The organism is Actinoplanes sp. NPDC020271, from assembly GCF_044388125.1.
Lineage (GTDB): Bacteria > Actinomycetota > Actinomycetes > Mycobacteriales > Micromonosporaceae > Actinoplanes.
Genome location: NZ_JBIRWQ010000007.1, coordinates 112,458 through 216,932, shown reverse-complemented (window position 1 = coordinate 216,932; position 104,475 = coordinate 112,458). Strand labels below are relative to the sequence as shown.

At 70.4% G+C, this 104,475-nt stretch carries 93 protein-coding genes, 2 tRNA genes and 2 pseudogenes; 62 read left to right on the top strand and 35 right to left on the bottom strand.

Going from position 1 to position 104,475, the window contains the following annotated elements; genetic code table 11:
- Positions 1-338 precede the first annotated feature (338 nt).
- Together ACH442_RS18340 and trxA are read right to left on the bottom strand one after the other, a co-directional pair.
- A complete protein-coding gene (locus tag ACH442_RS18340; protein WP_396339207.1) occupies positions 339-2,264 on the bottom strand; it encodes an intein-containing Rv2578c family radical SAM protein in 1,926 nt (641 codons plus the stop codon).
- 144 nt (positions 2,265-2,408) lie between these two features.
- Positions 2,409-2,810, bottom strand: a complete 402-nt coding sequence (gene trxA, locus ACH442_RS18335; RefSeq protein ID WP_396339206.1) for a thioredoxin — start codon at positions 2,808-2,810, stop codon at positions 2,409-2,411.
- Between the two features lie 473 nt (positions 2,811-3,283).
- Between trxA and ACH442_RS18330 the strand changes: the two genes are divergently transcribed.
- The 7 genes from ACH442_RS18330 (at position 3,284) to ACH442_RS18300 (ending at position 8,229) form a co-directional block, all read left to right on the top strand.
- Positions 3,284-3,916, top strand: a complete 633-nt coding sequence (locus ACH442_RS18330) for a TrmH family RNA methyltransferase (protein ID WP_396339205.1) — start codon at positions 3,284-3,286, stop codon at positions 3,914-3,916.
- Positions 3,917-4,023: 107 nt separating this feature from the next.
- The gene (locus tag ACH442_RS18325) at positions 4,024-4,698 is read left to right on the top strand and encodes a DUF6758 family protein (RefSeq protein WP_396339204.1); all 675 of its coding nucleotides are present in this window, start codon (positions 4,024-4,026) and stop codon (positions 4,696-4,698) included.
- A 107-nt stretch (positions 4,699-4,805) separates the two neighbouring features.
- Positions 4,806-4,964 carry a hypothetical protein gene (locus ACH442_RS18320; protein WP_360207270.1) on the top strand — a complete coding sequence of 53 codons (159 nt, stop codon included), beginning with the start codon at positions 4,806-4,808 and terminating at the stop codon, positions 4,962-4,964.
- Between the two features lie 9 nt (positions 4,965-4,973).
- Complete coding sequence (locus ACH442_RS18315) at positions 4,974-5,789, top strand: PH domain-containing protein (protein WP_396339203.1); 816 nt, start codon at positions 4,974-4,976, stop codon at positions 5,787-5,789.
- Positions 5,786-6,640 carry a PHP domain-containing protein gene (locus ACH442_RS18310; protein WP_396339373.1) on the top strand — a complete coding sequence of 285 codons (855 nt, stop codon included), beginning with the start codon at positions 5,786-5,788 and terminating at the stop codon, positions 6,638-6,640. Before ACH442_RS18315 ends, ACH442_RS18310 begins: the two co-directional genes overlap by 4 nt.
- 51 nt (positions 6,641-6,691) lie before the next feature.
- Positions 6,692-7,309 (top strand): MarC family protein, encoded by a 618-nt coding sequence (locus tag ACH442_RS18305; protein ID WP_396339202.1) that lies wholly within the window; start codon positions 6,692-6,694, stop codon positions 7,307-7,309.
- A 92-nt stretch (positions 7,310-7,401) separates the two neighbouring features.
- On the top strand, positions 7,402-8,229 hold the full coding sequence (locus ACH442_RS18300; RefSeq protein WP_396339372.1) for a RecB family exonuclease: 828 nt from the start codon (positions 7,402-7,404) through the stop codon (positions 8,227-8,229).
- A 195-nt stretch (positions 8,230-8,424) separates the two neighbouring features.
- Here ACH442_RS18300 and ACH442_RS18295 read toward each other — a convergent pair whose 3' ends face one another.
- Both ACH442_RS18295 and ACH442_RS18290 read right to left on the bottom strand, forming a co-directional pair.
- Positions 8,425-9,279 carry an oxygenase MpaB family protein gene (locus ACH442_RS18295; protein ID WP_396339201.1) on the bottom strand — a complete coding sequence of 285 codons (855 nt, stop codon included), beginning with the start codon at positions 9,277-9,279 and terminating at the stop codon, positions 8,425-8,427.
- A 30-nt stretch (positions 9,280-9,309) separates the two neighbouring features.
- On the bottom strand, positions 9,310-9,741 hold the full coding sequence (locus ACH442_RS18290; RefSeq protein ID WP_396339200.1) for a Fur family transcriptional regulator: 432 nt from the start codon (positions 9,739-9,741) through the stop codon (positions 9,310-9,312).
- A 167-nt stretch (positions 9,742-9,908) separates the two neighbouring features.
- Between ACH442_RS18290 and ACH442_RS18285 the strand changes: the two genes are divergently transcribed.
- On the top strand, positions 9,909-10,379 hold the full coding sequence (locus tag ACH442_RS18285; RefSeq protein ID WP_396339199.1) for a DUF2231 domain-containing protein: 471 nt from the start codon (positions 9,909-9,911) through the stop codon (positions 10,377-10,379).
- A gap of 305 nt (positions 10,380-10,684) precedes the next feature.
- Here ACH442_RS18285 and ACH442_RS18280 read toward each other — a convergent pair whose 3' ends face one another.
- The gene (locus tag ACH442_RS18280) at positions 10,685-11,017 is read right to left on the bottom strand and encodes a translation initiation factor 2 (protein WP_396339198.1); all 333 of its coding nucleotides are present in this window, start codon (positions 11,015-11,017) and stop codon (positions 10,685-10,687) included.
- 64 nt (positions 11,018-11,081) lie between these two features.
- Here ACH442_RS18280 and ACH442_RS18275 point away from each other — a divergent pair, with 64 nt between their 5' ends.
- Positions 11,082-11,261 (top strand): hypothetical protein, encoded by a 180-nt coding sequence (locus tag ACH442_RS18275; protein ID WP_396339197.1) that lies wholly within the window; start codon positions 11,082-11,084, stop codon positions 11,259-11,261.
- Between the two features lie 79 nt (positions 11,262-11,340).
- Here the strand turns inward: ACH442_RS18275 and ACH442_RS18270 are convergent, their stop codons facing one another.
- A complete protein-coding gene (locus ACH442_RS18270; protein WP_396339196.1) occupies positions 11,341-11,862 on the bottom strand; it encodes a hypothetical protein in 522 nt (173 codons plus the stop codon).
- A 252-nt stretch (positions 11,863-12,114) separates the two neighbouring features.
- On the opposite strand from ACH442_RS18270, the gene ACH442_RS18265 reads away from it, so the two are divergent.
- Positions 12,115-12,318 carry a hypothetical protein gene (locus tag ACH442_RS18265; protein ID WP_396339388.1) on the top strand — a complete coding sequence of 68 codons (204 nt, stop codon included), beginning with the start codon at positions 12,115-12,117 and terminating at the stop codon, positions 12,316-12,318.
- A 62-nt stretch (positions 12,319-12,380) separates the two neighbouring features.
- Here ACH442_RS18265 and ACH442_RS18260 read toward each other — a convergent pair.
- Together ACH442_RS18260 and ACH442_RS18255 are read right to left on the bottom strand one after the other, a co-directional pair.
- Positions 12,381-12,473 (bottom strand): annotated as a pseudogene (locus ACH442_RS18260) (FmdB family zinc ribbon protein); the annotation flags it as partial.
- A gap of 133 nt (positions 12,474-12,606) precedes the next feature.
- A complete protein-coding gene (locus tag ACH442_RS18255) occupies positions 12,607-13,224 on the bottom strand; it encodes a 5-formyltetrahydrofolate cyclo-ligase (RefSeq protein ID WP_396339195.1) in 618 nt (205 codons plus the stop codon).
- An 81-nt stretch (positions 13,225-13,305) separates the two neighbouring features.
- Here ACH442_RS18255 and ACH442_RS18250 point away from each other — a divergent pair, with 81 nt between their 5' ends.
- The 6 genes from ACH442_RS18250 to ACH442_RS18225 all read left to right on the top strand — a co-directional run bounded on the left by ACH442_RS18250 (position 13,306) and on the right by ACH442_RS18225 (position 19,551).
- Entirely contained in the window at positions 13,306-15,363 is a 2,058-nt protein-coding gene (locus ACH442_RS18250) for a diguanylate cyclase (protein ID WP_396339194.1), read from the top strand.
- A 60-nt stretch (positions 15,364-15,423) separates the two neighbouring features.
- Positions 15,424-16,335 carry a UTP--glucose-1-phosphate uridylyltransferase gene (locus ACH442_RS18245; protein ID WP_396339193.1) on the top strand — a complete coding sequence of 304 codons (912 nt, stop codon included), beginning with the start codon at positions 15,424-15,426 and terminating at the stop codon, positions 16,333-16,335.
- On the top strand, positions 16,332-17,642 hold the full coding sequence (glp, locus tag ACH442_RS18240; RefSeq protein ID WP_396339192.1) for a gephyrin-like molybdotransferase Glp: 1,311 nt from the start codon (positions 16,332-16,334) through the stop codon (positions 17,640-17,642). The genes ACH442_RS18245 and glp overlap by 4 nt, the downstream gene beginning before the upstream one ends.
- The gene (locus tag ACH442_RS18235) at positions 17,643-18,278 is read left to right on the top strand and encodes a GNAT family N-acetyltransferase (protein ID WP_396339191.1); all 636 of its coding nucleotides are present in this window, start codon (positions 17,643-17,645) and stop codon (positions 18,276-18,278) included.
- Positions 18,279-18,391: 113 nt separating this feature from the next.
- On the top strand, positions 18,392-19,150 hold the full coding sequence (locus tag ACH442_RS18230) for a hypothetical protein (protein ID WP_396339190.1): 759 nt from the start codon (positions 18,392-18,394) through the stop codon (positions 19,148-19,150).
- A gap of 327 nt (positions 19,151-19,477) precedes the next feature.
- A tRNA-Ala gene (locus ACH442_RS18225) sits at positions 19,478-19,551 on the top strand.
- 87 nt (positions 19,552-19,638) lie between these two features.
- Here ACH442_RS18225 and ACH442_RS18220 read toward each other — a convergent pair.
- Together ACH442_RS18220 and ACH442_RS18215 are read right to left on the bottom strand one after the other, a co-directional pair.
- Positions 19,639-19,956, bottom strand: a pseudogene (locus ACH442_RS18220) (tyrosine-type recombinase/integrase); the annotation flags it as partial.
- Between the two features lie 1,461 nt (positions 19,957-21,417).
- Entirely contained in the window at positions 21,418-21,924 is a 507-nt protein-coding gene (locus tag ACH442_RS18215; RefSeq protein WP_396339189.1) for a DUF2199 domain-containing protein, read from the bottom strand.
- Positions 21,925-22,065: 141 nt separating this feature from the next.
- Here ACH442_RS18215 and ACH442_RS18210 point away from each other — a divergent pair, with 141 nt between their 5' ends.
- Positions 22,066-23,310 (top strand): GAF domain-containing protein, encoded by a 1,245-nt coding sequence (locus ACH442_RS18210; RefSeq protein WP_396339188.1) that lies wholly within the window; start codon positions 22,066-22,068, stop codon positions 23,308-23,310.
- A gap of 52 nt (positions 23,311-23,362) precedes the next feature.
- Here ACH442_RS18210 and ACH442_RS18205 read toward each other — a convergent pair whose 3' ends face one another.
- From ACH442_RS18205 to ACH442_RS18195, 3 genes are all read right to left on the bottom strand, one after another.
- Positions 23,363-25,651 (bottom strand): bifunctional polysaccharide deacetylase/glycosyltransferase family 2 protein, encoded by a 2,289-nt coding sequence (locus tag ACH442_RS18205; RefSeq protein WP_396339371.1) that lies wholly within the window; start codon positions 25,649-25,651, stop codon positions 23,363-23,365.
- A 50-nt stretch (positions 25,652-25,701) separates the two neighbouring features.
- Positions 25,702-26,424 (bottom strand): hypothetical protein, encoded by a 723-nt coding sequence (locus ACH442_RS18200; RefSeq protein ID WP_396339187.1) that lies wholly within the window; start codon positions 26,422-26,424, stop codon positions 25,702-25,704.
- A gap of 829 nt (positions 26,425-27,253) precedes the next feature.
- Positions 27,254-28,834, bottom strand: coding sequence for a dolichyl-phosphate-mannose--protein mannosyltransferase (locus tag ACH442_RS18195; protein ID WP_396339186.1), 1,581 nt, complete (start codon positions 28,832-28,834; stop codon positions 27,254-27,256).
- Between the two features lie 60 nt (positions 28,835-28,894).
- Between ACH442_RS18195 and rsmI the strand changes: the two genes are divergently transcribed.
- Positions 28,895-29,752, top strand: coding sequence for a 16S rRNA (cytidine(1402)-2'-O)-methyltransferase (rsmI, locus tag ACH442_RS18190; RefSeq protein WP_396339185.1), 858 nt, complete (start codon positions 28,895-28,897; stop codon positions 29,750-29,752).
- On the opposite strand, the gene ACH442_RS18185 is transcribed toward rsmI, so the two are convergent.
- Entirely contained in the window at positions 29,746-30,717 is a 972-nt protein-coding gene (locus tag ACH442_RS18185) for a hypothetical protein (protein ID WP_396339184.1), read from the bottom strand. The genes rsmI and ACH442_RS18185 overlap by 7 nt on opposite strands.
- Before the next feature lie 120 nt (positions 30,718-30,837).
- Here ACH442_RS18185 and metG point away from each other — a divergent pair, with 120 nt between their 5' ends.
- Together metG and ACH442_RS18175 are read left to right on the top strand one after the other, a co-directional pair.
- Positions 30,838-32,640, top strand: a complete 1,803-nt coding sequence (gene metG / locus ACH442_RS18180) for a methionine--tRNA ligase (protein ID WP_396339183.1) — start codon at positions 30,838-30,840, stop codon at positions 32,638-32,640.
- Between the two features lie 322 nt (positions 32,641-32,962).
- Entirely contained in the window at positions 32,963-34,198 is a 1,236-nt protein-coding gene (locus ACH442_RS18175; protein WP_396339182.1) for a hypothetical protein, read from the top strand.
- 50 nt (positions 34,199-34,248) lie between these two features.
- Here ACH442_RS18175 and ACH442_RS18170 read toward each other — a convergent pair whose 3' ends face one another.
- A complete protein-coding gene (locus tag ACH442_RS18170) occupies positions 34,249-35,283 on the bottom strand; it encodes a hypothetical protein (RefSeq protein ID WP_396339181.1) in 1,035 nt (344 codons plus the stop codon).
- 70 nt (positions 35,284-35,353) lie between these two features.
- On the opposite strand from ACH442_RS18170, the gene ACH442_RS18165 reads away from it, so the two are divergent.
- The 6 genes from ACH442_RS18165 (at position 35,354) to ACH442_RS18140 (ending at position 40,829) form a co-directional block, all read left to right on the top strand.
- Positions 35,354-36,274, top strand: a complete 921-nt coding sequence (locus ACH442_RS18165) for a TatD family hydrolase (protein ID WP_396339180.1) — start codon at positions 35,354-35,356, stop codon at positions 36,272-36,274.
- Between the two features lie 29 nt (positions 36,275-36,303).
- Positions 36,304-37,191 carry a 16S rRNA (adenine(1518)-N(6)/adenine(1519)-N(6))-dimethyltransferase RsmA gene (rsmA, locus tag ACH442_RS18160; protein WP_396339179.1) on the top strand — a complete coding sequence of 296 codons (888 nt, stop codon included), beginning with the start codon at positions 36,304-36,306 and terminating at the stop codon, positions 37,189-37,191.
- Positions 37,188-37,469: a hypothetical protein gene (locus ACH442_RS18155; protein WP_396339178.1), complete on the top strand. Its 282-nt coding sequence runs from the start codon at positions 37,188-37,190 to the stop codon at positions 37,467-37,469. The genes rsmA and ACH442_RS18155 overlap by 4 nt, the downstream gene beginning before the upstream one ends.
- A complete protein-coding gene (locus tag ACH442_RS18150) occupies positions 37,466-38,413 on the top strand; it encodes a 4-(cytidine 5'-diphospho)-2-C-methyl-D-erythritol kinase (RefSeq protein WP_396339177.1) in 948 nt (315 codons plus the stop codon). The genes ACH442_RS18155 and ACH442_RS18150 overlap by 4 nt, the downstream gene beginning before the upstream one ends.
- A gap of 78 nt (positions 38,414-38,491) precedes the next feature.
- Complete coding sequence (locus ACH442_RS18145) at positions 38,492-40,288, top strand: ABC-F family ATP-binding cassette domain-containing protein (protein ID WP_396339176.1); 1,797 nt, start codon at positions 38,492-38,494, stop codon at positions 40,286-40,288.
- A gap of 79 nt (positions 40,289-40,367) precedes the next feature.
- Positions 40,368-40,829 carry a DUF4383 domain-containing protein gene (locus ACH442_RS18140; protein ID WP_396339175.1) on the top strand — a complete coding sequence of 154 codons (462 nt, stop codon included), beginning with the start codon at positions 40,368-40,370 and terminating at the stop codon, positions 40,827-40,829.
- Positions 40,830-40,875: 46 nt separating this feature from the next.
- On the opposite strand, the gene ACH442_RS18135 is transcribed toward ACH442_RS18140, so the two are convergent.
- Positions 40,876-41,508: a TetR family transcriptional regulator gene (locus ACH442_RS18135; protein ID WP_396339174.1), complete on the bottom strand. Its 633-nt coding sequence runs from the start codon at positions 41,506-41,508 to the stop codon at positions 40,876-40,878.
- A 90-nt stretch (positions 41,509-41,598) separates the two neighbouring features.
- Here ACH442_RS18135 and ACH442_RS18130 point away from each other — a divergent pair, with 90 nt between their 5' ends.
- The 10 genes from ACH442_RS18130 (at position 41,599) to cysN (ending at position 51,925) form a co-directional block, all read left to right on the top strand.
- Positions 41,599-42,498 carry a resolvase gene (locus ACH442_RS18130; RefSeq protein WP_396339173.1) on the top strand — a complete coding sequence of 300 codons (900 nt, stop codon included), beginning with the start codon at positions 41,599-41,601 and terminating at the stop codon, positions 42,496-42,498.
- 19 nt (positions 42,499-42,517) lie between these two features.
- Positions 42,518-42,588, top strand: a tRNA-Gln gene (locus tag ACH442_RS18125).
- A gap of 76 nt (positions 42,589-42,664) precedes the next feature.
- Complete coding sequence (glmU, locus tag ACH442_RS18120; RefSeq protein ID WP_396339172.1) at positions 42,665-44,107, top strand: bifunctional UDP-N-acetylglucosamine diphosphorylase/glucosamine-1-phosphate N-acetyltransferase GlmU; 1,443 nt, start codon at positions 42,665-42,667, stop codon at positions 44,105-44,107.
- Positions 44,108-44,217: 110 nt separating this feature from the next.
- Positions 44,218-45,198, top strand: coding sequence for a ribose-phosphate diphosphokinase (locus ACH442_RS18115; RefSeq protein ID WP_396339171.1), 981 nt, complete (start codon positions 44,218-44,220; stop codon positions 45,196-45,198).
- Positions 45,199-45,558: 360 nt separating this feature from the next.
- Positions 45,559-46,170: a 50S ribosomal protein L25/general stress protein Ctc gene (locus tag ACH442_RS18110; protein WP_396339170.1), complete on the top strand. Its 612-nt coding sequence runs from the start codon at positions 45,559-45,561 to the stop codon at positions 46,168-46,170.
- 100 nt (positions 46,171-46,270) lie between these two features.
- On the top strand, positions 46,271-46,858 hold the full coding sequence (pth, locus tag ACH442_RS18105) for an aminoacyl-tRNA hydrolase (RefSeq protein WP_396339169.1): 588 nt from the start codon (positions 46,271-46,273) through the stop codon (positions 46,856-46,858).
- Positions 46,859-46,995: 137 nt separating this feature from the next.
- Positions 46,996-48,759 carry a sugar transferase gene (locus ACH442_RS18100; RefSeq protein WP_396339168.1) on the top strand — a complete coding sequence of 588 codons (1,764 nt, stop codon included), beginning with the start codon at positions 46,996-46,998 and terminating at the stop codon, positions 48,757-48,759.
- Between the two features lie 20 nt (positions 48,760-48,779).
- Positions 48,780-49,670: a 3'(2'),5'-bisphosphate nucleotidase CysQ gene (locus ACH442_RS18095; RefSeq protein WP_396339166.1), complete on the top strand. Its 891-nt coding sequence runs from the start codon at positions 48,780-48,782 to the stop codon at positions 49,668-49,670.
- 51 nt (positions 49,671-49,721) lie between these two features.
- Complete coding sequence (cysD, locus tag ACH442_RS18090; protein WP_396339165.1) at positions 49,722-50,633, top strand: sulfate adenylyltransferase subunit CysD; 912 nt, start codon at positions 49,722-49,724, stop codon at positions 50,631-50,633.
- Positions 50,633-51,925 (top strand): sulfate adenylyltransferase subunit CysN, encoded by a 1,293-nt coding sequence (gene cysN / locus ACH442_RS18085; protein ID WP_396339164.1) that lies wholly within the window; start codon positions 50,633-50,635, stop codon positions 51,923-51,925. The genes cysD and cysN overlap by 1 nt, the downstream gene beginning before the upstream one ends.
- Positions 51,926-51,979: 54 nt before the next feature.
- Here the strand turns inward: cysN and ACH442_RS18080 are convergent, their stop codons facing one another.
- The 4 genes from ACH442_RS18080 to galE all read right to left on the bottom strand — a co-directional run bounded on the left by ACH442_RS18080 (position 51,980) and on the right by galE (position 55,843).
- Positions 51,980-52,789, bottom strand: coding sequence for an ATP-binding protein (locus ACH442_RS18080; protein WP_396339163.1), 810 nt, complete (start codon positions 52,787-52,789; stop codon positions 51,980-51,982).
- 224 nt (positions 52,790-53,013) lie between these two features.
- Positions 53,014-53,202: a hypothetical protein gene (locus ACH442_RS18075; protein ID WP_396339162.1), complete on the bottom strand. Its 189-nt coding sequence runs from the start codon at positions 53,200-53,202 to the stop codon at positions 53,014-53,016.
- A 527-nt stretch (positions 53,203-53,729) separates the two neighbouring features.
- Positions 53,730-54,872, bottom strand: a complete 1,143-nt coding sequence (gene galK, locus ACH442_RS18070) for a galactokinase (protein ID WP_396339161.1) — start codon at positions 54,870-54,872, stop codon at positions 53,730-53,732.
- Positions 54,869-55,843, bottom strand: a complete 975-nt coding sequence (gene galE, locus ACH442_RS18065) for a UDP-glucose 4-epimerase GalE (RefSeq protein ID WP_396339160.1) — start codon at positions 55,841-55,843, stop codon at positions 54,869-54,871. The genes galK and galE overlap by 4 nt, the downstream gene beginning before the upstream one ends.
- Before the next feature lie 176 nt (positions 55,844-56,019).
- Between galE and trpS the strand changes: the two genes are divergently transcribed.
- The 12 genes from trpS to ACH442_RS18005 all read left to right on the top strand — a co-directional run bounded on the left by trpS (position 56,020) and on the right by ACH442_RS18005 (position 67,688).
- Positions 56,020-57,045 (top strand): tryptophan--tRNA ligase, encoded by a 1,026-nt coding sequence (gene trpS, locus ACH442_RS18060; protein ID WP_396339159.1) that lies wholly within the window; start codon positions 56,020-56,022, stop codon positions 57,043-57,045.
- A 4-nt stretch (positions 57,046-57,049) separates the two neighbouring features.
- Positions 57,050-57,580, top strand: coding sequence for a 2'-5' RNA ligase family protein (locus ACH442_RS18055; protein WP_396339158.1), 531 nt, complete (start codon positions 57,050-57,052; stop codon positions 57,578-57,580).
- Between the two features lie 21 nt (positions 57,581-57,601).
- Positions 57,602-58,522, top strand: coding sequence for a YihY/virulence factor BrkB family protein (locus tag ACH442_RS18050; protein ID WP_396339157.1), 921 nt, complete (start codon positions 57,602-57,604; stop codon positions 58,520-58,522).
- Positions 58,523-58,530: 8 nt separating this feature from the next.
- On the top strand, positions 58,531-58,917 hold the full coding sequence (locus ACH442_RS18045; protein ID WP_396339156.1) for a hypothetical protein: 387 nt from the start codon (positions 58,531-58,533) through the stop codon (positions 58,915-58,917).
- Positions 58,918-58,939: 22 nt separating this feature from the next.
- Complete coding sequence (locus ACH442_RS18040; RefSeq protein WP_396339155.1) at positions 58,940-59,173, top strand: SCO4848 family membrane protein; 234 nt, start codon at positions 58,940-58,942, stop codon at positions 59,171-59,173.
- Between the two features lie 406 nt (positions 59,174-59,579).
- On the top strand, positions 59,580-60,674 hold the full coding sequence (locus ACH442_RS18035) for a BMP family protein (RefSeq protein ID WP_396339154.1): 1,095 nt from the start codon (positions 59,580-59,582) through the stop codon (positions 60,672-60,674).
- Between the two features lie 50 nt (positions 60,675-60,724).
- The gene (locus ACH442_RS18030) at positions 60,725-62,326 is read left to right on the top strand and encodes an ABC transporter ATP-binding protein (protein WP_396339153.1); all 1,602 of its coding nucleotides are present in this window, start codon (positions 60,725-60,727) and stop codon (positions 62,324-62,326) included.
- The gene (locus tag ACH442_RS18025; protein WP_396339152.1) at positions 62,323-63,579 is read left to right on the top strand and encodes an ABC transporter permease; all 1,257 of its coding nucleotides are present in this window, start codon (positions 62,323-62,325) and stop codon (positions 63,577-63,579) included. The genes ACH442_RS18030 and ACH442_RS18025 overlap by 4 nt, the downstream gene beginning before the upstream one ends.
- A gap of 4 nt (positions 63,580-63,583) precedes the next feature.
- The gene (locus ACH442_RS18020; protein ID WP_396339151.1) at positions 63,584-64,852 is read left to right on the top strand and encodes an ABC transporter permease; all 1,269 of its coding nucleotides are present in this window, start codon (positions 63,584-63,586) and stop codon (positions 64,850-64,852) included.
- An 81-nt stretch (positions 64,853-64,933) separates the two neighbouring features.
- Positions 64,934-65,650 (top strand): cytidine deaminase, encoded by a 717-nt coding sequence (locus ACH442_RS18015; RefSeq protein WP_396339150.1) that lies wholly within the window; start codon positions 64,934-64,936, stop codon positions 65,648-65,650.
- Between the two features lie 73 nt (positions 65,651-65,723).
- Entirely contained in the window at positions 65,724-67,001 is a 1,278-nt protein-coding gene (locus tag ACH442_RS18010; RefSeq protein ID WP_396339149.1) for a thymidine phosphorylase, read from the top strand.
- Positions 67,002-67,007: 6 nt separating this feature from the next.
- Positions 67,008-67,688 carry a DUF4272 domain-containing protein gene (locus tag ACH442_RS18005; protein ID WP_396339148.1) on the top strand — a complete coding sequence of 227 codons (681 nt, stop codon included), beginning with the start codon at positions 67,008-67,010 and terminating at the stop codon, positions 67,686-67,688.
- Positions 67,689-67,694: 6 nt separating this feature from the next.
- Here ACH442_RS18005 and ACH442_RS18000 read toward each other — a convergent pair whose 3' ends face one another.
- Positions 67,695-68,546 carry a putative RNA methyltransferase gene (locus tag ACH442_RS18000; RefSeq protein ID WP_396339147.1) on the bottom strand — a complete coding sequence of 284 codons (852 nt, stop codon included), beginning with the start codon at positions 68,544-68,546 and terminating at the stop codon, positions 67,695-67,697.
- A 26-nt stretch (positions 68,547-68,572) separates the two neighbouring features.
- On the opposite strand from ACH442_RS18000, the gene ACH442_RS17995 reads away from it, so the two are divergent.
- From ACH442_RS17995 to ACH442_RS17975, 5 genes are all read left to right on the top strand, one after another.
- A complete protein-coding gene (locus tag ACH442_RS17995) occupies positions 68,573-69,691 on the top strand; it encodes an adenosine deaminase (RefSeq protein ID WP_396339146.1) in 1,119 nt (372 codons plus the stop codon).
- 451 nt (positions 69,692-70,142) lie between these two features.
- On the top strand, positions 70,143-73,664 hold the full coding sequence (locus ACH442_RS17990; RefSeq protein ID WP_396339145.1) for a nitrate- and nitrite sensing domain-containing protein: 3,522 nt from the start codon (positions 70,143-70,145) through the stop codon (positions 73,662-73,664).
- Complete coding sequence (locus ACH442_RS17985; RefSeq protein WP_014447580.1) at positions 73,661-74,065, top strand: roadblock/LC7 domain-containing protein; 405 nt, start codon at positions 73,661-73,663, stop codon at positions 74,063-74,065. The genes ACH442_RS17990 and ACH442_RS17985 overlap by 4 nt, the downstream gene beginning before the upstream one ends.
- Positions 74,066-74,154: 89 nt before the next feature.
- Positions 74,155-74,535 (top strand): DUF742 domain-containing protein, encoded by a 381-nt coding sequence (locus ACH442_RS17980; protein ID WP_396339370.1) that lies wholly within the window; start codon positions 74,155-74,157, stop codon positions 74,533-74,535.
- Position 74,536: 1 nt separating this feature from the next.
- Positions 74,537-75,127: an ATP/GTP-binding protein gene (locus ACH442_RS17975; protein ID WP_043512997.1), complete on the top strand. Its 591-nt coding sequence runs from the start codon at positions 74,537-74,539 to the stop codon at positions 75,125-75,127.
- 726 nt (positions 75,128-75,853) lie between these two features.
- Here ACH442_RS17975 and ACH442_RS17970 read toward each other — a convergent pair.
- The 5 genes from ACH442_RS17970 to deoC all read right to left on the bottom strand — a co-directional run bounded on the left by ACH442_RS17970 (position 75,854) and on the right by deoC (position 82,562).
- On the bottom strand, positions 75,854-78,223 hold the full coding sequence (locus ACH442_RS17970) for a transposase (RefSeq protein WP_396339144.1): 2,370 nt from the start codon (positions 78,221-78,223) through the stop codon (positions 75,854-75,856).
- 64 nt (positions 78,224-78,287) lie between these two features.
- Positions 78,288-79,175, bottom strand: coding sequence for a DNA primase (locus tag ACH442_RS17965; RefSeq protein ID WP_396339143.1), 888 nt, complete (start codon positions 79,173-79,175; stop codon positions 78,288-78,290).
- Between the two features lie 112 nt (positions 79,176-79,287).
- Complete coding sequence (locus ACH442_RS17960; protein ID WP_396339369.1) at positions 79,288-80,094, bottom strand: aldehyde dehydrogenase family protein; 807 nt, start codon at positions 80,092-80,094, stop codon at positions 79,288-79,290.
- A 55-nt stretch (positions 80,095-80,149) separates the two neighbouring features.
- The gene (locus tag ACH442_RS17955; protein WP_396339142.1) at positions 80,150-81,574 is read right to left on the bottom strand and encodes an aldehyde dehydrogenase family protein; all 1,425 of its coding nucleotides are present in this window, start codon (positions 81,572-81,574) and stop codon (positions 80,150-80,152) included.
- Positions 81,575-81,632: 58 nt separating this feature from the next.
- Complete coding sequence (gene deoC, locus ACH442_RS17950) at positions 81,633-82,562, bottom strand: deoxyribose-phosphate aldolase (protein WP_396339141.1); 930 nt, start codon at positions 82,560-82,562, stop codon at positions 81,633-81,635.
- A 60-nt stretch (positions 82,563-82,622) separates the two neighbouring features.
- On the opposite strand from deoC, the gene upp reads away from it, so the two are divergent.
- Positions 82,623-83,255, top strand: a complete 633-nt coding sequence (gene upp / locus ACH442_RS17945) for a uracil phosphoribosyltransferase (protein WP_396339140.1) — start codon at positions 82,623-82,625, stop codon at positions 83,253-83,255.
- Between the two features lie 247 nt (positions 83,256-83,502).
- On the opposite strand, the gene ACH442_RS17940 is transcribed toward upp, so the two are convergent.
- Complete coding sequence (locus tag ACH442_RS17940) at positions 83,503-83,991, bottom strand: NUDIX hydrolase (RefSeq protein ID WP_396339139.1); 489 nt, start codon at positions 83,989-83,991, stop codon at positions 83,503-83,505.
- 204 nt (positions 83,992-84,195) lie between these two features.
- On the opposite strand from ACH442_RS17940, the gene ACH442_RS17935 reads away from it, so the two are divergent.
- Complete coding sequence (locus tag ACH442_RS17935; protein WP_396339138.1) at positions 84,196-85,299, top strand: DegT/DnrJ/EryC1/StrS family aminotransferase; 1,104 nt, start codon at positions 84,196-84,198, stop codon at positions 85,297-85,299.
- The gene (locus ACH442_RS17930) at positions 85,296-86,288 is read left to right on the top strand and encodes a Gfo/Idh/MocA family protein (protein WP_396339137.1); all 993 of its coding nucleotides are present in this window, start codon (positions 85,296-85,298) and stop codon (positions 86,286-86,288) included. Before ACH442_RS17935 ends, ACH442_RS17930 begins: the two co-directional genes overlap by 4 nt.
- Before the next feature lie 198 nt (positions 86,289-86,486).
- Here ACH442_RS17930 and ACH442_RS17925 read toward each other — a convergent pair whose 3' ends face one another.
- Genes ACH442_RS17925 through ACH442_RS17915 form a run of 3 tightly spaced genes read right to left on the bottom strand, consistent with a single transcriptional unit; the run spans position 86,487 to position 89,805 of the window.
- On the bottom strand, positions 86,487-87,002 hold the full coding sequence (locus ACH442_RS17925) for a hypothetical protein (protein ID WP_396339136.1): 516 nt from the start codon (positions 87,000-87,002) through the stop codon (positions 86,487-86,489).
- The gene (locus ACH442_RS17920) at positions 86,999-88,195 is read right to left on the bottom strand and encodes a glycosyltransferase (RefSeq protein WP_396339135.1); all 1,197 of its coding nucleotides are present in this window, start codon (positions 88,193-88,195) and stop codon (positions 86,999-87,001) included. The genes ACH442_RS17925 and ACH442_RS17920 overlap by 4 nt, the downstream gene beginning before the upstream one ends.
- A complete protein-coding gene (locus ACH442_RS17915; protein ID WP_396339134.1) occupies positions 88,192-89,805 on the bottom strand; it encodes a glycosyltransferase family 4 protein in 1,614 nt (537 codons plus the stop codon). The genes ACH442_RS17920 and ACH442_RS17915 overlap by 4 nt, the downstream gene beginning before the upstream one ends.
- 416 nt (positions 89,806-90,221) lie before the next feature.
- Here ACH442_RS17915 and ACH442_RS17910 point away from each other — a divergent pair, with 416 nt between their 5' ends.
- Positions 90,222-91,601 (top strand): glycosyltransferase, encoded by a 1,380-nt coding sequence (locus tag ACH442_RS17910; RefSeq protein WP_396339133.1) that lies wholly within the window; start codon positions 90,222-90,224, stop codon positions 91,599-91,601.
- A complete protein-coding gene (locus ACH442_RS17905; RefSeq protein WP_396339132.1) occupies positions 91,594-92,181 on the top strand; it encodes a hypothetical protein in 588 nt (195 codons plus the stop codon). Before ACH442_RS17910 ends, ACH442_RS17905 begins: the two co-directional genes overlap by 8 nt.
- 66 nt (positions 92,182-92,247) lie before the next feature.
- Here ACH442_RS17905 and wecB read toward each other — a convergent pair whose 3' ends face one another.
- Positions 92,248-93,336 carry a non-hydrolyzing UDP-N-acetylglucosamine 2-epimerase gene (wecB, locus tag ACH442_RS17900; protein ID WP_396339131.1) on the bottom strand — a complete coding sequence of 363 codons (1,089 nt, stop codon included), beginning with the start codon at positions 93,334-93,336 and terminating at the stop codon, positions 92,248-92,250.
- Between the two features lie 248 nt (positions 93,337-93,584).
- Here wecB and ACH442_RS17895 point away from each other — a divergent pair, with 248 nt between their 5' ends.
- Positions 93,585-94,868, top strand: a complete 1,284-nt coding sequence (locus ACH442_RS17895) for a nucleotide sugar dehydrogenase (RefSeq protein WP_396339130.1) — start codon at positions 93,585-93,587, stop codon at positions 94,866-94,868.
- 130 nt (positions 94,869-94,998) lie between these two features.
- On the opposite strand, the gene ACH442_RS17890 is transcribed toward ACH442_RS17895, so the two are convergent.
- Complete coding sequence (locus ACH442_RS17890; protein ID WP_396339129.1) at positions 94,999-95,523, bottom strand: acyltransferase; 525 nt, start codon at positions 95,521-95,523, stop codon at positions 94,999-95,001.
- A gap of 158 nt (positions 95,524-95,681) precedes the next feature.
- Between ACH442_RS17890 and ACH442_RS17885 the strand changes: the two genes are divergently transcribed.
- A complete protein-coding gene (locus ACH442_RS17885; RefSeq protein ID WP_396339128.1) occupies positions 95,682-96,365 on the top strand; it encodes a GPP34 family phosphoprotein in 684 nt (227 codons plus the stop codon).
- 17 nt (positions 96,366-96,382) lie between these two features.
- Here the strand turns inward: ACH442_RS17885 and ACH442_RS17880 are convergent, their stop codons facing one another.
- Both ACH442_RS17880 and ACH442_RS17875 read right to left on the bottom strand, forming a co-directional pair.
- A complete protein-coding gene (locus ACH442_RS17880; RefSeq protein WP_396339127.1) occupies positions 96,383-98,032 on the bottom strand; it encodes a phospho-sugar mutase in 1,650 nt (549 codons plus the stop codon).
- A gap of 50 nt (positions 98,033-98,082) precedes the next feature.
- Entirely contained in the window at positions 98,083-99,957 is a 1,875-nt protein-coding gene (locus ACH442_RS17875; protein ID WP_396339126.1) for a protein kinase, read from the bottom strand.
- A gap of 173 nt (positions 99,958-100,130) precedes the next feature.
- Between ACH442_RS17875 and ACH442_RS17870 the strand changes: the two genes are divergently transcribed.
- Positions 100,131-101,696: a methylmalonyl-CoA mutase gene (locus ACH442_RS17870; RefSeq protein WP_396339125.1), complete on the top strand. Its 1,566-nt coding sequence runs from the start codon at positions 100,131-100,133 to the stop codon at positions 101,694-101,696.
- 227 nt (positions 101,697-101,923) lie between these two features.
- Positions 101,924-103,180: an amidohydrolase gene (locus ACH442_RS17865; protein WP_396339124.1), complete on the top strand. Its 1,257-nt coding sequence runs from the start codon at positions 101,924-101,926 to the stop codon at positions 103,178-103,180.
- Positions 103,181-103,543: 363 nt separating this feature from the next.
- Here the strand turns inward: ACH442_RS17865 and ACH442_RS17860 are convergent, their stop codons facing one another.
- Positions 103,544-104,467: a DUF4349 domain-containing protein gene (locus ACH442_RS17860; RefSeq protein WP_396339123.1), complete on the bottom strand. Its 924-nt coding sequence runs from the start codon at positions 104,465-104,467 to the stop codon at positions 103,544-103,546.
- Positions 104,468-104,475 lie beyond the last annotated feature (8 nt).

Genomic DNA, 104,475 nt, shown 5'->3' with positions numbered 1-104,475 from the left:
GGCGGCGCCGGACACCGCGAGTGCGGCCAGGCGCGGCGCTGCTTTCCGCTGGGCGGCGGCGCCGGACACCGCGAGTGCGGCCAGGCGCGGCGCTGCTTTCCGCTGGGCGGCGGCGCCGGACACCGCGAGTGCGGCCAGGCGCGGCGCTGCATTCCGCGCCGCTCGCCCGCAGCGATCGCGGCCATCTGCCGGCGGCGCAGCGCGCATGGCCAAAACCGGTCGCGTGGCCGAGCACGGCGAGCGTGCCACGGCGGGTGACGCGCCCGCGTGGCGAGGGTGGCGGTGTGGCCGAGCGGTGGCGGATGCGATCGGTGTGGCGCCCGGCCGGGTGGTGCGGGCTACAGCAGGGTCAACTGGGTGGACTGGGGCGTGGCGGTCTCCGGGGTGGGAACGGTGCGGAACTGGGCCGGGGTGGGCCGGTGGAGACCGTGGCGGCGCGCGGCCATGCGGACCCGGGCGGACAACTCGTCCTGATACGTGCGCGGCGAGTACGCCCCGTTCGCGAACAGCGTGCGGTGGCGGGGCACGAGGTGGGGGTGTTCGCGCGCGAGCCACGACGCATACCACTCCCGGGCGCCGGGGCGCAGGTGCAGGGGGATCGGGGTGACGCTGGTGGCGCCGGCCGCGGCGATCGCGGCGACGGTCTCGTCGATGGACTCCTCGGTGTCGGTGAGGCCGGGCAGGATCGGGGCGAGCAGGACACCGACCGGGAAGCCGGCGTCGGTGAGGCGGCGAACGGCGTCGAGGCGGCGTTGCGGGCTGGGCGTGCCGGGCTCGGCGGAACGCCAGACCCGCTCGTCGACGAAGCCGACCGAGAAAGCCAGCGCCACCTGGGTCACCGCGGCGGCCTGCCGCAGCAGGTCGAGGTCGCGCAGGATCAGCGTGCCCTTGGTCAGGATCGAGAATGGGTTGGCGTGGTCGCGCAGCGCGGCCAGGATCTCCGGCATCAGTCGGTAGCGTCCCTCGGCGCGCTGGTAGACGTCGACATTCGTGCCCATCGCGATCGGGGCACCGGACCAGCGGGAGTCGGCGAGCTCGCGGCGGATCAGATCGCCGGCGTTCACCTTCACCACGATGCGGGAGTCGAAGTCGTGGCCGGGGTCGAGGTCCAGATATTTGTGGGTGCCGCGGGCGAAGCAGTTGTGGCTGACCACGCCGTCGGCGATGAAGTCGCCGGTGCCGGTGGAGATGTCGAACAGCGGCAGGGTGAGCCCGAGGTCCTCGATGTCGGCGACGGCGAGCCGGCGGTCGGCGCGGACCCCGACGCCGGACGCGTCGAGCGGAGCGTCCAGCGCGCCGGTGAGGTGGCGGAAGCGCAGCGCGGACCAGAGGTCGCGGCCGGTCTCGACTCGGCCCGGGCGCTCGGCCCGGCAGGGCACCGGGGTGCGGCTGGTCAGGCCGAGGTGGGTGAGTGCCTCGGTGACCCAGCGCAGGTAGATCCGGTCGGTGCTCTCGAACGCGACGGCGAGCCGCTCGGCCCGGCCGACCGCGCTGAACGCGCCGCCCAGGAATCCCTTGAACCACTCGCCGGACGGCACCTCGGGCCAGCGCAACGCGTCGGGGAGGGAGACGTCGTCGAGGTAACCGTCGGCGCGGACCCAGGCGTCGCCCTCGCGGGCGGCCCGGCTGGCGGCGTCGCCGCGGAGCAGGCCGCAGAGGAAGCCGGCCTGATAGTCCGGTGACTCCTTGGGCGGCTCGGCGAAGTGACCCACCCCGAACATCAGGTCACCGATGGCGAGGGCCGGATGGTGCGGCTCGGCCGGGCTCACGTAGCGCCAGCCGCGGTCGGTGAGGAAGCGATGGTCGCCGCTGGAGACCAGGCGGGTGCCGTCGGAGAGGGTGACCCGGTAGGAGGGCTTACTGGTGGCCCAGTGGTCGAGCACGGTGGTCGGCACATAGCGCCGGTGCGGACCGGCGCCCATCGTGCCCATCACCGAGTCGCCCGGCCTGATCTCGGCGAGCCGGCGGGTCGACCCGTCGGCCATCAGGATCGGGGTGTCGCCGGCGAGGCAGTAGGTGCAGGCGTGGGAGCAGCCGCGATAGGGGTTGACGGTCCACTCGAACGGCACCCGGGACGCGCCGGGCACCCGGTTGATCAACGATTTCGCGCGGACCTCGTAGAACGTCATGCCGGCGAACCCGGGGGTGTCGAACGTGCGGACGGTTGCGCCGGGCAGCGCCAGCGGCAGGGGTGGAGCCGCGGGCGCTGCCCTGTCCGGGAGCGAGCCGTCATCGGCGCGAGCCGACAGATGGGACCATCGCATGGCGGTTATTCGAACACACGTTCGAGATCGTGTCCACCGCTTCAGGAGGACTGTGGACACGTACGGCGTACCTTGTGGGAAAAGCTCGAGGCCCGCGGACCGAATCGGTCCACGGGCCTCGTGTCTAGCTGGTGTTTTTGCTGGTCAGCTCGCAGCGCCACTCGTCGCAGCAGCGGACTCGTGACCCTTCTTGTGCGCCGCGACCTGCTCGCGGACCTCGTCCATGTCGAGCTGCTCGACCTTCTCGATCAGGCTCTCCAGCGCGGACTCGGGGAGCGCGCCGGGCTGGGCGAAGACCACGATGCCGTCGCGAACCGCCATGATGGTCGGGATGGACCGGATGTCGAACTTGGCAGCGAGCGCCTGCTCGGCCTCGGTGTCGACCTTGCCGAAGGTGATCTCCGGGTGCTTCTCCGAGGACCGCTCGTAGGTCGGCGCGAAGCGCACGCAGGGCCCGCACCAGCTGGCCCAGAAGTCGACCAGGACGATGCCGTCCTTACTGGTGACCTCGTCGAAGTTCGCTGTGGTCAGCGCAACCGTCGCCATTGATGCCTCCGTCTGCGGGAATCGCTTTCGTCGGGTGAAACTCCAGGCACCTCTTCACCATTCCCGTTCGGAGCGCCGTGACACGTGTCCTACGGCACCTTCTGCGGGCGGCGGGCGACCTTGAGTCACCATAGTAACTGATAGTAGGCAGTCGGTGTCAGGTTGCCGACACCGGGCGTCGGCGCGATCTATCCAAGATCGCGCCATCTGAGGTATTTGCGCTGCCTGTGGTTGGCGCATGGGAACGCGCCCATGGCGTCCTGGGAACTGTAAATAAACCTAAATGTGAGCTGGGTCACAGTAGAAACTTCTTCACATGGATACGGACGGTAAGGCAAACTCTTTCCCAACAGAGCGTGGGCGGCGGGTGCCGGGGAGGGCCCCGCCGCTCATTGCGTCTCCTGCCGATTCGTCCGGCGAGTGTTTCCCGGCCGCGTGTGATCCCGCAGGCCGGATGAGTAGCCTAACGCCCCATGACCGTGGGCGAGGACCAATCCACCGAGGTCGGCGTGGGTCCCTGGGTGGGTGAGTGGCCCTCCGGCGATCACTACGACCCCGAGTTGCTGGCGCACGGCGACCGGCGCAACGTGGTGGACCGTTATCGGTACTGGAGTCGCGAGGCGGTCATCGCCGACCTGGACACGCGCCGCCACGACTTCCATGTTGCGATCGAGAACTGGCAGCACGATCTGAACATCGGGACCGTGGTGCGCAACGCCAACGCGTTCCTCGCAGCCGAGGTGCACATCGTCGGGCTGCGCAAGTGGAACCGTCGGGGCGCCATGGTCACCGATCGCTATCAGCACGTGCGGCACCACCCCACGATCGAGGAGTTCGTGGGGTGGGCCGACAGCGCGGAACTTCCGGTGATCGGCATCGACAATCTGCCCGGCTCGCGCCCGATGGAGACCGTCACGCTGCCCCGCCGGTGCGTGCTGCTCTTCGGGCAGGAGGGTCCGGGCCTCTCCGACGTGGCACGAAGCGCTTGTTCGCAGATGTTCTCCATTGCGCAGTACGGGTCCACGCGCTCGATCAACGCGGGTGTGGCCAGCGGGATCGCGATGCACGCCTGGATCCGCGCGCACGCCGCCCCGCCGCCGGCCTGAGGTCGTGGCGGTCGTCCGGCCGCGTCGCGCCCGGGGCCGGTTGTCGGACAACGCCGTGTTCGCCGATCCGCTTGACGGCGGCTTCCCGGACCCGCACGGTATGGAGTGTGGGTGTCACGGTGAGTTGCCCCAGATGTGCTGATCAGGTCCGGAAGCCGGACCTGATGCACAGCAACTGGCGCTGCGACAACTGTGGTGACGTCCCGCCGTTCCACGTCGCCGAGCACATCAGCGCCGAGATCGTCGAGACGGTGCTACGGGAGTCGGCGTCGGCGGTCAAGCGGATGCCCCTCTGGAGCCCGTGGCCGCTGCCGCCCGGCTGGACGGTGACCGGAGTGGGCTGGGCCGGCGACGACCGCTCCGGGGTGTGCGCCACGGCGGTCGCCTGCAGCGGCCCGGAACCACTCGGTGGTGGGCCGGCCGACCTGGTGTTCATCGCGGAGCAGCCGGGCGTCGGGCTGGGAAATCGCTTCGCCGGGATCCCGGGCATCGACCCTGGGTATCTGCTCTCCGAGACGCTCGCCGACCGCGGTCCGTGCGCCGGTCCGCACGCCAAGATCAAAGTGGCTGGGCATCCGACTCCACTATGGTGTGTCAAGTCTCCGGAGGACCGCAGCGCATACGTGAGTGAGGCAAAGGGAATCTGGCTCTATGCGGTAGCGTGGCCTGCAAGCGCGGGCTATCTTCTCGCGGAGCACGTCGTCCTTGGCGACCTCTCCGAGGGGGTGCCGCCCGAGCTCGTGTTCGGAGCGCCTTCGCCTTACCTGCACGGTCGTGCCTGACCGGCAATCGGCTTTCCGGGCACTTTGTTCACACGGGGCTACGGAGCTGATACCGTCAGTACTGCCGCGGCGCTGATTGTCACCCGTACCAGAGGAGAAGGCCCGCTATGGTCAAGAAGGTTCTCACCTGGCTTGGTATTGCGTTCTTGATCTTCTTCATTGCCTTCAACCCGAGATCGGCGGCTGCCGTCTTCGAGTCACTCGGAGGCACGATCGCGGACATCGCACGAGGCTTCGGCACCTTCTTCACCGACCTCGTCGCGTAACATTCGTCCATGGATCCTGGTGAGCCGCGCGATCAGCGAGGCGAGGGCGCCCAGCGCTCTCCGGACGACGATGAGGCCTTCAGGTTTCGGGACCCCGCGTTCGAGGACACCGATCCTGGTCGGACACATGCCGAGACCTATCCGGACGATGACCGGTTCGGGAATCGCACACACCGTGCCGACGAGTATGACGACCCCGATCAGTACGAGTCGCCGGTCTTCACCGAGGAGGAGCTGGAAGGGCTCGACCGCAGCAGCGGTCCGCGGCGCTTCCTCCCTCTGGAGGATGAACCGACCACACTGGTCGCCCGTTACCTCTTCCCGACCGAACGCTATCGCGGCGAGTGGAAGCGGCACTGGATCCACCTGTCGCTGCCACTGAGCATCGGCGCCGGTGCGACCCTGCTGCTGGGCTATCTGGCCGGTTTCCTGACCAGGCAGAACGTGGACGGCATGGTGACCGTCGCGGTGCTGATCTGGCTCGGCGTGATCAGTTGGGTGGCCTGGAAGGTCTTCGACTGGTACTTCGACCGGTTCATCCTCACCAACAAGCGGGTGATGGTGGTCAACGGCATCGTCACGCGCAAGGTGGCGATGATGCCCCTGCTGCGGGTCACGGACATGAAGTATGAGCAGTCCGCCCTCGGGCGCATGCTCAGCTACGGCACGTTCGTGCTGGAGTCCGCCGGTCAGGACCAGGCGCTGCGCGAGGTCAAGCACCTGCCGAACCCGAACGAGCTCTACCTGCGCGTGGTCGAGGAGATGTATGAGCCGCAGGCGGTCGAGGCGCGGCTCGGCAAGGACGACGAGGGAGACGACGCCTGAGTCGCCGGATCGATCTGCACTGCCACTCCACCGCCAGTGACGGGACCCTGACCCCGGCCGAGCTGGTCATGGCGGGGGCGGCCGCCGGGCTGGACGTCATGGCGATCACGGATCACGACACCACCGGGGGCTGGGCCGGCGCGGCCGCGGCCCGTCCCGACGGGCTGCGACTCGTGCGTGGCGCCGAGCTGTCCTGCCGATGGCACGGCGTGCAGCCGGGGATCTCGCTGCACCTGCTGGCTTACCTTTTCGACCCGGAGGACCCGGCGCTGACCGCCTCGATGCTGGCGCTGCGCACCGATCGGGAACAGCGAGCCGAGCGGATCGTCGAGTTGCTGCGCGCCGACGGGGTGCGGATCACCTGGGACGAGGTGTTCGGCTATGCCGCCGGGGGTTCGGTCGGACGGCCGCACATCGCGCAGGCGCTGATCCGGGCGGGGCTCGTGAACAGCACCGACGAGGCGTTCGCGTCCGCGTGGCTGGGGGCGCGTTACTTCGTACCCAAATCGGATCTTGATGTTTTCGATGCTGTCGCCGCAGTGCGTGCGGCGGGCGGCGTGGCCGTGTTTGCTCATCCCCGGGCGACCAAGCGGGGGCGTGTGGTTCCCGATGAGCTGATCATCGAGCTTGCCGACGCGGGACTGTTCGGCCTGGAAGCCGACCATGAGGATCACTCGCCTGAGGAACGGGCGGAGATTCGGGCGCTGGCCGGGAAGCTCGGGCTGGTCGTCACCGGGTCGTCCGATTTTCACGGTACGCACAAGACGGTGCGACTGGGAGCGTTCATCACCGCCCCCGAGGTCTACGAGAAGATCGTGGCCGCCGCGACCGGAGTGCCCGTCCTCGGGTGACGATCGACGCACCAGCCTGCGCGAACGAATGCCGCGCCCTACGTTGATCGGGTGAATCTCAAGCTGTTCGGCGAGTTCTTCGTGACTCTGCTGGTGATCGTCGATCCGCCCGGCATGGTCCCGGTCTTCCTCGCCCTCACCGGCGCCATGCCCGCCAAGGCGCGCAATCGGGCCGGAACCCAGGCCGTCCTGCTCGCCCTGGGCGTGATCATCGGGTTCGCGGTCGCCGGCCAGACCCTGCTGGATTACCTGCACGTGCAGCTCCCGTCCCTGCAGGCGGCCGGTGGACTGCTGCTCGTGCTGGTCGCGCTGCAACTGCTCACCGGCAAGACCGACGAACCGCAGGAACAGGGCGGCACCAGCAACGTGGCGTTGGTCCCGCTCGGCACGCCGCTGCTGGCCGGCCCGGGTGCGATCGTCGCCACCATGCTCTTCGTGCAGCGGGCGCGGAGCCTCGACGAATATCTCATCCTGGGCGCCGCGATCCTGGCCGTGATGGCGACGGTCTGGCTGGTTCTGCGCTTCTCCGGGCTGATCGTGCGGCTGCTGCGGCCGGCCGGTATCGAGGTGCTGACCCGGATCGCCGGTCTGCTGCTGGCGGCCATCGCGGTGCAGCTCATCGCGGACGCGATCTTCGCCTTCGTCCAGCTGTACGCGCCGCGCTTCTGACTTTCTTTTTTGTCGGAGGGGGCTGGCAGGATTGTCGCGTGCCTCCCACCAGGAACCGTGCCGCCGTCCCCGAGCAACTCGGCTTCGCCGGGATGCCCGAGAAACTCTTCGTCTGCACGCCGAGCAAGCTCGGCGCGTTCATCGACTGCCCCCGGCGGTACCGATATTCGTATGTCGATCGGCCCAGCCCGCCCAAGGGGCCGCCCTGGGCACACAACTCGCTCGGCGCGAGCGTGCACACCGCCCTGAAGAACTGGTATGCCCTGCCCTCCGACCGCCGCGTGCCGGAGGCACTACCCACGCTGCTGAAGAGCACCTGGGTGCGGGAGGGCTACCGGGATGTCGAGCTGGAGCGCGCGGCCTACCGCAAGGCGCTCGACTGGCTGGAGACGTATGTCGCGACCCTCGACCCGGAGGAGGAGCCGCTCGGCGTCGAGCGGGTGGTCGCCGCGAAGACCGCGATCCTCGCGCTGAACGGGCGGGCCGACCGGATCGACGGCCGCCCGGGCGAGAACGGGCCGGAAGCGGTGATCGTCGACTACAAGACCGGCCGCAGTGGGCTGGACGCGGACGACGCGCGCGGGTCACAGGCTCTCGCGCTGTACGCGTATGCGGCCCAGCGGGTCTTCCGGCGCCCTTGTTACCGCGTTGAGCTGCACCACCTGCCGACCGGGACAGTCGCGGTGCACGAGCACACCGACGAGTCGCTGGCCCGGCAGGTCCGGCGGGCCGAGGAGACCGCGCAGGACATCATGGCCGCGGAGAAGGCGGTGGCGGCGGGAACGGATCCGGACGAGGCGTTCCCGGTGAATCCGGGGTCGCTGTGCGGGTGGTGTGACTTCCGGAAGGTGTGCCCGGCTGGGGCTTCGGTCGCGGCCAAGGAGCCCTGGGCGGCGGTGGAGCATCTGGGCGCTTCCTGAGGGTTCTCCCACCGGACCTTCTCGCCGCGAAGTTGTCCCGCCGGGCCTTCCTGCCGCGAAGTTGTCCCGCCGGGCCTTCTCGCCGCGTCGTGTCCCCGCCCGGGCACGGCGAGGGCGGGGCGTGTCGAAGCGTCGAGCAATGCCGTGGCGTCCGGCGAGGCCGCGGCGTGTCGGGGTGTCAGGCGCGTCGGGGTGTCAGGCGAGGCCGGCTCGGGCCAGGGCGGCCTGGTGGGCCGGCGAGACGCGGTATCCCGCCGGGAGGACGGCGAGGATGCCGGCCAGCAGGGTGCGCAGGCCACGGGCGGAGAGGCCGGCGGCCAGATCGGTGGTGGGCCAACCCGGTGCGCCGTACATCTTGCGGGCCCACGACGGCAGCAGGCCGAGTGCGGTGCCGGCCAGCCCGAGATAGGCCCATCGCGGCGGCCCGAGCGTGAGGCCGAGCCGCAGCGCCCGGCTGCCCCACGTGTCCGGGATCGGCGGGAGGGTCAGGAAGAACGCGGCCTCCGCGCCGTCCCGGGTCAGGCCCAGCTCCGGGCGCAAGGCCGCGTAGAACGCCTCGACCTCGGCGGCGGTGGCCGGCACGGTCACCGGGTCCAGGCCGACCAGGGCGGCAGCCCGCAGCTGCTCGGTGTAGTAGGCATCGATCTCGTCGGCGGTCAGGCTCACCCCGGCCCGCCGGGCGGTGGTCAGGAACGACTCGACCTCGGCCACGTGCACCCAGCGCAGCAGGTCAGGGTCGTCGACCCGGAAGAACTCCCCGGTACGCGGGTCGGTCGCCCCCAGCCGTGAATGGATTCGGCGCAACCGGGCACCGGCCTCCTCGGCCTCGGCGGTGCTGCCGAAGATCACCGTCGCCACGTAGTCGGAGGTGCGCATCAGCCGGCCCCACATGTCGGAGCGGTACGCCGAATTCTGCGCGACCGCCGCGACCGCTCGCGGGTGCAGCGCCTGCATGTACAGCGACCGCAGGCCGCCGAGCATCAGGATCGGCTCCCGATGCAGCTTCCAGGTGATCGATCCCGGCCCGAACAGCCCCACGTCGCCCGTCATCAGTGAATTATGCCGCGCGGCGCGGGCGGATCAGGCCGAGTCGGCGAGCCGTCTGGCTTGGCAGGCCGGACAAAGCCCCCAGAACGTGACCTCGGCCTCGTCCAGCGCGAAGCCGTGCGTGTCGCTCGGGAACAGGCAGGGCCGCTCGCCGACCGCACAGTCGACGTCGGCGATCGCACCGCAGCCCCTGCAGACGATGTGATGGTGGTTGTCGCCGGCCCGGGCCTCGAAGCGGGCCGGACTGCCGGCCGGCTCGATCCGCCGCGCCAGACCGGCCCGGGAGAACGCGCCCAGCACGTCGTAGACGGCCTGCGTGGAGACGGAGTCGAGGCGGCTGCGCACCTGCCGGGCGATCTCGTCCACCTCGAGATGCCCGCCGCCGGTCAGCACCTCGAGCACGGCCAGGCGTGGGCGGGTGACCCGCAGGCCGTGCGCGCGCAGCAGTTCCTCACCGGTGGACATTCGTCCATGACAGCACGACTGGGCGGTTTCCCCAACCTGGGAGAAGTCACAGATCCGCTGGTCGGCGGCTGAACCCGGCCGGGATTTCCGCGGTAGTTCCTGACGGGGGGATGTTTGCGCCGTCAGGCATCTCTAAGCTAGCGATCACCCCGGACCCAGGAGGAAAAGTGTTCGACCAGGTCAACGGCTTGCCCGTTCATATTCTCGTGCTGCACGCCGCCGTCATATTCGTGCCGCTGCTCGCTCTCGGCGCGGTGGTCTACGCGCTCGCGCCGGCGTGGCGGCCCAAGCTCGCATGGGCTGTGGCGCTGCTCGGCTTGGTGGCTCCGGTCGCGACGTTCGTGGCCAAGGAGTCCGGCGAGGAGCTCTACGACAGCAAGATCTCGACGTTTTCGCCCAAGGGCAAGGAGATCCTGGCGCAGCACATGGACTACGGCTCGATGACATTCTGGTTCTCGCTCGCGCTCGGCCTGCTCGCCCTGGCCATGGTGGCGGCGACCTTCCGGCCGGAGCGCAGGCCGCCGCTGGTGCTGAACCTGGCGTTCATCGTGTTGTCGGTGGTGCTGGCGGCCGGCAGCGGCTACTACATCTACCGGACCGGCGACTCGGGGGCGACCGCGGTCTGGGGCACCTACTGAGGTCGTTTTTCTCCGCTTCGACGGCGCCGCCGGGTCGATGATCCGGCGGCGTTGTCGTTTCCGAGCCGGGGCGGCCAGGCGCGCTCGCAGGGACAAACGCATAACGCGTAGGCAGAGCCAGGCGCACAGTGCCGGTCTGGCCGTGCAGTGCCGGTCTGGCCGTGCAGTAGTGGTCTGGCCGTGCAGTACTGGTCTGGCCGTGCAGCGCCGGTCGGACCGTGCAGCGCCGGTCGGACCGTGTGGCGACTGCCGGGCCGTGGCGTGGGCTGGACCGTGCGGCGCAGGCCGGGCCGCGATGGTGCGGGTCAGAACAGTGCGCGGCCGCAGAGCAGGCAGATCAGGATCAGCGCGATCGCGCCCGCGACCAGACCCACTCCGTAGGTCACCGTCCGCGCCGACCTCTCGGCTTCGTCGATGGCGTCCATGTTCTGCGCGGGCATGTGACGCGGCGGGGGTGGCGTGGCGATCGTCGGCGGCCGCCAGTGCGGAGCCGGCGGATCGGTGGGCGGCGGCCCCGGGTATGCCGGGGCCTCGGGGGTGGCGGGCTGATCCTGGGGCGGCCGGCCGAGCGACGGGGCGCCCGGATCGGGCCGCTGCCAGTATGCGTCGCCGTCCGGTCCACTGGTGGGGGAGCTCACGTTCACCGACGGTACAGCCGGAGGGGGACGACGGCCGAAGCGATGTCGGCTTACCCTTCTAGGCGTGGACATCCTGGATGGCCCCGAGCGGGACAACGACGCCGAGCGCGAGGTCGACTTCGACTCGGAGGAGGCACCTGTGCTGCCCGACCAGACTCGGGACGACACCGAGCGCGGCTGGGGCGAGCGCGGCCACTCCAACGACGACCGTCTGCTCGACGACCGCCCGCCGCACTGGGGCTGACGCTCCGGTCGCCGCGCCGACGGGTCACCGGACCCGCCGGCCGCTCCGTGCCACCCGCAGGTCGCCGTCTTCCAGAGTCTCAGCCGGGGCGGATCAGGATGGCGAAGCCGTGACTCGACCCGCCCACCGCACGACCGGCCTGCTCCGGGTCCAGCGCCAGCAGCAGCCCACCGGTCGCCGGATCATCCGCGCCGGTCACGTCCAAGACCAGCGCTGAGCTCGCGATCGGACTGCTCTCACCCGCCTCGCCGAGCCGCAGCAGGTCGACCACATTTCCCGGGTGCACCAGGGCCAGCGCGGTCGGGTCAGCCAGCCGCACCGGGACCCCGACCGTGCCCGCCGGGATCGACGGGTTGCCGCTTTCTTGAGGCGCGGCTGAGGCCGTGCCACTGGCTCGCGCCGTGCCGATGCCGCTGGTGCTGGTACTGGTGGCCGGGGCCGCGGATGTCGTGCACGGGGTGGCCGCCGGACGTAATCGGATGACGCCGGCGGCGACGGCCAGCAGGACCGCTATGACGGCGAGCCGCAACAGGGCACCCCGGCCCGGTGCTCGCCAGCGCACCGGATCCAGGCGCTCGCTCCGATCGCGGGTCCGGCCCATCGCTCTGCCCTCCTGTTGCCGCGGACGTGTCCAGGCGGGCGAGGGTAGGCGGAATCCGGCAGCGGCGCGGGTGGCTTGTGGACAACGCCGCAGTGTGGACAACTCAGGTCGCGGCGCCGGGCCGGGCTAGGTTGGGCGGGCGCGCTGCGAGGCCGGGATTTTTGACAACACAAGAGCGTTTTCGGGTACGGCGAAGGGGCGTGCCGCGATCCGGCACGCCCCTCGCGGCACGGGGTGGGTCAGGAGGCCGCGGTGGCCTTCGCCCCGGAGGTCGAGGATGAGCTGCTGCTCGACGACGAGGGCGTCGAGGTCGACGAGGACGAGCTGCTGCTCGTGGCGGCCGACGAGCTGTCGGACGAGGAGCTCGACGAGGTCGTGGTGCTCTCCGCCTTCTTCGGCGACGAGTCGCCGGACTTCTCGGCGCTCACGTTGCCCGACCGGGAGTCGTTGCGGTAGAAGCCCGAGCCCTTGAAGACGATGCCGACCGAGTTGAACACCTTACGGAGCTTGCCGTGGCAGTTCGGGCACTCGGTGAGCGCCGGGTCGGAGAAGGACTGAACGGCTTCGAGCTGCTCACCGCACTCGGTGCAGGCGTACTGGTAGGTAGGCACGGCTCCTCCGGATCTGTCGGCTGCTGGCACTCGCCAACTCCGAGTGCCAATGTTGCGGCATCGGAGGTCAATTCGTCCACTCCGGCCCGGGTCTGAGGCCCCGGCGCGCCGCCGGATGTGACGAAGTACGCGCTCAGGGAAGCGCCGGGCGGGGGGAGAAGCCCGCCGTCGGCGTGATGACGCCGTGAACGGGACGGTCGTGGGGCTCGGCCGGTACCTGGTCGAGGGTCTCGTGGTCGTGGAGGAGAGCCGCCACCGTCGGGCCGGGGAGAAGGCGGGCGAGGGCGCGGTCGTAGGAGCCGCCGCCGCGGCCCATTCGCGCACCGTCCCGGCCGACGGCCAGGGCCGGGACCAGGATCAGATCCGCCGAGCGCAGGGCGGTGACGCCGAGGCGCGGGCCGGTCGGCTCCCGGAGGCCACGACGGCCGGTGGCCAGGGAGCCGGTGTAGGACGCCCAGTCGAGATCGTTGTCGGGCAGGAGCACCGGCAGCAGCAGCCGGCCACCTGGGGGGAGCGTTGCCCGGAGCACGTCCGGGAGGTCGGGGCCGCCGGGCTCCGATGCGGACGGGACGTAGGCGGCGATGACGCGCGGGGCGCGATGCCGTACGTGGGAAAGAATTTGATCTTGAAGTTTGGTGGCGGCTTCGGCGCGGTCGGCGGCGGAGAGCGATCGACGTGCCGTGAGTAACCGCATGCGCAGCGTGATCTTGTTTTGGGGGGATTTTTCCGCGGCACCGGTTAAATCCGACATGCAACACCCCCTTTCTAAAAGCGGCAAACGGTGCACACTATGTCAGCATCGCTCCAAAGAGGGCCGCTCCCGGGAGGATGTGTGACTTTACGTGGCCGGCTCACCAGTGCCTTCCTGGTGGTCGTGCTCGGTCCGGTCCTGCTCGGGTCCGTCTTCGTCGCACTGACCGTCGCGACGGTCAGCCGGGACCGGACGAACGAGCGTCTTGATCGGGCGGTGACGACCGTCCAGGCGGCGGTCGGGGCGATCTGCGGGCAGCTGCAGGCGGCCGCCGAGGCGGTGGCCGTGGTGCCCGCGGACGAGCGCGCCGCGGTCGCCGACCAGCTGATCGCCCGAGGCCTGGCCACCGACATCAGCTTCGGCGGCGAACAAGACAGCCGGCAGGCGGGCGGACGAAGTAGCCGGCAAGCCGGTGAACCAGGCGGTCAACAGGCTGCGGCCCCCACGTCGCGGATGGCGCTGCCCGGGGCGGTGCTCGCGCCCGACACCCCGGCGCAGGCCGGGTGGCAGGACTGTGCCGCGCCGGACGCGACGCCGGTCACCGCGCTGGCCGCGTCGGCGCAGGCGGGCGAGGCCGGGGTGCGAGCGGCGCGCCCGGTCGACGCCGCCCTGTTGCGCAGACTCGGCGAGGTGGCCGGCGTCACCATCACGCTCGACGGCCCGCAGGAGTCCGGCGGGCCGGCCGGCGGCACGGCCCGGCACGTCGCGGCCGGTCCGGGGCAGCCGTTGCCGCTGACGCTCACGGCGATGCCCGGCAAGCCCACCTTCCGGTACGCCGTCCTCCCGCTGATCGTGCTGGTCACCGCGGCCGTAGCGGTGGTCGCGGCCCGGTGGCTGGCGCGGTCGACCACCCGCCCGCTCGGGGATCTGGCCTGGGCCGCCGACCGGGTGGCCAACGGTGACCTGGACACCCGCGTCCCGATCCCGCGGCCGGACGAGCTGGGCCGGCTGGCCGGGACGTTCAACCGGATGACCCGGGAGCTGCAGTCCTACGTGCAGGCGTTGACCGCCAGCCGTGACCAGCTGCGGCGGCACCTGGCGATCCTCGGCGACACCCTGTCCAGCACGCACGACCTGGACCGGATCCTGCCGGTGATCCTGCGCACGGCGATGACCGCCACCGGCGCCCGGGCCGGGCTGGTGCTGCTGGTCGACCAGGTGGACGGGACGCTGGCCGCGCGCTGCGGCGCCGGGCTGACCGGCGAGTGGGACCTGCCCCCGGCCGAACTGGCGCAACGCCGCCTGGTGACCGGACGCGGTGTGCTCGGCGCGGTGGCCGCCTCGGGTACTCCGCTGCGTGGTTCGGCCGGTGTCGTGGCCGAGGAACCGGCGTGCGAGTCGTACGTCGCGGTGCCGATCTGCGCACCACCAACGGGTGAAGACCAGGAGCCGGGTCCGGGCACGCTGGGGGTGCTGGCGCTCTACGACCGGCTCGGAAGTCCCGCCTTCGACGACTCCGACCTGTGCACTCTTCGTACCTTCGCCGGGCAGGCGGGAGTGGCCGTGCACAACGTGCGGGTGCACGAGGAGGCGCAGAGGTTGTCGCTGACCGATCCGCTCACCGGACTGTGGAACTACCGTTATCTGCGCGAGGTGCTGCGCCGGGAGGTGGAGCGGGCCAGCCGGTTCGGCCGGATGCTCACCGTCCTGGTGCTCGACCTCGACCACTTCAAAGAGGTGAACGACACGTTCGGGCACCCGGCGGGTGATCAGGTGCTGGGCGAGTTCGCCCGGCGGATCCGGGTCGGCCTGCGGGAGGTGGACGTGGCGTTCCGGCAGGGTGGGGAGGAGTTCGTGGTGCTGCTGCCGGAGACCGACGCGTACGGCGGGGTGATCGTCGCCGAACGCCTCGGCGCCCTGGTCAGGGACCGTCCGGTGCAGCTCGACCAGCGTCGGCCCGGTCTCGCCGACCGGACCTCGATCAGCGTCTCGATCGGGATCGCGGTCTTCCCCGAGCACGGCGAGACCGCGCAGCGGGTGCTCGACGCCGCGGACGAGGCGCTGTACGCGGCGAAGAACGCGGGCCGCGACACGTATCGTCTCGCGGAGAGCGTTTCGTCCCGAGTGTCCGGGGGGAATTTCGATCCCGCCCCGGCCGGGAGCGGGCCGCAACAGCCGAGAGGCGCTCTCGGCCGATAGTCTCGCGGCATGCGTGCGAGCGAAAACGCCGGGCACGAACCAGCGAAGGTGCGGTGACTGATGACGACGAACGCGCAAGGGTCGGGTAAGCGCGCGGTCAAAGCGGTGATCCCAGCGGCCGGCCTGGCAACGCGTTTCCTGCCGGCCACCAAAGCTGTCCCCAAGGAGTTGTTGCCGGTCGTCGACCGGCCGGTCCTGCAATACATCGTCGAGGAGGCGGCCGCCGCCGGGATCACCGACGTGCTGCTGGTGACCGGCCGCGGCAAGACCTCGATGGTCGACCACTTCGACCGCCGCCCCGACGTGGAGCAGCGGCTGGAGGAGAAGGGCGACACCGAGCGGCTCGCCGCCGTCCGCCGCACCAGTGAGCTCGCCGACATCTACACCGTCCGCCAGGGCGAGCCCCTCGGCCTCGGCCACGCTGTCGGGACCGCGGCCTCACACGTCGGCGACAACCCGTTCGCGGTCCTGCTCGGCGACGAGTTCGTCGACGAGGAGAGCCCGCTCCTGCCGGACATGCTCGACCTGCAGGCCCGCACCGGCGGGATCGTGCTGGCGTTCATCGAGGTCGCTCCGGAGGAGACGTCCCGCTACGGGATCGCCTCGGTGCGCGAGTCCGACCTCGGCGAGGGCGTCGTCGAGGTGACCGGCCTGGTGGAGAAGCCGTCGCCCAGCGAGGCGCCGAGCAACCTGGCCGTGGTCGGGCGGTACGTGCTGCCCGGCAAGATCTTCGCCGCGATCGCCGAGACCAAGCCCGGCAGCGGCGGCGAGATCCAGCTGACCGACGCGATGGCGGCGCTGCTGGAGGCCGGCACCCCGGTCCACGGCATCGTCTACCGGGGCACCCGCTACGACACCGGGCAGCCGCTGGGCTACCTGCAGACCGTGGTGCAGCTCGCCGTTCAGCGGCCCGATCTGGGCGAGGAGTTCCGGGCCTGGCTCACCGACTTCGTCGGTGGTCAGAAGGGATGACGGCCACGGCCGATGCCGAGGCGGCCGCCAACGAGCTGATGCCTCTCGCCGAGTACCTGGGCAGCGTGCTGCGCAGGTTGCGGGCGCTGCCTCCGCTCGACCTCGACCTCACCCAGGCGCACGGGAACGTGCTGGCGGCCGACGTGATCGCGCCGCACCCGTTCCCCGCGTTCGACCAGGCCGCGATCGACGGGTACGCGGCCCGCTGGGAAGACCTGGCCGGCGCCGGGCGCCTCGGTACGCATCCGGCGTTCGGCCAGTTCGACAACCCGACCCGGGGCGTCCGGCTGAACGTGGTCGGCGACCTGGGCGCGGCCAGCTGGCGGCCGGTCCGGCTGACCTCGGGCACCTGCTTCTCGGTCGCGGCCGGGGCGCCGCTGCCACTCGGCGCGGACGTGGTCGTCCCGGTGCACTGGACCGATCAGGGCATGGCCGCGGTGGAGATCCTGCACGCCCCGAAACGGGGTTCCGGCGTGCGGCGGGCCGGCGAGGAACTGGCCGTCGGCCAGGTGCTCGCCACCGCCGGGTCGTACGTGACGCCCCCGCTCGTGGCGACCTTCGCCGCCGCCGGGATCGGGCACGTGCTGGTCCGGCCCAGTCCACGGGTGGTCGTCGTGGCGACCGGGGACGAACTGGTCGACGTGGGCCGGCCGAGCCAGCCGGGGCAGGTCGTCGACGCCAACTCCCATGCGCTGACGGCGGCCGCGGTGGAGGCGGGAGCTCTGGCGTACCGAATAGGGATCTGTGACGACGATCCGGAGGGGCTGCGCGGCCTGCTGGAGGACCAGACGCTGCGTGCCGACCTCATCATCACGACCGGTGGCACCGGAACAGGACCCGGCGACATGCTGCGCCGGGTCCTCTCGCGTCCCGGCACCGGCCGCGGGATCGTCGAGTTCACCGACGTCGCGCTCTGCCCCGGCACCGTGCTGGGCTTCGGCACGGTCGGCGGCGAGGAGGTCCCGGTGGTCTGCCTGCCCGGCGAGCCCGGTGCGGCGCTGATCGGCTTCGAGGTGCTGGCCCGCCCGGCGATCCAGCTGCTGGCCGGGGCCGAGCCGGTGTTCCGGCCCAGCGTCAAGGCGCACCTGCTGGAGACCATCTCCTCGCCCGGGGGGCTGCGCGAGTTCCGCCCGGCGCACATCGCGGAGCGGCGGGGTGGTGGTTACACGGTGCAGCCACTCGCCGGTGGGCCGTACACTCTCTCCGGTTTGGCCGAAGCCAACGGACTGCTCGTGCTCGGTGAGCGGGTCACGACGGCGGCGGCCGGCTCGACCGTGGACGTGTTGCTGCTCGACCGGAGGCGATGAATGCTCGGGGCAACCCCCGGCTGGCCCGCTGTGCTGGCGGACGGGCCGGTGTTGCTGCGGCCGTACAAGCGCTCTGACGCCCGTGCCTGGTCCGAGGTGCGGATCGCGAATCAGGCCTGGCTGGCGCCCTGGGAGTCGGCGCCGCCCGGCCCGTGGGCGGAGATGAACTCCACCCGGGCCTACGGTTACGTCTACCGCGACATGAAACGTGCCGCCCGTCGCGGCGACAGCATGCCGTTCGCCGTCTGCCTGCTCGAGGACGGGCGGGAACGCCTGGTCGGGCACGTGAACCTGGGCAACGTCGTCCGGCGGGCGTTCGCTTCGGCCTACGCCGGTTACTGGGTGGACTACCGGGTCGCCGGTCGCGGTGTGATCCCGACCGCGCTCGCGCTCGCCGTCGACCACGCGTTCGGCCCCGGCGGGCTGCACCGCATCGAGGTCAACATCCGCCCGGAGAACGGGCCGAGCCGCCGCGTCGTGGAAAAGCTGGGATTCCGCGAGGAGGCATACCACCAGCGCTACATGCACATCGACGGCGGCTGGCGCGACCACCTGGGGTATGCGATGACCAGCGAGGAGATCGCCGCCGAGGGTGGCCTGCTGGCCCGCTGGAAGCGAGTTCGCGCCGCCAAGTGATCTTGGGCGCGGCAGAGTCGTCGGCGCGGCGCGCGAAATATCCCCGCTACCGCCCGTAACCTCGCATTCGTCGTGTCATTTTTCATCTGATCTGTCGTGGCGGAACGAAAGGGGTGAGGGTGCCGACATCGGTGCTCCTCGCCGTCCTCGCCGCGGCCGGGCTGCTCGCCCTCGCCCCGGCGCTGGTTCGCCGGTACGACGCCACCGAGCGCCTCGCCGCGGAACGGGCGTCGTCCACGGCGCGGGTGCTCCAACGCCAGCGCCGTCGACGCACCGTGCCCGGACGCCGACCGATCAACACCGGTCGCCGCGTCACGGTTACGCTGCCCGCCCCAACGAGTGAACCGGCCGCCCCGAAACCTCAGCGTCGCCTGCGCCTGGTCACCGGCCGTCGCCCGCAGCGCCGGCTGCCGCAGCGCCGGGGCACCCCCGCGGTCGTCCGCCGGCGTCGCGTCTTTGCTGCGTTGCTACTGCTCAACGTCATCGAGCTGATCGGCGTGCTGGCGGTCGGCCCCGGCTTCTGGATCAGTTTCGCGGTCACCGGCGCGCTCCTCGGCGTCTACCTGGTCCACCTGCGCAACCGGGCCATCGTCGACCGCCGGCGTCGCCGCGTCCAGGCCCGGGAGGCGGCGTGGCTGGCCGCGCGGCAGGCCGAGGTCCGCCGCGAACAGGCCCGCCGGGCGGCCGCGCGGCGCGAGGCGCAGCGGCGGCTCGCGGCCCAGAAGGAAGCTGTCCGGCGTGCGGCGATGGGCCTCGATCGGGAGCCGTCCGACCTGCCGGTGGCCGCGAACGGCGGCTCGGTGTCGTATCGCCGTCGCGGCGGGCTGCGCGGCCGTCCCTACGAGGCCGGCGGCCGCCACCACACCGCCTGAAAAGATCAAATTCAAGGACTTCATGTCCTACGTCCGCTGTGGTCCTTCTCCGCCGCTCCCGCGGGGGCCCTTGCGGGCTGAGCAGGCCGTGGCCGGCCAAAACGCTCAGCCCTCCAGGGCGGCCTCCGTGGCGGGGCACGGTTACCCCAACCCCATACGGAGTGCCGCCGGGAGAAGCGCGGCCGGCTTCCAGCGGTGCGAGCGGGCAAGTGGGGCCGCCTCCAGGCGCCGGCCGGAGTGGTGGGGGAGGGGCGGTTCGCGGGGGTGGCGGGGGACCTGTTAGCCTTTTGGAGGTTCCACGGTGAAGGCCTCACCGAGGACCGACCAGGGGCTGTGGCGCAGTCTGGTAGCGCACCTCGTTCGCATCGAGGGGGTCTGGGGTTCAAATCCCCACAGCTCCACCGCAGGTCAAAGGCTGTTTCGGACGTTCCCGGAGCAGCCTTTTTGCTGTTGTACAGCAGCGAAGTACAGCAACACGGCATCGGCGGTCACCCGTCCAGGCTGTCACCGAGGCGGCGCAGCGCATCGATCGTCTGCTTGGACGAGACCTGTGTGTAGAGCTCCATGGTCACCTTGAAGTCGGCGTGCCGCAGGATCTGCACGGCCACCCGCGGGTGCACGTCCAGGTCGGCCAGCAGTGAACCGCACGTGCGCCGGGCGTCGTGAACGCTGATCCGGGGCACGTCCGCCTTCGGGATGCGCGCGACGAAGGCGCGGAAGAAGTTGCGCGGCTCGACCGGTGTGCCGAGTTGGGTCGTGAAGACGAGCCCGGTGTACTGCCAGGCTTTGCCGGCACGGTCGCGGGCCTTCTCCTGCTCGGCTTTACGGGCGGGCGGCGATGGACCTAGGTGGGGGTTGCGGTGGAAAACCCCAGGGTGGTCGCGGCCAATGCTGGGGCCATCGGGGCCACGCTGGGGCCCATCAAAAGACGCCTGATGTCACCCGACGCTGACCAACGATGGGCGGCTATATTGCCTGTTCAAACTGGGTAAAACATGCCCCGACCAGGAGGGCGGCGGACGAGTCGGCCGGTACGCTGCCCTCAGGCCACGACACCGTAGGGCGTGGTCTGAGCCAGGAAGCCCCCTGCTGCGATGAACAGACCGTGCACCAAGACCTTAGTCATCATCTTGACTCCCTTCTTGATCTTCTTCGCTGACCGGAGACAGTTCGTGAGACTGCGGGCAATTGACTTCAGCGAGAGATGCAGAAGAGTGATCATGACGAGTACGAGCATCGCGCGACCCGAGTTGAACGGGTCACCAGACCCACACCAAGCCCGGCGGAGTCATCAGGCGTGAGTATCCCGTCTGAGCGTTGGCCATGCAAGCGCTGTACAGCAGCGCAGTACAGCAGCCGACCGCGCCGAGTCGGGCTTTACGGAGCCGGTACACCCCGTCTGACCTCGTACGGGACCGTCCGCAACCGAGCCGCCACCAGTTCGCATCGAGGGGGTCCGGGGTTCAAATCCCCACAGCTCCACCAAGAATCACGTTGATCTGGGGCTACTTGATCACGAAGATCAAGTAGTCCATTTTCAGCCCACGTTGGGTTTCTGGAGTCACTCGCCAACCGCCTTCGACGCGGGTCGGGTGGACTGCTTCAGGATGGTGCTGAACACACTTCGCTTCCGATCCTGCTTCGGCCACCAGTGCACGTACGTGTCGAGCGGTGAGCTTCAGGCTTGCGTGCCGTAATGCCCTGTGGACCTGCGTCGGCTCGACCCCCTGGTTGATCGGGGTCGTCGTTCGTCGAGGTCGACGTCACCGACAAATCCAGCCTCGGGAGTTGTGAGGTAGAAGCCTCCGTAATCTGCGGCATGAAATTGAAGCTGCTGCACGACGTGCACGGTCCGATGAAGGTGATTCACGCATCGAGTACCGGACTCGGTCCCCAGGACTTCGTTGAGGCGCATCCCCTGCCCCGCCCCGAGCCAGATCGCTGCCCGGAAGTAGTCAGGGACGACATCGAGTAGCGCGAGAACCTGCTCCGCGGTCGGCACCCAGCGGTGAGAACCAGCCGGGACCGGGAGCGTGCCGGCTGGGCGACCAACCGCCTGCGTCGCGGGCTCCGGCGCACGGGACTGTCCGGCCGGAGCGGGTCCGTGGACAGGTTTGTTGCTCTGAGCGGGACCACCCACGGAGGCCGCCCTGGAGGGCTGAGCGTTCTGGGCGCCCCGCGCCCTGCTCGGCCCGGAAGGGTCCCCGCGGGAGCGGCGGAGGGCGACCACAGCGGACGTGGGACATGAAGTCCTTGAATGTGATCTTTTAGGGGCGATGCAGGTGGAAGCTGGCGATCTCCTCGACGCGGGTGCGGAAGATCCCGGCGCGCTGCTCGATCGCGAGGGGGTGGCCGGTCGGTTCGAGCTCGATGTAGGGCGGCTGGCCGACCGGGCGGGTGTGCACCATGGTCTTGAGGTTGAGCGTGGTCGGCTCGTAGCCGTCGATCGTGTTGGCGAGCCAGCCGAAGTAAGGCGGCTCGGTCTCGCGGCCGGGCTGTTCCCAGACGTCGACGGCGCGGGTGAAGTTCGGGCGGCTCAGTGACACCCACATGCTGTAGGCGAAGACGTCGCCGGTGTCCCAGACGGGGAGTTCGATCAGGCCGCGGATGAAGAACCGCTCGCCGCTGATCACGCACAGGTCGGAGTCGAGCAGGCAGCCCTCGTCGTCGGCCATGTCGGGGAGCCACACGTCCGGGGCGGTCGCGGCGAAGCTCAGCGGTGGGCCGCTGTGTGTCGAGCCGCACGTGCCGCACGCGAACTCGTCGGTGTTCATGGGCGCGAAGCATACGGCCGTGACCTGAAGTGATCATCGGCACGGCGGGGAAGTCACACTCCTGCCGCGCGAGATCTGGGCGAATTATGAAGGTGGCTACTTTTACGTGGTACCTCTGAAGGAAGTCTCGGAGGTGACCGTATGAAAGCGCCCCTACCCGACAACGAGATAGAGCGCCTGGCCGCGCTGTACTCGCTCGACATCCTGGACAGCCCACCGGAGAAGGACTTCGACGACATCGTCGCGCTGGCCGCCGGCGTCTGTGAGGCGCCCATGTCCATGGTCAGTCTGGTCGACGCGGATCGGCAGTGGGCCAAGGCCAGGACCGGCTCGGATCTCACCGAGACGACTCGTGACCTGTCCTTCTGCGCCCACGCGATCCTCGGCCGGGATCTGTTGATGGTGCCCGACGCGCGGGCCGATCTGCGGTTCGCCGACAACCCGGCCGTGACCGCTTCTGACGGCATCCGGTTCTACGCCGGGGCGCCGCTGATGACCACCGACGGGTTCGCGCTCGGCACGCTCTGCGTGATGGACCGGGAGCCGCGCCGGCTGGACATGGAGCAGCAGCAGGCGCTGCGCGCGCTGGCCCGGCAGGTGACCGCCCAGCTGGAGTTGCGGCGGTACGCGTACGCGCTGGCCAACACCACGGCCCGGCTGCAGGAGCTGGAGCGTCGCAAGGACGACCTGGCCGGGCTGGTCGGCGGGGAGCTGCGTTCGTCACTGCGGCTGATGTCGACGTACCTGGAGAACCTGGGGAACACCGGCTATCACGACGCCGAGCTGGCCGACCTGGTCGGACGGGCCGCGGCCGCGCACTGCCGTGGGTTCCGGGAGCTGATCGACCATCTCAGCCAGATGGCCGAGGCCGGACTCGGCGGGGACAGCCTGCACATGCGGCAGTGCGACCTGACCCGGGTGACGCAGCGCGCGGTCGAGGCGGTCCGCCCGATCGCGGCCAGCAAGCACATCTGGATCCTGAACCAGGCCGGCGGGCCGTCGCTGCCGATCATCGCCGACCCGGTGCGGCTCGAGCAGGTGCTGACACATCTGCTGTTCGCGGCGGTGAAGTACACGCCCGAGGGCGGCCGGGTGCGGGTCGGCACGGAGATGGAGTCCGGCCCGACCGTGCGGCTCGACGACATGGACCTGCCCGACGGGATGCGCCCGGAGCTGTTCCCGCACCTGTACTACGGGGCGATCGCGAACCCGGCCGACGTGCCCGGCCCGGACCGCGGGCTGGCCGTGGCGAAACGGATCCTGGACGCGCACCACGCGACGGTGGCCCTCTCCGACCGGCCCGGCGACGGGACCTCACTGCACGTGGTGTTCCCGTACGCGGATCTCACGCCCGACGAGTTGCTGCGCGACCTGGCCATGGCCTGAACACGACCGTGCCCCACCGGCGGCAGTTCGGTGGGGCACGAGGCTGTTCCGTTTACCGTGGGATCTCCTCCCGGTGCGCCTGGGACGGCACCGCGGGTGTCGTCGGCGGTGCGACCGCCCGTCCCCTCGGCTGCTGCTGCCTGGGCACCTCGGCCGGCGGCCAGCCCTGCACGGCCGGCGCGACGTTCTCCACCCTCGGTGGCGGGATGTCGGCCCGCTTGGTCAGCCCGGCCCGGTTCAGTTTGTGCCAGCGCAGCCGGCCACCGGTCAGCGCGGTGGTCACCGACTGCAGCAGCACCAGGTACATCAGCTGCCGGTAGGCGAACTGCTGCAACGGCAACCGCCAGAGCGGCTTGAGCGGCTCCCGATCGAAGCGGAACGCGACCGCCGCGGTGAACATCTGCAGCGACAGCATGCCGAGCCAGGCGATCGCGGTCTCCTTGAGCTCCCAGAAGACCAGGCCGTAGACGAGCATGATGTCGACGACCGGGGCGAGCATCGGCAGCGCCACCCCGAACAGCGCCAGGAACGGCAGACCGACCCGGCCGAAGCGTCCGGACGGGCCCTTGTCGAACAGCGCCCGGCGGTGCTTCCACATCGCCTGCATGGTGCCGTAACTCCACCGGTACCGCTGGCGGTAGAGCTGCTCCAGGGTGGTCGGCGCCTCGGTCCAGGCCTTGGCGTGCTCCTCGTAGACGACTCGCCAGCCCTCCCGGCACAGCGCCATCGTGACGTCGGTGTCCTCGGCGAGCGTCTCGTCGCTGACCCCGCCGACCTTCGCGAGAGCCTCGCGGCGGAACGCGCCGATCGCGCCGGGCACGGTCGGCATGCAGTTGAGCGTCTCGTAGAGCCGGCGGTCCAGGTTGAAGCCGATCACGTACTCGATGTGCTGCCAGGTCGCGACCATGCTGGACCGGTTACCGACCTTGACGTTGCCCGCGACCGCCCCGACCGTCGGGTCGGCGAACGGCTGCACCAGCCGGCGGATCGAGTCCTCCTCGAAGATCGTGTCGCCGTCGACGGTCACGATCAGGTCGTGCCGGGCCAGGGCGATCCCGGTGTTGAGGGCGTTGGACTTGCCGCCGTTGGGGACGCGGACCACGCGGACGTTGCGCATCCGCAGCCCTTCCACGATGTCGGCGGTCCCGTCGGTGGAGCCGTCGTCGACGACCACCACCTCGATCTCCGGATAGTCGCCGAGGGCCAGCGACTTGACGGCCGCCTCGATGCCCTCCTTCTCGTTGTAGGCGGGCACGATCACCGACACCGGGTCGGTGACCGGTGGCCCCCAGCTCCAGCTCGCCTTGCGTCGCTGCCGGGCGTGCCGGGTCGCGAGCAGCAGCAACAGGGCGGTCCGGCCGATGGTCAGCGCGCCGACCACCACGAACAGTGCGGCGACCAGCACGACGAGGCCGTCGGCGACGCGTACGGTCCAGATCAGCCCGGCGCCGCGCCACTCGTCACCGGAGGCCGCCGCCGGGTTCTCCGGCAGCGTCGGGATGACCGTGGTGCTCTCCGGCGCGCGGCCGGCCCGGACGTCGGCGGCCTGCTCCTCGATGCCCAGGTTCAGGCCCTCGGTGACGGTGGTGAAGCGGTATCCGCGCGCCTTCATCATCGGGATGAACTTGCGCAGCGCCTCGACCGTCTGGCCGCGCTCGCCGCCGGCGTCGTGGAACAGGATGATCGCCGAGCTGTCGCCCTTGGGCATGGCGTTGTGGATGATCTGGTCGATGCCGGGGCGCTGCCAGTCCTCGCTGTCCAGGTCGTTGACGACGACCAGGTAACCGGCCTGACCGGCCTCCTTGACGATCTTCCAGTTCTCCTCGTCGATCGCGTCGGCCTTCGAGGAGTACGGGAACCGAGCCAGGTTGGTGTGCACGCCGGTGGCCTCGGCGATGGCCGCCTGGGTCTGCGACAGCTCCAGATGCCGCCGCCACGGGGCGAGCAGCTGCATGTTCGGGTGTGTGAACGTGTGCAGGCCCAGCTCGTTGCCGTCGGCGACGATGTCCTTGGCCAGCGCCGGGTGCCGGGCGACCTGCGAGCCGACGACGAAGAACGTGCCGTGCGCGTCGTTCTCCCGCAGCACCTCCAGGACCTTCGGGGTCCAGACCGGATCCGGCCCGTCGTCGAAGGTCAGCGCGATCGTGCGGTCCGGCAGCCGGCTGGTGCTCTCCTGACCACCGGTGGTGTTGATGATCGGCCCCCCGCCGCGGATCGACAACGGCACCGGGTCCTGGTCGCCGACCTCGGTCTCCTTGTGGTCGGCGGTGAATTCGGCATTGATGTACGCCTGCACCACCAGCACACCGACGAAGAGCGCGAGCAGCAGCGAGCCGAGCATCACCCGGGGGCGGGGCAGAATGCGCCGGCGGCTGCGGCCGCGGGTGCGGCTCACGCCGAGGCCTCCGCCTTGTCCGTCGCTTCCGTCGAGGGCGCGGGCGGGTCGGTGTCGGCCGGGTCGTCACCGAGGGCGGGCAGCGCGGCCGGCTTGGTCTTGGCAGTGCTGGTGGCGACCGGTGGGGCCGGGGGAGCCGGCGGCATCGGTGCCGGGTTCTCCACCTTGGGGGTGACGGTCGGGGTGGCGGTCGGGGCCGTGGTGGTGGACTCGGTGGGCTTGGTGGTGGTGACGGTCGGGGTCGGCGTCGCCTTGGCCGGGGCCGGCTTGGCGACCGGCGCCTTCGTGGTCTTGGCCGGCGCCGGTTTCGTGGAGGCGGCCGGCTTGACGGTGGCGGCCGCGGTGGCCACCGGTCGTTCCGGCGGCCGGACCGGGTTGACCGTCGACTCCACCGGGGGCCGGGTCGCGACGCTCGCCGGGCTCGTCGCCGGCGCCGGTTCGGGCCGGGGCGGCACGGGGTCGGCCTTCTCGTCGTCGTCCAATCCGGGCAGCGGCAGCACGGCGCTCGAGTTCACCGGGCCGCCGGCCAGGCTGACGCTGACCAGCCCGCCGTAGGAGACGACGAGGATGCCGAACGCCAGCGCGATCCGGCGGAGCATGCGGCTCCGCCGGCCGGTGGAATCGACGAACACCGGGGCCGGCGTCGCAACGGCGATCACTTCCGTGTCCGGAATTCGCTGGTCGGCGGTCTTCGGGTGTTGGGAATCCTGCGTTGTCACGCGGCGAGCTTAAGAACATTTATCGCGATCTTGGCAGTTGTCACCTATAAGGGTGATGGCCGACTGATGCGGTAAAAAGGGACGAAATGATGACCGCTGGAATTTGACCCGCCGGCAGTCGATGCCGGAGATTCCGCTGAGCTGCGGTGCGGCGGGAAGCCCAAATACGTTACGCCAGATCGGGGATCGAATTGCTGTCGCATTCCCGACGGTGGAGTTGAATCGTATTCATGAGCGGGTATGCGTGTTAAATGTTAAAAGAGTATATTGTCCGAATCTAAGGGATGGTGGGATCGACACGGCAATCCGTGGCCGCGACCCGTTGTGCGGGTCATCCCGGCTCGTTAAGCTGCATCTTGCGCGCCCCTATCGCCCGCTTCCCCCGTGGCAGGCGATCGGGGCGCGCCCTTCTTTTTCCGGCCCGTGTCCACTCCGGGCGGATCCCGATCCTTCGCCGTTCTTCCGGCGAGACCCGTCGTGATCAGCAAAAAGGGGCAAGATCGGTGAAGGGCGGAGCTGTGGGTCAAGTCCACAGAGGCCACCCGAAAGCGGTGAAGCCCGGCGAAACGTGAGGCTCGTGGTCCAGCGGGGTGCTCCGTCGCGAAGCCGGCCGGCCCTCACGGGTGTCCCGGGCCCTCGCCAGCACCGTGGAAAGCCGGCCACGACCGGTCGGCCGGCTTCCAACGGTCTCCCGGGTCCGTGGACGCAGCCCCGTAGCGACCGTTGGGATCGGCCGGCTGGGCGGGAGGGTGACGACGGGCCGGGTGGAACGGGCGAAGCCCGGCGCGGAACGCCGGGCTTCGCGGGGGTCGGAGCAGAGCGGGAGCGGTCAGATCCAGCGACTGCCGAGCCACATCCGGACGGACCAGTCGTCGTACGGCATCGTCTTGCCCACGAAGACCGGATAGAAGTACGCGAAGCAGAGCGCCACCAGCACCATGTACGTCGCCGCCACGACCACGCCGATCAACTGCCGGTCGGATCTCGCCGCGCCGGTCGCCATGCCCGAGGGGGGCGTCATGATCGCCCCGAGGACGTAGACCACCGCCAGGATCAGGAACGGCAGACCCGGCATCAGGTAGAACGAGAACATCGTCCGGCCGTCCTTGACGGCGAAGTAGAACCACGGCAGCAGGCTCGCCATCGCGCCGGTGAAGATCGCGAAGGCCCGCCAGTCGCGCCGGGCGATGCCGAACCAGACGAGCGCGAACAGCGCCGGCAGGAACGACCACCACAGCAGCGGCGTGCCCAGCAGCAAGATCTCGGCGGCGCAGCTGGACGACCCGCAGTTGCCGTTGCCGTTCCAGTAGAAGGCGACCGGCCGCCCGAGCAGCAGCCACTGCCACGGCCAGGACTGGTAGACGTGCTTCTCGGTGAGTCCGCTGTGGAAGTTGTACGCCTCGGAGTGGTAGTGCATCAGGTTCAGCAGCGCGCCCAGGACCGGCGGCTCGCCCAGCCCGTTCGCCTCCCGGTAGTGCCGGAAGTAGCCGTCGTCGGTGACGAACCAGCCGATCCAGGTGGCCAGGTAGAAGATGATGCTCAGGACGAAGCTGAGGATCAGGTAGCCGAAGTCGCCGAGGATGCCGGCCACGAACGGGCCACGGACGCGGGCCGAGCGACGGGCCTGCGCGCGCCAGGCGATGACCAGGACGGCGAAGAACGGCGCGAAGAACAGCGCGCTCCACTTCACGCCGCAGGCCAGGCCGAAGAAGACCCCGCCGGCCAGCAGCCACCACGGCACGATCCGCGGGATCTTGTGGGTGGCGGCCGGGTCGAACCCGCCGGCCAGCGCGTCCCGCCAGCGCCGCCGGTAGTGGTCCCGGTCGAGGACCATGCAGGCGAACGTGAGCAGCACGAACAGCCCGAGGAAGATGTCGAGCAGCGCGGTGCGCGACAGCACCAGCTGAAAACCGTCCAGGGTCATCAGCAGACCGGCCATCCCGGCCAGGACCGTGGAGTGGAACATCCGGTAGGCGACCCGGATCAGAATGAAGATCATCAGGGTGCCGGCGATCGCGGCGGTGAAACGCCACCCGAGCTCGTCGTTGCCGAAGATCTTCTCGCCCAGGGCGATCAGCCATTTGCCGAGCGGGGGATGCACCACATACGCCGGGCCGTTGGTCTTCTCGTCCCATTCGACGCCGTGCTGGAGCATGTCCCAGGCGTCGGTCGGGTAGTACACCTCGTCGAAGATGTAACCCTTGGGCTTGTCCACCCCGGCCAGGCGCAGGATCCCGGCGGCGACCGTGATCACCACGGTGACCAGCCACGACCAGGGTTCCAGCCGGTTGTCCAGCGTCGACAAGCGCCGCCGGACGAGGTCGGGCACCACGCGCACGCCCCGGGACGACTCCGCCCCGGCGGGGGAGTCCGCGGTGGGCAGGTCTTTCTCCGCTGTCGCCGTCGTCACCCCGCGATCGTAGGCTGCCGAGCTTTGAACTGAGGCCCGGGCGTGTGGTGGACTTTTCCGGTGTCTCGTGAAGAAGCAGGAGTTGGCCGGGTCGTCCTGGCCGGAGCCCCGCTGGGCAACATCGGCGACGCGTCGGCCCGGCTGCGGGAGGTGCTCGCCGCCGCGGACGTGATCGCGGCCGAGGACACCCGCCGGCTGGGGCGCCTGGTCAAGGACCTCGAGGTGACGGTCGGCGGCAGGGTCGTCTCCTACTTCGAGGGCAACGAAGCCTGGCGCACCCAGGAACTGGTGAACGAGCTGACCGGCGGCGCGACCGTGGTGGTGATCACCGACGGGGGCATGCCGAGCGTCTCCGACCCCGGGTTCCGCCTGGTCCGGGCCGCGCTCGAAGCCGGTTTCCCGGTGACCGCGGCGCCCGGCCCGAGCGCGGTCACCACCGCGTTGGCGCTCTCCGGCCTGCCGAGTGACCGCTTCGTCTTCGAGGGCTTCCTTCCCCGTACGGGCTCGAACCGCCGCTCCCGGTTGAAGGAGCTCGCCGGCGAGCCCCGCACGCTGGTCTTCTTCGAGGCCCCGCACCGGATCGCGGGCACGCTGGCCGACCTCGTGACCACGTTCGGTGCCCAGCGGCCGGCCGCGGTCTGCCGGGAGCTGACCAAGACGTACGAGGAGATCCGCCGCGGCACCTGTGAGGAACTGGTGGCGTGGGCCACCGACGGGGAGCCGCGCGGTGAGATCACCCTGGTGGTCGGTGGTGCGCCGGACCGCCCCGCGGAACGTCCCGCGGACGAGGAGCTGCGCGCGGTGGTGGCCCGGCTCGAGGCTGGCGGCGACTCACGGCGCGATGCCATCCAGGCCGTCGCTGATCAGTACGGGTTGAAGAAGCGCGAGGTCTACAACGTCGTGCACGCCGCTCAGTAGGCCGCGATCAGGAACCCGATCAGCAGCAGGACCGGGCCGGCCACGCTGCCCAGCAGGGCCCCGCGACGGGCGCGGGCGGACTCCAGCCGCCGGGCGCCGGTCGCGCCGGCGATGCCGTACCCGCAGATCAGCACCATCAGGAAGCCCAGGGCCCAGCGCAGGTGCAGCAGTGGTCCGGCCGGGGTGGCGTAGGCCTGCGAGCCGGCCGGGCTGACCATGCGGGCGGCGGTGACCGCGCCCGGCTCGCGGGCCGTCCCGGTGATGCCGAGCAGCCGCACCCGGCGGACCGTGACACTGCCGTCCTCGGTGCTGAACCGGCCGGTGCAGCGCTGGGTGAGACCGGTGCCGTGGCAGCGGGTCGTGGTGGCGTACCCCCGATCGCCGTGCCCGGTGGCGAGCCAGAACGGCTCGGCGCTGACCCAGGCGAAGAACGCCGCGACCAGGCTGAGCGCGATGAGCGCGAGCAGGGAGGCGACCGGGTTGACCGCCGGGAGCCGCCGTCGCCGGCCGGGGCGCGGGTCGTTGCGGGCCTCGGCCGCGATCCGCGCCTCGTCGGTCTCCCAGAACGGCGAGTTCTCCACCCGTTCCAGGCGGTGCGCGGTGGCCGGCGAGGCGTCCTCGGGCAACGGCGGCAGTGGCCCGCGCGGCGCCCGGCCGGTGTCCAACGCGACCGTCGGACGATCAGGCTTTCCCGGTACGTCCCCGGACTCCTTGTCGCCCGGCAGCCCCGGCTCGATGATCATCAGTTGGTCGGCCGTGGCCAGGTGCTCGGCGGTGTCGGTGGCGCCGGCCGTGCGAGCCCGCTCGGCGGCGAGGTCGGCCCACTCCTGGGAGCTCGGCAGCCGTTCGGTGTCGCCCTGCCACCAGGTGGGGTCCTTCTCGGCCTGCGCCCACGGGTGTCCCGCCGGCGTTTGCGCTGGTTGTTCCCCCTGTTGCGGCGTGTTTCCGGTCACTGGTTCAGTCAACTACGGCGATCGTCGTCCGTACCGTCAATGATGGGGTGTGTCGGGACAAATCGGTCGCTCAGCGTGGCGGGTGGCAATCCATTCGCAGGCCGCCGGAGAGGGTCACTACGCTTGGGCGTCATGAGTCACGTTCTCGCCGCGGTCGCCTGGCCCTATGCCAACGGCCCGCGCCACATCGGTCATGTTTCCGGCTTCGGGGTGCCTTCCGACGTTTTCAGCCGGTACATGCGGATGGCCGGCCACGACGTGCTCATGGTCTCGGGCACCGACGAGCACGGCACCCCGATCCAGGTCCAGGCCGACGCCGAGGGTGTCACCGCCCGTGAGCTGGCCGACCGCTACAACCGGGTGATCGTCGAGGACCTGCACGGGCTGGGCCTGACCTACGACCTGTTCACCCGCACCACCACGCGCAACCACTACGCGGTGGTGCAGCAGCTGTTCGAGGGCCTGCACCAGAACGGGTACATCGTGGCCCGCACCACGCTCGGCGCGATCTCGCCGTCCACCGGCCGCACCCTGCCCGACCGTTACATCGAGGGCACCTGCCCGATCTGCGGGTACGAGAAGGCCCGCGGCGACCAGTGCGACAACTGCACCAACCAGCTCGACCCCGAGCAGCTGATCAACCCGCGCTCCCGGATCAACGGCGAGACGCCGAAGTTCGTCGAGACCGAGCACTTCTTCCTCGACCTGCCCGCCTTCGCCCAGGCGATCGGCAACTGGCTGGACCAGCGGGAGAACTGGCGGCCCAACGTCCTGAAGTTCTCCCGCAACCTGCTCGACGACCTGCAGCCCCGGGCCATCACGCGCGACCTGGAGTGGGGCGTGCCGATCCCGCTGGACGGCTGGCGCGACCGGGCCGACAAGCGCATCTACGTCTGGTTCGACGCGGTCATCGGCTACCTGTCGGCCTCGATCGAGTGGGCGCGGCGCACCGGCGACCCGGAGGCGTGGCGCCAGTGGTGGTCGGCCGACGCGCAGGGCAAGGACGCGTCCGGCTACTACTTCATGGGCAAGGACAACATCGTCTTCCACTCGGTGATCTGGCCGGCGCTGCTGCTCGGTTACTCCGGTGAGGGCGACAAGGGTGGCCAGGCCGGCTCGCTCGGCAAGCTGAACCTGCCGACCGAGGTGGTCTCCAGTGAGTACCTGACGATGGAGGGCAAGAAGTTCTCCTCGTCCAACCGCGTGGTCATCTACGTGCGCGACTTCCTGGAGCGCTACGACGCCGACGCTCTGCGGTACTTCATCGCGGCGGCCGGCCCGGAGTCCAACGACACCGATTTCACCTGGGCCGAGTTCGTCCGGCGCAACAACGACGAGCTGGTCGCCGGCTGGGGCAACCTGGTCAACCGCTCGATCTCGATGGCCGCGAAGAACTTCGGCGCCATCCCGCCGGCCGTCGACCTGACTCCGGAGGACCTGGCCCTGCTGGAGGTCGCGAAGACCGGCTTCGCCACGGTCGGCGAGCTGATCGGCAAGCACCGGCAGAAAGCGGCGATCGGCGAGGCGATGAAGGTGGTCGCCGAGGCCAACAAGTACCTGTCCGAGCAGGCGCCGTGGAAGCTGAAGGACGAGTCGCAGAAGGAGCGGCAGGGCACGATCCTGCACGTCGCGCTGCAGGTCGTCCGGGACGCGAACACGCTGCTCACGCCGTTCCTGCCGCACTCCGCGCAGAAGGTGCACGAGCTGCTCGGCGGGACCGGGGTGCACGCCCCGATGCCGGAGATCGTCGAGGTCGAGGACCTGGACGGCGGCCCGGGGTACCCGGTGCTGATGGGCGACTACATGGTCGGCGCCCGCTGGGAGTCGGTGCCGCTGGTGGCCGGCACTCCGCTGAGCGCGCCGAAGCCGGTCTTCCGCAAGCTGGAGCCGTCCGTGGTGGACGAGGAGCTGGCGCGGCTGGGTGCCGCTTCCTGAACCGCTGATCCGACGTGAAGGGCCCGGCTTCGGCCGGGCCCTTCGTCGTTCCAGGCCGGATGTGGCCGGAATCACGACCGTCACTTCCGGAAGCGAAGTGCCGTTCGGTTGGGAACTGCCCCGTTTGTCGCTGTCAGCGGTACGCCGCGGGTGTCCCCCGGTCCGGGAATACGGGATTGATCAAAGGTTCCGCACAGGCTAGATTCATCGATGCCACGGGGGAACGTTGGCGTTTCGTCGATCTGGGACCGTTCTGACGTCCACGATCGTCCAACTTGTCCTTCATGTGGTTCTGGTACCCCTCGAAGGAGCTGGAACTTCCTTGAAACCACGTTTGGCCAAGCCGCTGATCGCGGCCATCGCCGGTGGCGTCCTGCTGGCGGGCGGCGCGCTGGCGACGACGCCGGCTTACGCCGACACCAACGGGACCGCCGTCTCCGACGAGGCGTCGGCTGACCCGCAGACCAGCTCGGAGGCCCCGGCCCAGCCGGATCCGCAGACCAGCTCGGAAGCCCCGGCCCAGCCGGACCCGCAGACCAGCTCGGAAGCGCCGGCCCAGCCGGACCCGCAGACCAGCTCCGAGGCGCCGGCTCAGCCGGACCCGCAGACGAGCTCGCAGCCGCCGGCACCGGACGCCAAGGCGCCGACCGGCAACTTCCGGCTGAACCTGAGCTCGATCTGGATCGGGCAGTCGGTCGTCTTCACCCAGAACGAGTCGGACTACTCCGACCCCACGGACGCGAACTCGGCGATCACGCGGTACATCGACTTCGGTGACGGCAGTCACACCACGCTGTCTCCGGGTCAGTCGACCTACACCAAGGCGTACGGGAGGAGCGGTTCCTTCCGGGTCGTCGAGACTTTGACCGACGCGTCCGGCAACCACTCCGAGATCGCGAAGGCCGTCACGGTGACCGTGCCGGGGCGGGTCACGCTCAGCACCCACACCGTGTGGCCGGGCCAGCGGTTCACCTTCAAGGTCGACCGCGTGCCGTCCGGTACCAACCGGTTCGAGGTGCAGTGGGGCGACGGCTGGTCGAGCTCCTACTCCGGCAGCAACCGGACCATCACCTCGATGTTCTACCACTACAAGGGCTCCGAGCTCGTGGTGAAGGGCAATCGGCCGCTCTACATCCGGTACCGCAACGCGAACGGCTACACCAGCTGGATCAGCGCCGGTTCGGTCACGGTCCGGCAGGACAAGTGGCGCCCGGTCGTCACGATCACCAAGCCGGCCAACGCGAACCGCGTGAAGTCGTGGAACGTGATCCGGGGCACCGTCACCGACAAGGGATCCGGCGCGCCGTACGTGTACGTCTGGCTCACCCGCGTCAACGGCCACAAGATCTCCTGCTTCAACGGGAAGAAGTGGATCCGGATCTACAACGAGCAGCAGTACGACGAGAAGTGCGCCGTGAAGGGCACCAAGGTCGTCAAGGGCAAGTGGTCCCTGAAGGTGCCCGGCCAGGCCAAGGGCGACCTGTTCATCGACACGTCCGCCTGGGACTGGGGCGACCACCGGGGTGACCGCAGCCTGCACGTCAAGCTGACCCGCTGATCAACGCAGAATGAGGAAAGGGCCGGCATCCGCCGGCCCTTTCCGCTTTCTCAGATCTGGTACGCGATCTCCGCGATGTGATGGTCGGCGAGCTCGTCGGTCGGCGCCCAGGCCTCGTAGACCCCGCGCTCGTAACAGCGCGCCCCGGTCGCGTTCAGCGCCTCGCCGTCCGGCCGCAGCAGCCGCAACCGGGCCCAGGTCTCGTCCCGCTGCAACACCCAGCACGGCACCCCGCGCCACAACGCCTGCTCGGCGCGCCGGCTCAGCGTCTGCACCGCGTAACGGGCGGCCCGGGTCAGCGCCCGGACCCGGAACTCGCCCGGCGGGTCGGCGACCGCCTCGTACTCCTTGTCGCTGATCGAGCCGATCAGCTTGGCGGTACCGGCCGCGGTGCAGGGCACGTACTCCCGGTCGGGACTGACTCCGGGCAGCTCGCCGAGCAGGCCACGCCAGCGCGGGCCGGCCAGGCGCAGCCAGCCGTGCTGCTCCGGCTGATACGTGTAGAGCACCGCTTCCTCGCCGCCCGGGACGTGCGCCACCAGCTGCGCGTTCGCCGGCATCGGCAGATCCGCGAACCCGGCCGTGACGTACTCCGGGATCAGGTCGTCGGTGCTCGGGGTGAACCCGGTGCCCAGCACCATCGCGCCGATCCGCGAGTGGGCCGGCAGCGCGGCCAGACCGGGTTGCGCCGGGCCGGCCGGCAGCTCGTAGTCGGCCGGGTCGGTGGCCCGCCAGCGCAGCGCGAACACGACCCGATCGTCGGCGGCACCGTCGGTGCGCAGCAGGGTCAGCTGCTCCGGCTCGCGCAGATGGGCGATGTCACAGGAGCGGTAACAGAATCCGTACGGCAACCAGCCGCCCAGGTGACCGGCGACCTGCGCCGGAGACAGCAGCTTGGTCATCCGGGTGCCGCGGCGCACCGCCGCCGTCTCCCGGATGGCGCGCAGCGTGGGATCGTCCCGGTGCACCGCCGACTGGCTCATCGACTGAACGGCCTGCCAGGTCAACCCGCGGCGCAAGGGTGCCATCAGCGGGGGCTCGAGCGGGTCGGTGCCCAGCTGGCTGTCCTCACCGGTCACGGTCACCCAGCGGAAGTTAAATGATCGGCATGGATCCCAGGTGAACGTTCGGTTACCGGACGAGGGTCCGTGCAGAATGTCTCACATGTCGTCAGCTCCCCCCGATAGCCCGGCCGAGAAGCGCCGGGCGAAAGCCGCGCGCCGCGCCGGCGAGTTCCCGCCCGCGCCGGAACCGCTGGCCGTGCCGGTCTTCGACAGCCACACCCACCTCGACCTGACCATTCAGGAGGCCGGGGTGCCCGGCGGCGCCGACGGGGTCACCGACCCGGTGCAGGCGCTGATCGCCGCGGCCGCCAAGAACGGCATCGACCGGCTGGTCCAGGTCGGCGTCGACGTGGAGTCCTCCCGGTGGGGCGCCGACCTGGCCGACCGCCACGACGCCGTGCTCGCCGCGGTCGCCCTGCACCCCAACGACGCGCCGCGGGTCTCCGATCTGGACGAGTCGCTGCGCCAGATCGAGGCGCTCGCCGCCCGCCCCCGGGTCCGTGGCATCGGCGAGACCGGCATGGACACGTTCCGCACCGGCGACGACGGGCGGGCCGCGCAGGAGACCAGCTTCCGCGCCCACATCCAGATCGCCAAGCGGCACGGCAAGGCCCTGATCATCCACGACCGGGACGCGCACGCCGACGTGCTGCGCATCCTCGACTCCGAGGGCGCGCCGGACACCGTCGTGCTGCACTGCTTCTCCGGCGACGCCGAGTTCGCGGCCGAATGCGTACGCCGCGGCTACTTCCTCAGCTTCGCCGGGACCGTCACCTTCGCCAGCGCCACCAACCTGCGCGAGGCGGCCGCGATCACCCCACCCGAACTGATGATGGTCGAGACCGACGCGCCCTACCTGACACCCGTCCCGCATCGGGGCAGGCCCAACGCGTCCTACCTGATCCCCATCACGGTACGGGCGCTGGCCGCGGCCCGGGGCGCCGACGTCGACGCGTTGAGCGCGCAGATCTCGGCCAACGGCGAACGGGTCTTCGGGCCCTGGAACCAGTGAGGAGTAGTCGGCCGCCTAGGCTGCTTCACATGGCTGACGGACTGCTCGGCCCGGCGGAGATCCGGGAACTGGCCGCGCGCCTCGGCGTCGCGCCGACCAAGAAGCTCGGCCAGAACTTCCTGCACGACCCGAACACCATCCGGCGTATCGTGGCCGCCGCCGCCCTGCGCCCCGACGACGTGGCCCTCGAGGTCGGCCCCGGCCTCGGCTCGCTCACGCTGGGCCTGGCCGGCGCCGTCGCGCACGTGCACGCCGTCGAGATCGACCCGATCCTGGCCGCCGCCCTGCCCGGCACCGTCACCGCCGCGCACCTGACCGTGCACCCGGCCGACGCTCTCAAGATCACCGGGGACCGCTTCGACCCGGCGCCCACCATGCTGGTCGCGAACCTGCCGTACAACGTCGCCGTCCCCGTTGTCCTGCACCTGCTCGCCGAGCTGCCAACGCTGCGCGGCGGCCTCGTCATGGTGCAGAAAGAGGTCGCCGACCGGCTCATCGCCGGACCAGGATCCAAGGTGTACGGCGTTCCGTCCGTCAAACTGGCCTGGTACGCGGAGGCGAAATCGGCCGGCAAGGTCCCGCCCGCGGTGTTCTGGCCGGTGCCCAACGTGGACTCCGGACTGGTCGCCTTCACCCGGCGCGAGCCGCCCACCGGCGCCGCCCGCGCCGAGGTGTTCGCGGTCGTCGACGCGGCCTTCGCCCAGCGGCGCAAGACCCTGCGCGCCGCCCTGGCCGGGTGGGCCGGCGGCGCCGCGGTGGCCGAGAGCATCCTCGTCCGGGCCGGGATCAGCCCGCAGGCCAGGGGCGAGTCGCTGACCGTGGAGCAGTTCGTGGCGATCGCCGCTGCGGCCACAACGTCGGAGGGCGGCGGTAAGCTCGGCCCGTCCGGCGCACAGCCCGAGGAGGTGGACTCATGACCGCGGAAACGATCGGTTATGGCCGTTGGTCGCCCGATCCGATCCGGCAGCGTCTGGCGACCCTCTCTCTTGAGGACGTCCTGAACCTGCCGGACGACACCCCCCGCATCGAGCTTCGCGACGGAACAACGATCGCGGTCCCCGCCCCGACGTTCGGCCATGACCACGCCTATGAGCTGGTGAACGGCCGGTATGAACTCGTGGCGGACTCGGATACGGAGCTGGTGTTGAGCGCGTCGTTCGACATCGCGCTGCCGATCCGGGACATCGCTCCGTGACCGAGGCGTGGGGCCCGGACGACGACGAGCCGCGCCCGCACAGCGGCCCGGTCCGGGTGCGCGTCCCGGCGAAGATCAACCTGCACCTCGGGGTCGGCCCGCTGCGCCCCGACGGCTATCACGAGTTGAACACCGTCTACCACGCGATCAGCCTCTTCGACGAGATCACCGCCCGGCACGGCGACACCCTGACCCTCACCATGGAAGGCGAGGGCGCCGGGGAACTCGCGCTCGACGAGACCAACCTGATCATCCGGGCCGCCCGGGCCCTCGCCGCCCGGGGGCGCGTCCCGGCGTACGCGCGATTGCATTTGAAGAAGACCATCCCGCTGGCCGGTGGTCTCGCCGGGGGCAGCGCCGACGCCGCCGCCACCCTCATCGCCTGCGACATGCTCTGGGGCCTCGGCATGTCCCGCGACGAGCTCGCCGAGGTCGGCGCGCAGCTCGGCTCCGACATCCCGTTCCTGCTGTACGGCGGCACCGCCCTGGGCACCGGCCACGGCGAGGCGGTCAGCCCCATCCTGGCCCGCCCGACCACCTGGCACTGGGTCGTCGCCGTCGCCGACGGCGGTCTCTCCACCCCCGCCGTCTACCGCGAGCTCGACACGCTGCGCGACAGCTCCCAGCCCCCGGCGCCGCTCGGCAGCCCCGACCGGCTGATGAGCGCCCTGCGCCAGCGCAACCCCGAGGTGCTCGCCGACGTCCTCGGCAACGACCTGCAGCCGGCCGCGCTCGCCCTGCGCCCCCAGCTCGCCGACGTGCTGAAAGCCGGCACCGAGGCGGGTGCCCTGACCGGCCTCGTCTCCGGCTCCGGCCCCACCTGTGTCTTCCTCGCCGCCAACGCCGCACACGCGCAGGAACTGGCCGCCGCGCTCAGCGCGGCCGGCGTCTGCCGCGGAGCGGTCACCGCCCGCGGACCACAGCCCGGGGCGCGAGTAATCTAGATCGGTGCCCGCGGGCCTCCGCCGGGCACCATCTGGACCACGCCGCAGCCCCGCGGTACCCCGCGAGACAGGATTTTCGTGGCCAACATCATCAACCTGGACCGGGTCAACAAAGGCTACGGCGCCGCCGGTCAACTGCTGACCGACGTGTCGCTCGGCCTGGACGACGACGCCCGCGTCGGCATCGTCGGCCTCAACGGCGCCGGCAAGTCCACCCTCCTGCGCATGCTCGCGAAGATCGAGGAACCGGACTCCGGACGGGTCACGCACCGCCGTGACCTGCGCGTCGCCAACCTCCCCCAAGCACTCAACCTGGCCGCCGACGCCACCGTGCGCGACGTCGTCCTCGGCACCGCCTGGCTCGCCGAGGGCATGGGCGCCGAACACGAGTGGGCCGGCGACGCCGGTGTCCGGCTCATCCTCGACGGCCTCGGCATGGGACACCTCGGCCTGGACACCCCGGTCGGCCCGATGTCCGGCGGCGAGCGCCGCCGCGTCGCCCTCGCCGCCCTCCTGGTCCGCGAGAGCGACCTGCTGATCCTCGACGAGCCCACCAACCACCTCGACGTGGCCGGCGTCGACTGGCTCGCCAAACACCTGCTCACCCGCAAGGGTGCCCTCGTCGTCGTCACCCACGACCGCTGGTTCCTCGACGCGGTCTGCACGATGACCTGGGAGGTCGTCGACGAGCAGGTCCACACGTACGAGGGCGGGTATGCCGCCTGGATCCTCGCCCGCGCCGAACGCCAGCGGGTCGCCGCCGCCGTCGAGGCCCGCCGGCAGAACCTGCTCCGCAAAGAGATCGCCTGGCTGCGCCGCGGCCCGCCGGCCCGCACCTCCAAGCCCAAGTTCCGGATCGACGCGGCCAACGAGCTGATCGCCGACGTCCCGCCGGTCCGCGACACCGTCAGCCTGCAGCGGCTGGCCACCACCCGGCTCGGCAAACAGGTCTACGACCTGGAGAACGTGACGCTCAACGCCGGGCCCAAGCCGATCTTCCGGGACCTGACGTTCCAGGTCGGCCCGGGCGACCGGATCGCCGTCCTCGGCGCCAACGGGGCCGGCAAGACCACCCTGCTGCGCCTGCTCGCCGGCGTCACCGAACCCGACGGCGGCCGCCTCGTCACCGGCTCCACCGTGCGCCCGGCGTTCCTCTCCCAGGAGCTCAAGGAGCTGCCCGGGCACCTGCGCCTGCTCGAAGCCGTCGAAGAGGTCGCCAAGCGCGTCCAGCTCGGCGACCGGGAACTTTCCGCCGGGCAGCTCGCCGAGGTGTTCGGCTTCACCGACAAGCGCATCTGGACCCCGGTCAGCGACCTCTCCGGTGGTGAACGACGCCGGCTGCAGATGCTGCGCCTGCTCGCCACCGAGCCCAACGTCCTGCTCCTCGACGAGCCCACCAACGACCTGGACACCGACACCCTGGCGTCCCTGGAAGACCTGCTCGACTCCTGGCCCGGCACCATGATCGTCGCCAGCCACGACCGTTACCTGGTCGAGCGGGTCACCGACAGGGCGTACGGGATGTTCGGCGACGGACGGCTCGTCCACCTGCCCGGCGGCATCGACGAGTACCTCGACCGGATCCACGGGAACGGGCCGGCGCCATCGGCCGTACCGGGGAAGGAAGGTGCCGCCACGGCGCCCGGCCTCTCCTCCGGTGAGCTCCGCCAGGCCAAGAAAGACATGGCCCGGATGGAACGCCAGATGGACAAGCTCACCGAGAAGGAAGCCAAGATCAACGAAAGCCTCGCCGAACACGGCAGCGACTACGACAAAATCGTAGAGCTGGAAGCCCAGCTCAAAGCCATCCGCCAGGAACGGGAAGAGGTCGAGATGGCCTGGCTGGAGCTGGCTGAGCAGGTGCCCGGAAACTGATCCGGGGGGTGTGCCTGCGCCGCTTGTCGCGGATACGCGAGAATCGGGACGACAACACCTGACCTTGGAGACGGACAGCATGGCGCATATTCCGGTCAACCACCCCCTTCGGCCGATGTACCGCCTGGCCGGTTTTGTCGCCGGTGCGTACCTGGTGGTCTTCGGCATCATCGGCTTCGGCATCACCGCCGGGGACAGCTTCACCGGCCACACCGGCGACCGCGTGCTCGGGCAGAGCAGCAACCTGCTCTGGTCGATCGTCGCCGTCGTCGTCGGCGCACTGGTGATCCTCGGCGCCGTCGTCGGCCGCAACGTCGACGTCGCCATCGACAAGTACCTCGGCTGGGGGCTCCTCGTCCTCGCCAGTTACTCGATGGCCACCATCCGGACCGACGCCAACTTCTTCGGCGCCAGCATGTCCACCGTCATCGTGACCTACCTCGTCGGCCTGCTGCTGATCACCATCAGCCTCTACAGCAAGGTCGCCGCACCCGAGAAAGCCGGCGCGCCGCGCCAGGTCCGGGAAGGCCGCACCGCCTGACCCCACGCTCACCGATGACCGTCGCGCTCCAGCCCGGGCGCGGCGGTCATCGTGCTTTCCGGGTGATCAGGCCCGGCTTCGCCTCCAGATTCGACAAGCCGTTCCACGCCAGGTTCACCAGATGCGCGGCCACCAGCTCCTTCTTGGGCTTCCGCGCCTCCCGCCACCACTGCCCCACCAGCGCCACCATCCCCACCAGCGCCTGCGAATACAGCTCCGCCAGCCGCGGATCCAGGCTGCGCCCCTTGAACTCCGCGCCCAGAATGTGCTCCACCTGGTGCGCCACATCGTTCATCACACTCGAAAACGTGCCCGCCGGCGCCAGCACCGGCGCCTGCCGAGCCGACAGCACCTGGAACCCGTGCGGCTCCTCCTCGATGTAATCCAGCAGCGCCAGCGCAGCCTGCTCCAGCAACTCCCGCGGATGACCCGCCGTCAACGCCGCCGTGATCCGATCCAGCAGTGCGCGGACCTCGCGGTCGACGACCACCGCGTACAGCCCCTCCTTGCCACCGAAGTGCTCGTAGACGACCGGCTTCGACACCTTCGCGCGGGCCGCGACCTCCTCGACGCTCGTGGCGTCGTAGCCGCGCTCGGCGAACAGCTGGCGGCCGATCCTGATCAACTGCTCGCGGCGCTGAGCGGCGGACATTCGGACCCGGGGCTTCTCCTCGGTCATTCGGCCATCCTGCCAGGGAGTTGTCGTGGGTACAGGGTTGGCACACTTCTGCTCTTACACACGTCGATTTTTTCGTCTTAACGTAGGGACATGGATATCAACGGTTGTTCCAGCAATGAGGAAGGTCGGGCTGCGGCGCGGAGGCTGCGGGTGGACCCGGGTCTGTCAAGGTCACAGCTGATGAGGAGGTTCGGCGTCGGCAACGGCACGCTGACCGAGTGGCTCAAGGGGATCGACCCGCCCGACTGGACGCGGCGGCCGCGGGCGAAGGACGACATGCGAGAGCTGGCGAGGGAGCTGCGGGCCGAAGGGCGGACGGTGCCGGAGATCGCCGAGGCGCTGGAGGTCTCGAAGTCCTCGGCCTATCTGTGGACTCGCGACATGCCGCTCGATGCCACGCCGGAGGAAGCGGCGGCGCGGCGGAGCCGGCACTCCAAGAAAGTCGCCGAGGCGCGTTGGGAGCCGCATCGACGGGCGCGGGACGAGGCGCGCGATCTCACGCTGGCCAGGGTGTCGGCCTGGGTCGGGGAGCTTTCCGACCGAGAGGTCATTCTTCTCGGCTCGGTTGCCTATTGGTGTGAAGGCGCCAAGGAGAAGCCCTGGAGGCCGCAGGCGCTGAATCTCCAATTCATCAACAGCGATCCGCAACTGATCCTGCTCTTCCTGCGCTATGTCGCGCTTCTGGGCGTCATACCGGATCAACTCAGGTATCGGCTGAGCATCCACGAGTCGGCCGACGTGGCCGGGGCGACAGCGTGGTGGGCGGATGTCGTCGGCATCGCGGTCGAGGACTTCCAACGCGCGACACTCAAGAAACACAACCCGGCCACGGTCCGGAAGAACGTGGGGCAGTCCTACCGCGGTTGTCTGACCGTCAGTGTCTGTAGGTCGGCTCGTCTTTACTGGGAGGCGGAGGGAGTCATGGAGGGCATCGCGCTGAGCGAAGATCAGGCGAGGCCCGCTATCATGTGTCCGGTGGACATGACCTAAGGGAAATGTCCGAAATGGGTCCCGGATCGTCTAATGGCAGGACCGCGGCTTTTGGTGCCGTTTGTGGGGGTTCGAATCCTCCTCCGGGAGCTTTTGCGTCTGCGGCCGGGCCGACGCTGGGCTGCATCGTCCATCGATATCGCCTATTGCGAACTTGGAGTTCCGCGTGAGCCAGGCCCCCAGCCGTACCGTTGTCGTCCTTGCCGCCGGTGAGGGCAAGCGGATGAAGTCCGCCACGCCCAAGGTGCTGCAGCCGTTGCTCGGGCGCACCCTGCTTGGCCACGTCCTGCACGTCGCCTCGGAGATTCGCGCCGATCGCACGCTCGTGGTCGTCGGGAACAAGGCCGACCAGGTCGGCGCGTTCGTGGCGGAGGTGGCGCCGGGCGCGTCGTCGGTGTTGCAGGAGCAGCAGAACGGTACGGGGCACGCGGTCCGCATCGCGCTGGATGCCGCGCCGGAGCTGTCCGGGACCGTGGTGGTGCTCAGCGGTGATGTCCCGCTGCTGCGTCCGGAGACGGTGGAGGCGCTGCTGGCCGCGCACGAGCGTGCGGGTGCGGCGGCCACGGTGCTGAGCGCCGAGGTGGAGGCGCCGGGCGGTCTGGGCCGGGTGGTCCGGGACGCGAAGGGCAACCTGGAGCGGATCGTCGAGGCGAAGGACGCGTCGCCGGACGAGCTGGCGATCCGCGAGATCAACTCGGGGATCTACGCGTTCGACGCGGCGTTGCTGCGGGAGTCGCTGGGGAAGCTGTCGACCGACAACGCCCAGGGTGAGGAGTATTTGACCGACGTTTTCGCGATTCTGGCCGGTCAGGGTCATCCGGTGGCGATCGAGGTGGCCGAGTTCGCGTACGAGACGCTGGGCTGCAACGACCGGGCCGAGTTGTCGCGCCTGCGGGTGCTGATGCGCGATCGGGTGAACGACGCGTGGATGCGGTCGGGTGTCCTGTTGCTGGATCCGGCGACGACGTGGATCGACGTGACGGCGACGCTGGAGGCGGACGCGGTGGTCGATCAGAACTGTCAGATCTCGGGCTCGTCGTCGGTGGCGTCGGGTGCGGTGGTGGGTCCGGATTCCACTCTGGTGGACACGTCGGTGGCGGCCGGGGCGACGGTGTTGCGGTCGCATGCGGTGGGTGCGGTGATCGGCCCGGACGCGACGGTCGGCCCGTTCTCGTATCTGCGGCCGGGGACGAAGCTGGCTCGCAAGTCGAAGGTCGGCGGTTTCGTGGAGACCAAGAACGCCGAGCTGGGTGAGGGCGCGAAAGTGCCGCATCTGACGTATGTGGGGGATGCGGAGATCGGTGCGAAGGCGAACATCGGCGCCGGCACGATCTTCGCGAACTACGACGGGGTGCGGAAGTCGCGGACGGTGGTCGGCGAGGCGGCGTTCGTGGGTTCGGACTCGGTGTTGATCGCGCCGGTGGAGATCGGGCCGGGTGCTTACGTGGCGGCGGGTTCCGCGGTGGTGAAGGATGTGCCTGCGGGCAATCTCGGGGTGACCCGGGCGCAGCAGCGCAACATCGAGGGCTGGGTGGCGATGAAGCGCCCGGGCACGGTGTCGGCGGAGGCTGCGGAGCGGGCCCGGGATATCACCCCTGAGCAGGAGTGATCCAGCGGGGGTGAGGCATCCCACGTGGTGCCCTGGAAACGTGGCGGTTACGTGGCCGCAAGGGATACTTCACGAGAACCCACCCCCTATTTCACGGGAGCAGCGAGCCGATGGGCAGCATCGTCGCGGAGAACCGTAAGAGTTTGATGCTCTTTTCCGGCCAAGGCTTCCCGGAGCTGGCCGACGAGATCGGTCAGGTGCTCGGCGTGGCGCCGACGCCGTCGGATTCCTACGAGTTCGCCAACGGCGAGCTTTTCGTCCGGTTCAAGGAGTCGGTGCGCGGCTCGGATGCCTTCGTGGTGCAGTCGGTCACGGAGGGGGTGAACCGGTGGGTCATGGAGACGCTGATCATGATCGACGCGTTGAAGCGTGGGTCGGCGAAGCGGATCACCGTTGTCCTGCCGTTCTACCCGTATTCGCGGCAGGACAAGAAGCACCGTGGTCGTGAGCCGATCTCGGCCCGTCTGGTGGCGGACCTGTTGAAGACCGCGGGGGCGAACCGGATTCTCACGGTCGACCTGCACACGGCGCAGATCCAGGGCTTCTTCGACGGCCCGGTGGATCACCTGTTCGCGATGGACATCCTCGCGGAGTATGTGGAGAAGAAGTTCGCCGGCCGTCCGATGACGGTGGTCGCGCCGGATTCGGGCCGGGTGCGGGTGGCGGAGCGGTGGACGGACCGGCTGGGCGGTTGCCCGCTGGCGTTCATCCACAAGACGCGTGACCCGATGAAGCCGAACCAGGTGGTGGCGAACCGGGTGGTCGGTGAGGTCGAGGGCCGGGTGTGCCTGATCGTGGACGACATGATCGACACCGGTGGGACGATCGCGAAGGCGGCCGACATCCTGTTCGACGAGGGCGCGGCCGACGTGATCGTGGCGTCGACGCACGCGTTGTTGTCGGATCCGGCGACCGAGCGGTTGAAGAACAGCCGGATCTCCGAGGTGGTGGTGACGAACACGTTGCCGCTGACGCCGGAGAAGCAGCTCGACAAGATCACGGTGTTGTCGATCGCACCGCTGCTGGCGCGTGCGATCCGTGAGGTGTTCGACGACGGTTCGGTGACCACGCTGTTCGGTGGCTTGAGCTGATTCACGAGGGGTGAGAGCGCCCGTCCGCCGGTGTTGCCGGTGGCGGGCGCTCTCCGTGTTTTGGGGTGAATTTTTTCCGGGTACGCCGTGGGTGTGCCGACCCGCTGATTTCTGCGGGTTCGGAGCAGGTAAGCTAGTGCGGTTGCCACGGCGAGGGTGCCCCGCGGTCTGCTGAGGTTCGCAGTCCGCTCGAGGCTCCGTGATCGACGCGGTGCTCCGGGCCTGTGCCCAGCGCGCCCCCTTGCCCGGCAGCGCCGGCGACGGCCACACGCCGTCGTTGATCAGCACTGAAGCACTGCTGGAATACCGCAGCCGCAGACTTAGACGCAGCCCGCATCGAAGAGTTTCAGGAGTTTCCCCGTGTCCGAGGTAAAGATCAGCGCCGAGCCCCGCACCGAGTTCGGCAAGGGTGGTGCCCGCCGCACGCGCCGGGCCGGCCTGGTGCCCGCCGTGCTGTACGGGCACGGCGAGGCGCCGCAGCACATCGCCCTTCCGGCCCGTGAGTTCGCCGCTGCCATCCGGCACGGCGGTCTGAACCAGATTTTCACGATCGACATCGCCGGCAACTCGGCCGCCACCCTGGCGCTGCCGAAGGCGATCCAGCGTGACCCGATCAAGGACTCGTACGAGCACGTCGACCTTCTGATCGTGAAGAAGGGTGAGAAGGTCCAGGTTGACGTCCCGGTGACGCTGACCGGCGAGGCCGCGAAGAACACCCTGATCACCCACGAGTCGAACACGGTGGCCGTGATCGCGGACGCGCTGAACCTGCCGTCCGAGCTCGAGGCGTCGGTGGACGGCAAGGACGCCGGTTCGACCGTGACCGCCGCTGACGTGAAGCTCCCGGCGGGTGTCGAGCTCGCGGTGGAGGGTGACACCGTGCTGGCGTTCATCAACGCGGCGCAGAGCACCACCACCGCCGCTGAGGACGAGGCCGCTGCGGGCGAGTCCGCCGAGGCTGCGGCGGAGTAATTTCGGCGCTCGCGCGCGTCGCGGGTCCGCGGTAAGCCAGTTCATCAGGGAAAGTGCCGACCGGCACTTTCCCTGATGTGTATCCGGGGAGGCGGAGAGGGTGACGGACGAGGCGCCGTGGCTGGTGGTCGGCTTGGGCAATCCGGGCCGGGAGTATGCGGCGAACCGCCACAACGTGGGGTTCATGGTGGCTGATCTGCTGGCGTCGCGGGTCGGGGCGAAGATGGGCCGGGCGAAGCGCGCGCAGGCGGAGATGGCCGAGGGCCGGCTGGGGTTCGGCGGTCCGAAGCTGGTGCTGGTGAAGCCGCTGACGTTCATGAACCTGTCGGGGGCGCCGGTGGTGTCGCTGGCTCAGTTCTTCAAAGTGCCCGTGGCGCATGTGATCGCGGTGCATGATGAGCTTGATGTGCCGTTCGGGCAGGTCCGGGCGAAGTTCGGCGGCGGCGAGGGTGGCCACAACGGGCTGCGTTCGATGTCGAAGTCGCTGGCCAGTAAGGACTATGCGCGGGTGCGCTTCGGCATCGGGCGGCCTCCGGGACGGCAGGAGCCGGCGGATTTCGTGCTCTCCGACTTCTCCTCGGCGGAGCGCAAAGAGCTGGACTTCCTGGTGGACCGGGCGGCTGACGTGGTGGAAGCGGTCGTGCTCGAGGGTGTCGAGTGGGCGCAGAACAAATACCACGGAAGTTGATGGGCCGGGCCGGAATCGATTGACCGTTTGGGTCGATTTGTCCGGCTGGTCATGCCGTGACGGCTCCGCCGTCCGTCCGTTGGTCACCACAGGCGCACGACATCGGTGTGCCGCCGACGTGACGGGGGGATCGCAGGATGTCTCAGGACGTGTCCGAGGGGCGGGCGGACGCGTTGACCGAGCCCACGGTGAGCCTGCCGGTGGTGCAGCACCCCGCGGGGCCCGCTGAGTCGTCCATCGACCCGGGGCCGTCCGTCAATCAGGGGCCGCAGCATCCTCCGCTGCGGTACGTGTCCGCCCGCAACATGCGAATCCCGGTTCCGGTCGCCCCGCTGAGCCCACCGCCGGGTGCCGAGCGCCGCAACGGTGCGCCCCGCGCGGGGCTGGGTGCCGCTGATCCGGCGCACAACCGGGCGGTGGAGCGGCACTGGTCGTCGCAGCGCAACCGGTCGGCGGCGGCCCGCCCGTTCACCCGGCCGCGGGGGCGGCACGCCGCGATGTCACGGCGGCAGCGGTGGGAGGGGCGCTATGTGCGCACCCTGGTTCTCGCTGATCTGGGCGCGGGGATCGTGGCCGGGGCGGCCGGGTTCGGGCTGCGGTTCGGGGACGACGTCACGGCGTACAACCGCACTTATCTTTGGATCTCGGCGTTGCTGCCGGTGGTGCTGCTCGCGGTGCTGGCGGTGTCGAGGGCCTACGAGCGGCGGTACCTCTTCGTCGGCACCGATGAGTATCAGCGGGTGATCCGCGGCGGGGGCGGTCTGGTCGCCGGGATGGCCCTGGTGTCGTACGCGCTGGAACTTGATCTCGCAAGGTCCTATGTGCTGGCCGCCTTGCCGGCCGCGGTGATCTCCGTACTGGTCCTGCGGTTCGTGCTGCGCAAGCGGCTGCACTGGGCGCGGGCCCGGGGCGAGGCGCTGCGCCGGGTGATCGTTGTCGGCCACGAGCTGTCGGTCATCGGGATCACCCACCAGTTGCGCCGCGAGCGGTACCACGGGCTGGAGGTGGTCGGCGCGTGCCTGCCGCCGGAGGCCGACGGCATCGAGGTGGATCTGCCCGTCTACGGCACGTTCGACGACGTGGCGTCCGCGGTGGAACTGGCCGACGCGGACACCGTGGTGGTCCTCAGCTGTCCCGAGCTGGACGGCGCGGCGGTCCGCCGGCTGGCCTGGCGCCTGGAGCGCGACGAGGTGGACCTCGTGGTGGCCAGTGCGCTGGTCGACGTCGCCGGGGCGCGCACCACGATCCGGCCGTTCGACGGGCTGCCCATGCTGCACGTCGAGCATCCCCGGCTGCACGGCGGATCGCGCCTGGTCAAGGAGTTGGTCGATCGTGTGGGGGCGCTGCTGCTGCTGATTCTGTTCGCACCGGTGCTGCTGACCGTGGCGCTCTGCGTGCGACTGACGTCACGCGGGCCGGTACTCTTCCGACAGGTGCGTGTGGGACGGGACGGGCAGAAGTTCCGGATTTTCAAGTTCCGCAGCATGTATGTGGACGCCGAGGCGCGGCTGGCCGAGCTGAGGCATCTCAACGAGCACGACGGTGTGCTCTTCAAGATCCGTGACGACCCTCGGGTCACCCCGGTCGGTCAGTGGTTGCGCCGGTTCTCGCTCGACGAGCTCCCGCAACTGCTGAACGTGTTCTGCGGGCAGATGTCGCTGGTCGGGCCGCGTCCCCCGCTGCCGACCGAGGTCGCCGCCTACGCGGACGACGTGCGGCGCCGCCTGGCGGTGAAACCCGGGATGACCGGTCTTTGGCAGGTGTCCGGGCGGTCGGACCTCTCCTGGGAGGAAGCGGTCCGGCTCGACCTGCGCTACGTCGAGAACTGGTCGCTCAGTTTGGATCTGGTGATCCTGTTGAGGACGATGACTGCAGTGGTGCGCTCGTCGGGAGCGTATTGACTCGGGTGAGGAGCGACACGATGGGCGAGCAGACGAAGACGTCCGCACGCGTGGCCGGGCAGCGGGACGGCGCCGAGAGCGGCACCCCACCGGTGATCGACGCCGCGTTCGCCCGCTGGCTCGCCGACCGGGCCGGGCAGGAGCTGCTGCGGGTCCGCGCCGAGGTGGGCTTCGCCGACGGCAAGGCGCTCAAGGCGGCCGGCGACAAGGCCGCGCACGACCTGCTCCGCGCGGAGCTGGCCCGGTGGCGCCCGGCCGACGCGGTGCTGTCCGAGGAGGACGAGCACGCCCGGGTGGCCTGGCGCGAGGGCGAGCCGGACACGGTCCGTCCCGACCGGCTGACCGCGTCCCGGGTGTGGATCGTCGACCCGCTCGACGGCACCCGCGAGTTCTCCGAGGAGGGTCGTGCCGACTGGGCCGTGCACGTCGCGCTCTGGACCGCCGACTCGTCGAACCCGGCGTGCCTGGCCGCCGGCGCGGTGGCGATGCCGGCGCAGCACCGCACGATCGCGACCGACCACGCGCCGGCGTACCCGCCGATGCCCCTCGAAGCGGCGACCGGCGGTGTGATCCGGATCGCGGCCAGCCGCACCCGGCCGCCGGCGTTCGTCACCGCGCTCGCCGAGGAGCTGGGCGCCGAGCTGGTGCCGATGGGCTCGGCCGGGGTGAAGATCGCCGCGGTGATCAACGGCGAGGCCGACGCCTACGTCCACGCCGGCGGGCAGTACGAGTGGGACTCGGCCGCCCCGGTCGCTGTGGCGTTGGCCACGGGGCTGCACGCCTCCCGCGTCGACGGCACTCCGCTGAGCTACAACCGGGCCGATCCGAAGCTTCCTGACCTGGTTGTTTGTCGGAAAGATCTCGCTCCTCGGTTGCTTGCTGCGATCAGCAGGCATCTTCCGCCAGAATGACGATCCGGCTACGGCCGTGGAAAATCGCAGAATGAGCTGGGGTTTGAACTTATGAGCCAGACGAAGGACTATCGCGTCTCGCATCTGGATGCGCTCGAAGCCGAGAGCATCTTCGTCATGCGGGAGGTCATGGCCGAGTTCGAGCGCCCGGTGCTGCTCTTCTCCGGCGGCAAGGACTCGATCGTCATGCTCCGCCTCGCGGAGAAGGCGTTCGCGCCCGGGCGCATCCCGTTCCCGGTGATGCACGTCGACACCGGCCACAACTTCGCCGAGGTCCTGGAATATCGGGACCGTCGCGTCGCCACCCTCGGGCTGAACCTGGTCGTCGCCAGCGTGCAGGAGGCGATCGACACCGGCCTGGTCCGTGAGCTGCCCGACGGCACCCGCAACCGGATCCAGACCCCGGTGCTGCTCGCCGCGGTGGAGAAGTACCGGTTCGACGCCCTCTTCGGCGGCGCCCGCCGCGACGAGGAGAAGGCCCGCGCCAAGGAGCGGATGTTCAGCTTCCGCGACGAGTTCGGCCAGTGGGACCCGAAGAACCAGCGCCCCGAGCTGTGGGCGCTCTACAACGGCAAGCACCACCCGGGCGAGTCGATCCGGGTGTTCCCGCTCTCCAACTGGACCGAGCTGGACGTCTGGCACTACATCGCCAAGGAGAAGATCGAGCTCCCGAGCATCTACTACGCGCACGACCGTGAGGTCGTCGAGCGCAACGGGATGTTCTACGCGGTCAACGAGTTCATCCAGCTGCGCGACGGCGAGACCTCCGAGGTCCGTCGCGTGCGGTACCGGACGGTCGGCGACGCCTCGCAGACCGCGGCGGTGCTCTCCGAGGCCGACACGGTGGAGAAGGTGATCGACGAGGTCGCCGCGACCCGGATCACCGAGCGAGGCGCGACCCGCGGTGACGACAAGGTCAGCGAGGCCGCGATGGAAGACCGCAAGCGAGAGGGCTACTTCTGATGAGCCAGGCCGTTCTGGAGCCGGGTGCCACGCGCAACATGGACCTGCTGCGGTTCGCCACCGCCGGCAGCGTGGACGACGGCAAGTCGACCCTCATCGGGCGCCTGCTGTACGACACCAAGACCATCTTCGAGGACCAGCTCGAGGCGGTCGAGGTCGCCAGCGCCTCCCGCGGCGACGAGTACACGAACCTGGCGCTGCTCACCGACGGCCTGCGCGCCGAGCGCGAGCAGGGCATCACGATCGACGTGGCGTACCGGTACTTCGCCACCCCGAAGCGCAAGTTCATCATCGCCGACACTCCCGGGCACATTCAGTACACCCGGAACATGGTCACCGGCGCCTCCACCGCCGACCTGGCGCTGATCCTGGTCGACGCGCGCAAGGGCCTGGTCGAGCAGTCGCGCCGGCACGCGTTCCTGACCAGCCTGCTGCGCGTGCCGCACCTGGTGCTCTGCATCAACAAGATGGACCTGGTCGACTGGGACAAGGAGGTGTACGACAAGATCGCCGACGAGTTCACCTCGTTCGCGGCCAAGCTCGACGCCCCCGACCTGACGATCATTCCGATCTCCGCGCTCAACGGCGACAACATCGCCTCCCGCTCGGACAAGTCCCCGTGGTACGAGGGGCCGTCCCTGCTGCACCACCTGGAGCACGTGCACATCGCGTCCGACCGCAACCTGGTCGACGTCCGCTTCCCGGTGCAGTTCGTGATCCGCCCCCAGTCGACCACGGTCACCGACTACCGGGGTTACGCCGGCCAGGTCGCCTCGGGCGTGCTCAAGCCCGGCGACGAGGTGATGGTTCTGCCGTCCGGCCTGCACAGCACGATCGCCTCGATCGACACCGCCGACGGCCCGGTCGACCAGGCGTTCCCGCCGATGTCGGTGACGGTCCGGCTCAACGACGAGATCGACATCTCGCGCGGTGACATGATCTGCCGTCCGCACAACGCGCCGGCCGTCGCGCAGGACATCGAGGCGATGGTCTGCTGGATGGACGAGAGCGCCCCGCTGCGCGTCGGCGGAAAGTACACGATCAAGCACACCACCCGCACCGCGCGGACGGTCGTGCGCGGCCTGCAGTACCGGCTGGACGTGAACACACTGCACCGCGACGAGGCGGCCCAGGGCCTGGGGCTCAACGAGATCGGCCGGGTCAAGCTGCGCACCACGGTGCCGCTGCTCGCCGACGAGTACCGGCGCAACCGCACCACCGGTGGCTTCATCCTGATCGACGAGGCGACCAACCGTACCGTCGCCGCCGGAATGATCATCGAAGCGAGCTGAGTCCCGGCCCGCGGATCACGCCGAGCGCCGCGTGATCACGGGCCAGAACCTGTCTCAGGCGGCGGTCCGGCGCTCCCGGACCGTCGCCCACACCATCTTGCCCGCCGCGGTCGGCATCGCGCCCCACAGCTCGGCGATCTCGTGCACGGTCTGCAGCCCGCGCCCCCGCTCGTCCAGCGGACGCCCCGGCCTCGGCCGCGCCGGGCGGATCAGCCGCGGCATCACCGGCGAACCGTCGGCCACCGACAGGTGCAGCCCGGGGCCGCGCCGGGTGACGACCACCCGGATCGGCGTGCCGGCGTGCTCCACCGCGTTAGTGACCAGCTCCGACATCACCAGCCGGCTCGGGTGCAGCAGCCGGGCCAGGCCCCACGCCAGGCACGCGTCGCTGACCAGGTTGCGCGCGGCGCTCGGCGCGTCCGGATCCGGCGGCAGCGTCACCACCAGCCGCTCCGAGCCCGGGATCCGGCCGGCGACAGCCACCCGAGCCTGGCGCACCTTCGCATAGACCGGCAGGAACCGGCCCACGCTCAATCCCTGCATCCGGTCGGCGAGCGGCAGATCCGGCGGCACGCACAACGCCAGTGGCACCGGCGGCCGCAGGGCAGCCGCGACCGTGCGTGCGGTCGTCCACGTCGGCACGCTCTCGCTGCGCGGGTCGAGCAGCCGGCTCAGGTCGACGATCAGCGCGTCCGGATGCTCGGAGAAGCATCGGCGCAACGTGACCGACGCACTGCGCCGGAGTCGATCGTCCCAGGGGCCGCGGACCGTGAGCAGCGAGACAGCCGCGTCGGCGGCGATGTCGACGCGGAGGGAGACACCGGGCTCGGTGTCGTCGTGAAGAAACGGCGGGCTGACCCCCATGCCGCCACCATAGCCGCGGGCCGGGCCTGCGGTCGCCGGGCTCGCTCCTGCGGGTGATCGGGCGAAAGGCCAGGTAGGGGGCGCCCGAACGGCTCAGCCACCCGGACGATCAGCGCCGCCGGCGTAGCCCCGGACCGATCAGTGCCGCCGGCGTGGCCCGGACCGGTCAGTGCCGCCCGGCGCGGCCCGGACCGGTCAGTGCCGCCCGGCGGGGTCGGCACCGGTCAGTGCCGCTCCTGGTCGGTGAGTTCGTCGATCGCCTCGGTGATCGCGCCGGTGAGGTCGTCCGACGGGACCGCGATCCGCTCGCCCTCACCCTCGGTCAGGTGCGGCGCGGCTTCCGGCTCGGGCAGGCTCGGGTCGCCGGCGAAACCGTACTCGTTGGGCTCGTTCTCTTCGCGCTCAGTCGTCATGACCGAGGCAATACCCGATCAAAAGCAAGATCAAAATCTTTGTGTCCTACCTCCGCTGTGGTCACCCTCCGCCGCTCCCGCGGGGACCCTTGCGGGTTTCGCAGGGCCGTGGCCGGCCCTGAACGCGAAACCCACAAGGGCGACCTCCGTGGCGGGGCACGGTCAGAGCAGAAAACCGCCCACGTGCCCATGCCCCGGATTGCGCTCGCGGAGCACGCGCGCGTGCCGTCCGCTGTCGGCCCGGCCGGATACGCGTGTCGCGGTCGCCGGCTGGATGAGCGGGCCGTGACCGCCGGCGGGGGCGGGCAGCCGCGGCCGGCCGGAGGAGTGGACTGCGGCCTCGGCAGCCGCGGCCGGCGCAGGAGTGGGCTGCGGCCCGACCGGCGACGGTCCTGACATGTCCGGTCACCACGGCGGCCGCGGCTGGCCGGGGAGTGGGCTGCGGCCAGTGCGCCCGGGGGAGTGGGCTGCGGCCGTCGACGGGGCGGGCAGCCGCGGCTGACGGGGGCCGCGGCTGCCGGCGTGGGTCAGAGCCTGGTGGCGCCGGGGCCGGCGACCGCGACCCAGCTCGTCGGGGCGGTGAAGCCGTGCTCGGCGTAGGCCGCGGCCACCGCGGCGGCGGTCTCGTCGGCGCGGGCGGCGTCGATCAGGGCCAGCACGCACCCGCCGAAGCCGCCGCCGGTCATCCGGGCGCCGTGCGCCCCGGCGGCCAGCGCCGCTTCGACGGCCACGTCGACCTGCGGGACGGTGATCTCGAAGTCGTCCCGCATCGACGCGTGCCCGGCGGTCAGCAGCGGGCCGATCTCGCGGACCCGGTCGTCGCGCAGCAGGGCCACGACGTCCAGGACCCGCTGGTTCTCGGTGACGATGTGCCGGGTGCGCTTGCGCAGCACCTCGTCGCCGAGCCGTTCCAGCGCTTCCGGCAGGGCCTCGACCGCGACGTCGCGCAGCGCGGTGACGCCCAGGATCGCGGCGGATTCCTCGCAGCTCTTGCGGCGGGCCCCGTATTCCCCGTCGACGTGCTGGTGCGGCGCGTTGCTGTTGATCACCAGGATGGCCAGGCCGGCGGCGGCCAGGTCGAACGGGATCTGCTCGATCTCGTAGGAGCGGCAGTCCAGGAACAGCGCCTTGCCGGCCTCGCAGCGGATCGACGCGGACTGGTCGAGGATGCCGGTGGGCGCGCCGACGTACAGGTTCTCGGCGCGCTGGGCGATCGCCGGGCGCCGTTCCAGCGGCACGTCCAGCCCGCCCAGGTCGACCAGTGCGGTGAGCACCGACGACTCCAGCGCGGCGGACGACGACAGGCCGGAGCCGAGCGGCACCTCGGAGTCGATCGCGATGCGCACGGCGGGTGGTTCGAAACCGGCTTCGCGCAGCGCCCAGACGACGCCGGCGACGTACGCACCCCAGCCGGTCACTTCACCCGGCTCGGTGGCACCGAAGGTCACCGGCTCGGGCGCGAGGGTGGAGCAGACCGAGAAGGTCCCGTCCGGGGACGGGCCGACGGCGGCGACGGTGCGCTGCGGCAGGGCGAAGGGCAGCACGAACCCGTCGTTGTAGTCGGTGTGCTCGCCGATCAGGTTGACGCGGCCGGGCGCGGCCCACAGACCGGCCGGTTCTTCGCCGTACGCCTCGACGAACGCGGCGCGGGCTTTCTCAAGGATGCTCATGCGACGTGCTTCCGGTAGAAGGTCCAAGCGTCGCCGATCATCTCCTGGAGGGTGTTCTTCTCGGGAACCCATCCCAGTTCTTCGCGGGCCCGCGACGAGGACGCGACGAGAGTGGCCGGGTCACCGTCGCGGCGCGGGGCGATCTCCACCGGGATGGCCGCGCCGGTCACCTCGCGGGCGGCCTCGACGACCTGCTTGTTGGAGAAGCCGTTCCCGTTGCCCAGGTTGTAGATCTTGTGCTCGCCGGGCGTCGCCGCTTCCAGCGCGAGCAGGTGCGCGCGGGCCAGGTCCTGCACGTGGATGTAGTCGCGCACGCACATCCCGTCCGGCGTCGGGTAGTCGTCGCCGAACAGCTGCAGCTTCTCCCGCTTGCCGGCCGCGGCCTGCAGCGTGATCGGGATCAGGTGCGTCTCCGGGTCGTGCCGCTCGCCGATCTCGTGGCTCTCGCTGATGTACGCCCCGGCCACGTTGAAGTAGCGCAGCGACACGGCGGCCAGGTTGTGGGCGAACGTCTCGGACGTCAGCGCCAGGTCGAAGGTGAGCTTGGTCGACCCGTACGTGCTGGTCGGGGCCTTGGCCGCGGTCTCACTGATCGGAATCTCGACCGGGTTGCCGTAGACCGCGGCGGTCGACGAGAAGATCACCCGCGGGACCCGGGCGGCGCGGATCGCGTCGAGCAGGGCCAGGGACTTCACCACGTTCTCGTGCCAGTAGAGCTCCGGCTTGGCCATCGACTCGCCGGCCGCGATCAGCCCGGCGAAGTGCAGCACCGCGTCGAATCCGGCCTCGGGGGTGAGAACCTGTGCGGCGTCGGCGATGTCCGCCTCGACGAACGTGGCGTCCGGCGCGACCGCCTCGCGGAAGCCGGTCCGCAGGCTGTCGAGCACCACGACCTCGTGGCCGGCGTCCAGCAGCAGGCGGCTGGTCACGCTTCCGACATAACCGGCGCCGCCGGTGACGAGCAGTTTCACGGCAGAGAGCCCTTTCTGCAGAGCGCGGGGTGTCATTCAGTTTCCGCCGCGGGTCAGCACAGCGATGGCGATCATAGAATCACTCGGAAGCGCTCATAAGTCAACAGGTTCGAACATCCCTCGGCGGTGGCGAGGGGGTTTTCGGTTCCCGGTTCGAGACTGACACAATGGCCCTCATGTCCGACGTTGCCCGCCGCCCGCGAGTGCTCTCCGGCATCCAGCCGACTGCCGACTCCTTCCACCTCGGCAACTATCTGGGCGCGGTGCGCAACTGGGTGGCGATGCAGGACACCCATGACGCGTTCTACATGGTCGTCGACCTGCATGCGATCACTATGGGTCACGATCCCGCTGTGCTCCGTAACCGTACTCGGGTATCCGTCGCGCAGTTGCTCGCCGTCGGCCTGGACCCGGAGCGCTGCACGCTCTTCGTCCAGTCCCACGTGCCCGAGCACGCGCAGCTCGCCTGGGTGCTCAGCTGCATCACCGGCTTCGGCGAGGCCGGCCGGATGGTCCAGTTCAAGGACAAGTCGACCAAGGCCGGGCAGGACAGCACGACCGTCGGGCTGTTCACCTACCCGATCCTGCAGGCCGCCGACATCCTGCTCTACCAGGCCGACCAGGTCCCGGTCGGCGAGGACCAGCGGCAGCACCTGGAGCTGACCCGCGACCTGGCGCAGCGCTTCAACACCCGGTTCGCGTCCACGTTCACGATGCCTTCGGCGTACATCGTCAAGGACACCGCGAAGATCACCGACCTGCAGGACCCGACGATCAAGATGTCCAAGTCGGCGTCATCGCCCAACGGCATCATCGAGCTGCTGGACGACCCGGCCCGCTCGGCCAAGAAGATCAGGTCGGCGGTCACCGACACCGGCCGCGAGATCCTCTACGACGAGGTGAACAAGCCCGGCATCAGCAACCTGCTGACCATGTATGCGGCGCTCACCACGCGCACCATCGACGAGCTGCTCGAGCAGTACGACGGGCGCGGCTACGGCGACCTCAAGAAGGACCTCGCCGAGGTGCTGGTCGAGTTCGTCAAGCCGATCCAGGAAAAGACCAAGATGTACCTGGACGACAAGGCGCAGCTCGACAAGATCCTGGCCGTCGGCGCGGAGAAGGCGCGGGCCGTGGCCTCGGTGACGCTCGCCAAGACGTACAAGAACGTGGGTTTCCTCAGCCCCGCCCGCGGGGTCTGAGACCGTGGGCGATCCCTCCCGGACACGCATCGGCGTGGCGATCGACATCCCGGAGCCCTGGGGGGCGATGCTGACGCGCCGGCGCGCGGAGGCCGGCGACCCGCAGGCCGCCTGGACGCCGGCGCACGTCACGCTGCTCGGGCCGACCGAGGTGGACACCGGGGCGCTGCCCGCGGTGGAGAAGCACCTGGAAGCCGTCGCCGCGGGCCAGCCGCCGTTCACCGTCCACCTGCGCGGGACCGGGACGTTCCGGCCGGTCACCGAGGTGGTGTTCGTCAGCCTGGCGATGGGTATCAGCGAGTGTGAGCTGCTCGCCGAGGCGATCACCAGGTCCGGCGACATCCGCCGGGACAGCCGCTTTCCGTATCATCCGCACGTCACGGTCGCGCAGGACGTGTCGCCGGAGGCGCTGGACGCGGTCTTCGACGACCTGGCCGGCTTCTCCTGCAAGTTCCCGGTCACGTCGTTCACGCTGTTCTCGCACGGTGGCGAGGGTCCGTGGCGGCCACGGCGTGACTTCCCGCTCGGCGGCTGATCTTTCGGTTACGGTCGCGCGGTGAACCCTATCGATCGGGCGTATGACGCGGTCGCGGCCCGGATCATGGCGGTGCGGTACCGCTCCCGCTATTTCGACCACCTGTGCCGGGCGCTGCTGCGCTACGACAGCGTCCAGGGCGGCCGGCTCGCCGCGGCCAGCGCGTATTACGGTTTCTTCGCCGTGTTCGCGCTGCTGCTGATCGGTTACTCGATCTTCGGGTTCCTGCTGACCAGCAACACCCAGCTGTTCGACCTGGTGCACGACTTCCTCCGGCAGAACCTGCCGTTCCTGGACGTGCAGGCCATCCTGGACAGCAAGAAGACCGTCGGGATCGTCGGCATCCTCGGCCTGACCTTCACCGGCATCGGCTGGGTCGAGGCGATCCGTTCCTCGCAGCGGCACATCTGGCGGGTCCGTGAGCAGCCCGGCTACTTCGGTGTCCGGCAGGCCGTCGACCTGTGCGTGCTGGTCGGCGTCCTGATCCTGCTGGCGCTGACCCAGGCGGCCGTCTACGGCCTGGAGCAGCTGCTGGACTGGCTGGCCGACGGCGGGTTCCAGCGCACCCTGGCGGTGGTCAGCCTGATCCTCACGCTCGGGGTGAACATGCTGCTGGCGGCGGCGCTGCTGGCCGCGGTGCCGCGGTTGCGGATGACCGCGCGGCGGATGGCCCCGCCGGTGCTGCAGGTCGGGATCGGACTGATGCTGCTCAACACCGTGGGCAAGTCGTTCGTCGCGATGGTCGAGCGCAATCCGGCGTACGGACTGGTCGGCTCGGCCGTGGGTGCACTGGTTTACCTGTACGTCTTCCACCAGCTCCTGCTCTTCGGGGCGGCCTGGGCGGCGACCAGCCCGCACGGGCGTGTGGTGGACATCTCAGCTGACGACAAAACCGCTCCCGTGGGACAAAACCTCTGGATCCGGGACGCCCGCCCGCGATGATGTCTCGCGTGGGCACTCTCGTCACTCTCCATCTGCCGCCCGGCTCGCCGCTGACCGACGCGCCGTGGGTGATCACCATCGGTTCCCTGGGCGACCGGGAGGACTGGGATCCGGTCGTCTGCGGTCCGTACGAGCGGGACCACGCGATCGCCCTCGCCCGGGCCGTGGTCGCCGACGACGAGCTGATGGCCGTGGTCGAGCCGATGTTCCCGCTGGACGGCGCGGACGCGATCCGCAAGGAGATCGAGGCGGCCCGGGCGATGGCCGACGGCGACACCGCCCCCGCCGACGAACTCCTCGCCGAGCAGGGCATCGGCGGCCCGCCCCCGCCCACTCCGGACCCGTCGCAGGTGCACGACGGGTGGCGCCGGATAGCCGCCCGGCTGAGCCGCTGAGCACGCTGCGATACTCGTCGCCGTGGTGATCACACGACGGTGGGCAGTGTTCCTGACGGCGGTCGGCGTGTGGACGTGGGTGATCTGGCCCCGCTTCGCGGTCGCGATCTACAAGGACGAGCGCTCGTTCGACGGCGGGACGCCGACCGCGTTCCTCTGGGTGCACGCGGTGCTGATCGCGGCGTCGCTGGCCATCGGCACGACCGTGGGCGTCCTCGGCATCCGGGCCTGGCGGGCCGCCCGGGCGAAGGTGTGACGCACCGCGGAAAGAGGACGTGGCGCGGCGCGGGAAGTGGGCGTGGCGCGTCGCGGCGCGGCGCGGGAAGCGTGACGGGTCGGACGCGGAAGAGCGGGCTCACGACGTACGCGCAAATGGTTGTGACCCGGCGCCGGAAGGCCGCCGTGACCAAAAGGTGACCGCACCCGAAGCGAACCGTGACCAAACGGGGTTGCCGTCGGCGAAGATTAATCTCCGGTTACACGGCGACCGGGCAATTCCACTGGGAACCCACCTAAAGCGGCAGGCAAAATCCCTGGTGATTGCGGCGCGATAACGGTGCGCCAACAGTCCGTACCGAACGCCTGACGACCACATGGCCCGCAGTTACGCTGCCGACCTGAGACTTACCGAGAGTGTCGGTGAGCAGTGGAAGGAGGGCGTCTTGCGCCCAGTACGTGGGAAGCGGATCGTGGCGATTCTCGCGGCAGGTGGGCTGACGCTCGCGGCCGCCGCTTGTGGCGACGCTCCGGCTGACACCCCGACCGCGAGTGGCAGCTCCGCCGCCGCCGCGGCCTACAAGGCCTGCATGGTCACCGACACCGGTGGCATCGACGACAAGTCGTTCAACGCCTCCGCCTGGGCCGGCATCCAGGCCGCCAAGGCCGAGGCCAGCAACATCGACCCGAAGTACGTCTCCTCCTCCTCCGAGGCCGACTACGAGCCGGGCCTGCGCAACTTCGTGACCCAGAAGTGCGACTACATCCTGGCCGTCGGCGGCCTGATGGGCGACGCCACCAAGAAGGTCGCGACCGAGAGCGCCGGCTCGCAGTTCGCCATCGTGGACAGCGGCAGCTCGGGCGCCAACGTCTACCCGATGCAGTTCGCCACCCACCAGGCCGCGTTCCTGGCCGGTTACCTCGCCGCGGGCTACTCGAAGTCCGGCAAGGTCGGCACCTACGGTGGCCTGAAGATCGCCCCGGTCACCATCTTCATGGACGGCTTCGCCGACGGCGTCGCCTACTACAACCAGAAGAAGGGCAAGACCGTCACCGTCCTGGGCTGGGACAAGGCGAAGCAGAACGGCACCTTCGCCGACAGCTTCATCGACCAGAACAAGGGCAAGACGATCACCCAGACCCTGGTCTCGCAGGGTGCCGACGTGATCCTGCCGGTCGCCGGCGGCACCGGCCTGGGCACCGCGCAGGTCGCCAAGGACTCGTCCGGCAAGGTCTCGGTCATCTGGGTCGACCAGGACGGCTGCAAGTCGGCCGCGCAGTACTGTGACGTCTTCCTCAGCACGGTCGTCAAGAACGTCGAGGAGGCCGTCAAGGAGTCCGTGGTCAAGGGCGCCAAGGGCGACAAGCTCTCGGCCACCCCGGGCTACATCGGCACCCTGGAGAACGACGGTGTCGGCCTCGCGCCGTACAACCAGTTCGACAGCAAGGTCGACGGGACTCTCAAGACCGAGATCGAGCAGCTGAAGAAGGACATCATCGCTGGTACCGTCCCGGTGGACTCGGCCAGCGCGCCCAAGTGATCCACGGGTAGTAGCATTCGGCCGCCGCGCGGTCACGGGTTTCCCAGCCTGTGACCGAGCGGCGGCTCGCGTTAGACCGTCACACCTCCCCCCCCACCAGGACCAGCACCGAGACTCGGGAGATTCCGCTGAAACTGGAACTGCGCGGCATCACCAAGCGCTTCGGCGACCTGGTGGCCAACGACCACATCGACATCACCGTCGAACCCGGCGAGGTGCACGCCCTGCTGGGCGAGAACGGCGCCGGCAAGTCGACCCTGATGAACCAGCTCTACGGCCTGCTGCAGCCGGACGAGGGACAGATCGTCGTCAACGACGAGCCCAAGATCTTCCGCAGCCCCCGGGACGCGATCGCGGCCGGCATCGGCATGGTCCATCAGCACTTCATGCTGGTCCCGGTCTTCACCGTGGCGGAGAACATCGCGCTCGGCGCCGAGGAGACCCGCGGTGGCCCGCTGGGCTGGCTGGACCGCCGTCGCGCCCGCCGCGAGGTGATCGAGACCTCGAAGAAGTTCGGCCTGCCGGTCGACCCGGACGCCCTGATCGAGGACCTGCCGGTCGGCGCCCAGCAGCGGGTCGAGATCGTCAAGGCGCTGACCCGTGACGTCGACCTGCTGATCCTGGACGAGCCGACCGCCGTGCTCACCCCGCAGGAGACCGACGAACTGCTCGCGGTGATGCGCTCGCTCACCGAGATGGGCAAGTCGATCGTCTTCATCACCCACAAGCTCAAAGAGGTCAAGGCGATCGCCGACCGGATCACCGTGGTCCGCCGCGGCAAGATCGTCGGCACCGCCAGCCCGGACACCAGCGAGGACGAGCTGGCCGCCCTGATGGTCGGCCGCGCGGTCAGCCTCGAGGTGGAGAAGAGCCCGGCCGAGCCGGGGCGGGCCGTGCTGCAGGTCGCCGGTCTGGTCGTCGACGACGACCGGGGGATCCGCGCGGTCGACGGCGTGGACCTCGAGGTCCGGGCCGGCGAGGTGCTGGGCATCGCCGGTGTGCAGGGCAACGGGCAGACCGAGCTGGTCGAGGCGATCATGGGGCTGCGCGAGGTGCGCGCCGGCAAGGTCGAGCTCGACAACGAGGACCTGGCCGGGATGAGCACCAAGAAGATCCTGCGCTCCGGAGTCGGCTACGTCCCCGAGGACCGCAGCCACGACGGCGTGGTCAAGGAGTTCAGCGTCGCCGAGAACCTGATCCTCGACATGTACGACCGGGAGCCCTTCGGCAACGCGTTCCGCCTGGACATCGGCAAGATCGCCGGGAACGCCAAGGAGCGGGTCGAGCAGTTCGACATCCGTACCCAGTCGGCCGAGTCCGCGGTCGGCACGCTCTCCGGCGGCAACCAGCAGAAGGTGGTCATCGCCCGGGAGATGTCCCGCCCGCTGCGGCTGTTCATCGCCTCCCAGCCGACCCGCGGGGTGGACGTCGGCTCGATCGAGTTCATCCACAAGCAGATCGTCCACGAGCGTGACCAGGGCACCGCGGTGCTGGTGGTCTCCAGCGAGCTCGACGAGGTGGTCGGGCTCGCCGACCGGATCGCGGTGATGTACCGCGGGCGGATCCTGGCCGTCGTCTCGCCGGACACCCCCCGCGAGGAGATCGGCCTGCTGATGGCCGGCATCACCGGCGGCAACGAGGAGAAGAAGTGACCGCCGAAGCGACCAAACCGAAGGAAGAGGCGCCGGCCGAGAAGGAGACGTTCCTCAACGTCTTCCTGCGCAACCTCTGGTCGTCGAACAGCGTGACCGTCACGGTGCTGTCGATCGTGCTGGCCGTGGTGATCGGCGCGGTGCTGATCGTGGTCTCCGACTCGACGGTGCTGGCCAAGTTCGGCTACTTCACGGCCCGGCCCGCCGACGCGCTCGACGCCAGCTGGACGCTGATCAGCTCGGCCTACTCCGACCTGCTCAAGGGTGCGCTCGGCGACCCGGAGGCGTTCAACGCCTGGTTCTCCGGCACCGGCGCCTGGCAGGACGCGTTCGCCCCGCTCTCCGAGACGCTGACCTACGCCGCCCCGCTGGTCTTCACCGGCCTGGCGGTCTCGCTGGCGTTCCGCGGCGGCCTGTTCAACATCGGCGCCCAGGGCCAGGCGGTGCTCGGTTGCATCGCGGCCGGGGTGGCCGGCTTCACGTTCGGCCTGCCGATGGTGCTGAACCTGATCGTGGCGCTGGTCGCCGGCGCCCTCGGCGGCGCGCTCTGGGGTTTCCTGCCCGGCTTGCTCAAGGCCCGGACCGGCGCCCACGAGGTGATCACCACGATCATGCTGAACTACACCGCCGGGCTCTTCCTGGCCTGGCTGGTCATCCAGAAGGGCGTCCAGCAGCCCGGCCGTACCGACGCGATCAGCAAGGTGGTGGCCGAGTCGGCCAAGCTGCCCTCGTTCGGCGGCGTGCTCCGGGTGCACCTGGGCATCGTGCTCGCGGTGCTGGTCACGGCCGGGGTGGCGTGGCTGCTCAACCGGTCGGCGTTCGGCTTCGAGCTGCGCGCGGTCGGCTCCAACCCGCACGCCGCGAAGACCGCCGGGATCAGCGTGGCCAAGACGTACACGCTGCTGATGGCGGTCGCCGGGGCGCTGGCCGGGCTCGGCGGGGCGACCCAGGTGCTGGGTACGGCGTACGCGCTGACCCCGTCGGTGGCCGGCAACATCGGCTTCGACGGCCTGCTGGTGGCCCTGCTCGGCCGCAACCGTCCGTGGGGCACCTTGCTCGCCGCGCTGCTGTTCGGCGCGCTGCGGGCCGGCGGCAACCGGATGCAGTCGTTCACCGGCATCTCGCTGGAGCTGGTCACCGTGCTGCAGGCCCTGATCGTCATTTTCATCGCCGCTCCCGCCCTGGTGAAGGCGATCTTCCGACTTCGTGCCGCCCGCGCCGCCGGGCTCGGCGTCTCTCCGGCGAAGGGCTGAGGACATGTCGACCACGACTGTGGAGGCGCCGACCGAGGTCGCCGCGCCGGAACCGTTCTGGACCCGTCAGCGCCGCTTCGGGGTGGCCCTGATCCTGCTGGGCGCGCTGGCCGCCGTGGTGTTCGGCTCGCTCGCGCCGAGCAAGGACGCCCGGTTCACGCTCACCCAGGACGCCGCGGGGGCCGCGCTTTCGATCAACGGCCAGTTCGGTGCCGTGCTGTTCGGCGGGCTGACCCTGCTCGCCGGCGGGCTGCTCGTCGCCGGGCTGCTCAAGCGCTGGTCGAACGCGCTGCTGGTGATCGGCATCGTGACGTTCGTGCTGTCGTTCCTGTGCTGGCAGGTGGCCGGTCAGTTCATGTCGCTGGAGGACACCCTCAGCGGCACGATGGACCTCGCCCTGCCGCTGGTGCTGGGCGCGCTGGCCGGGGTGCTCGGTGAGCGTTCCGGCGTGGTGAACGTGGCCATCGAGGGCCAGTTCCTGATGGGCGCGTTCGCCGGGGCCCTGATCGGCACGATGGCCGGCAGCGTCTGGGCCGGCCTGATCAGCGCGGCCGTCGGCGGTGTGATCATCGCGGCGATCCTGGCCGTGCTCTCGATCCGCTACCTGGTCGACCAGACCGTGGTCGGCATCGTGCTGAACCTGTTCGCGCTCGGCATCACCGGCTTCCTCTACGAGCGGCTGATGCAGCCCGACGCGGCCAAGTACAACGCGCCGCCGCAGATGCCCAGCTGGAAGCTCCCCGGGCTGGCCGACATCCCGGTGCTCGGGCCGGTCTTCTTCGACGCCACGCTGCTGCTCTGGATCGCGCTGATCCTGGTCGTGGTCATCCACTTCGGGCTGAACCGGACCCGCTGGGGCCTGCGGACCCGGGCGGTCGGCGAGCACCCGACCGCGGCCGACACCGTCGGCATCCGGGTGCGCGGCCTGCGCTACCTGAACGTGCTGCTCGGCGGCGTGGTGGCGGGGCTGGGCGGGGCGTACTTCACGCTGGTGGCGACCGGCAGCTTCACCAAGAACATGACGGCCGGCGCCGGGTTCATCGCCCTCGCCGCGCTGATCTTCGGGCGGTACACGCCGTTCGGGGCGTTCGGGGCGGCGCTGTTCTTCGGCTTCGCGCAGAAGCTGGCGTTCTACCTGAGCGCGATCAACAGCCCGGTGCCGAACCAGTTCCTGAGCATGCTGCCGTACCTGGCGACGATCATCGCGGTGGCCGGGCTGGTCGGCCGCGTGCGTGCGCCGGCCGCGGACGGCGTCCCGTACATCAAGAGTTGAGATTTCCGTGTACGTCAGATGCCCGGGCCTGGCCCGGGCATCTTTCGTTCGTGGACCTGACAGTCAGGCAGAATTGAGATCATGGAGATCGACTGGGCGGCGCTACGAGCAGCCGCCATCGAGGTGATGCGGCACGCCTACGTGCCCGCGTCCGACTTCCCGGTCGGCGTGGCCGCCCTGGTCGACGACGGCCGGGTCGTGGTCGGCTGCAACGTGGAGAACGCGTCCCTCGGCATGACCCTGTGCGCCGAGTGCGGCATGGTCGGCTCGCTGCACGCCACCGGCGGCGGCAAGCTGGTCGCGATGTCCTGCGTGGATGCGACCGGCGCCCCGCTGATGCCGTGCGGGCGCTGCCGCCAGATCCTGTGGGAGCACGGCGGCCCGGACATGCTGGTCGAGGCGCTGCCCCGGCCGCTGCGGATGGACGAGTTGCTGCCGCAGGCGTTCGGCTGGGTCGACATGGAGAAGGTCACCGGCCCGGCCGGCGGCCCGGAGGTCCCGGCCGAGCTGGCCAAGTGGCGCGGCCGCGGCACGGTCTTCGTGCACCCGGACCTGTCCGGTGGTGAGACGATCTGGACCGGTTACTGGGAGCGTTCGTCGGGCGCCCCGGGCACTGGCGAGGACAAGGGCATCCTGGAGGAGGGGCCGAACTTCCCGGCCGCCTCCGGCGCGGTGGCCTGGGGCCTGGTCCGCAGTCCGCGGGTCGTGGTGGTGGACGCCGAGGGCGGTCTGTCCTGGGCGGGCGAGGGCGAGCTGCCGGACGGTATTCCGCAGCGCTGGAAAGAGGAACAGGCATGAGCGAGCTTGCGAGTGAATCATCGAACTCAGTCATCGGCTCATGCCGGCGCCGGAGCGAAGCGGAGGTGGCGGCATGAGCGGGATCGCTGCGGTCGACGTCATCCGGGCCAAGCGGGACGGGCACACGCTCTCCGACGAGCAGATCGACTGGGTGGTCGACGCCTACACCACGGGTGTCGTCGCCGACGAGCAGATGTCCGCCCTGGCCATGGCGATCCTGCTGCGCGGCATGACCCCGGCCGAGATCGCCCGCTGGACCGCCGCGATGATCGCCAGCGGTGAGCGGCTGGACCTTTCCGCGGTGTCCCGGCCGACCGCTGACAAGCACTCCACCGGCGGCGTCGGCGACAAGATCACGCTGCCGCTGACCCCGCTGGTCGCGGCGTGCGGCGTGGCCGTCCCGCAGCTCTCCGGCCGCGGCCTGGGCCACACCGGCGGCACCCTGGACAAGCTGGAGTCGATCCCCGGCTGGCGGGCGCGGCTGAGCAACCAGGAGTTCATCGCCCAGCTGCAGGACGTCGGCGGCGTGATCTGCGCGGCGGGCGAGGGCCTGGCCCCGGCCGACCGCAAGCTCTACGCCCTGCGGGACGTGACCGGCACGGTCGAGGCGATCCCGCTGATCGCCAGCTCGATCATGAGCAAGAAGATCGCCGAGGGCACCGGCGCGCTGGTCCTGGATGTCAAGGTCGGCTCGGGCGCGTTCATGAAGGACCTCGCGCAGGCGCAGGAGCTGGCCCGGACCATGGTCCAGCTCGGCAAGGACAGCGGGGTCACCACGGTCGCCCTGCTCACCGACATGAGCACGCCGCTCGGCCTGGCCGTCGGCAACGCCAACGAGGTCGCCGAGTCGGTCGAGGTGCTGGCCGGTGGCGGCCCGTCCGACGTCGTCGAGCTGACCCTGGCCCTGGCCCGGGAGATGCTGGCCGCGGCCGGCGTCGACGCGGACCCGGAGAAGGTGCTGGCCTCGGGCGCGGCGATGGACTCCTGGAAGGCGATGATCCGGGCGCAGGGCGGCGACCCGGACGCGGCGCTGCCCACGGCCCGGCACACCGAGGTGCTGCGGGCCGAGACGGACGGCGTGGTGACCACCATGGACGCGTTCGGCATCGGGGTGGCGGCCTGGCGGCTCGGCGCCGGCCGGGCCCGCAAGGAGGACCCGGTCAGCTTCGGCGCCGGCGTGCAGCTCAAGGTCAAGCCGGGCGACCGGGTCAAGGCCGGTGACGTGCTGCTCGAGCTGCGCACGGACGACGAGTCCCGGATCGCGTCGGCCCGGGCCGACGCGGTCGCGGCGATCATGATCGGGACCGATGCCCCCACCTCGGCCGGGCTTCTGCTCGACCGCATAGCCTGACGCACCATGACGAAGGCCGCTCCCGATCCACGCGCGGTTCGCGAGGCCAGCCTGGACGAGTTGGACAGGCTGGGCCTGCCGTTGCCGCCGCCCTCGTTCCCGCTGGTGTGGGAGCTGGGTGACACGGTCGAGCTGCGCCCGGTGGCCGAGCTCGAGGCACGGGCCGCGGTGCTGCACGTGGTGGTGGCCCGCTGTTTCGGGATGCCGACCGAGGCGGCGATGAGCTGGCTGCTCGCGTCGCACCTGGTCGAGCTGGTCACCCCGCCGGAGTGGCAGTTCGTCATCGGGGCCAAGGGCGACCACCGCTCGTTCGTGCTGCACCACGACGCGGTCTTCGCGCTGGCCTACCTGCTCGGGCTCGGGCGGCACCTGGACCCGACCGTGCCGCCCGACGACCACCTGATGAGCCAGATGCCGGACCTGCCGGCGGGTGAGACCTTCGGCCGCTGGCGGTCCCGGTCGCTGGTCGCGGTCCGGGACGCGGCCGAGGCGGCGGTGCTGCTCGACCTCTACTACTGCCTGGACTGGGCGTACCAGGAGGCCGAGCAGGCCGGCCGCCCGCTGCCCGGCGAGGTGGACAGCAACGCGATCGGCCAGCGGCGGTGGGCCCTGGAGTGGGCGGTCGTCTTCCACGGCCCCTACCACGACAAGCCCCCGGAATGGGAAGAAGTCGACCTCTCGGTCTGAAAGCCTTCAGGCCCTTTTCCCGTACGTGGTGAGCACCACCGCCGCGGTGACCGTCACGTCACGTGCGGGCAGGTCGCCGACCGCCACGTGCCGGGCGCTCGGGGTCATCCCGATCAGGGTGCGGACCTCGGTGGCGGTCAGGCGCATCTCGTGGCGCAGGGTGGTCGCGCCGAGTGGCCGGAAGTGTTCGTCGAGAGTTCCGCCGACCCGGGCCGCCTTGTCCGGGTCCACCTGGATCAGGCCGTGCGCGGTGACCAGCTCGGCCAGGTGGTCGGCGGCCGGGGTGACCACGAGCAGCCGGCCGTCCGGGCGCAGCACCCGGGCGAACTCGGGGCCGTTGCGCGGGGCGAAGACGTTCAGGATCACGGCGGCCGAGGAGTCCGTGACCGGGAGCGGGCGCCACAGGTCGGTCAGCACCGCGGCGGCGCGCGGGTGGGCTTTCGCGGCCCGTCGCAGGGCCGGTTTCGACACGTCCAGGCCCAGGCCGACAGCGGTGGGGACGTGACCGAGGACGTGGGCGAGGTAGTCGCCGGTGCCGGTGCCCGCATCGAGGACCAATGCCTGGTCGCGCGCTTCCCGCCGTACCGTGATCGGATCTTGGTCCTCGGGATCCTGAGCCGCGTGGGCGAGCGCCTCGGCGATGAAGGCGTAGTGACCGGCGGCCAGGAAACCGGCCCGGTCGGCGATCATCTCCGCGCTGTCACCGGTGTGCGGCAGGCGCCCGGCGCTCAGGTCGGCGTAGCCCTGTCTGGCCATGTCGAAGTTGTGACCCGCGGGGCAGCGAAGGCTGCGAACGTGCCGTCCGAGTGGCTGTCGACACACCGGGCATCGCAAGTACGGCAATGCGCCATCGATCATTCGGCTCTTCCCCTTACGCTTCCCTGATGGCTGGCATCGCGCACTCGGACATCGTCAAGGCTCCCAAGGCTCTGCTGCACGACCATCTGGACGGCGGACTGCGGCCGGCCACGATCGTGGAGCTGGCCGCCGCGGTGGGCCACGAGCTGCCGGAGACCGACCCGGCGCGGCTGGGCGAGTGGTTCGTCGCCGCCGCCGACTCGGGCTCGCTGGAACGGTACCTGGAGACGTTCGCGCACACCGTCGCGGTGATGCAGACCGTCGAGGGCCTGCACCGGGTGGCCAAGGAGTGCGCGCTCGACCTGGCCGCCGACGGCGTCGTCTACGCCGAGGTCCGGTATGCGCCGGAGCAGCACCTGGAGCGCGGTCTCACGCTGGACCAGGTGGTCGAGACGGTCGAGGCCGGGTTCCGCGAGGGCTGCGCCGAAGCGGCCGCTGCCGGCACCCCCATCCGGATCGGCACGCTGCTCACCGCGATGCGGCACGCGGCCCGCTCGCAGGAGATCGCCGAGCTCTCGGTGCGGTTCCGCGACGCCGGGGTGGTCGGTTTCGACATCGCCGGGGCCGAGGCCGGTTTCCCGCCCACCCGGCACCTGGACGCCTTCGAGTACCTGCAGCGGGAGAACTTCCACTTCACGATCCACGCGGGCGAGGCGTTCGGCCTACCGTCGATCTGGGAGGCCATCCAGTGGTGCGGCGCCGACCGGCTCGGGCACGGCGTCCGGCTGATCGACGACATCACCGTGGTGGACGGGCCGAGCACGGTGACGGCGACCGGGGGGACCCACGCGGCCCCGCCGGTGCTGGGGCGGCTCGCGGCGTACGTGCGGGACAAGCGCATCCCGCTGGAACTCTGCCCCTCCTCCAACGTGCAGACCGGCGCGGCCGAGTCGATCTCCGCCCATCCGATCAAGCTGCTGCACGATCTCCGCTTCCGGGTCACGGTCAACACCGACAACCGGCTGATGAGCGGTACGTCGATGAGCCGCGAGATGAGTCTGCTGATCGAGGCCTTCGGGTGGGGGTGGGCGGAGTTGCAGTGGTTGACCATCAACGCGATGAAGTCGGCCTTCATCCCGTACGACGAGCGGCTGGTCCTGATCAATGAGGTGATCAAGCCGGCGTATGCCAAGTTGATCGGCTGAAGTCGGGCTTATCACGCTTTTTCTGGATCGGGGCATACGTACGGCAGACGAAATTACCTGTCTGGATCCCCGGCTCCACCGTTCGGCTACACTCCCGCCTACAAACTTGGCATAATCCGGCATCTTGCCTTGCCGATCGCGGGTCAACCGAGCCATGGTTCTCCTGTCGCGATCGACTACGATCTGACCCGTCGGCCAGCACCCACCCCCCAAAGCCGCGCCGACCGCGTTCGAGTGACCTTGAGATACATGCACCTCTACGGGTAGTGATTTCAGACCGGCGATGTCCAACTGCGACGTTGCAACATCGCGTCACACAACCGGTCCGTGTCCGCATGCTCTTTCTCTTTGACACTCGTCGTGATGGAATCTCGGGGGCCCGACCCGGCGAGTCGGCCGTGCGCGGTGCCCGGCGAGCCGAATGCCGGGCCCGAATCAGGAGGACGGTGACGTGAGCAAGCGCCCAAGTGAGGCGGACGGCGTCATGTCGCGTCTGCGTCGACCTACGGGTCGGCTGCGAGACCTACCCATCTGGTCCAAGCTTGGTCTGATCATGCTCGTGCCGACCGTCGCGACGATCATCGTCGGCGTCAACGGTCTGGTCGAGCACATCGACGAAGCTGACACCGCAGAGAACACGCGGACGCTCGCGGTGCTGGCCGAGGCCGCAGGTGGCCTCGCCGACCAGCTCCAGGACGAGAGGGCGTACGCGATCGAGATCGCTGCCGCCTCCGACACCACGATCGGCGGCAAGCCGAACGCGGCGATCGCGAAGACAGCGACCCCGAAGTACAACGGCGTCCACACCAAGGTCGACGCGGCCATCCGGAACTACGCGCAGCAGCGCTCGGCGGTCGAGAGTCAGCCGGAGCGCGTCACCCTGATGCTCTCCCGGCTGGACAACAACCTCAGCGACCTCTCGACGTACCGGAGCAAGGTCACCAAGAAGGACGGCCCGGCCGAGGCCGTCTCGACGGTCGAGACGACGTACAACACGCTGATCAACGACCTCCTGAGCGTGCGTGACGCCGCCGCCCAGCAGACCAACAACACCGCGCTCAGTGACCACCTCCGGGCGGTGGCCGAGGTCGCCCGCGCCAAGGACTACGTGTCCCAGCAGCGGTACCTCGGTCTCGAAGTCGTCGGCACCGGCAACCTCAGCGCGTCGCTGCGGCAGGCTCTGCTCACCGCCCAGACCGGTTTCAACCTGGCCAAGGGCAACCTCACGGCGGTCGCCACCAACGGTGAGGACGCGCAGTTCGACAAGGGCACGCAGAACAACGACGCCGCCCGCGCCGCCGGCAACCTGATCACCCCGCTGCTGGCCACCTCGGGCACCGACATCTCGTCGCTCCCCCTGACCGTCGACGGCTGGGACAAGGCGCTCGCCGACTACGACGACACGTTCCGCGGGGTCGAGCAGAACCTGGACAAGAGCATCGTCGTCGAGGCGACGGACAACCGGAACACGACGAACCGCACGGTCTTCGTCGAGACCAGCGTCCTGCTCGGCATGCTCCTGCTGGCCATCCTCTTCGCGTGGTTGGTCGCCCGATCGATGGCCCGCTCGCTGCGTGAGCTGCGGCAGGGTGCGCTCGCGGTCGCCCAGTTCGGTCTGCCGCACGCGGTTTCCCGGCTGCGTGACCCGGCGCTCTCCGCGTCGCTCACCCCGGCCCAGGTCGCCGACCAGATCGCCGAGCCTCTCCCGGTGCGCAGCCGGGACGAGTTCGGGCAGGTGACCGAGGCGTTCAACGCGGTCCACCTGGAAGCCGTGCGGACCGCGGCCGAGCAGGCCGCCCTGCGGGCCTCCGTCGCGACCATGTTCGTCAACCTCGCCCGCCGTTCGCAGATCCTGGTCGACCGGCTCATCGGTCACCTGGACCGGCTGGAGCGCGGCGAGGAGGACCCGGACCGGCTGGCCGAGCTCTTCCAGCTCGACCACCTGGCCACCCGAATGCGGCGTAACGACGAGAACCTCCTGGTTCTCGCGGGCGCCGACTCCACCCGTGTGCAGCGCGAGCCGGCCGCTCTGATCGACGTGCTGCGCGCCGCGCAGTCCGAGGTCGAGCACTACACCCGGATCGAGTTCGGCGTTATCGACCGGGACATCGAGGTGTCGGCGCACGCCGTCAACGACATGGTCCACCTGGTCGCCGAGCTGTTCGACAACGCGACCGCCTTCTCCCCGCCGAACTCCAACGTTCTGGTGGAGGCCCGCCGGGTCGGCGAGAACGCGGTGCTCAGCGTGGAGGACCACGGCATCGGCATCAGCCGCGAGCAGCTTCGTGACCTGAACGAGCGCCTGGCCAACCCGCCGACGGTGGACGTCGCCGTCTCCCGGATGATGGGCCTGGTCGTGGTCGCCCGGCTGGCGAACCGGCACGGCGTCCGCGTCGAGCTCCGCCCGGCCGACCGCGAGCGGGGTACTGTCGCTGAGGTGGGTCTGCCCATCTCCGTCCTGGCCACTGGTACTCCCGGCCGTATGCCGGGTGGTTACGACGCGCCGCCGGCCGCGATGCCGTCCTTCGGCGAGCCGCTCGCCCTGGAGAGCGGCCGCGGTGGATACCCGGGCGCCAACGGGTCGAACGGTTCCGTCCCGGCCTGGTCCGACCTGACCGGTGCCGCACCCTCCAACGGGTTCGGCGGCGGGTCCAACGGCTTCGGTGGTGGGTCCAACGGCTTCGGCGGTGGGCTCGGCGCGAACGGCTTCGGTGGCGGTCTCGGCAACAACGGCTCGGCCAACGGCTTCAACGGCGCGCCCAGCGGTGGCTTCGGCCCCCGCAGCAACGAGCCGCTCCCGCCGCTGCCGTCCGGCCCGGTCAGCTCCGGTCCGGCCAGCCCCGGCCCGCAGGGCTTCGCCGGTCTCGACGAGCTCGCCCAGCGCCGCAACGGCAACGACTACCCGCGGCCCGACGGGGATCTCAACGGCTTCGGCCCGACCATCCCGCGCCAGCTGCCGGCGACCCCGGAAACGCAGGGCCGCAACCAGTTCGCTCCGCCGGTCTCCGCGCCGCCCGTGCCATCGGCCCCGCCGGTGACCTCGGCACCGCCGGTGCCGTCCGCGCCGCCGGTCTCCGCCGCGCCGATCTCGGCCGCGCCGACCTCGTTCGCGTCGGCCCCGCCGGCCTGGCCGCCGGTCGCCGGTGACCGCGAGACGCCGCACGTCCCGGAGAATCTGGCCGCGGCGCTCGACATGACCGCCGAGATCCCGCGCTACCGCCCGGAGAACGCCGAGCCGCACCCCGAGGTGGCCCGCCCGGTCAACCCGCCGCTGGCGTCGCTGCCCGCGTCGGCCCCGCCGGCGTACGACTCCTCGGTGGCCCCGGTCAGCAGCCCCGCTGCCGACCAGGCGACCGCGGCGGCCCAGATCTCCTCCGCCCGCGAGGGTGCGGTGCCGTTCGCCGACGAGACGATGGAGCTGCCGATCTTCCGGGAGCTCGAATCGGCCTGGTTCACCACGACCCAGGCGGCGTCGTCCGGTCCGGCAGTGATCGGCACCGGTGAGGAAGCGGTCGTCTCCCAGCGGATCCCGACCGGCGAGCCGACCCGTAACGCCGGCGTGCCCCAGCAGGCGGTCTCCCCGGAGGCCCGCGCGCTGGACACCGCCACAGTCGGTGCGGGCGCCTCGGCGGCCGGTGCCGGCTCGTACGGCGGCGGCGCGGCGGGCACCAACCCGTGGCGCACCGCGGCTGACGACGGCTGGTCGGCGGCTCGCAAGGCGTCCGAAGTCACCATCGACACGACCACCACGGCGGGCCTCCCCAAGCGCACGCCGATGGCGCAACTCGTCCCCGGCGGTGTTGACCGGAGCGAGAACTCCGTCCAGCGCCGTACGCCCGAGGGGGTCCGCGGTCTCCTGTCCGCGTACCACCGGGGTGTCGCGCGCGGTCGCACCAAGGAACAATCGACCAACCCGGAGGAGACTCCGGGAGGGCAGCAGCCCTCGCAGGCTGGCAAGGAGCATGAGGCATGACATCTACGCAGGATCTCGGTTGGCTCCTCGCCAACTTTGCTGACCGCGTTCCCGGGGTCGCGCACGCGATCGCGGTCTCCGCCGACGGCCTGCTCCTGGCGGCCTCGCGGGACCTCCCCCGGGACCGCGCTGACCAGCTGGCCGCCATCGCGTCCGGCCTGGTCAGCCTGACCCAGGGCGCTGCGCGCTGCTTCGAGGGCGGCGCTGTTCTGCAGACGGTTGTGGAGATGGACAATGGGTTCCTGTTCCTGATGTCCATCTCCGATGGCTCTTCGTTCGCGGTGCTCGCGGCTCGGAGCTGCGACGTCGGTCAGGTCGGCTACGAAATGGCCCTCCTGGTCGACCGCGTCGGCGAGGCGCTGACCCCCGCGCCGCGGTCTGCGGCCGGGGTGCTGGGCTGAAGGCGCAGTGAGCCGGCCCATCCGGCTACTGTCCAGAAACTTGAAAACCAATACACTTCGAGGGGCCGAGGGAGGGGTTGACGGTGACGATGCCTGAACGCGATGAGCCGACCGGCGCGCTGGTAAGACCGTATGCCGTAACCCGTGGTCGAACCCGGCCGAAGCTTGAGATAGCGCTGGAAGCGCTGGTCGAGACAACCGTGCGCGGCCGCTCCGGAATGATCCGCGGCGGGCAGGGTGGAAGCGAGCATCAGTACATCGCGGCGATGTGCGACAACGGTCGAGTTCAATCACTCGCCGAAATCGCCGCACGCATGCAACTGCCGCTCGGTGTGGCACGGGTGATCGTCGCGGACATGGCCCACGATGGCCTGCTCGCGGTGTACGAGCCCACCTCGCTAGAGGACGAGACCGACGCGGTAGGCACGGAACTGCTGGAAAGGGTGCTGAGTGGACTTCGCAGGCTCTGACATGTCGCAACGTCCCGCTGCGGGCGGACGCGTGACATCGGCGAAGATTGTCATCGCCGGTGGCTTCGGCGTCGGTAAGACGACGCTGGTGGGCTCGGTCTCGGAGATCACCCCACTGACGACCGAGGCGATCATGACCTCGGCCGGTGTGGGCGTCGATGACAACCGGCAGGTGCCGGGAAAGATGACCACCACGGTCGCCATGGACTTCGGCCGGATCAGTATCGATCGTGACCTGATCCTGTACCTGTTCGGCACGCCTGGCCAGACGCGGTTCTGGTTCATGTGGGACGAGCTGGTCCGGGGCGCGATCGGTGCGGTGGTCATGGTGGACACGCGTCGGCTTGCCGACTGCTTCGCCGCCATCGACTTCTTCGAACACCGTCGCCTGCCGTACCTGGTGGCGATCAACTGTTTCGACGGGATGCAGTACCACAACCCGCAGGACGTTCGGGACGCTCTGGCGATCTCGAGCGACGTGCCGGTGGTGAGCTGCGACGCCCGCAACCGTGAGTCGACGAAGAACGTCCTCATCTCCCTCGTGGAGTATGTGCTGACGATGCGTCGCACGCGCGCGGTAGCGCCCGCCTGACGAACGGTTGAAGCCCCGCTCCGATAGTCGGAGCGGGGCTTCTGCGCGTCTTCGGCCGGGTTTTCCGCGCAGCCGATCAACGACGTTGAGTAACCACCAGCCGAAAGCATTCACGCCGCCCCGCCCGGCCAATACCCGCTGAATACACCCCCGACAGCCGGCCAAGTCCGGTCGGCTTGCGCTGAGCGGTGTATGGGCGGTGCTGATGCATCTCTGGCGGTCAGCCGCGTGCAGCCGGCTTGTGCTGAGGGCTGTTCCAGAACGCGTTGTGCACCCCTGGGAGCCGGCTGGGCTGCTTCGGCCGGGGCTCATGGGTGCCTGGGGTGGGTTGGTGTACCTCTGGCAGCCAGCCGGGACCAGCGCCGTCGACAGAACCTGAGCCGGGCGGGGCGGCGGCTGGGCCGGCGGGAGCGGGGCCGGCCAGCGAGCGGCTCGCGCTCGGTAGGCGGTGAGTGTCGGCTGGACCGTGGCGGAGCGCCGGCCGGCGAGCATCCGGGTGGCCGTGGCCGTGGCCGTGGCGGTGGCTGGTGGCCGTGGCTGGTGGCCGTGGCTGGTGGCCGTGGCCGTGGCGGTGGCTGGTGACCGTGGCTGGTGGCGGTGGCTGGTGGTCGATGCCGGTGCTTCGGCGAGCGGCACCACGTGGAAGCCCGAGCCGCTGGGACAAGCGAGCGCCGGACAGCGAAACGGCCGCGACCCCGAAGGGCCACGGCCGTCCCAGGACGAATCTCAGCGATTCCCGCTGTACCCTGCCCCGTTGTTCCGGTACTCGTCGGCAGGCTGCCCGTCCCGGGTGAAGTCCCACCCGCCGGCCGCCTCGCGCCCGGGCCGCCCACCCATCGCGAAGCCGCCGATCTCCTGCCCGCGCCGCCAGCCGCGGAAGTATCCGGTGGTGTGCGCGGCGATCGACGCCGCGTCCCGGACGATCCGCAGCGGACGTTCCTCCCGGACGGTGGTGCCGGGCACCAGGTTCGCCTGGGGGACGCGCTTGGGCAGGCCGGCCGACGTCTCCGCGGCGACGGCCGGGGTGGCCGCTTTCTGCGCGGCACGCCAGCCGCTGTCGTTCGGGTTGGCCCAGTCGGTGCCGGTGTCGCCGCTGGGGCCGCCGGTGAACCAGGCGGACCGGGCGGCGGCGAAGATCAGCAGGTCGCCGTCGCTGCCGTCGGCCGGGACCGGCGGCGTGCTGCTGCGGTCCAGCGGGGTGATCCGGGGTGGCAGGTCTTCGACCGGCATGGTGCGGGCACCGCCGTCGATCAGCCGCAGTGACGGCGGGTCGCCGAGCTGGTCGATCCCGGGCGCCTTGCCCCGGGAACCGTTGAGCGGCGTGTCCACCAGGTGCAGTGCCGGCGGTTCCTTCGGCATGTCCTGCCACGGCGGCCGGACACGTCCGTCGGAGCCGGCCCCGCTGACGGAGGAGCCCGCCCCGCTGACGGAGGAGCCCGCCCCGCTCACCGAGGCGGCGGCCGAGCGCTGCGGGAGCGCGCTGTCGTCGCCGGTGTTGAGCAGCGGCCAGTTGGCGCGGGAACCGGGTTCCGGTGTCTCCTCCGCGGGCCGCTGCGTGGGCATCGGCAGGGAGAAGTCGGTCGGGCCGGTGGAGGCGCCGTTGGTCGCGGCGGGGGTGCTCGCGGCCGGGCGGGTGCTGGGCCGGGACGGGATGACGGTGCGTCCCCGTTCGGCCCGGGCCCGGTTGAGCTCGGCGTTGGTGAGCGTGGGCCGGAACGGCTCGCCCGCGTCGGCCGGGCTGCTGGGCAGGCCACCGGAAGAGACCGGGTTCCGCGCGGCCGGGGAGATCGGGTTCCGCGCCGCGGGGGAGATCGGGTTTCGCGCGGCGGGGGAGATCGGGTTCCGCGCGGCGGGGGACGACGGGGCGGCCGGCGTGCGGGTGCCCGGCACCGGGCGGGTGCCCGGCGTTATCGGTGTCATGCCCGGCGGGGGCGGTGGCACCGACACCGGACGGTTGCCCGGTGTGCTGCTGATCCGGCCGGGAAGCCCGTTGGCGGCGGCCGGTGCGACCGGCGGCGGGGCGATCGGGTCCGGCGCGACCGGGGGTGCGTTCATCGGCTGCGGCACGGCCGGGCCACCGAGCCCGGCCACCAGGGGCTCGGGGCGGTTGCGACGGCTGAACCGGGAACCGAGGTCGCTGCTGACGGCGGCCGGCGCGGCCGGGGTCGGCTCAGCGGCCCGGCGACCGGCGCGACGGCCGACGTTCGGCTCGGTGGCCGGGCTGGAGGCCCGGGCAGCGAGCGTGCCGACCAGGGCGGCGCAGGCGGCGTCGCAGGTGCGGACGGCGGCAATGGCGTGCCGGACCGCTTCGGCGGCGGCCGGGGCCAGCGATTTGTTGACCCCGCCTCGGCGCGGCGACTCGCTGATCGCCACCTGCAGGGCGGTGACCGTGGCGATCACCTGGTCCTCGGTGCCGGCGCCGGCGCGGGTGAGCTCGGTGGCGACCTCCTGAGCGGTCTGCTCGGGGTCGCCGCCACGGCCGGTCAGCCGGCCGGGCTCGGGGATCGCGTCGAGGACGGCCATGGCCAGCGGGTGCGCCGGGTCCGGGTAGGCCCGCAGAGCGGCCGGGTAGAGCTCGCGCAGCACCTCGCGGAGCGCGACCGCGGCCGAGTTCCGCCCGGCGAGCATGGCCACGTGAGCGGCCAGGACCGGCTTGTAGCTGACCAGCTCGCGCGGGGCGGGCAGGTTGACCGCGGCGATCGCGCCGGCCTGCAACGCCCGGGCGAGCCCGATGGCGCGGCGGGCGGCGGCCGGGGCCGAGATCTCCTCCGGGGAGTCGTCGTCCGAGAAGCGCTCGGCGAAGTCGTCGGCGTCGTCGTCGTCGACCACGACCAGTGGCCGGCCGGCGGCGGTGAGCAGCGACGTGACGACGTGGTCGTCACTGTCGGCGGCCACGGCCGCGTCGCCGAACCCCGTCGTCCGTTCCACGAGCAGCGTTCCCAGCAAGGCGTAACCGGCCGGGTCGTCGCTGATCTCGTGGACGCCGAGCAACCGGCCTGCGTCGTCCACCACGGCGATGGTCAGCGGAGCGGCCGAGGCCGAACGCACCGAATCATCAGCCGACGCCAGACCGCAGTACACGCGCACGAGCGCCACGGCGTCGTCCTCCTCCCCGGGAGTGCTTCTCTGTGGCCAAGGACTGATGTTCCCTGGTAATCGGTCAGTCACGCCAGTCCACAGCAGCAGAGATCTTGCCGATCACCGAACGCCAGCCGAGACTCGCCTGTTGTGCCCCGATTTTCTTCAGCCGGCGACGGCCGAAGAAACCACCCATGCCACCGTTTTCCGCGGCACGGAGGGACTCGTCGAGGTCATCGAGCGGGGAGCCGGGCGACAGCGCCAGGATCACCGGCTTGAGCCGGAGTGCGTACCCGAGATCCCGGGCCACCTCTCCGGCGGCGATGAGCAGGGGCAGATCCCACGTGTCGTGTCCGCCGCGCAGGTTCTCCACCACGAGGTCGAGTTCGTAGCGCTCCTCCGGCAGCGGGTCGATGTCGCTCGACTGTACCCGCTCCGCGAGGTCACCCCAGGTGTCCAATTGTGCGAGATCGTGGGGAGCACCCGAACGAATGAAGGAGACCAGCGCTTCGGCGTTCTTGAAGGCGAGCAGGCGGCCCTTGTGACTGAGGAACATGGGTACTTCCTCGTCGTCCGGCTGGTCCTTCACCTCCTCCGACTCGGCGTCGGCATCGGCTTTTCCGCCGGACTTCTTCTCGCCGTCGGCGTCGGTCTCCTCGTCCTCGTTCTCGTCGTCGGCGAGGAGCGCCTCGTACTCCTCGTCGACGATGATGCCCTCCTCACCGTCCTCGTCGAGGGCAGCGCGCTTGCGGGAGTCGAACGGGTCCTCTTCCTCGACCTCGAGTTCGGTCGGGGTCAGCTCGGACACCTTCCGGTACGCCCGGAGCGTCAGGCCGACGCCACCCGGGAGTGCGACCTCGATCGGCTCGACGCGAACCTGCTCCCAGAGCTCACGCCCGTTGAGTCCTTCCGTCGAGGACTTCTCGGCCACCGGCGCGGACGCCTCGGGCTCGTCGGACTGGCTGGTCACGGTTGACCTCCGGGTTGATCTGGGTTGGGCGGGACGGGTGACTACCGGCACATACCCTAGTCCGCAACGCTGTGTGACAGCGGCCCCGTCCCCTCCCGATCCACGCGCGTCGTCAATAACCCTTCGGATGCCAGACGGTCTTCGTCTCCAGCAGCGCGGTCATCGGCTTGAGCCCGGGGTCGGCGGTGAAGTCCATTCCACCCGCTCGCGGCCGCAGCACCCGCTTCAGTGTCCCGGCCGCGGCCCGTTCCAGCTCGGCGGCCAGTTCACCGTGCTCGACACCGGTCAGGTCGAGCGCGTTGACGTCGGCGTGCGCGGCCAGCCAGGGGGCGGTCTCGGCGTACTTCCCGGTGAGGATGTTGACCACGCCACCGGGCACGTCGGAGGTGGCGAGGATCTCGGCCAGGGTGATCGCGATCTGCGGACCGGCCGCGAGCACCACCGCGGTGTTGCCGGTGACGATCGCCGGGGCGATGACACTGACCAGGCCGAGCAGACCGGCCGGGGCGACGATCGCGACGACGCCGGTCGGCTCGGGCGCGGAGATGTTGAAGAACGGGCCGGCCACCGGGTTGGCCCCGCCGGCGACCTGGGCGATCTTGTCGGACCACCCCGCGTACCAGACCCAGCGGTCGATCGCGGCGTCCAGCTCGGCGGCCGGCGCCCCGAGCGCGGTGAACTCGTCCCGCCGCGATTCCAGCATCTCGGCGATCCGATAGAGGACCTGACCCCGGTTGTACGCCGTGGCCCCGGCCCACCCGGGTTGCGCGGCGCGGGCCGCGACGACCGCGTCGCGGGCGTCCTTGCGGGAGGCGAGGGCCACGTTGTCGCCGTCTGCCACGAACGTCCGTCCTGACTCGCTGCGCGGGAACTTGCCGCCGATGTAGAGCTTGTAGGTCTTCCGGACGGCGAGACGCATGGGTGCCCCGGACTCCGCCACCCGAGCCGGCTCCGCCGACGTGACCTTCGATGTCTTAGGCAAGGTACGCCTCCAGGCCGTGCCGGCCACCCTCGCGTCCGTAGCCGGACTCCTTGTAGCCGCCGAACGGCGACGCCGGGTCGAACTTGTTGAACGTGTTGGCCCAGACCACCCCGGCGCGCAGCTTGTCGGCGACGGCGAGGATGCGGGAGCCCTTCTCGGTCCAGATGCCGGCGGACAACCCGTACGGCGTGTTGTTGGCCTTTTCGATCGCCTCGGCCGGGGTGCGGAACGTGAGCACGGACAGAACCGGGCCGAAGATCTCCTCGCGGGCGATCCGGTGGGCCTGGGTCACGCCGGTGAAGATCGTCGGAGCGAACCAGAAGCCACGGTCGGGCAGCTCGCAGGCGGGTGACCAGCGCTCGGCGCCCTCCGACGCCCCGATTTCCGACAATTCCGTAATACGGGCAAGCTGGGCGGCGGAGTTGATCGCGCCGATGTCGGTGTTCTTGTCCAGCGGATCACCGACTCGCAGCGTCGACATCCGCCGTTTCAACGACTCCAAGAAAAGATCAAGAACTGATTCCTGTACGAGCAGTCGCGACCCGGCGCAGCACACGTGCCCCTGGTTGAAGAAGATCCCGTTGACGATCCCCTCGACGGCCTGGTCGATCGGGGCGTCGTCGAAGACGATGTTCGCCGCCTTGCCACCGAGTTCCAGGGTCAGCCGCTTGCCGGTGCCGGCCACCGTCCGCGCGATCTGCCGCCCGACCTCGGTGGAGCCGGTGAACGCGACCTTGTCCACATCCGGGTGGGCCACCAGGTACGCCCCGGTGTCGCCGGCCCCGGTGACGATGTTGACCACGCCCGGGGGCAGCTCGGCCTGACGGCAGACGTCGGCGAAGAAGAGCGCGGAGAGCGGGGTGGTCTCGGCCGGCTTGAGCACCACGGTGTTGCCGGTGGCCAGCGCGGGCGCGACCTTCCAGGCCAGCATCAGCAGCGGGAAGTTCCACGGGATGACCTGGCCGGCCACACCGATCGGACGGGGGTCGGGGCCGAAGCCCGCGTAGGCCAGCTTGTCGGCCCAGCCCGCGTAGTAGAAGAAGTGTGCGGCGACCAGCGGCAGGTCGACGTCGCGCGACTCCCTGATCGGCTTGCCGTTGTCCAGCGACTCCAGCACGGCCAGCTCGCGGGAGCGTTCCTGGATGATCCGGGCGATCCGGAACAGGTACTTCGCCCGTTCCGAGCCGGGCAGCGCCGACCAGAGGCCGAAGGCGCGGCGGGCGGCCGCGACGGCACGGTCCACGTCCTCCGGGCCGGCCGCCGCGACCTCGGCCAGGACCTCCTCGGACGCGGGGTTCACCGTCTTGAACGTGCCACCCTCCCCGGCCTGCTCGAAGGAGCCGTCGATGAAGAGGCCGTAGGAGGAGTCGATGGAGACGACGGAGCGCGATTCCGGTGCCGGTGCGTATTCGAACATTTTCACCACGATTTTCTGCTTTTGACCTGTGGCGGAGCCGCCTTGGCGAGCACGGTCCTCAGTCCAGGGTGAAGTAGTCAGGACCGGAGTAGTGACCGGTGGTGAGCTTGGTGCGCTGCATCAGCAGGTCGTTGAGCAGCGAGGACGCGCCGAACCGGAACCAGGCCGGGTCGAGCCAGTCGTCGCCGACGGTCTCGTTGATCAGCACCAGGTACTTGATGGCGTCCTTGGTGTTCTTGATGCCGCCGGCCGGTTTCACGCCGATCTGCCGGCCGAACTTCACCCGGAAGTCGCGGACGGCCTCCAGCATGACCAGCGTGATCGGCAGCGTGGCGTTGACCGCGACCTTGCCGGTGGAGGTCTTGATGAAGTCGGCGCCGGCCAGCATCGCCAGCCAGGAGGCGCGGCGCACGTTGTCGTACGTCGCGAGCTCGCCGGTCTCCAGGATCACCTTGAGGTGCGCGCTGCCGCACGCCTCCTTGACCGCGATGATCTCGTCGAACACCTTGGTGTAGTCGCCGGCCAGGAACGCGCCCCGGCTGATCACCATGTCCACCTCGTCGGCGCCGGCCGCGACCGCCGCCCGGGTGTCGGCCAGCTTCACCTCCAGCGGCGCCTGACCGGACGGGAACGCGGTGGCGACGCTGGCCAGGTGCACCCCGGAACCGGCCAGCGCGGCCGCGGCGACCGGGACCATCGCGGGGTAGACGCAGATCGCGGCGACCGAGGGGGCGCTGGGGTCGGACGGGTCCGGTCGCCGGCCCTTGGCGCACAGGGCGCGCACCTTGCCGGGCGTGTCGGCGCCCTCGAGCGTGGTCAGGTCGACCATCCGGATCGCCAGGTCGATGGCTTTGGCCTTGCTGCTCGTCTTCACCGATCGGGTGCCGAGCGCGGCCGCCCTCGCCTCGACCCCCACCTTGTCGACCCCGGGGAGGCCGTGCAGGTAGGAGCGGAGATCGGACAGCCCGAAGGGCGCTGTCGCAGTCATGAGAACGATTCTAAGCAGGCTGGTATGTGTTGATCTTGAGTGAACGGTAGGTTGATCGGCGTGGACGTCCTTGTAGTTGATCACCCGCTGGCCCAGACGCGGCTCACCGCGATGCGCCGGACCGAGACCGAGTCCGGCGTCTTCCGCGCCTCCCTGCACGAGCTCACCACGATGGTGGTCTACGAGGCGGCCCGCCTCTTCGCGGTGGAGAAGTTCCCGATCGAGACCCCGGTCGCGCCGACCGAAGGCACCCGGCTGGCCAACCCGCCGCTGATCGTGCCGGTGCTCCGGGCCGGCCTGGGCATGGCCGACGCCGCGCTGGCGCTGCTGCCCGAGTCGTCGATGGGCTTCGTCGGCCTGGCCCGCGACGAGGAGACGCACGAGCCCCGGGCATACATGGAGTCGCTCCCGGCCGACCTCGCCGGGCAGCCGGTGCTGGTCCTGGACCCGATGCTGGCCACCGGCGGCTCGCTGATCCACTGCTGCAAGCTGCTGGCCGACCGCGGCTGCACCGACATCATCGTCTGCTGCGTGCTGGCCGCGCCCGAGGGCGTCGAGCGCCTGGAGAAATCAGGCCTGCCGCTGCGCCTGATCACGGCCTCGATCGACGAAGGGCTCAACGAGAAGGCCTACATCGTGCCGGGACTCGGCGACGCGGGCGACCGTCAGTTCGGCGGCATGCGCAGATTTTGACGGTTGGGCCGGACGGTTGGGCCGGACGGTTGGGCCGGACGGTTGGGCCGGACGGTTGGGCCTGATGGCTGTGCCTGATGGCCTCGCCTTCGGCTCGGCGGCATTTCGCCCTTGGCGGTCGATGACGAGAGCGCCGAAAACGACCACGCTTCGCTCGTCGTTTTCGGCGCTCTCGTCATCGACGGGCGAAATGCGCTGGGGTTGAGGTTAAGGCTTTTAAGCCCTTCCGGCGTACGTCGGAAGGGGGCTAATGGGTGGAGAAGTTCCAGCTCGTGGCTTTGCCGGCGGCGAATGGCATGACTCCGTGGAAGACCTCGGGCTTCTCGGCGAAGACCAACGGCAGGAAGTGCCGGTCGGATTCCCACATGGGCAGCCGGCCGGCCAGCAGTTCCGTCCGTTCGACCCAGTGCAGCGAGCCCTCGTCGTTGGTGTCGAACGGCGTCCCGGACCACTCCGGGATCCGGAAGACGAATCCGAACCAGTTCTCCCCGTTGCGGCCGAAGCCGGGCCACGAGATCGTCCCGGCCAGGTCGAGCCGGTGGCATTCCAGGCCGGACTCCTCGGCGATCTCCCGCCGCATCCCGGCCATCACGTCCTCGCCGCGGTCCAGTTTGCCGCCGAGGCCGTTGAAGTAGCCGAAGTGGAGGTCATCCGGCCGGGTGTCACGCCGGATCATCAGGACCCGTGACCCGTCCGGTGAGATGACATAACCGAGCGTAGCCAGGATCGCATTCATGTGTCATCTCCCCGTTGTCGGGCGCGTCGTGATCGGCCGGTGCCGAGAGTAATCGGACACCCATCCCACCATGCTGTACTGTGGCCTGCGCTGAACGTTGGATATGGCGGGTCGATCGCCGCACTGTCGCAGGGTGCCCGGCCGTACGCCGCGGATCAACGAGCAAGTCGTCGAGTTGTCACTCTCTGTGCAGGAGGAAGGCCCATGACGGGCTCCCGTGCAACCATTCCACCGGCCCGTCCCGTGATCGGCGAGGAAGAGATCGAGGCCGCCGTCCGGGTTCTCCGCACCGGCATGGTGGTTCAGGGCCCCGAGGTGGCCGCTTTCGAGCAGGAGTTCTCCACCCTGGTCGAGGGGCGCCACTGCGTCGCGGTCAACTCCGGCACGTCGGCTCTGCAGCTGTCGTTGCTGGCGCTGGACCTGAAGCCGGGCGACGAGGTCCTCGTCCCGTCGTTCTCGTTCGCCGCCTCGGCCAACGCGGTCCGCCTGGCCGGCGCCACGCCGGTCTTCGTCGACATCGAGCCGGGCTCGTTCTGCATCGACCCGGATGCCGCCGCCGCCGCGATCACGCCGCGCACCGTCGCGATCATGCCGGTCCACCTCTACGGGCACCCGGCCAAGATGAACCAGATCATGGCCCTTGCACAGGCGCACGGCCTCGCCGTGGTGGAGGACGCCGCGCAGGCGCACGCCGCGGCTGTGGACGGCACGCCGGTCGGCGCGTTCGGCATCGCCGGTTGCTTCAGCTTCTACCCGACGAAGAACATGCACTCGCTCGAGGGCGGCATGATCACCACCGGTGACGCCGAGTTCGCGCGCAAGCTTCGCCTGCTGCGCAACCAGGGCATGGAGAAGCAGTACCAGAACGAGATCGTCGGCGCGAACATGCGGCTCACCGACGTGGCCGCCGCGGTCGGCCGGGTGCAGCTGGGCAAGCTGCGCGGCTGGACCGAGAAGCGCCGCTCGAACGCCGCCTACCTCGACGCGAACCTCACCGGTGTGACCGTCCCGCCGGTCGACGAGGGTGCCACGCACGTCTACCACCAGTACACGATCCGGGTGAACGGTGACCGGGACGCGTTCCGGGCCGCGCTCGCCGAACGGGGCGTCGGCAGTGGCGTCTACTACCCGATCCCGATCCACCGCCTCCGGCCGTACCTGAACGAGGACCTGACCGTCGGCCCGTGGAAGCTGCCGGAGACCGACAAGGCGGCCGCCGAGGTGCTGTCGCTCCCGGTCTTCCCGAGCCTGACCGACGAGGACCTGCAGCACATCGTCGCCACGGTCAACGAGGTGGCCGGCGCATGACCGAGTCGACCTTGCGCGCTGGTCTGATCGGCCTGGGCGCGATGGGGCGCAACCACGCCCGCGTGCTCAACCTGCTGGACGGGGTCGACCTGGTCGGTGCGGCCGACCCGTCGCCTAACGCGGTCGCCCCGCACGGTGTCCAGGTCGTCCCCGACCTGGAGGCGCTGCTGAAGCTCGGCGTCGACTACGTGGTCGTGGCCTCGCCCACCGGCCTGCACGAGGAGCTGGGCCTGCGCCTGGCCGACGCCGGCGTGCACGCCCTGATCGAGAAGCCGCTGGCCCCCTCGCTCGAGGCGTCCCGTCGTCTGGTCGAGGCGTTCGCGGCCAAGGGCCTGGTCGGCGCGGTCGGCCACATCGAGCGGTACAACCCGGCGCTGCAGAGCCTGCGGACCCGCCTGGAGGCCGGCGAGCTGGGCGAGATCTACCAGATCGTCACCCGCCGCCAGGGCCCGTTCCCCGGCCGCATCGCCGACGTCGGCGTGGTCATGGACCTGGCGACCCACGACATCGATCTGACCGCGTGGGTCACCGGCCGGCAATACCAGACGGTCTCGGCCCGCACCGCGTCCCGCAGCGGGCGCCCGCACGAGGACATGGTCTCCGCGGTCGCCAGTCTCGAGGGCGGCCTGATGGCGAACCACCTGGTGAACTGGCTGAGCCCGTTCAAGGAGCGGTCCACGGTGATCACCGGCGAGCGGGGCAGCTTCATCGCCGACACGCTCACCGCCGACCTCACCTTCTACGCCAACGGCCAGGCCGGCACCGAGTGGGAGGCGCTGCGCGCGTTCCGCGGCGTGTCCGAGGGCGACATGGTGCGGTACGCGATTCCGAAGCGTGAGCCGCTGCTCGTCGAGCACGAGCGCTTCCGCGACGCCGTCGAGGGCAAGCAGAGCGACATCGTCACGCTGCAGCAGGGCATGCGCACGGTCGAGGTGGCCGCCGCGGTGCTGCGTTCGGCGCGCGACGACACCACGGAGAACGTCGCCTGACGACGGCAGCGAAAAAATCCCCCAGGACCCGGTCCTGGGGGATTTTTCGTCGTCCGCAACGGTCAGGCGAGGTGCTCGGCGCTTCGGGCCGGCCCGATGCGGTTGTTCGGGCCGAGCTCGTCCGTAACGGTCAGGCGAGGTGCTCGGCGCTTCGGGCCGGCCCGATGCGGTTGTTCGGGCCGAGCTCGTCCGTAACGGTCAGGCGAGGTGCTCGGCGCTCCAGGCCAGCCCGATGCGGTTGTTCGGGCCGAGCTCGTTCAGCACGTCCACCGCCTCCGGCATGGACCGGGTGTCGGTGACGACGATCCACTCGTACGCCTTGGGGGCGCGCGTGATGTGACCGGCGAGCAACTTGCTGCTCACGTCCTTGCGCAGGCGCTTGTGGACCGGCAGGAACGCGCGCTTGTGGAAGCGGTCGGCGACCTTGTTCCGGTACGCCCGGACCGCCGAGTTCCCCCGCTTGCCGAAGGTGCGCCGCAGGACGAACTCGGGGCCGCGGTAGACCATCAGCCGCTCGATCCGCCAGAGCAGCTCGTCTTGGTGCAGCAGCGAGGAGTCGAGCACCGTCACACCCGGGGCGAACGTCTCGTTCTTCCACTGCTTGGCCATCGCGATCACGACGGTGGCGGTGCCACCGTTCGCGACGACCCGGGCGGATTCCTCCACCACCGCCCGCCGCCGGCCGGCACCCAGGGCCAGGAACAGAACATTCACTCGAACCACGCCTTGTGATGCATCTTGGCCACGGCGGGGTAGCCGTAGCGCTCGTCGAGGACCCGCTGGGCCTGGCCCAGGTCGAGCCCGTCCGGGAAGCGGGCGCGCAGGCGCCGGTAGCCCTCGACCAGGGCGGTGTCGTCCTCCTCGACGGCGACCAGCTCGCCGGCCGCCTCCTCGATGCCGGCCAGGGTCTCCTCCGGGCCGCCGCAGCGGGTGACCAGCACCGGCATCCCGGCGGCGACGGCCTCGACGATCGTCACGCCGAAGCTCTCCCACCGGCTGGCGTGCACCAGCAGGTCGTGCTCGCGCATCAGCTGCAGGGCGATCTCGGGGTCGACCGAGCCGAGGAAGGTGACCTGGCTCTGCAGGCCCAGCTCCTCGACCCGCGCGTGCAGCTGGTCGCCCAGCTCGCCGTCGCCGACGATGGTGAGGGTCAGCTCCGGGTGCTCGGCGTGGCACTTGGCGAACGCCTCCAGCAGCCAGGTGACGCCCTTGCGGGGAATCAGGCTGCCGGCGTAGAACCAGCGGCGCAGCTCGGTGACCGGTTCCGGCCGGGGCAGGCCGAAGTTGATCGGGTTGGCCACCAGGCTCACCTTGGCGGCGTGCCGGGGGAGCGCCTTCAGCAGTACGTCGCGGGTGCCGTCGCCGACCACGAACAGGTGCTCGCAGCGGTCCAGCACCTTGTCGTACATCTCCCGGGCCTCGGGCTCGTCGAGCAGTGTCTCCAGGAAGCTGGCGTGCTCGGTGACGAACAGCCTGGTCTCCGGCCGCAGGTTGTCCAGGACGGCCCAGCCGCTCGGCAGGGCCTCGTGCACGTGCACCACGGCCGCGTCGATGGGCTTGCCCGCGAACGCGGCGTTCAGCGTGGCCGCGTGCCGCTTCGCGACGTACGCGAAGTCGCCGCCGACGGGCATCGGCACCGGCAGGTAGTCGAGTGTCGCACCGCCGAACGTCGGCGAGGTCCGTTTCGACCGGGGCAGCAGCTTCAGGTGCGCCTCGACGATGGCCGCGTCCTCGGCGTCGGAGACCCGGGACGACCACCGGTCGCCGTGGATGACGGTCACCGAGTCGCAGCCGGACGCGGTCGCCTCCACCATGGTCCGCACGAACGCCCCGCGGAACGGGAACATCTGCGTCGGATACCACGGGGTGACGACGGTGACGTGCCGGTCGCCCGGCGCCACCGTCATCGGGCGACCTGCGGCTCGGCCGGCGCCGTGGTGACGGCGGGTGCCGGCTTCGCGGGCGGGGCGGAGGCCGGCGCCAGCGCGGTGTAGACACCGTCGAGCACGGCCGCCTGGGCCTCCCAGGTCCAGCTCTGCAGCAGGTTGTCCCGGTCGTAGGCCGCCCGGTACTTGTCGGGGTCGGCCATCACCAGGCGCACGACGCGGACGAAGTCGTCGAGATCCTCCGCCTTGAAGACCTCGCCCTGACCGGTGGAGCGGACCATCTCGGCCATCGTCCGGATGTCGCTGGTGATCAGCGGCAGCCGTGCGTGCGAGTACTCGAAGAACTTGTTGCTCAGTGCGATCTCGTGGTTCGGCAGGTGGTGCAGGGGGCTGACCGCCGCGTCGGCCGGGCTCAGGTACTCGGAGACCTGCCAGTGCGGCACGTACGGCAGCGCGTGCACCCGGTCGGCCACGCCCAGCGACTCGGCCTTCGCCATGATCTGCTCGACTGCCGGGTTCTTGCCGTTCGGGTGCACCGAGACCATCGCCAGGTGCACCTCCGGCAGGTGCGGCAGCGCGTCGATGATGATGTCGACGCCGCGCACCGGGGTGATGCCGCCGACGTAGGCCAGCAGCGGCACGTCCGGCCCGATGCCGCAGTCGGCCCGCAGGTCGGGCACGCCGGCCGCGCTCTCGTCCGCGGCGGGGGCCTGCACCGGCGCGTTCATCACGACGCCGGGCCGGGTGGCCAGCTTGTGCTCCTCCTTGAGGAGGTCGGCCAGCGACGGGGAGACGGTCACCACGGCGTCCGCATACGGCGCGAACTCGGCCTCGTGCAAGGTGATCGCGGGCAGCCAGAGGCGGTGGAACTTGGGGACCAGGCCCGGCGCGTACTCATGGGCGTCCCAGACCAGCTTGGTCTTGCGGCCCTTGGCCTGGGCCCGGAGCTTGGCCCGCGCGCCGACGCCGAGCATCCGGAAGTCGTTGGCGTGAATGATGTCCGGCTCGAGCTTGTCGATGACGTTGCGGAACGCCAGCTCCCACTGCCACAGCGACGGGTCGAGCTTGCGCCAGGCCCGGTTGCCCATGGTCGTCTTCCAGAACCACGGGGGGAACTTGGTGAACAGCGCGTTGGTGTCGCGCCGGGAGGCGCGCAGCTTCATCGTCTCGCGGGCCCGGCCGCGGGTCCACAGGCTCAGGACCTTGTGGGTGGCCCGGGTGGGGAGCAGCGCGGCCTTGCCCAGGGCGTGCGCGGCCGCCGAGCCGCCGTTGCGGCGCTTGGCGTTCAGCGCCGCGAACCGGGTGGTGAGCTCGGCCTGGCGGACTTTGATCATCTCGAGCCGGTACGGCATCTCCTTGCCCGGCGCGTACGACAACGGGCGGCGCCAGCTGCGGCGCCACGCGGTCGGCTGCACGGAGAGCTTGTCGTCCATCGGCACGAGGCGGACCTCGGCGTCGCCGATCTTCCAGGTCTCGAGCGGGGAGTCGCGGCGCTCGCCGAGCAGGATGACCTCCCAGCCGGCCGCGGCCATCGACCGCGCTTCCTTCTGCACCCGGGAATCGCCCCGCACGTCATTGTCGACGAGCATGACAACGCGGCCACGCTTGATCGGGGGGTGATCGGCGGGCATAGGTGATCCTCCTGGTGAACACGGTCCGGCGCGACTGGCGCGAATGCTACCGCGCGAGGCAGCCCGGGACGGCGGGGCAGGGCATGTGCGCCGAGGCGGAGAAAACAGCCGGTTTACCTGCCCGGGGGCGCCCGTAGAACCCTAACGGATGGTCGTTACGGTTACGTCGCGTCCGATGGTCGGGATCGACTTGTGTTGTGGTCTCGGTCACAGGTGTTCCGGCGCTCTGGTCCCCCCGTACCGGAAGAGCTGCCCGAACCGGCGGAAGGGAGCCTCGATCACAGCCCCCCAGAGGCTAGGGTCCTACGATGCTTTCGTGGTGACTGACCCGGCCTGGCTCCCGGTCACCCGGAGCTGAGCGACCAGTTCCCCACGCCGGCTGACTCCCCCCAGCCTACGGATCGTAAAGGAAGGGTATGACCTTCAGCAGACCGAAGGCACCGCGGCTGCTCTATATCGCCTTCTACTTCCCGCCGTCGCGGGCCAGTGGCGTATACCGGGCTCGCGCGACCGCCAACCACTTCGCCGCGGCCGGCTGGGACGTGACGGTCTTGGCAGCACCGCTCCGCTTCCTCTATGACGTGATCGGCTCGGTCGACGAGAAGCTCTCCGAGACCGTCGACCCGCGGATCCACGTGGAGCGTCCCGAGCAGGACCTCACCCGGTGGGAAGGCGACCTGCACAGCATGAGCTGGCTGCAGGGCACCATCCCGGGCGCCGCGATGAGGCTGCACCGGTGGCGCGAGGAGCGGTACTTCCCCGAGCAGTACGTCTCCTGGGCGCGCAACTGCGTCACCACCGCACTCGAGGCGCACCGCCGCGAGCCGTTCGACGCCGTGCTCGCCACCGGTAACCCGTTCGCCGCGTTCGCCGCGGCGTGGGAGATCAACAAGGCCACCGGCGTGCCGTACGTGGCGGATTACCGCGACTCCTGGACGCTGGACCTGTTCAGTGACAAGCCGGCGTTCCCGGCCAAGCACCCGGCCTGGGGCTGGGAGCAGCGGATCATCGGCGACTCCAGCCACACCGTGTTCGTGAACAACGCGCTGCGGGCCTGGCACGCCGACCGCTACCCGAAGGCGGCCGACCGGATGATGGTCGTCCCGAACGGCTGGGACCCGGACCTGCTCGACGTCGGCCCGGCCACCGGCGCGTCGAGCGAGGACTGCCCGCTGCGCTTCGGCTACCTCGGCACGATCACCAAGAACCAGCCGGTCGTCGAGCTGGCCGAGGCGTTCAACCAGGCCCGGGAGTACCCGGAGCTGACCGGCGCCGAGCTCAACATCCACGGCCACCTGGGCTTCTTCAAGAGCAGCCACGCCGGCTTCCTGCCGCTGCTGGGCCTGGACCTCAACGGCGATCCCGACCCGGAGCTGGACCACGGCCTGCGCCTGCGCGGCCCGGTCTCCAAGACCGAGGTCGCCGGGGTCTACGAGCACAACGACGTCCTGGTCTTCCTGGCCGCCGGTGGTAAGTACGTGACCTCTGGCAAGATCTTCGAGTACATGGCGACCGGCAAGCCGATCGTCTCGGTGCACGCCCCCGAGATCGCCGCCCGTGAGGTGCTGGAGGGTTACCCGCTCTGGTTCACGGCCGACAGCCTGGAGCCGGGCCTGGTCGCCAAGGCGATGGTCGAGGCGGGCCGCGCGGCTCGCTCGCTCACGCCGCAGCAGCAGGCCGAGGCCCGGGCGTACGCGGTCCGCTTCCAGCGGGACAACCTGCTCGAACCGTTGGAGGACGCGATCCGGGCCATGGTGCGCCGGCCGCTGCCCGCTGTGGAGGTGGACCATGGCTGAGCCGACCGAGCGCCGGCCCCGCGTCGTGCTGCTGACGCTGACCTACAAGCTCAGCGACCGGCTGCAGACCTTCATCTCCGACCTGACCAGTGCCGGCGTGCAGGTCGACCTGCTGGTGACCGAGCGCCGGACGGTCGAGGACGTGGAACTGGACGACGAGCTGGTCAACGTCCACCACGTGTTCGAGTCCAGCGAGATGTACGGTCACCCGCTGCGCTGGGTCGAGCGCCGGGTGCTCTTCGACGTGCCGACGAAGGTCTTCACCAAGACCCGGGAGATGACCCGGGAGGGCGAGCGCCTGCGGGTGCTGGACCGGGCCGCCCTGCGGGCGCGGCGGGGGCAGGCGGCGGTGTCGCAGGGCATCCACCACCGGCTCTTCTGGCCGGTCTACAAGCGGGCGCGCCCGCTGCTGCTGATCTCGCGGGCCAAGAAGAAGACGCTGAAGAACATCGACATCGCCGGTGCGGACCGGATCATCGCCGCCGACTCGGCGGTCGTGCCGCTGGCCTGGCGGCTGGCCAAGCGGTACCCGGGCGTCCAGGCGACCACCGCGCTGAACGGCAAACCCTGGGTGAAGTGACCCGGTAGGGCGGAACCGAAACGAGGGGGCGGCCACCGGCCGCCCCCTCGTTGTCCGGTCAGCAGGTCAGCGGACGTTCGCCGCCAGCACCTCGACGACCCGCTGCGCGGCGCGGCCGTCACCGTAGGGCTCGCCGCGCTCGAACGACGGCGTCGGGCGGGTGGCCAGCTCGCGCCACGCGGCGGCGTCCAGCTCGGCCGGGTTCGGCACGAGGTGGTTCCAGCCGTCGGCCAGGGTCTCCACCCACTCGGTCTCGGTGCGCAGCGTGGTGCACGGCTTGCCGAGCAGGTACGCCTCCTTCTGCAGGCCACCGGAGTCGGTGACGACGCCGGCCGAGCCGAGCACCGCGGCCACCATCGCCGAGTACGGCAACGGCTGGCCCGGGTGCACCGCGCCCTGCGCCAGCTTCAGGCCCTGCGACTGGGCCCGGGCCAGCAGGCGCGGGTGGGCCAGCAGCGCCACCGGCACCGGCAGGTCGGCCAGCGCGCCGACCAGGGCGGCCAGCCGCGCCGGGTCGTCGGTGTTCTCGGCCCGGTGCAGGGTGGCCACCAGGTACGGCTGGGACGGGTCGATGCCCTCCGGCAGCTCCAGCGCCTGGCCACGCCCGGCCAGCACGTCGTCGCGGACCTTGAAGCAGACGTCGACCATCACGTCGCCGACCAGGTGGGTGCGCTCGCCCAGGCCCTCGCCGCGCAGGTGCCGCACGGCCTCCTCGGTCGGCGCCAGCAGCAGGTCGGCCGCGTGGTCGGTGAGCACCCGGTTGTGTTCCTCGGGCATGGCCCGGTTGAACGAGCGCAGCCCGGCCTCCAGGTGCGCCACCGGGATGTGCAGCTTCACCGCGGAGACCGCGCCGGCCAGCGTGGAGTTGGTGTCGCCGTAGACCAGCACCCAGTCCGGCTTCTCCCGCTCCAGCACCGGGTCCATGGCACTGAGCACCGCGCCGGTCTGCACGCCGTGGCTGCCCGAGCCGACGCCCAGGTGCACGTCCGGGTCCGGAATCCCGAGCCCGGAGAAGAACACGTCAGACAGGTTGTGGTCGTAGTGCTGACCGGTGTGCACGATGACGTGCTCGTGCGGGGTGCCGGCGAAGGCGGCCGCGATCGGCGCCAACTTGACCAGCTGGGGACGAGCGCCGACTACGCTCAGAACCTTCATGATGGTGTGCTCCAGGAGTTGTCTCTGGGGGTCGCCCGATACCCTAGCCGCTGGCCGGCTTCCCCACCTGCTCGGTGCTGCAGACCTGATCAGGCCCTGATTCGTCTACCTTGCGTGTCCGTGCGCAACACGGAGGGTCCGGCCGTGGCCGAAGTGTCGGGGACGGATTAGGCATCGCGGCGATGTGGCCTACTCTTTGACACGGTCACCGTCAAGGCCGGCCCCCAGCATAGGAGGAACACTCCCGTATGAAGATCTGTGTCGTGGCCCTGGGCAAGATCGGGCTGCCGCTCGCCGTCCAGTTCGCCTCCAAGGGACACACCGTGATCGGTGCGGACGTGTCCGAGCCGACCGTGCGCAAGGTGAACGCCGGTGAGGTCCCGTTCCCGGGCGAGGCCGACCTCGACGTCAAGCTGAAGGAGGCGGTCAACGCCGGTCTCCTCACCGCCACCACCGACACCGCGGCCGCGGTCGCCGAGTCGGAGGCGGTCGTCGTGGTGGTGCCGCTGTTCGTGGACGCGGACGGCAAGCCCGACTTCGGCTGGATGGAGTCGGCGACCAAGGACATCGCCCGTGGCCTGCGCCCGGGCACGCTGGTCAGCTACGAGACCACGCTGCCGGTCGGCACCACCCGCACCCGCTGGGCGCCGCTGCTGGAGGAGGGCTCCGGCCTGGTCGCCGGGGAGGACTTCCTGCTGGTCTTCAGCCCCGAGCGGGTGCTCACCGGCCGGGTCTTCGCCGACCTGCGCAAGTACCCGAAGCTGGTCGGCGGCATCAACGACGCGTCGGCCAAGCGCGGCGTCGAGTTCTACCAGGCCGTGCTCGACTTCGACGAGCGCGCCGACCTGCCGCAGGGCAACGGCGTGTGGGACCTGGGCAACGCCGAGGCGGCCGAGCTGGCGAAGCTGGCCGAGACCACCTACCGCGACGTCAACATCGGCCTGGCCAACCAGTTCGCGCGCTACGCCGACACGCTCGGCATCGACGTGAACCTGGTGATCGACGCCTGCAACACCCAGCCGTACAGCCACATCCACCGGCCCGGCATCGCGGTGGGCGGCCACTGCATCCCGGTCTACCCGCGGCTCTACCTGTGGAACGACCCGACCGCCACGGTGGTCCGGGCCGCCCGCGAGGCGAACGCCGGCATGCCGTCGTACGCGGTGGATCTTCTCGCCGCCGCCGTCGGTGACCTGAAGGGCCGCAGCGTGCTGGTGCTCGGCGCGGCGTACCGGGGTGGCGTCAAGGAGACCGCGTTCTCCGGCGTCTTCCCGACCGTCGACGAGCTGAAGGCGCGCGGCGCCGACGTGTACGTGTCGGACCCGATGTACACCAGCGAGGAACTGGTCGCGCACGGTCTGCCGGCGTGGGAGGGCCAGGCCGTGGACTCGGCGATCGTGCAGGCCGACCACGCGGAGTACCGGAGCCTCAGCCCGGCCGAGCTGCCCGGCGTCGAGGTCGTCGTGGACGGGCGCCGCGTGACCGACCCCGAGCGGCTGGGCTCGATCCGCCGCGTCGTCATCGGCGGCTGATCCAGGAAGCCCGCGGCTGAGCCGGGAAGCCCGCGGCTGAGCCGGGAGAGACCGGCTGAGCCGGGAGAGAGCGGCTCACGGCGTACCGGATGAAGGCCCCTGGCCGAGAAACCAGGGGCCTTCGCGCAATTCAGGGACGCGTGGCCGGGTCGCGGCTGACGATCTCGCCCTTCTCGTCGACCCAGCCGGCGGGCCGCGCCGGGTTGCCGCGCACCAGTTGGTAGGGCTCGACGTCCTTGGTCACCACCGAGCCGGCCGCGATCATCGCGCCCTCGCCGACCGTGATGCCGCAGATCAGCGTCGCGTTCGCGCCGATCGACGCGCCCCGCTTGACCAGGGTCGGCGTGATCGTCCAGTCCGCGTTGTGCGCGCGGGGCCGCAGGTCGTTGGTGAAGACGGCGCACGGGCCGACGAAAACATCGTCCTCGATCGTCACGCCCTGGTAGACCGAGACGTTGTTCTGGATCTTGACCCGGCTGCCGACCACCGTGTTGGCGTCGAGGTAGACGTTGCGGCCGATCACGCACTCGTCGCCGACGGTCGCGCTGGACCGCACGTGGGCGATGTGCCAGATCTTGCTGCCGGCCCCGATCCGGGCGCCGTCCTCCACGTCCGCCGACGGGTGGATGAACGGCTCAGTTGGGTTGGAGTTCATGTCGTCAGTCTCCCGCCTGCGGATTTCCGACAGGAAACAGGTGGGGCTGTCACCAGGGATGACCATGCGATCACCCAGGGTTTTTCGCACCGTGGCCGCACCCAGAAGGCCCACGACCGGCGACTGACTGTCGGGCGCGCAGCCGTTATGTTTTCTCCATGACCTCCATTCCGCTCGCCGAGGAACTCCTACTTCTCGCGTACGACGATCAGACGGGCAAAGCGACCGGCTCCCGGATCGGGCTCGATCTCGGCATGGCCGCGGCTGTGCTGATCGATCTCGCGCTGGCGGGCCGGGTCGCCTACGTCGACGGTTACCTGCAGGTCAAGGATGCGACGCCGATCGGTGACACGATCGCTGACGCGGTGCTGACCAAGGTGGCCGGCGACCCGCCGCACACCCCGGCTCAGTGGCTGCAGCGCCTGCGGCACCGCCTGCGCATCCGGGTCCTGGAGGACCTGTGCGCCCGGGGCGTGGTGAAGGACGTGGACGAGACCCAGCTCGACTACATCCACGTGCACCGGTACCCGACGACCGACCCGGCGTTCGAGGCCGAGATCCGTGGCCGGTTGACCGCGGCGCTGACCACCGACGCGGTGCCCGACGAGCGCACCGCGGCGCTGGCCACCCTGCTCTGCGCGGCCCGCATGGAGCCGGCCCTGAAGCTCCCGCCGGAGGAGGCCGAGCACGCCCACAAGCGGCTCGAGGCGATCTCCGCGGGCGCCGGTTTCGCCGGTGGCGGCAACCTGGAGGACTCGATCGTCCGCCCCAGCGTCGCGCTGGTGGTCCTGACGCTGGGCAAGGCCATCTCGGCCGCGCTGGGCGCCCCCAAGGTCGCTTAGGGACGCCCAGAGACCCCTCAGACGCCGAGAACAGCCGCGATCTCCGCACGCAGGGCGGTCAGCCTGGCGGAGGCGCGGCTGCGGGCCGCTGTCACGTCACCGTCGCCGACGGGTTCCACCACCTCGAGGTACGCCTTGAGTTTCGGTTCGGTCCCCGACGGGCGGATGACGACCCGGGCGGTCGGAGTGCGGAACGTCAGCACGTCGTTCTCCGGCAGCCGGTCGAGCACCTCGCTCACCGGCGTGCCGAGCAACGTGGCCGGCGGGGCGTTGCGCGCCCGGGTCATCGCCGCGCCGATCTCGGACAGGTCCTCGACCCGCACCGAGAGCTGATCGGTGGCGTGCACGCCGAACTCGACGGCCAGCTCGTCCAGGCGGTCACCGAGCGTGCGGCCCTCCGCCTTCAGGCCGGCGGCCAGCTCGGCGACGGTCAGCGCGGCGGTGATGCCGTCCTTGTCACGGACCATGGCCGGGGCGACGCAGTAACCGAGCGCCTCCTCGTAGCCGAACGCCAGCTCCTCGGCGGCGCGGACGATCCACTTGAAGCCGGTCAGGGTCTCCGCGTACGGGACGCCGCGCGCCGCGCACAGCCGCCCCAGCAGTGACGACGAGACGATCGTGGTCGCGTACGTCCCGGTCACGCCCCGCCGGATCAGATGGTCGGCGAGCAGCACCCCGAGCTCGTCCCCGCGCAACGGACGCCAGCCGGCGGCCGAAGGGATCGCGACCGCGCACCGGTCGGCGTCCGGGTCGTTGGCGATCGCCAGGTCGGCCGCGGTGGTCTCGGCCAGCGCGACCAGGTGGTCCATCGCGCCCGGCTCCTCCGGGTTCGGGAACGCGACCGTGGGGAACTCCGGGTCCGGCTCGGCCTGGTCGGCGACGACCGCCGGTGCGTCGAAACCGGCGGCCGCGAACGCCTTGACCAGGGTTTCGCCACCCACGCCGTGCAACGGGGTGTACGCCACGGCCAGATCGCGAGGGCCGTTCGTGGTGAGGACGGCGGCGGCGCTCCGCACGTACCCGTCGATCGTCTCTTGGTCGAGGACCGTGCCCGCGTCGCCCAGCCGGACCGCGTCGAGGCTCGCGACGGCGCGGATGGCGTGCTCGATGCCCGCGTCGGCCGGCGGCACGATCTGCGCGCCCGTGCCGGCCGGACCACCCAGCGCCGCCCCGAGATAGACCTTGTAGCCGTTGTCCTGGGGCGGGTTGTGGCTGGCGGTGACCATCACGCCGGCCACCGCGTCCAGGGCGCGCACCGCGTAGGCGAGCACCGGGGTGGGCAGCACGCCCGGCATCAGCAGCGCCTCGCGGCCGGCGCCGGTCGCCACCCGGGCGGTCTGCTCGGCGAACTCGCGCGAGCCGTGCCGGGCGTCGAACCCGATCACCAGCGGCCCCTGCCCGCCCTGGGCGGCCAGCCAGTTCACCAGGCCGGCCGCGGCGCGGGTGACCACCGCCAGGTTCATCCCGTTCGGCCCGGCCCGGAGCCGCCCGCGCAGCCCGGCCGTGCCGAAGGTGAGGGGCCCGGCGAACCGGTCGCGCAGCTCCGCGGCGGTGGCCGGCAGAGCGTCGATCAGTTCACGCAACTCAGCCCGACTCGCCGGATCCGGATCGTCCGCGAGCCAGGCCTCGGCCGTCGCCCTCAGGTCAATATCAACTTCTGGTGCCATTACGGATTGATAGCACAGAGCCCCGAGGCCCTGCTTCGCAATCCGGTCGACTAAAGGTTCAGCTGGAAGCTCTCCGCCATCGCGTCGAAATACTTCTTGCTGTCGGCGAACTCGGCGTCCGGAGCGGTCAGGAAGAACGAGTACATCGTCCCGTCGACCTGCGTCATCCGCCAGATGCCGTGGCGCATCGCGTCACCGGTGCCGCACGTGTACTCCAGCTCGGCGGCAGCCCGCCCGGCGACCTGCACCTCGGTGTTGGTGCCGACCGACTTGAACGGCGCCGGGCAGTTCGACGACTTCTTCAGCCCGGCCGGGGCGATGCTGGTGACGAACTTCTCCGGCGTGGCCTTGCCCGGCTCGGCCAGCACCCGCACCTTGCGCAGCTTGTCGGCCGGGTCGACGTAGTCCACGTAGGTGGTGCCGCCCACCGTCCGCGTCCAGCCGGCCGGAACCTTCACCGAGATGGCCTTGTTGCCCTTGTAGGCCTGCGTCTGCACGTCGCTCGCGGGCGCGGCCGCGCTGGCCTGACCACCGGTCGGGGTCTGCGCCTGCGGCTGATCGTTGCCGCCACCGGTCAGCGAGAAGATCAGGATGATCGCCAGCAGCGCGGCCACGCCGCCACCGCCGACCGCCAGCTGCTTGTTCCGCGGCCAGCCCTGGAACGTCTCGACGGCGCGGCCGGTCTTCGCCTTGACCGCCTCCGTCGCGTTCTGCAGCGCCAACCGGCGCTTGGCGGCCGGGCTGGTCACCACCGTGCCCGGCCGGGCGCCCTGCGGCTGCCACGTGGTCTGCGGCGGGATGACGCTGGTCGCGGCCGTCGGGTACGCCGGAGCGGGCTCCGGGGCCCGGCGGCGCCCGCCGCTCGCGTTCTGCTGCTCCAGCTTGCTCAAGTGGTCGGTGAGCGACTCACCGGGCGAGAGCATGGCCCGGCCGCCGATCTGACCGGACGGCGGGATCGCCTGCGTCTCGGCCGCGGGCGGCGGCGAGACCGGCCGCGGCCCGGGCACCACCGAGTACGGATCGGTCATCATGTGCGGCGGGTTCTTGCTGGCCAGCACCCCGGCCAGCTGCTGCCGCAGCATGGTGCGGGCGGTCTGCACGTCCATCCGCTGCGCCGGGTTCTTCTCCAGCAGGCCCATCAGCACCGGGGTGAGCGAACCGGCCCGCTGCACCGGGGCCGGCGGGTCCTCGACCACGGCGTGCATGGTCTCGATCGGGTCACCCTTGTCGAACGGCGGACGCCCCTCGATCGCCGTGTAGAGCGTGACGCCGAGCGAGAACAGGTCGCTGGGCGGCCCGAAATCCTGCCCCATCGCACGCTCGGGGGAGATGAAGTGCGGTGAGCCGAGCACCATGCCCGGCGTGGTCAGCTGGACGTCGGTGGGCATCCGCGCGACGCCGAAGTCGGTCAGCACGCAGCGGCCGTCGTTGCAGATCAGCACGTTGGCCGGCTTCACGTCGCGGTGCAGCACGCCGTGCGCGTGCGCGACCTCGAGCGCGCCGAGCAGGGCGATGCCGATCTTCGCGACCACGCGCGGGTTGACCGGCCCGTCCTCGATCACCATGTCGGCGAGGCTGCGCGCGTCCAGCAGCTCCATCACGATCCAGGGACGGCCGTTCTCGTGGACGACGTCGTAGACCTGGACGACCGCGGGGTGCTGCAGCGCGGCGGCGGCCCGGGCCTCGCGCATGGTCCGCTCGTACATCGCGTCGCGGTCGCTCGGGGCCAGGCCGGGCGGGAGGATGACCTCCTTGATCGCCACGTCACGGCGCAGCAGCGTGTCCGCCGCGCGCCAGACCGTGCCCATGCCGCCGTGACCCACCGCGGCGCGCAGCGTGTACCGCCCGCCGATCAGTGTGCCGGGGGCAGCGCGTCCACCTAGGGAAGCGGCGTCACCGCTGCTCCACGTCGGAATCTGAGTCACTGAGGATGCCACCGAGGGGGTCTAGGGGGGCCGGGCCAACGCAGCTATCTTGCCCGGTCGCCTGCCGCAACGAAAGTCACGACCTGACTGTTCACCGGGAAACGACCCAGGGTAGCGGCAGTGTGGCCGACGGTGGACGCGCCCTGGACCTGCACGAGCCTTAGGATCACCTCGTGAACGCAGAGTCGGGTTTCCCCATCAAGCCGGTCTATGGCCCGGCGGACGTGCCGCCGAGCGCCGGGAGCGACCAGCCGGGTGAATTTCCCTACACCCGTGGGGTCTACCCGACGATGTACACCAAGCGTCCCTGGACCATGCGGCAGTACGCCGGGTTCGGCACCGCGACCGAGTCCAACGCCCGCTACCACCAGCTGCTGAAGGCCGGGACGATGGGCCTGTCGGTGGCGTTCGACCTGCCCACCCAGATGGGGTACGACTCCGACGACGCGATCGCGCACGGCGAGGTCGGCAAGGTCGGCGTGGCCATCGACTCGATCGACGACATGCGGCAGCTCTTCGCCGGTATTCCGCTCGACCAGGTCTCCACCTCCATGACGATCAACGCGCCCGGTTCGGTGCTGCTGCTGCTCTACCAGCTCGTCGCCGAGGAGCAGGGAGTGCCCGGGTCGGCCCTGCAGGGCACGATCCAGAACGACATCCTGAAGGAGTACATCGCGCGGGGGACGTACATCTTCCCGCCGAAGCCGTCGCTGCGCCTGGTCGCCGACACGTTCGCGTACTGCCGGGCCGAGATCCCGAAGTGGAACACCATCTCGATCTCCGGCTACCACATGGCCGAGGCCGGGGCCACGCCCGCGCAGGAGATCGCGTTCACCCTGGCCAACGGCATCGAGTACGTGCGCGCCGCGATCGCCGCCGGCCTGGCCGTCGACGACTTCGCCCCGCGGCTGAGCTTCTTCTTCGTCGCCCGGACCACGCTCCTGGAGGAGATCGCCAAGTTCCGCGCGGCCCGCCGCATGTGGGCCCGGATCATGCGCGACGACTTCGGTGCCGAGGACCCGAAGTCGCTGATGCTGCGCTTCCACACGCAGACCGCCGGGGTGCAGCTCACCGCCCAGCAGCCCGAGGTCAACCTGGTCCGGGTCGCGATCCAGGCGCTCGGCGCGATCGCCGGTGGGACGCAGTCGCTGCACACCAACTCGTACGACGAGGCGATCGCCCTGCCGACCGAGAAGTCGGCGCGGCTCGCGCTGCGGACCCAGCAGGTCCTGGCGTACGAGAGCGGCCTCACCGGCACCGTCGACCCGTTCGCCGGGTCGTACGCGGTGGAGGCCCTCACCGACGAGGTGGAGCGCGAGGCGACCACGCTGATCGAGCGCGTCTTCGAGTACGGGTCGGCCGTCGACGCGATCGAACAGGGCTTCCAGAAGTCGGAGATCGAGCAGTCGGCGTACCGGATCGCCAACGAGATCGACAACGGCGAGCGGGTGGTGGTCGGCGTCAACCGGTTCACCACCGAGACCGAGGAGAAGTACGAGCCGCTGCGCGTCGACCCGGCGATCGAGGCGGCCCAGGCATCCCGACTGGCGGGACTGCGGGAGGAGCGGGACAACCCGGCTGTGCAGGCCGCGCTGGCGGATATGGCGAAGGCCGCCGCGGGGACGGCCAACGTCCTACCGTTGATGAAAGAGGCGTTGCGTCTGCGTGCGACGGTGGGTGAGGTCTGCCATACCCTGCGCGGGGTGTGGGGCGTCTACCGGCCGGTTGAGCGGTTCTGATCCGGCTGACGTACTGGTGGTGTGTCGCGTCACCTCCGCGATTCAGTACCCGTTGATGGAGGCGGCGGCCCGGGACGACCTCCCGCGGGCCCCGCGAACCGGTCCGCAGCGCCGCACCATCGGGGCCGGCCATGTTTACCCGACCGTTACACAGCGTGACCGGAATCGGATTAAGCTGTCGCGCGTCGCAAAATCCGACGAAATTCGAGAGTGATCTGGAATCCGACGTGACTACTGCTCTGACGGCGCCCGACGGCGCTGCAACGGCATGGCCGGAGCCTCTGCCCGGTGCCGACCCTCTTCCCGGCCAGCTCGACCGCTGGCTCGCTGCCCGGGGAGCCGAGCTGGTAGCGATCCGTCGCCACATTCACGCGCACCCGGAGCGGTCACACTCCGAGTTCGAGACGGCCGCGCTGATCGTCCGTGAACTGACCGTGGCCGGTCTCTCGCCGCGCCTGATGCCCCGCGGCAACGGCGTGATCTGCGACATCGGCGAGGGCGACCGGGTGATCGCGTTCCGCGCCGACCTGGACGCGCTGCCGCTGCACGACCTCAAGGACGTGCCGTACCGCAGCACCGTCGAGAAGACCACCCACGCCTGCGGCCACGACGTGCACACCACGATCCTGCTCGGCCTCGGCCTGGCCCTGGCCCAGCTGAACGAGCGCGGCGAGCTGCCCGGCCGGGTGCGGCTGCTGTTCCAGCCCGGCGAGGAGGCGATCCCGTCCGGCGCGCCCGAGGTGATCGCCGCCGGCGGCCTCAAGGACGTCGCCGCGATCTACGCGCTGCACTGCTACCCGCAGCTGCCGTCCGGCCTGGTCGGGGTCCGCTCCGGCCCGTTCACCGCGGCCGCCGACACGGTCCGGGTCACACTCTCCGGCCCGGGCGGGCACACCGCCCGCCCGCACCTGACCGCGGACCTGGTGCACGCGCTCGGCCGTGTCATCGTCGACGTGCCGGCCCTGCTCGACCGCCGCGTCGACCCGCGGGCCGGCGTCTCGCTGGTCTGGGGTTCGGTCCACGCCGGTCAGGCCTTCAACGCGATCCCCGGCTCCGGCGAGCTCAGCGGCACCGTCCGCGTCCTCAACCGGGACGCCTGGCGCGAGGCCCCCGAGATGGTCACCAAGCTGATCCGCGACGTGGTCGCCGCGACCGGCGCCGAGGTCGAGGTCGACTACAAGCGCGGCGTCCCCCCGGTGATCAACGATCGGATGGCCACCGCGATCATCGCCGGCGCGGCGGGCGCGGCCCTCGGCGCCGACCGCGTCGTCGAGGCCGAGATCAGCATGGGCGGCGAGGACTTCTCGTTCTACCTCGAACACGTCCCCGGCTCGATGATCCGCCTCGGCACCGCGGTCCCCGGCTCCGACGTCCGCCACGACCTGCACCAGGGCGACTTCGACGTCGACGAGAGCTGCATCGGCCACGGCATCCGCGTCATGACCCACACCGCGCTCGCCGCCCTGTCCACCGGAGCCTTCTGAAGATCAACTTCAAGATCTTCATTGCCCGTCTCCGCTGGGGTACAGACCGTCGCTCCCGCGGGGACCCTTCCGGGCCGAGCAGGGCGCGGGGCGCCCAGAACGCTCGGCCCGGAAGGGCGACGTCCGTGGGTGGGCACGGTCAGAGCAGCAAACCCGTCCACGCGGTCGAGCAGCCCGCCTGGCCCCGCCGCCGGCAGTCCGCGACGCCGATGCCGGTCCGGGTGGCGGCGCGCCCACTCTCCCGGCTGGTTCCCCGGGGTGCTTCGAGCCCGTCGAGGCACCGCTGAGACCCGGCCGCCTGCTTTCGGCCGGGCTCCGGTGGTGCTGCGCGGGTGCTTGGCGAGCGCAGGGCCGGCGGGACTGTCACGGGGTTTCGGTGGTGGGGGTGGGCAGCCGCGGGCCGGCGCGGTCACGGACGTAACGGCGGCGCAGGTAGAGGACCCCCCACGCCGGCAGCCCCAGCGCGACGATCCACGGCAGCAGTGCGCCGAGGACGGTCAGCAGGATCGCGAGCGAGTCGGCCAGGGCATGCCATCCACTGGACAGACCGCCGAGGAAGCCGCTCGGGTCGGACGTGTCGACGGGCGCGACCCCGTCCGGGCCGAGCAGCACCACGGTCACCGTGCTGAGCGCGGTCAGGTCGGCCAGCCGCCGCTTCTTGGCCTGCAGCGACGCCAGGTCGGACTCCCGGGTCGCCACCTCTTTCTCCAGCATGACCAGGTCGTTCAGTGACGTGGCCTGGCCGAGCAGTTTGCGCCCGCTGTCGACCCGGGCCTGCTGCACCGCGATCCGCGCGTCCAGGTCGACGACCTGCTCGGTCACGTCCTCGGTGTTGATCGCCCGGTTCTTCTCGGTGCCGAGCTTGGCGATCTGTTCCAGCGCGGAGGCGAACTTGTCGGCCGGGATCCGCAGTTTCAGCGTGGCCGTGCCGGTGCTGTCCCCGCCGCTCTGCCGATCGTCGCCGCCGATGAAGCCACCGCTGCCACCGGCGATCCCGGTGGCCTGGGCGGCGGCCGCGTTGACGTCCTTCACCTGCACCGTGATGCTCCCGGTGTAGACGATCGACCGCTGGTCCACCCGCAGGTCGGGTGCTTCGGCCGCGGTGTCCTTGCCCTGGGTGGCGGCACCCGCCCCGGCGTCCTGCTGGGCCTCCCGGGCGGCGGGAGCGGCGGCCTTGCCGGCGGCGCCGGACGTGCTGTTGTCGGACGCGCCGTCAGCGGCGCATCCGGCCAGAAGGGCACCGCTGAGGAGCACGGCGCCGAGCCATACATATCCCCGTTCACGCATCACAACTC

Bases quoted from the DNA above. Each gene is read 5' to 3' on its own strand.
- glp (WP_396339192.1), top strand. From the start codon at position 16,332: ATGACGGCCACGGCCGATGCCGAGGCGGCCGCCAACGAGCTGATGCCT.
- ACH442_RS18315 (WP_396339203.1), top strand. From the start codon at position 4,974: ATGGATCCTGGTGAGCCGCGCGATCAGCGAGGCGAGGGCGCCCAGCGC.
- ACH442_RS17910 (WP_396339133.1), top strand. From the start codon at position 90,222: ATGACCTTCAGCAGACCGAAGGCACCGCGGCTGCTCTATATCGCCTTC.
- ACH442_RS18235 (WP_396339191.1), top strand. From the start codon at position 17,643: ATGCTCGGGGCAACCCCCGGCTGGCCCGCTGTGCTGGCGGACGGGCCG.
- galK (WP_396339161.1), bottom strand. From the start codon at position 54,872: ATGAGCATCCTTGAGAAAGCCCGCGCCGCGTTCGTCGAGGCGTACGGC.
- ACH442_RS18010 (WP_396339149.1), top strand. From the start codon at position 65,724: ATGAGCGGGATCGCTGCGGTCGACGTCATCCGGGCCAAGCGGGACGGG.
- ACH442_RS18140 (WP_396339175.1), top strand. From the start codon at position 40,368: ATGGCGCATATTCCGGTCAACCACCCCCTTCGGCCGATGTACCGCCTG.
- rsmA (WP_396339179.1), top strand. From the start codon at position 36,304: ATGGCTGACGGACTGCTCGGCCCGGCGGAGATCCGGGAACTGGCCGCG.
- ACH442_RS18005 (WP_396339148.1), top strand. From the start codon at position 67,008: ATGACGAAGGCCGCTCCCGATCCACGCGCGGTTCGCGAGGCCAGCCTG.
- metG (WP_396339183.1), top strand. From the start codon at position 30,838: ATGAGTCACGTTCTCGCCGCGGTCGCCTGGCCCTATGCCAACGGCCCG.
- ACH442_RS18020 (WP_396339151.1), top strand. From the start codon at position 63,584: ATGTCGACCACGACTGTGGAGGCGCCGACCGAGGTCGCCGCGCCGGAA.
- deoC (WP_396339141.1), bottom strand. From the start codon at position 82,562: ATGACTGCGACAGCGCCCTTCGGGCTGTCCGATCTCCGCTCCTACCTG.
- ACH442_RS18205 (WP_396339371.1), bottom strand. From the start codon at position 25,651: ATGCTCGGCTCGCTGCTGCTCGCGCTCTTCGTCGGTGTGCTGGTGGTG.
- ACH442_RS18290 (WP_396339200.1), bottom strand. From the start codon at position 9,741: ATGTCCACCGGTGAGGAACTGCTGCGCGCGCACGGCCTGCGGGTCACC.
- cysN (WP_396339164.1), top strand. From the start codon at position 50,633: ATGAGCCAGGCCGTTCTGGAGCCGGGTGCCACGCGCAACATGGACCTG.
- ACH442_RS17935 (WP_396339138.1), top strand. From the start codon at position 84,196: ATGACGGGCTCCCGTGCAACCATTCCACCGGCCCGTCCCGTGATCGGC.
- ACH442_RS18130 (WP_396339173.1), top strand. From the start codon at position 41,599: ATGGATATCAACGGTTGTTCCAGCAATGAGGAAGGTCGGGCTGCGGCG.
- ACH442_RS18000 (WP_396339147.1), bottom strand. From the start codon at position 68,546: ATGATCGATGGCGCATTGCCGTACTTGCGATGCCCGGTGTGTCGACAG.
- ACH442_RS18115 (WP_396339171.1), top strand. From the start codon at position 44,218: ATGGGCAGCATCGTCGCGGAGAACCGTAAGAGTTTGATGCTCTTTTCC.
- ACH442_RS18080 (WP_396339163.1), bottom strand. From the start codon at position 52,789: ATGGGGGTCAGCCCGCCGTTTCTTCACGACGACACCGAGCCCGGTGTC.
- ACH442_RS17930 (WP_396339137.1), top strand. From the start codon at position 85,296: ATGACCGAGTCGACCTTGCGCGCTGGTCTGATCGGCCTGGGCGCGATG.
- ACH442_RS17955 (WP_396339142.1), bottom strand. From the start codon at position 81,574: ATGTTCGAATACGCACCGGCACCGGAATCGCGCTCCGTCGTCTCCATC.
- ACH442_RS17940 (WP_396339139.1), bottom strand. From the start codon at position 83,991: ATGAATGCGATCCTGGCTACGCTCGGTTATGTCATCTCACCGGACGGG.
- ACH442_RS17980 (WP_396339370.1), top strand. From the start codon at position 74,155: ATGCCTGAACGCGATGAGCCGACCGGCGCGCTGGTAAGACCGTATGCC.
- ACH442_RS18135 (WP_396339174.1), bottom strand. From the start codon at position 41,508: ATGACCGAGGAGAAGCCCCGGGTCCGAATGTCCGCCGCTCAGCGCCGC.
- ACH442_RS18340 (WP_396339207.1), bottom strand. From the start codon at position 2,264: ATGCGATGGTCCCATCTGTCGGCTCGCGCCGATGACGGCTCGCTCCCG.
- ACH442_RS17905 (WP_396339132.1), top strand. From the start codon at position 91,594: ATGGCTGAGCCGACCGAGCGCCGGCCCCGCGTCGTGCTGCTGACGCTG.
- ACH442_RS18095 (WP_396339166.1), top strand. From the start codon at position 48,780: ATGGGCGAGCAGACGAAGACGTCCGCACGCGTGGCCGGGCAGCGGGAC.
- ACH442_RS18255 (WP_396339195.1), bottom strand. From the start codon at position 13,224: ATGTCGGATTTAACCGGTGCCGCGGAAAAATCCCCCCAAAACAAGATC.
- ACH442_RS17895 (WP_396339130.1), top strand. From the start codon at position 93,585: ATGAAGATCTGTGTCGTGGCCCTGGGCAAGATCGGGCTGCCGCTCGCC.
- ACH442_RS17960 (WP_396339369.1), bottom strand. From the start codon at position 80,094: ATGCGTCTCGCCGTCCGGAAGACCTACAAGCTCTACATCGGCGGCAAG.
- ACH442_RS18300 (WP_396339372.1), top strand. From the start codon at position 7,402: ATGCCCGAGAAACTCTTCGTCTGCACGCCGAGCAAGCTCGGCGCGTTC.
- ACH442_RS18210 (WP_396339188.1), top strand. From the start codon at position 22,066: ATGAAAGCGCCCCTACCCGACAACGAGATAGAGCGCCTGGCCGCGCTG.
- ACH442_RS18245 (WP_396339193.1), top strand. From the start codon at position 15,424: ATGACGACGAACGCGCAAGGGTCGGGTAAGCGCGCGGTCAAAGCGGTG.
- ACH442_RS18165 (WP_396339180.1), top strand. From the start codon at position 35,354: ATGTCTCACATGTCGTCAGCTCCCCCCGATAGCCCGGCCGAGAAGCGC.
- cysD (WP_396339165.1), top strand. From the start codon at position 49,722: ATGAGCCAGACGAAGGACTATCGCGTCTCGCATCTGGATGCGCTCGAA.
- ACH442_RS17880 (WP_396339127.1), bottom strand. From the start codon at position 98,032: ATGGCACCAGAAGTTGATATTGACCTGAGGGCGACGGCCGAGGCCTGG.
- ACH442_RS18270 (WP_396339196.1), bottom strand. From the start codon at position 11,862: ATGGGCCGGACCCGCGATCGGAGCGAGCGCCTGGATCCGGTGCGCTGG.
- ACH442_RS18015 (WP_396339150.1), top strand. From the start codon at position 64,934: ATGGAGATCGACTGGGCGGCGCTACGAGCAGCCGCCATCGAGGTGATG.
- ACH442_RS18330 (WP_396339205.1), top strand. From the start codon at position 3,284: ATGACCGTGGGCGAGGACCAATCCACCGAGGTCGGCGTGGGTCCCTGG.
- ACH442_RS18155 (WP_396339178.1), top strand. From the start codon at position 37,188: ATGACCGCGGAAACGATCGGTTATGGCCGTTGGTCGCCCGATCCGATC.
- ACH442_RS17920 (WP_396339135.1), bottom strand. From the start codon at position 88,195: ATGACGGTGGCGCCGGGCGACCGGCACGTCACCGTCGTCACCCCGTGG.
- ACH442_RS17890 (WP_396339129.1), bottom strand. From the start codon at position 95,523: ATGAACTCCAACCCAACTGAGCCGTTCATCCACCCGTCGGCGGACGTG.
- ACH442_RS18075 (WP_396339162.1), bottom strand. From the start codon at position 53,202: ATGACGACTGAGCGCGAAGAGAACGAGCCCAACGAGTACGGTTTCGCC.
- ACH442_RS17860 (WP_396339123.1), bottom strand. From the start codon at position 104,467: ATGCGTGAACGGGGATATGTATGGCTCGGCGCCGTGCTCCTCAGCGGT.
- ACH442_RS17915 (WP_396339134.1), bottom strand. From the start codon at position 89,805: ATGCCCGCCGATCACCCCCCGATCAAGCGTGGCCGCGTTGTCATGCTC.
- ACH442_RS17985 (WP_014447580.1), top strand. From the start codon at position 73,661: ATGACATCTACGCAGGATCTCGGTTGGCTCCTCGCCAACTTTGCTGAC.
- trpS (WP_396339159.1), top strand. From the start codon at position 56,020: ATGTCCGACGTTGCCCGCCGCCCGCGAGTGCTCTCCGGCATCCAGCCG.
- ACH442_RS18215 (WP_396339189.1), bottom strand. From the start codon at position 21,924: ATGAACACCGACGAGTTCGCGTGCGGCACGTGCGGCTCGACACACAGC.
- ACH442_RS18320 (WP_360207270.1), top strand. From the start codon at position 4,806: ATGGTCAAGAAGGTTCTCACCTGGCTTGGTATTGCGTTCTTGATCTTC.
- ACH442_RS17975 (WP_043512997.1), top strand. From the start codon at position 74,537: ATGTCGCAACGTCCCGCTGCGGGCGGACGCGTGACATCGGCGAAGATT.
- ACH442_RS18100 (WP_396339168.1), top strand. From the start codon at position 46,996: ATGTCTCAGGACGTGTCCGAGGGGCGGGCGGACGCGTTGACCGAGCCC.
- ACH442_RS18295 (WP_396339201.1), bottom strand. From the start codon at position 9,279: ATGACGGGCGACGTGGGGCTGTTCGGGCCGGGATCGATCACCTGGAAG.
- ACH442_RS17885 (WP_396339128.1), top strand. From the start codon at position 95,682: ATGACCTCCATTCCGCTCGCCGAGGAACTCCTACTTCTCGCGTACGAC.
- ACH442_RS17995 (WP_396339146.1), top strand. From the start codon at position 68,573: ATGGCTGGCATCGCGCACTCGGACATCGTCAAGGCTCCCAAGGCTCTG.
- trxA (WP_396339206.1), bottom strand. From the start codon at position 2,810: ATGGCGACGGTTGCGCTGACCACAGCGAACTTCGACGAGGTCACCAGT.
- wecB (WP_396339131.1), bottom strand. From the start codon at position 93,336: ATGAAGGTTCTGAGCGTAGTCGGCGCTCGTCCCCAGCTGGTCAAGTTG.